The 115343-nt window shown below is 64.8% G+C and carries 98 protein-coding genes and 2 pseudogenes (1 of these 100 running past the window's edge); 49 read left to right on the top strand and 51 right to left on the bottom strand.

Annotated elements, in window-relative coordinates:
• Nucleotides 1-1537 carry the 5' portion of an N-6 DNA methylase gene (locus NS4_RS00490; RefSeq protein WP_063057462.1) on the bottom strand. The gene continues 431 nt to the left of window position 1, outside the view, so 1537 of the gene's 1968 nt are visible here — the first part of the coding sequence; its start codon is at nucleotides 1535-1537; its stop codon lies beyond the left edge, outside the window.
• Nucleotides 1538-1695: 158 nt separating this feature from the next.
• Here NS4_RS00490 and NS4_RS00485 point away from each other — a divergent pair, with 158 nt between their 5' ends.
• The 7 genes and pseudogenes from NS4_RS00485 to NS4_RS31120 all read left to right on the top strand — a co-directional run bounded on the left by NS4_RS00485 (nucleotide 1696) and on the right by NS4_RS31120 (nucleotide 12453).
• Nucleotides 1696-2067, top strand: a complete 372-nt coding sequence (locus NS4_RS00485) for a DUF732 domain-containing protein (protein ID WP_063057461.1) — start codon at nucleotides 1696-1698, stop codon at nucleotides 2065-2067.
• Between the two features lie 13 nt (nucleotides 2068-2080).
• Nucleotides 2081-2362, top strand: a pseudogene (locus NS4_RS33755) (nuclease-related domain-containing protein); the annotation flags it as partial.
• Between the two features lie 49 nt (nucleotides 2363-2411).
• The gene (locus tag NS4_RS33055) at nucleotides 2412-2729 is read left to right on the top strand and encodes a hypothetical protein (protein WP_030524940.1); all 318 of its coding nucleotides are present in this window, start codon (nucleotides 2412-2414) and stop codon (nucleotides 2727-2729) included.
• Nucleotides 2730-2799: 70 nt separating this feature from the next.
• Nucleotides 2800-5685 carry a helicase-related protein gene (locus NS4_RS00475; protein WP_063057460.1) on the top strand — a complete coding sequence of 962 codons (2886 nt, stop codon included), beginning with the start codon at nucleotides 2800-2802 and terminating at the stop codon, nucleotides 5683-5685.
• 2 nt (nucleotides 5686-5687) lie between these two features.
• The gene (locus NS4_RS00470) at nucleotides 5688-10316 is read left to right on the top strand and encodes an Eco57I restriction-modification methylase domain-containing protein (protein ID WP_063057459.1); all 4629 of its coding nucleotides are present in this window, start codon (nucleotides 5688-5690) and stop codon (nucleotides 10314-10316) included.
• Nucleotides 10317-10478: 162 nt separating this feature from the next.
• Nucleotides 10479-11474 carry a DUF4365 domain-containing protein gene (locus tag NS4_RS31125; RefSeq protein ID WP_169811708.1) on the top strand — a complete coding sequence of 332 codons (996 nt, stop codon included), beginning with the start codon at nucleotides 10479-10481 and terminating at the stop codon, nucleotides 11472-11474.
• A 31-nt stretch (nucleotides 11475-11505) separates the two neighbouring features.
• Nucleotides 11506-12453 carry a 5'-nucleotidase gene (locus tag NS4_RS31120; RefSeq protein WP_084486376.1) on the top strand — a complete coding sequence of 316 codons (948 nt, stop codon included), beginning with the start codon at nucleotides 11506-11508 and terminating at the stop codon, nucleotides 12451-12453.
• Between the two features lie 17 nt (nucleotides 12454-12470).
• Here the strand turns inward: NS4_RS31120 and NS4_RS31115 are convergent, their stop codons facing one another.
• From NS4_RS31115 to NS4_RS34010, 3 genes are all read right to left on the bottom strand, one after another.
• Entirely contained in the window at nucleotides 12471-14537 is a 2067-nt protein-coding gene (locus tag NS4_RS31115) for an AIPR family protein (protein ID WP_084486373.1), read from the bottom strand.
• 531 nt (nucleotides 14538-15068) lie between these two features.
• Nucleotides 15069-15404, bottom strand: coding sequence for a 4a-hydroxytetrahydrobiopterin dehydratase (locus NS4_RS00455; protein WP_063057456.1), 336 nt, complete (start codon nucleotides 15402-15404; stop codon nucleotides 15069-15071).
• A complete protein-coding gene (locus NS4_RS34010; protein ID WP_501193437.1) occupies nucleotides 15401-16378 on the bottom strand; it encodes an NsdA family TPR-like regulatory protein in 978 nt (325 codons plus the stop codon). The genes NS4_RS00455 and NS4_RS34010 overlap by 4 nt, the downstream gene beginning before the upstream one ends.
• A 520-nt stretch (nucleotides 16379-16898) precedes the next feature.
• Here NS4_RS34010 and NS4_RS00440 point away from each other — a divergent pair.
• The 7 genes from NS4_RS00440 to NS4_RS00410 all read left to right on the top strand — a co-directional run bounded on the left by NS4_RS00440 (nucleotide 16899) and on the right by NS4_RS00410 (nucleotide 21372).
• Nucleotides 16899-17249: a hypothetical protein gene (locus NS4_RS00440; protein ID WP_157105808.1), complete on the top strand. Its 351-nt coding sequence runs from the start codon at nucleotides 16899-16901 to the stop codon at nucleotides 17247-17249.
• Between the two features lie 67 nt (nucleotides 17250-17316).
• Nucleotides 17317-17640: a hypothetical protein gene (locus NS4_RS00435; RefSeq protein WP_063057452.1), complete on the top strand. Its 324-nt coding sequence runs from the start codon at nucleotides 17317-17319 to the stop codon at nucleotides 17638-17640.
• A gap of 493 nt (nucleotides 17641-18133) precedes the next feature.
• Complete coding sequence (locus tag NS4_RS00430) at nucleotides 18134-18433, top strand: excisionase family DNA-binding protein (RefSeq protein ID WP_245664918.1); 300 nt, start codon at nucleotides 18134-18136, stop codon at nucleotides 18431-18433.
• Nucleotides 18434-18733: 300 nt separating this feature from the next.
• A complete protein-coding gene (locus NS4_RS31915) occupies nucleotides 18734-19051 on the top strand; it encodes a hypothetical protein (RefSeq protein WP_157105807.1) in 318 nt (105 codons plus the stop codon).
• Nucleotides 19041-19970 carry a hypothetical protein gene (locus tag NS4_RS00420; protein ID WP_157105806.1) on the top strand — a complete coding sequence of 310 codons (930 nt, stop codon included), beginning with the start codon at nucleotides 19041-19043 and terminating at the stop codon, nucleotides 19968-19970. The genes NS4_RS31915 and NS4_RS00420 overlap by 11 nt, the downstream gene beginning before the upstream one ends.
• A gap of 28 nt (nucleotides 19971-19998) precedes the next feature.
• Nucleotides 19999-20379, top strand: coding sequence for a hypothetical protein (locus tag NS4_RS00415; protein ID WP_063057449.1), 381 nt, complete (start codon nucleotides 19999-20001; stop codon nucleotides 20377-20379).
• Nucleotides 20380-20889: 510 nt separating this feature from the next.
• Nucleotides 20890-21372 carry a Pycsar system effector family protein gene (locus tag NS4_RS00410; RefSeq protein ID WP_063057448.1) on the top strand — a complete coding sequence of 161 codons (483 nt, stop codon included), beginning with the start codon at nucleotides 20890-20892 and terminating at the stop codon, nucleotides 21370-21372.
• Nucleotides 21373-21416: 44 nt separating this feature from the next.
• Here the strand turns inward: NS4_RS00410 and NS4_RS00405 are convergent, their stop codons facing one another.
• The 6 genes from NS4_RS00405 to NS4_RS00380 all read right to left on the bottom strand — a co-directional run bounded on the left by NS4_RS00405 (nucleotide 21417) and on the right by NS4_RS00380 (nucleotide 27914).
• Nucleotides 21417-22466, bottom strand: coding sequence for a hypothetical protein (locus tag NS4_RS00405; protein WP_063057447.1), 1050 nt, complete (start codon nucleotides 22464-22466; stop codon nucleotides 21417-21419).
• A 47-nt stretch (nucleotides 22467-22513) separates the two neighbouring features.
• On the bottom strand, nucleotides 22514-24757 hold the full coding sequence (locus NS4_RS00400; RefSeq protein WP_063057446.1) for a hypothetical protein: 2244 nt from the start codon (nucleotides 24755-24757) through the stop codon (nucleotides 22514-22516).
• The gene (locus NS4_RS00395; RefSeq protein ID WP_157105805.1) at nucleotides 24757-25560 is read right to left on the bottom strand and encodes a hypothetical protein; all 804 of its coding nucleotides are present in this window, start codon (nucleotides 25558-25560) and stop codon (nucleotides 24757-24759) included. The genes NS4_RS00400 and NS4_RS00395 overlap by 1 nt, the downstream gene beginning before the upstream one ends.
• On the bottom strand, nucleotides 25544-26278 hold the full coding sequence (locus NS4_RS31910) for a Crp/Fnr family transcriptional regulator (RefSeq protein WP_174552048.1): 735 nt from the start codon (nucleotides 26276-26278) through the stop codon (nucleotides 25544-25546). Before NS4_RS31910 ends, NS4_RS00395 begins: the two co-directional genes overlap by 17 nt.
• Before the next feature lie 219 nt (nucleotides 26279-26497).
• A complete protein-coding gene (locus NS4_RS31905) occupies nucleotides 26498-27187 on the bottom strand; it encodes a hypothetical protein (protein ID WP_174552047.1) in 690 nt (229 codons plus the stop codon).
• A 268-nt stretch (nucleotides 27188-27455) separates the two neighbouring features.
• Nucleotides 27456-27914: a hypothetical protein gene (locus NS4_RS00380; protein WP_063057442.1), complete on the bottom strand. Its 459-nt coding sequence runs from the start codon at nucleotides 27912-27914 to the stop codon at nucleotides 27456-27458.
• Between the two features lie 634 nt (nucleotides 27915-28548).
• On the opposite strand from NS4_RS00380, the gene NS4_RS33750 reads away from it, so the two are divergent.
• From NS4_RS33750 to NS4_RS31105, 6 genes are all read left to right on the top strand, one after another.
• On the top strand, nucleotides 28549-28839 hold the full coding sequence (locus tag NS4_RS33750) for a WXG100 family type VII secretion target (protein ID WP_063057441.1): 291 nt from the start codon (nucleotides 28549-28551) through the stop codon (nucleotides 28837-28839).
• A 16-nt stretch (nucleotides 28840-28855) separates the two neighbouring features.
• Nucleotides 28856-29155 carry a WXG100 family type VII secretion target gene (locus NS4_RS00370; RefSeq protein WP_063057440.1) on the top strand — a complete coding sequence of 100 codons (300 nt, stop codon included), beginning with the start codon at nucleotides 28856-28858 and terminating at the stop codon, nucleotides 29153-29155.
• A 98-nt stretch (nucleotides 29156-29253) separates the two neighbouring features.
• Nucleotides 29254-29805 carry a hypothetical protein gene (locus NS4_RS00365; RefSeq protein ID WP_157105804.1) on the top strand — a complete coding sequence of 184 codons (552 nt, stop codon included), beginning with the start codon at nucleotides 29254-29256 and terminating at the stop codon, nucleotides 29803-29805.
• Nucleotides 29806-29835: 30 nt separating this feature from the next.
• Nucleotides 29836-30534 (top strand): hypothetical protein, encoded by a 699-nt coding sequence (locus tag NS4_RS31900; RefSeq protein ID WP_157105803.1) that lies wholly within the window; start codon nucleotides 29836-29838, stop codon nucleotides 30532-30534.
• 1051 nt (nucleotides 30535-31585) lie between these two features.
• Nucleotides 31586-32314, top strand: a complete 729-nt coding sequence (locus NS4_RS00350; RefSeq protein ID WP_063057436.1) for a polymorphic toxin type 28 domain-containing protein — start codon at nucleotides 31586-31588, stop codon at nucleotides 32312-32314.
• Nucleotides 32315-32347: 33 nt separating this feature from the next.
• Nucleotides 32348-32761: a contact-dependent growth inhibition system immunity protein gene (locus NS4_RS31105; RefSeq protein WP_084486367.1), complete on the top strand. Its 414-nt coding sequence runs from the start codon at nucleotides 32348-32350 to the stop codon at nucleotides 32759-32761.
• Between the two features lie 50 nt (nucleotides 32762-32811).
• On the opposite strand, the gene NS4_RS33745 is transcribed toward NS4_RS31105, so the two are convergent.
• Genes NS4_RS33745 through NS4_RS32530 form a run of 3 tightly spaced genes read right to left on the bottom strand, consistent with a single transcriptional unit; the run spans nucleotide 32812 to nucleotide 33727 of the window.
• Nucleotides 32812-33126 (bottom strand): ATP-binding domain-containing protein, encoded by a 315-nt coding sequence (locus NS4_RS33745; protein ID WP_169811707.1) that lies wholly within the window; start codon nucleotides 33124-33126, stop codon nucleotides 32812-32814.
• Nucleotides 33057-33545, bottom strand: a complete 489-nt coding sequence (locus NS4_RS32535) for a hypothetical protein (RefSeq protein ID WP_063057434.1) — start codon at nucleotides 33543-33545, stop codon at nucleotides 33057-33059. The genes NS4_RS33745 and NS4_RS32535 overlap by 70 nt, the downstream gene beginning before the upstream one ends.
• Nucleotides 33542-33727 carry a hypothetical protein gene (locus tag NS4_RS32530; RefSeq protein WP_169811706.1) on the bottom strand — a complete coding sequence of 62 codons (186 nt, stop codon included), beginning with the start codon at nucleotides 33725-33727 and terminating at the stop codon, nucleotides 33542-33544. Before NS4_RS32530 ends, NS4_RS32535 begins: the two co-directional genes overlap by 4 nt.
• Nucleotides 33728-34395: 668 nt before the next feature.
• Here NS4_RS32530 and NS4_RS32525 point away from each other — a divergent pair.
• The 6 genes from NS4_RS32525 (at nucleotide 34396) to NS4_RS00305 (ending at nucleotide 50103) form a co-directional block, all read left to right on the top strand.
• Nucleotides 34396-34938, top strand: a complete 543-nt coding sequence (locus NS4_RS32525) for a hypothetical protein (RefSeq protein ID WP_063057432.1) — start codon at nucleotides 34396-34398, stop codon at nucleotides 34936-34938.
• A 428-nt stretch (nucleotides 34939-35366) separates the two neighbouring features.
• On the top strand, nucleotides 35367-35783 hold the full coding sequence (locus NS4_RS00325) for an effector-associated constant component EACC1 (protein WP_063057431.1): 417 nt from the start codon (nucleotides 35367-35369) through the stop codon (nucleotides 35781-35783).
• Nucleotides 35780-39472, top strand: a complete 3693-nt coding sequence (locus NS4_RS00320) for a caspase, EACC1-associated type (RefSeq protein WP_063057430.1) — start codon at nucleotides 35780-35782, stop codon at nucleotides 39470-39472. Before NS4_RS00325 ends, NS4_RS00320 begins: the two co-directional genes overlap by 4 nt.
• A 345-nt stretch (nucleotides 39473-39817) precedes the next feature.
• A complete protein-coding gene (locus tag NS4_RS00315) occupies nucleotides 39818-46165 on the top strand; it encodes a DEAD/DEAH box helicase (RefSeq protein ID WP_063057429.1) in 6348 nt (2115 codons plus the stop codon).
• Nucleotides 46165-48387, top strand: a complete 2223-nt coding sequence (locus tag NS4_RS00310) for a 3'-5' exonuclease (RefSeq protein WP_063057428.1) — start codon at nucleotides 46165-46167, stop codon at nucleotides 48385-48387. Before NS4_RS00315 ends, NS4_RS00310 begins: the two co-directional genes overlap by 1 nt.
• A 369-nt stretch (nucleotides 48388-48756) precedes the next feature.
• Entirely contained in the window at nucleotides 48757-50103 is a 1347-nt protein-coding gene (locus NS4_RS00305) for a hypothetical protein (protein WP_063057427.1), read from the top strand.
• Nucleotides 50104-50926: 823 nt separating this feature from the next.
• Here NS4_RS00305 and NS4_RS00300 read toward each other — a convergent pair.
• Complete coding sequence (locus NS4_RS00300) at nucleotides 50927-51328, bottom strand: hypothetical protein (RefSeq protein WP_063057471.1); 402 nt, start codon at nucleotides 51326-51328, stop codon at nucleotides 50927-50929.
• Nucleotides 51329-51761: 433 nt separating this feature from the next.
• Here NS4_RS00300 and NS4_RS00295 point away from each other — a divergent pair, with 433 nt between their 5' ends.
• From NS4_RS00295 to NS4_RS00285, 3 genes are read left to right on the top strand one after another with little or no spacing between them, the layout of a single operon-like run.
• Nucleotides 51762-53153, top strand: coding sequence for a hypothetical protein (locus NS4_RS00295; protein WP_157105802.1), 1392 nt, complete (start codon nucleotides 51762-51764; stop codon nucleotides 53151-53153).
• Nucleotides 53084-53746 (top strand): adenylate/guanylate cyclase domain-containing protein, encoded by a 663-nt coding sequence (locus NS4_RS00290; RefSeq protein ID WP_063057425.1) that lies wholly within the window; start codon nucleotides 53084-53086, stop codon nucleotides 53744-53746. Before NS4_RS00295 ends, NS4_RS00290 begins: the two co-directional genes overlap by 70 nt.
• Complete coding sequence (locus NS4_RS00285) at nucleotides 53743-54402, top strand: Crp/Fnr family transcriptional regulator (RefSeq protein ID WP_063057424.1); 660 nt, start codon at nucleotides 53743-53745, stop codon at nucleotides 54400-54402. Before NS4_RS00290 ends, NS4_RS00285 begins: the two co-directional genes overlap by 4 nt.
• Nucleotides 54403-54406: 4 nt before the next feature.
• On the opposite strand, the gene NS4_RS33050 is transcribed toward NS4_RS00285, so the two are convergent.
• Nucleotides 54407-54592 carry a COG4315 family predicted lipoprotein gene (locus NS4_RS33050; RefSeq protein ID WP_063057423.1) on the bottom strand — a complete coding sequence of 62 codons (186 nt, stop codon included), beginning with the start codon at nucleotides 54590-54592 and terminating at the stop codon, nucleotides 54407-54409.
• Between the two features lie 812 nt (nucleotides 54593-55404).
• On the opposite strand from NS4_RS33050, the gene NS4_RS31895 reads away from it, so the two are divergent.
• On the top strand, nucleotides 55405-55821 hold the full coding sequence (locus NS4_RS31895) for a hypothetical protein (protein ID WP_157105801.1): 417 nt from the start codon (nucleotides 55405-55407) through the stop codon (nucleotides 55819-55821).
• 285 nt (nucleotides 55822-56106) lie between these two features.
• Here the strand turns inward: NS4_RS31895 and NS4_RS00270 are convergent, their stop codons facing one another.
• On the bottom strand, nucleotides 56107-56913 hold the full coding sequence (locus NS4_RS00270; RefSeq protein ID WP_169811705.1) for a DUF3048 domain-containing protein: 807 nt from the start codon (nucleotides 56911-56913) through the stop codon (nucleotides 56107-56109).
• A 578-nt stretch (nucleotides 56914-57491) separates the two neighbouring features.
• Here NS4_RS00270 and NS4_RS00265 point away from each other — a divergent pair.
• The 4 genes from NS4_RS00265 to NS4_RS00250 all read left to right on the top strand — a co-directional run bounded on the left by NS4_RS00265 (nucleotide 57492) and on the right by NS4_RS00250 (nucleotide 60928).
• Nucleotides 57492-58502: a hypothetical protein gene (locus tag NS4_RS00265; RefSeq protein ID WP_063057420.1), complete on the top strand. Its 1011-nt coding sequence runs from the start codon at nucleotides 57492-57494 to the stop codon at nucleotides 58500-58502.
• Nucleotides 58502-58951: a hypothetical protein gene (locus NS4_RS00260; RefSeq protein ID WP_063057419.1), complete on the top strand. Its 450-nt coding sequence runs from the start codon at nucleotides 58502-58504 to the stop codon at nucleotides 58949-58951. Before NS4_RS00265 ends, NS4_RS00260 begins: the two co-directional genes overlap by 1 nt.
• A 247-nt stretch (nucleotides 58952-59198) precedes the next feature.
• A complete protein-coding gene (locus tag NS4_RS00255; RefSeq protein ID WP_063057418.1) occupies nucleotides 59199-59705 on the top strand; it encodes a hypothetical protein in 507 nt (168 codons plus the stop codon).
• Between the two features lie 389 nt (nucleotides 59706-60094).
• On the top strand, nucleotides 60095-60928 hold the full coding sequence (locus NS4_RS00250; RefSeq protein ID WP_063057470.1) for an NAD(P)H-binding protein: 834 nt from the start codon (nucleotides 60095-60097) through the stop codon (nucleotides 60926-60928).
• A gap of 95 nt (nucleotides 60929-61023) precedes the next feature.
• On the opposite strand, the gene NS4_RS00245 is transcribed toward NS4_RS00250, so the two are convergent.
• Together NS4_RS00245 and NS4_RS00240 are read right to left on the bottom strand one after the other, a co-directional pair.
• On the bottom strand, nucleotides 61024-61815 hold the full coding sequence (locus NS4_RS00245; protein WP_063057417.1) for a DUF2705 family protein: 792 nt from the start codon (nucleotides 61813-61815) through the stop codon (nucleotides 61024-61026).
• Nucleotides 61805-62704, bottom strand: a complete 900-nt coding sequence (locus NS4_RS00240; protein WP_063057416.1) for an ABC transporter ATP-binding protein — start codon at nucleotides 62702-62704, stop codon at nucleotides 61805-61807. The genes NS4_RS00245 and NS4_RS00240 overlap by 11 nt, the downstream gene beginning before the upstream one ends.
• A 140-nt stretch (nucleotides 62705-62844) precedes the next feature.
• On the opposite strand from NS4_RS00240, the gene NS4_RS00235 reads away from it, so the two are divergent.
• A complete protein-coding gene (locus NS4_RS00235; protein ID WP_084486393.1) occupies nucleotides 62845-63249 on the top strand; it encodes a GbsR/MarR family transcriptional regulator in 405 nt (134 codons plus the stop codon).
• A gap of 145 nt (nucleotides 63250-63394) precedes the next feature.
• Here the strand turns inward: NS4_RS00235 and NS4_RS31890 are convergent.
• Together NS4_RS31890 and NS4_RS00230 are read right to left on the bottom strand one after the other, a co-directional pair.
• Nucleotides 63395-63544 (bottom strand): annotated as a pseudogene (locus NS4_RS31890) (SulP family inorganic anion transporter); the annotation flags it as partial.
• Nucleotides 63545-63553: 9 nt separating this feature from the next.
• Nucleotides 63554-63733, bottom strand: coding sequence for a hypothetical protein (locus NS4_RS00230; RefSeq protein ID WP_063057415.1), 180 nt, complete (start codon nucleotides 63731-63733; stop codon nucleotides 63554-63556).
• A gap of 22 nt (nucleotides 63734-63755) precedes the next feature.
• Between NS4_RS00230 and NS4_RS00225 the strand changes: the two genes are divergently transcribed.
• A complete protein-coding gene (locus NS4_RS00225) occupies nucleotides 63756-64073 on the top strand; it encodes a hypothetical protein (protein WP_245664912.1) in 318 nt (105 codons plus the stop codon).
• Nucleotides 64074-64581: 508 nt separating this feature from the next.
• Here the strand turns inward: NS4_RS00225 and NS4_RS00220 are convergent.
• Entirely contained in the window at nucleotides 64582-66204 is a 1623-nt protein-coding gene (locus tag NS4_RS00220; RefSeq protein WP_063057414.1) for an outer membrane protein assembly factor BamB family protein, read from the bottom strand.
• Between the two features lie 548 nt (nucleotides 66205-66752).
• On the opposite strand from NS4_RS00220, the gene NS4_RS00215 reads away from it, so the two are divergent.
• The 5 genes from NS4_RS00215 (at nucleotide 66753) to NS4_RS00195 (ending at nucleotide 73053) form a co-directional block, all read left to right on the top strand.
• A complete protein-coding gene (locus NS4_RS00215; RefSeq protein WP_174552046.1) occupies nucleotides 66753-67952 on the top strand; it encodes a PucR family transcriptional regulator in 1200 nt (399 codons plus the stop codon).
• Nucleotides 67953-68126: 174 nt separating this feature from the next.
• Nucleotides 68127-69599: a dihydrolipoyl dehydrogenase gene (gene lpdA, locus NS4_RS00210; RefSeq protein WP_063057413.1), complete on the top strand. Its 1473-nt coding sequence runs from the start codon at nucleotides 68127-68129 to the stop codon at nucleotides 69597-69599.
• The gene (pdhA, locus tag NS4_RS00205) at nucleotides 69596-70738 is read left to right on the top strand and encodes a pyruvate dehydrogenase (acetyl-transferring) E1 component subunit alpha (RefSeq protein ID WP_084486346.1); all 1143 of its coding nucleotides are present in this window, start codon (nucleotides 69596-69598) and stop codon (nucleotides 70736-70738) included. The genes lpdA and pdhA overlap by 4 nt, the downstream gene beginning before the upstream one ends.
• Before the next feature lie 20 nt (nucleotides 70739-70758).
• Nucleotides 70759-71742, top strand: a complete 984-nt coding sequence (locus tag NS4_RS00200; RefSeq protein WP_218020272.1) for an alpha-ketoacid dehydrogenase subunit beta — start codon at nucleotides 70759-70761, stop codon at nucleotides 71740-71742.
• A gap of 15 nt (nucleotides 71743-71757) precedes the next feature.
• A complete protein-coding gene (locus tag NS4_RS00195; protein WP_174552045.1) occupies nucleotides 71758-73053 on the top strand; it encodes a dihydrolipoamide acetyltransferase family protein in 1296 nt (431 codons plus the stop codon).
• A 330-nt stretch (nucleotides 73054-73383) separates the two neighbouring features.
• Here NS4_RS00195 and NS4_RS00190 read toward each other — a convergent pair whose 3' ends face one another.
• Nucleotides 73384-74826: an NAD-dependent succinate-semialdehyde dehydrogenase gene (locus NS4_RS00190; protein ID WP_063057411.1), complete on the bottom strand. Its 1443-nt coding sequence runs from the start codon at nucleotides 74824-74826 to the stop codon at nucleotides 73384-73386.
• Nucleotides 74827-75070: 244 nt separating this feature from the next.
• Here NS4_RS00190 and NS4_RS00185 point away from each other — a divergent pair, with 244 nt between their 5' ends.
• Nucleotides 75071-75460 carry an SRPBCC family protein gene (locus NS4_RS00185; RefSeq protein ID WP_063057410.1) on the top strand — a complete coding sequence of 130 codons (390 nt, stop codon included), beginning with the start codon at nucleotides 75071-75073 and terminating at the stop codon, nucleotides 75458-75460.
• Between the two features lie 9 nt (nucleotides 75461-75469).
• Here NS4_RS00185 and NS4_RS00180 read toward each other — a convergent pair whose 3' ends face one another.
• Nucleotides 75470-76606: a PucR family transcriptional regulator gene (locus tag NS4_RS00180; RefSeq protein WP_063057409.1), complete on the bottom strand. Its 1137-nt coding sequence runs from the start codon at nucleotides 76604-76606 to the stop codon at nucleotides 75470-75472.
• A 191-nt stretch (nucleotides 76607-76797) separates the two neighbouring features.
• On the opposite strand from NS4_RS00180, the gene NS4_RS00175 reads away from it, so the two are divergent.
• Together NS4_RS00175 and NS4_RS00170 are read left to right on the top strand one after the other, a co-directional pair.
• Entirely contained in the window at nucleotides 76798-77796 is a 999-nt protein-coding gene (locus tag NS4_RS00175) for a 5-oxoprolinase subunit B family protein (RefSeq protein WP_169811704.1), read from the top strand.
• On the top strand, nucleotides 77793-78785 hold the full coding sequence (locus tag NS4_RS00170; protein WP_063057408.1) for a 5-oxoprolinase/urea amidolyase family protein: 993 nt from the start codon (nucleotides 77793-77795) through the stop codon (nucleotides 78783-78785). The genes NS4_RS00175 and NS4_RS00170 overlap by 4 nt, the downstream gene beginning before the upstream one ends.
• A gap of 48 nt (nucleotides 78786-78833) precedes the next feature.
• On the opposite strand, the gene NS4_RS00165 is transcribed toward NS4_RS00170, so the two are convergent.
• The 23 genes from NS4_RS00165 to NS4_RS00055 all read right to left on the bottom strand — a co-directional run bounded on the left by NS4_RS00165 (nucleotide 78834) and on the right by NS4_RS00055 (nucleotide 99240).
• Nucleotides 78834-79802, bottom strand: coding sequence for a 5-oxoprolinase subunit C family protein (locus NS4_RS00165; RefSeq protein ID WP_063057407.1), 969 nt, complete (start codon nucleotides 79800-79802; stop codon nucleotides 78834-78836).
• Nucleotides 79792-80682, bottom strand: a complete 891-nt coding sequence (locus NS4_RS00160) for a 5-oxoprolinase subunit B family protein (protein ID WP_063057406.1) — start codon at nucleotides 80680-80682, stop codon at nucleotides 79792-79794. The genes NS4_RS00165 and NS4_RS00160 overlap by 11 nt, the downstream gene beginning before the upstream one ends.
• Nucleotides 80675-82048, bottom strand: coding sequence for an acetyl-CoA carboxylase biotin carboxylase subunit (locus tag NS4_RS00155; protein ID WP_063057405.1), 1374 nt, complete (start codon nucleotides 82046-82048; stop codon nucleotides 80675-80677). The genes NS4_RS00160 and NS4_RS00155 overlap by 8 nt, the downstream gene beginning before the upstream one ends.
• A gap of 4 nt (nucleotides 82049-82052) precedes the next feature.
• Nucleotides 82053-82298 carry an acetyl-CoA carboxylase gene (locus NS4_RS00150; RefSeq protein WP_063057404.1) on the bottom strand — a complete coding sequence of 82 codons (246 nt, stop codon included), beginning with the start codon at nucleotides 82296-82298 and terminating at the stop codon, nucleotides 82053-82055.
• A gap of 43 nt (nucleotides 82299-82341) precedes the next feature.
• Nucleotides 82342-83058: a 5-oxoprolinase subunit PxpA gene (locus NS4_RS00145; RefSeq protein ID WP_063057403.1), complete on the bottom strand. Its 717-nt coding sequence runs from the start codon at nucleotides 83056-83058 to the stop codon at nucleotides 82342-82344.
• A 21-nt stretch (nucleotides 83059-83079) separates the two neighbouring features.
• Nucleotides 83080-83319: a tautomerase family protein gene (locus tag NS4_RS00140; protein ID WP_063057402.1), complete on the bottom strand. Its 240-nt coding sequence runs from the start codon at nucleotides 83317-83319 to the stop codon at nucleotides 83080-83082.
• Between the two features lie 31 nt (nucleotides 83320-83350).
• Nucleotides 83351-83686 (bottom strand): Rieske 2Fe-2S domain-containing protein, encoded by a 336-nt coding sequence (locus tag NS4_RS00135; protein ID WP_063057401.1) that lies wholly within the window; start codon nucleotides 83684-83686, stop codon nucleotides 83351-83353.
• Nucleotides 83655-84767 carry a 2Fe-2S iron-sulfur cluster-binding protein gene (locus NS4_RS00130; RefSeq protein WP_245664909.1) on the bottom strand — a complete coding sequence of 371 codons (1113 nt, stop codon included), beginning with the start codon at nucleotides 84765-84767 and terminating at the stop codon, nucleotides 83655-83657. The genes NS4_RS00135 and NS4_RS00130 overlap by 32 nt, the downstream gene beginning before the upstream one ends.
• Nucleotide 84768: 1 nt before the next feature.
• Nucleotides 84769-85755: an aromatic/alkene monooxygenase hydroxylase subunit beta gene (locus NS4_RS00125; RefSeq protein ID WP_063057399.1), complete on the bottom strand. Its 987-nt coding sequence runs from the start codon at nucleotides 85753-85755 to the stop codon at nucleotides 84769-84771.
• On the bottom strand, nucleotides 85752-86087 hold the full coding sequence (locus NS4_RS00120) for an MmoB/DmpM family protein (protein ID WP_063057398.1): 336 nt from the start codon (nucleotides 86085-86087) through the stop codon (nucleotides 85752-85754). Before NS4_RS00120 ends, NS4_RS00125 begins: the two co-directional genes overlap by 4 nt.
• Nucleotides 86088-86348 carry a toluene-4-monooxygenase system B family protein gene (locus tag NS4_RS00115; protein ID WP_063057397.1) on the bottom strand — a complete coding sequence of 87 codons (261 nt, stop codon included), beginning with the start codon at nucleotides 86346-86348 and terminating at the stop codon, nucleotides 86088-86090.
• Between the two features lie 26 nt (nucleotides 86349-86374).
• Complete coding sequence (locus NS4_RS00110) at nucleotides 86375-87871, bottom strand: YHS domain-containing protein (protein ID WP_063057396.1); 1497 nt, start codon at nucleotides 87869-87871, stop codon at nucleotides 86375-86377.
• Nucleotides 87872-87930: 59 nt separating this feature from the next.
• Nucleotides 87931-88662 (bottom strand): hypothetical protein, encoded by a 732-nt coding sequence (locus NS4_RS00105; protein WP_063057395.1) that lies wholly within the window; start codon nucleotides 88660-88662, stop codon nucleotides 87931-87933.
• Nucleotides 88663-89032: 370 nt separating this feature from the next.
• On the bottom strand, nucleotides 89033-90730 hold the full coding sequence (locus NS4_RS00100) for an amidohydrolase (protein ID WP_063057394.1): 1698 nt from the start codon (nucleotides 90728-90730) through the stop codon (nucleotides 89033-89035).
• A 307-nt stretch (nucleotides 90731-91037) separates the two neighbouring features.
• On the bottom strand, nucleotides 91038-91562 hold the full coding sequence (locus NS4_RS00095; protein WP_063057393.1) for a flavin reductase family protein: 525 nt from the start codon (nucleotides 91560-91562) through the stop codon (nucleotides 91038-91040).
• 9 nt (nucleotides 91563-91571) lie between these two features.
• Nucleotides 91572-91919 (bottom strand): cupin domain-containing protein, encoded by a 348-nt coding sequence (locus NS4_RS00090; RefSeq protein WP_063057392.1) that lies wholly within the window; start codon nucleotides 91917-91919, stop codon nucleotides 91572-91574.
• A gap of 11 nt (nucleotides 91920-91930) precedes the next feature.
• Nucleotides 91931-93385 carry a 4-hydroxyphenylacetate 3-hydroxylase family protein gene (locus NS4_RS00085; RefSeq protein ID WP_063057391.1) on the bottom strand — a complete coding sequence of 485 codons (1455 nt, stop codon included), beginning with the start codon at nucleotides 93383-93385 and terminating at the stop codon, nucleotides 91931-91933.
• A complete protein-coding gene (locus NS4_RS00080) occupies nucleotides 93369-94067 on the bottom strand; it encodes a DUF2848 family protein (protein ID WP_063057390.1) in 699 nt (232 codons plus the stop codon). Before NS4_RS00080 ends, NS4_RS00085 begins: the two co-directional genes overlap by 17 nt.
• Nucleotides 94064-94876 carry a carbon-nitrogen family hydrolase gene (locus tag NS4_RS00075; RefSeq protein WP_063057389.1) on the bottom strand — a complete coding sequence of 271 codons (813 nt, stop codon included), beginning with the start codon at nucleotides 94874-94876 and terminating at the stop codon, nucleotides 94064-94066. Before NS4_RS00075 ends, NS4_RS00080 begins: the two co-directional genes overlap by 4 nt.
• Before the next feature lie 25 nt (nucleotides 94877-94901).
• Complete coding sequence (locus NS4_RS00070; protein ID WP_063057388.1) at nucleotides 94902-95546, bottom strand: GntR family transcriptional regulator; 645 nt, start codon at nucleotides 95544-95546, stop codon at nucleotides 94902-94904.
• A gap of 25 nt (nucleotides 95547-95571) precedes the next feature.
• The gene (locus tag NS4_RS00065; protein ID WP_063057387.1) at nucleotides 95572-96942 is read right to left on the bottom strand and encodes an MFS transporter; all 1371 of its coding nucleotides are present in this window, start codon (nucleotides 96940-96942) and stop codon (nucleotides 95572-95574) included.
• A gap of 533 nt (nucleotides 96943-97475) precedes the next feature.
• The gene (locus NS4_RS31885; RefSeq protein ID WP_063057386.1) at nucleotides 97476-98042 is read right to left on the bottom strand and encodes a histidine phosphatase family protein; all 567 of its coding nucleotides are present in this window, start codon (nucleotides 98040-98042) and stop codon (nucleotides 97476-97478) included.
• A gap of 394 nt (nucleotides 98043-98436) precedes the next feature.
• A complete protein-coding gene (locus NS4_RS00055) occupies nucleotides 98437-99240 on the bottom strand; it encodes an alpha/beta fold hydrolase (protein WP_063057385.1) in 804 nt (267 codons plus the stop codon).
• A 200-nt stretch (nucleotides 99241-99440) separates the two neighbouring features.
• On the opposite strand from NS4_RS00055, the gene NS4_RS00050 reads away from it, so the two are divergent.
• The 4 genes from NS4_RS00050 (at nucleotide 99441) to NS4_RS00035 (ending at nucleotide 104678) form a co-directional block, all read left to right on the top strand.
• Nucleotides 99441-100691: a helix-turn-helix domain-containing protein gene (locus tag NS4_RS00050; RefSeq protein WP_157105796.1), complete on the top strand. Its 1251-nt coding sequence runs from the start codon at nucleotides 99441-99443 to the stop codon at nucleotides 100689-100691.
• Nucleotides 100692-100980: 289 nt separating this feature from the next.
• Nucleotides 100981-102219, top strand: coding sequence for a cytochrome P450 family protein (locus NS4_RS00045; protein WP_063057383.1), 1239 nt, complete (start codon nucleotides 100981-100983; stop codon nucleotides 102217-102219).
• Nucleotides 102220-102582: 363 nt separating this feature from the next.
• Nucleotides 102583-102951 (top strand): nuclear transport factor 2 family protein, encoded by a 369-nt coding sequence (locus tag NS4_RS00040; RefSeq protein ID WP_063057382.1) that lies wholly within the window; start codon nucleotides 102583-102585, stop codon nucleotides 102949-102951.
• Nucleotides 102952-102956: 5 nt separating this feature from the next.
• Entirely contained in the window at nucleotides 102957-104678 is a 1722-nt protein-coding gene (locus tag NS4_RS00035) for an amino acid adenylation domain-containing protein (protein ID WP_084486337.1), read from the top strand.
• 15 nt (nucleotides 104679-104693) lie between these two features.
• Here the strand turns inward: NS4_RS00035 and NS4_RS00030 are convergent, their stop codons facing one another.
• Nucleotides 104694-106400 carry an amino acid adenylation domain-containing protein gene (locus NS4_RS00030; protein WP_063057380.1) on the bottom strand — a complete coding sequence of 569 codons (1707 nt, stop codon included), beginning with the start codon at nucleotides 106398-106400 and terminating at the stop codon, nucleotides 104694-104696.
• A 164-nt stretch (nucleotides 106401-106564) separates the two neighbouring features.
• On the opposite strand from NS4_RS00030, the gene NS4_RS00025 reads away from it, so the two are divergent.
• Nucleotides 106565-109558, top strand: a complete 2994-nt coding sequence (locus NS4_RS00025; protein ID WP_063057379.1) for a non-ribosomal peptide synthetase — start codon at nucleotides 106565-106567, stop codon at nucleotides 109556-109558.
• 4 nt (nucleotides 109559-109562) lie between these two features.
• Here NS4_RS00025 and NS4_RS00020 read toward each other — a convergent pair whose 3' ends face one another.
• The 4 genes from NS4_RS00020 to NS4_RS32520 all read right to left on the bottom strand — a co-directional run.
• A complete protein-coding gene (locus NS4_RS00020; protein WP_063057378.1) occupies nucleotides 109563-110804 on the bottom strand; it encodes an MFS transporter in 1242 nt (413 codons plus the stop codon).
• Nucleotides 110801-114889, bottom strand: a complete 4089-nt coding sequence (locus tag NS4_RS00015) for a type I polyketide synthase (RefSeq protein WP_063057377.1) — start codon at nucleotides 114887-114889, stop codon at nucleotides 110801-110803. The genes NS4_RS00020 and NS4_RS00015 overlap by 4 nt, the downstream gene beginning before the upstream one ends.
• Entirely contained in the window at nucleotides 114886-115137 is a 252-nt protein-coding gene (locus NS4_RS00010; RefSeq protein ID WP_063057376.1) for a phosphopantetheine-binding protein, read from the bottom strand. Before NS4_RS00010 ends, NS4_RS00015 begins: the two co-directional genes overlap by 4 nt.
• Nucleotides 115125-115343, bottom strand: a 219-nt coding sequence (locus NS4_RS32520) for a hypothetical protein (protein ID WP_169811703.1), incomplete at its 5' end; no start/stop codon positions are given. The genes NS4_RS00010 and NS4_RS32520, both read right to left, overlap by 13 nt.

Raw genomic sequence — 115343 nt, 5'->3', positions numbered from 1 at the left:
TCATCGCACCCGACGCCGCCTTCCCGGTAACCACATCACCGGCGGTCAGCACCCTACGCCGGTCACCGCCTGCGGCCCCTTCTTCGACAGGCGGTTGCGCACGAATCCATTGCAACTGTCCGTGTTTCGCCAGCTCGGCGACCGTGACCCGGCGCCACGACCGCCCGTCGGACTCTGTCCAGCCCGCCAGCGCGGCCCGCGCCGCGCCGAACTCTTCCCCTGCTTCACCGAGTCGCCGGACCGCGGCGTCGACCCGGCCCGCCACGCCTTCGGTGTCGATCGTTTCATGCACGTACAGCCCGGGTGCCAGATCGACGGTGTCGTCGAGAATATCGATCGAGCTCACGGCCGCAGCGGCATTCGAGACCGTCGCGGGATCCTGCCCGTTCTCGAATGCCTCCCACGCACCGAGCACCGTCTCGGTCACGGAGTCCCACGCGATGCGATCCTCGCCGGCCCTCGGAGCCCCCCGCGTCGTATCGACGAACAGCACGGTGTCGGGTGTGCGGGCACCGGGCTCGGGCCGGCGCAGGACCCAGACCTGTAACCCGACATGCCGGGGCGGCGCCGCGCCCGGTGCCAGCCCGACAACTGCCCGGAGCACACCCGCCCGCACCAGATTGGCCCGGATCTTGCGTCCCGACGGACGCCCGGCCACCGCCGGCGGCAGCAGCACGGCAGCGGTTCCGCCCGGACGCAGGTGGGCCACGGCGTGTTGCACCCACGCCAGCTCCGACTCCAGGCGGGGTGGCAGCCCGAACTCCCAGCGCGTGTCGAACGCGAGGGCCGAGGCACCCCAATCCCGGTCACCGTAGGGCGGATTCAGGAGCACACCATCGACGAGGAGATCGGGAAAAGCGTCGGCTGGCAGACTGTCTCCGGTACGGATATCGGGCGCCGTTCCGGTTTCCGCTTCCACCGTCAATCGGGCCCGCTCCGCCTGCACCGGAGCGATGTCCTGACCGTAGAGTTCGTCAGCACCGAGCGCTGCCGCCGCCGACAGCAGCGTCCCGCTACCGCAGGCAGGATCGAGAACACTGCGCACACGCGGACCACAGACCAGGTGCGACATGAGAGCTGCCACCCGGCCGGGCGTCGGGTAGACACCTGTCGTGGGCTGGTCTTCCATCGCCCGTTCGGCGAGCGCATCGACCGCCGCCCGCGCCCCGTCCGTCTTGTGCACTTTCTCCAACAGGCCCACCGCGCGCTGCGAGAGCTCGGCGGGTACCGATTCGTCTGCCGCCCAACCGTTCTCGCTCCGGTGTAGCCCGCGCATCAGTTGCGTGACACTCGCGGGTGTGGCCTCGGCTCGAAGCAGCGTGCGCAGCTCCGCCATCGGCGACTCGGGCGGTGCGATGTCGTGGTCGGCCAGCCAGGCCCGCACCGCACCGAGGTCGAACAGCGGCCGAGCCTCGCTCCCGCCCACAGCCTTCGGAAAGTCGTTGTGTCGGCGCCGCCAGTTGCTGACCGTAGCGCGCGTAACACCGGCGAGCCTGGAGAGCTCTGCGGCACTGACCGTGGACGCGGGTTCGGGCATACCACTCCTCTCCGTTCCCCTGCACTCACCTTGCCCAATCCGTGAGCAAAAATCAACAATCGAAAACGTGTTGACATTGTTTTCACGCTATTCGTATGGTTGCTTCACTCAACGCTCCGCTTCGGCGGCGGCTCCCTCCACACCATTCGGAGAAATACATGCTCAACGCCACCCGTGCCCGCTCTGCCGTCCTCGCCCTCGGCACCGCGGCGGCCCTGTCCGTCGCCGCCCCCACCGCGTCGGCCGCCCCCGCCACCGGTTCCGCCGGCGGCTCATCCGCCCCCGGCTGCGGACCGCGCTCGGGCGCCGACCATCTCTTCCTGCAGGAGTCCTACTTCGACGAAGAGACCTGTGAAGTACAGGACGCCGCCATTCAGCTCGCACTGGCCGATTGCCACTGGCTCGATGTGAACGGCGGGTCCGCGCGCAACCGGATCGCCCTGGCGGAAAGTCACGAGGACACCGTCGACTACCCGTACATCTTCGTGCACGCGGCCATCACCGCCTATTGCCCGCACCACGACTCCTGAGCGACCGGAAGTCATGGGAAACAAGCCCGCCATTCGGACTTCTGTCTGCACACGACGGTGGACGGCCGTGAACAAATCCGCCTACCGGCACGAGCGCGACGCGCTGGAACGCATCCGTGCCGCCATCCCGGACACCGACCCGTGGCGGGCATGGACCAAATTCTCCTTCGCGACGGCGACGGGCCGGCTGTTCGAGGTCGACCTGCTCATCACGGCCCCGGGCGGACTGCACCTGGTGGAATTGAAATCCTGGCGCGGCCGTCTCACAGCGACCGAGTCTGGTTGGGTGCAGACCAACGAATCGAACGAACAGATCGCACACGGCCGCCCCGCTGCAGCCGGCCTTGCACAAAAGCACGGCACTCACCCGGCTTTTGGCCGCGGTCGGCAAGCACGTGGCGGTGCGGCCGATCCTGTGCCTGAGCAACGATCGGCTCGAGGTCGAACTGCCGGGCAGCGATCTCCGGCACACGCTGTCGGTCGGTTCGCTGGTGAAGCGGCTGTCCCGCCCGACGCACATCGCGTGTCACCGCATGACCCGGCACCGCGTCGACGGTATCGAGCGCGCACTGGCCTCAGTGGGAATCGCGCCGCCCGGACAGCAGCTACCGACCGAATGGCCTGGCGGCGAACCGGTCCCCGGATTCGAGGGAATCACGTAGAAACAAATAAGGTCCCGCAAGCGGTACTAAGTTGATTCGTTCGGCCGTCCACAAACCAGGAGCACCTTCGATGACCCTCGTGCACCCGCGTGACGATCTCAGCGTTGCCCCCGGCTCGATCGTCGTGGTCCGCGACGAGGAATGGCTGGTGACCTCCGCCGAGCAAGGCTCCGATGGCTGGCTGCTGCGAGTGCGCGGCCTGTCGGAACTGGTCGCGGATACCACCGCGACCTTCTACGCCGCCCTCGACAAGATCGAAGTCCTGAACCCGGCCGATGCCGAGGTCGTCCCCGACGGTTCCTCCGGCTACCGCGACTCCCGACTCTGGCTCGAAGCGCTGCTCCGCAAAACCCCTTTCCCCTACGGCGACCAAACGCTCACCGTCTCCACCCGCATGCTCGCCGATTCCCTCGGCTACCAGCGCGCCGCGGTCGCCAAGGCCCTCGACCCCCGCCTCATCCGTCCGCGGATCCTGCTCGCCGACGCGGTAGGTCTGGGTAAGACTCTCGAAATCGGCATGATCCTGTCCGAGCTCGTGCAGCGTGGTCGCGGCGAGCGCATCCTCATCGTCACGCCCCGCCATGTCCTCGAGCAGATGCAGCACGAGCTGTGGTGCCGTTTCGCCCTGCCGTTCGTGCGACTCGATTCCGCCGGCATCCAGAAGGTGCGCCAGAAGCTCCCCGCCACCCGCAACCCTTTCACCTACTACAAGCGCGCGATCATCTCCATCGACACCCTCAAAAGCCCCCGCTACAAAGCCCATCTGGAACGCCAGCACTGGGACGCGGTCGTCATCGACGAATCCCACAACCTCACCAACGTCGGCACCCAGAACAACGAACTCGCCCGCGTCCTGGCCCCGAACACCGAGGCTCTGATCCTCGCCTCGGCAACCCCGCACAACGGCCGCGAGGATTCCTTCGCCGAACTCCTGCGCCTCCTGGACCCGACCGCCGTAGCCGCCGACGGCTCGTTCAGCAAGGACGACGTCTCCGCCTTGCTGATCCGCCGCCACCGCCATCACGACGAGGTCGCCGCGGAGGTCGGCAGCGATTGGGCCGAACGCGCCGAACCCGTGCACAGTCTCGTCCAGCCTTCGCCCGCCGAGGACGCGGTCGCCCGCGAACTGGCCCAGGTCTGGCTGCACCCGAGCACCGGCATCTCCCCGTACTCCGGCGAAGCCAAATCCCTGTTCCCCTGGACCCTGGCCAAAGCCTTCCTCTCCTCCCCCGCCGCCCTACGCGAATCCATCGACCAGCGCCGCCGCAAACTGCAGGAAAAAAGCGGCCCACACACCCCCGAGCAGCGCACCGAACTCACCGCCCTCGACACCCTCGCCGACCTCAACGACAAGGCGTTCACCGAATCGGCCGGTAAACAGGCCGCGCTCATCCAGCGCCTGCGGGAGATCGGCGTCGGCCCGAAGTCGGATATGCGCGCGGTGGTCTTCGCCGAGCGCATCGCCACCCTGAAGTGGCTCACCGAATCCCTCCCCGACGCCCTGGGTCTGAAACCGGAGAACATCGCCATGCTGCACGGCGGTCTCTCCGATATCGAACAGCAGCAGATCGTCGACAGCTTCAAACTCGAGACCTCCCCCATCCGCGTCCTCGTCACCGGCGATGTCGCCTCCGAGGGCGTGAACCTGCACGCCCAATGCCACCACCTCATCCACTACGACATCCCCTGGTCCCTGATCCGCATCGAGCAGCGCAACGGCCGTATCGACCGCTACGGCCAGCGCCGCCCACCCGTGATCTCCTCACTGATCCTGGAACCGTCGGACCCCGAATTCTCCGGCGACCTCCGCGTCCTGTCCCGCCTACTGGAGAAGGAGAACCAGGCCCACACCACCCTCGGCGACGTCGCCTCCCTGATGGGCAAACACAGCGTCGGCGAGGAAGAGTCAGCGATCCGCGACGTTCTGGCCCGCAAAACCACCCTCGACGATCAGGTCCGCAGCATCGACGAAGTACTCGACGGCGACGATATCGACGCTTTCTTCGCCCAGATGGACCTCGAAGCCGACGAGGCACCCGAACTACCCGAACAGCCCCGCCAGAGCCTGTATCCCGACGACATCTCCTTCCTCGACGAAGCCCTGCGCGCCGGCTTCAACGACGTCCCCCACGCCGACCCCGCAGCCGGCGGCGTCGGCTGGACCGTCCACCGCGACCACGGCATCGCCGAACTCGTCCCCCCGAAAGACCTGCGCCAGCGCCTCATCCAGCTCCCGCAGAACTATCTCCAGCACGGCCGCGTCCTCGAACGCCTCAAACTCGCCACCTCCCCCCAGGTCGGCGACGCCCAGCTCCGCGCCGCCAAACAGGGCAAGGGCATCGACAACACCACCTGGCCCGAAGCCCACTTCCTCGGCCCCCTGCACCCCGTGCTCGACTGGGCGAGCGACCGCGCCCTCAGCGCCTTGGGCCGCAACCAGATCTTCGCCATCCGCGGCACCCTCGACGCCCCCACCGTCCTGCTCATGGGCACCCTCATGAACCGCCGCGGCCAGCTCGTCTCCCGCGTCTTCTCCACCGTCGTCTTCCCGAACCCGACCAGCCCATCCTTCGCTCTGGTCAACACCCACTCCGACCTCGACTTCCTACTCACCGACACCGGCCTGCGCCCCGGCACCGCCAACCCCGGCGCCCTCGGAGACCCCCAGCGGTTACGCGAACTGATCCCGATCGCCGTAGACAAGGCCGGCGAGTCGATGAAACTCGTCCTCGACCAGCAGGAAGCCACCGCCACCGAACGCCTCGCCGCCTGGCGCCGCCGCGCCGACCGCTGGTATTCCGCCGCCGAACAACTCGACCTGTTCGGCAGCCAGAAGAGCAAGGTCGACAAACTGTCCCGCCGGATCGCCGAAGAGCAGCGCCTCGCCGAATCCCTCGCCCCCACCCAGCAGCTGGTGCGCCCCCTGCTGGTGATCGTCCCCGAACAGGAGCAGTAACCGTGGCTTCCTTCGATTCCATCGTCGTCGGCGAGGACTGGATCAGCGAACACTACTTCACCACCGATTCGGTGAAGGAGTCGTTCCACGGCAAGGTCATGGACTTGCGCAAAGGCTGGGACGCCGAAGCCAAGGAGGGCCGCGACACCGTCCGCAGCCGCTTCCTCACCGCCGCCCGCGACCTGCAAACCGCCCTCGCCGCCCTCACCGAAAACCCCGACGCCGCTCCCAAAGCCCACGCCCACCTGCGCACCGTCTTCGGCTACCCCGGCGAACTCACCGACTTCACCACCGAACGCGCCGGCTCCGACCTCCTCATCCCCGCCGCCCAACTCGCCGGCACCCCCGACATCCTGTTCCTCCAAGCCACCCCGGCCGCCACCCTCGAAGACCTCCTCGACCCCGACACCGGCCACCTCATCACCCCCGCCACCGAAGACGGCAAACCCATCGAATCCCTCTCGAAAGCCGTCTCCGCCGCCTTCCGCTCCGACACCCCACCCGCCTTCATCGTCGTCCAAGCCGGCCAATGGCACCTCCTCGCCGAAGCCGAACGCTGGGCCGAGGGGCGTTACCTCGCCGTCGACCTCCTCGTGGTCGCCGAACGCAAACACGAAGCCCGCGGCGGGGAGGTCGACCGCACGGCCGCGATCTTCGGCGCGCAATCACTGAAACCCGACGCCGACGGGAATATCTGGTGGGCCGGGGTGCTGGAAGACTCCGTCAAACACACGGTCGGGGTGTCCAAGGACCTGCGTGAAGGTATCCGGCTCTCCATCGAAATCATCGCCAACGAGGTGGTCCGACGGCGCCGCGAACGCGGGCTGACGATGGACGGTATCGACGCAAACGAACTCGCCAAACACTCGCTGCGGTTCCTGTATCGGATCCTGTTCCTGCTGTATGCGGAAGCGTCGCCGGAAATGCAGGTCCTGCCCACCGGCGCCGCGGAATACGAGGAGGGTTACGGTCTCGACCGGCTCCGCGAACTCACCCTCACCGAGTTGGTCTCCCACCGCGCCCGCACCGGGACGCACCTGTACGAGTCGCTGAAGAAACTCTTCGACCTGGTCGACCAGGGGCACACGCCTGCGGTCCGCGAGAACATCGCCGACGACCCCGCACCCGGTCTCCAGTTCAACCCCCTCCGCGCGGACCTGTTCTCGCCGAAAGCCACCGAACTCATCGACGAGGTCGGGCTCGGCAACGAGGCGACCCAGCAGGTCCTCGCTCACCTCCTGCTCACCAAGGAGAGCAAGTCCCGCAAGGGCGCCGACCGGGGGTTCATCAGCTACGCCGAACTCGGCATCAACCAGCTCGGCGCGGTCTACGAGGGCCTGATGTCCTACACCGGGTTCTTCGCCGAGGAAGACCTGTACGAGGTCGCCAAGAACGGCGACCCGGAAAAGGGTTCCTGGGTGGTGCCGGTGGACCGCGCGGACCACCTCTCCGAATCCGACTTCGTCCGCGCCGAAGACCCCGACACCCACGAACTGAAACCGGTCGTCCACCGCAAAGGCACCTTCGTCTTCCGCCTCGCCGGCCGCGAACGCCAGCAGTCGGCGTCGTACTACACCCCCGAGGTGCTGACCAAGTTCGTCGTCTCGCAAGCACTCGAAGAACTGCTCGACCAGAACGGCACCCGCACCACTCCCGAAGAAATCCTCCAACTCACCATCTGTGAGCCCGCCCTCGGGTCAGGGGCGTTCGCCATCGAAGCCGTCCGACAGCTCGCCGCCGAATATTTGACCCGCAAGCAGCACGACCTCGACAAACGAATCGAACCCGACCGGTACCCGGTGGAGCTGCAAAAGGTGAAGGCGCATATCGCCCTGCACCAGGTGTACGGGGTCGACCTCAACGCCACCGCCGTCGAACTCGCCGAAATCTCCCTCTGGCTCGACACCATGGTCGCCGGCCTCCAAGCCCCCTGGTTCGGCCTCCACCTGCGACGCGGCAACTCCCTCATCGGCGGCCGGCGGGCTGTATACCAGCCGACCCATCTCGCGAAAAAAGCATGGCTGAAGACAGTGCCCACGGATATTCCGCTAGGCCAGGAGATCGGCGCCGGCATCCACCACTTCCTACTCCCCGCCGACGGCTGGGGCGCCGTGGTGGACACCGTCGAAGCCAAAACCTACGCACCGGAAAGACGCGAAGAACTCCGGCTATGGCGCAACGATATCCGCAAAACGCCTTCGAAGGAGATCGCTCGTCGGCTGATGGCCCTGTCACAGCGTGTTGAGACACTGTGGGAGCTGACACTTCGGCGGCTCACCATCGCCGAGGAATCCATCCGCCGCGACCTGCACCTGTGGGGGGGAGTACCCGTCGAACCCGGCCCCGGAGTAAGACGGGAACAGATCGAAGCGATCCTGTACGACGAGAACGGAGCCTACCGTCGACTGCGCCGGGTGATGGACGCCTGGTGCGCGCTCTGGTCCTGGCCTGTAACCACTGATGTCACCGCACCGGACTGGGATCAGTGGGTCGGCGGGCTCGAAGCGGTGCTCGGCATCGCACCGAGAGCTGGAAAATTCGAGAAGTACGGGCAGACCAGCATCGCAGGAGACTTGAGCTGGTACGAATTGGATTCTGCGGAGGACACCGACCGGGCCTTCGCACAAGCGAAACCGACCGACGCGGCAGTCCAGGAGTTTCCGTGGCTGGGCGTGGCTGCGGGTATCGCTCAGGCTCAAGGGTTTCATCACTGGGAGCTGGACTTCGCAGCTGTGTTTGCACGGGGCGGGTTCGATCTACAGGTGGGTAATCCGCCGTGGGTCCGGCCGGACTGGGACGAGGCAGCCGTTCTTGCAGACTTCGATCCGTGGTGGCAGTTGTCAAACAAGCCGCCAGAGACCGTGAAGCGGGAGAAACTAGCCGAAGTACTCGCTGCACCTGCTCAGCGTGCGATATTCCTGGACGAGCGCACGAACCAGTCGGGGCAAAACGAACATCTCGGTTCGGAAATCGACCGGCCCATACTTGGCGGGCTCCAGCCGGACATGTATCGGTGTTTCATGGAACGCACTTGGCGCTCCATGTCCCCGGACGGCATCATCTCGCTGATCCATCCGGAGAGCCACTTCACCGAAGTGCGTGCGAAGGGTCTCCGTCGAGAGTGCTATCACCGCATCCGGCGGCATTGGGGCTTCAAGAACAACGCCTACGTTTTCCCCGAAATCAGCCACAAGGTGGTGTTCGGCGTTCACGTATACGGACACCTGAGCGGCAGGATTGAGTTCCTACACGCTGGTTCGATCTTCCAGCCAGACGTGGTTGAACGATCACTCGTCCACGATGGAAGCGGAAACCCTCCTGGAATCCGCCAAAACGACGGTTGGGATCTTCGGCCCCACAAGGAACGAATCCTCGAAGTGGATGAAGCCGTTCTGCGCCGCTGGTCAGACCTAGTGGACGCACCTGCAACCCCAGCCGACGAAGCCCGGATGCTCTATCCGGTGAACCACGCAAGTGCCAAAGTCCTGGAGAAAATCGCCGCCGCACCCCGGTTGTCCGACCTCGACTTCCAATGGACAGCCGGCTGGCACGAATCGGCAGACCGCAAGCTCGGCTATTTCGAATCCCGCTCCGCAGTCCCCGACCGCTGGTCCGATGTGATCCTGCAGGGCCCGCACCTCACTGTCGCTACGCCGCTCTACCAGCAGGGAAACCCCAGCATGCGCAGCAATGCGGACTATTCGCCGATCGTCCTGGAAACCCTCCCCGAGGACTTCATTCCTCGCACGAGCTACCAAGTGGCACGGCCATCCACCGAGTACCTCGCGGCATACCCCAGCTGGAATGACGAACCGAGTACCGGCTTCTACCGGTTGGCCTGGCGAGAAATGTGCGATTCGGCGACTGTCCGAACCCTACACACGGCGATACTGCCGCCTGGCCCCGCACATGTCGGTGGAATCCTTTCGCTCACTGTCGACGATCTGGCAGATTTGGCTGTAATGGCAGGGACCACAAGCGGACTCATAGCAGATTTCTTGATCAAAGTGATGGGCGTTGGGCATATCAAGGTTTCGACCCTCGGCAAGATTCCACACATACGAGGTCACCAACTGGAGCCGAATCTCATACTTCGAGCACTCAGACTAAATTGCCTCGTGCGCGAATATGTTCCGTTGTGGGCTGAACTCTACGATCGAGACTGGCAGCATGACTCCTGGGCCCCGGACCAGAATACGCCTGATGCTCAGGGACTTCAGTTGGGCGAGGTTCAACCCCTTTGGACAGCGCAAACACCACTCCGCACAGCCGCTTCCCGACGCCAAGCTCTCATCGAAATCGACGCAATCGTCGCCGTCATCCTCGGCATCACCGCCGACGAACTCCTGACGATCTACCGAACCCAGTTCCCAGTCCTCCAGAGGTACGAACGCGAAGCCCTCTACGACGCCAACGGCCGCCAACTCCCCACCAAACTCGCCTCCGAATACCGCAAGAAGGGCGGCCTCCTCACCTCCGACCTAACCGTCGACGGCATCACCTACGAGGAACCCATCCGAGGCGTCGACCGCGAATACGACATGCAACTAGCCCACTCCCATTTCTCACAGCTAGCTAGCTTTCTACACCCCTTCGATGACACAAGAAATTGTTCTAGCGGATCTATCTGATGCGAACTGCTAGCGTGATAGTTCCGAATTCAATCGTTTACAGTCGAAATATCGTACGGAATTTAAGTATATAGAGTAGCGTCTTTCGACGCCGACTAAAGCTTACAGGCCCGACGCATTATCAGCGAACTGAAGAATATCACCCTCAGAGAAGGATTCAACGTGAACAGCCTCCCGAAAGTCGGCGACACCGACTTCGCTGAACGCGCAGGAATTAATAGAGTCGCAGAGACGGTAAACGGAGCGCGTTGCATCTGGCGTGAGCTGCTACAGAAAGATATAGGAATTGACGGACACATAGAGTACGTGACCCCCGACGGCTACGCCCCGGGCCGAATCATCGCGGTTCAGGTAAAGAGTGGCGCGTCATGGTTTCGCGGATCCAATAAAGAATTTTTATCATACACCGCAAGAAGGTCGCACGCAGAGTATTGGGCACGCTATCCGCTCCCCGTTGTACTGGTACTGCATAACCCGGCTACATCGGAGACTATTTGGGTAGACGCACGAGCTAGCCTACGAACCAGGGGACAAGATGCACCTATCGCGGTACCACGTCGCCAGCGGTTCGACATACTCGGCGTACTGGATGCCCTCAAATCCGACGGGCCCCTTCCAGAAGGAGAGTTCCAAGTCGATGCTGTACTACGCAAAATGGCGAACTCCGCAGCTTCTGCTCAAAGCCTTTCATTTATCACTCTTTTTGCACAAGGAATGACCGACATAGCACACTCACTCTTCTTCTCGATGGGGATCGTATCAGAGGTGCTCGGTTTCAACGCGGCGAAGCACAAGCGTCCGACATTCAATATCGAACAAACAGAGTTCGATTTCATCGACGAGTACGTTCACTTTTTGATAGCTAACGACCTAGCTCGAATAGACTACGGATCCTGGCTACAGTCTTCGCGAGAACTAGGAATGGTCGGGACCTTTATCGCTCCACTATCACAAAAGGGGCGGATGGTCCGGGATAGGATCGCCACCATTGACGCAATGTTGCCAGAAACTAATGGAGATCCCAAACGCTACCCTGCGATACAAGAGCGCTTTGTAGACATGCTCATAAACCGAACTGGAGTGGATGAACTTGCGATTCGCCAGAACAGATTAGATCTGGTTGAAAGATACATACTTGACGGCGCAATCACCTCGTAGCATAAGATATAGATTGGGAGGTCAATCTACTATGTCAGAGAACCTGAAGAATCAGTTAGTGATTGGAATAGCCTCGAGCGCGCTGTTCGATCTTGCAGAATCAGATGCCGTCTTCCGCGAGGAGGGAGAGGAAGCTTATAGGGCCTTTCAAGAGAGCCATCTGAACGACCCACTTCGCCCAGGAGTATCCTTCGAATTCATAAAAAGACTCCTATCTCTGAACGATCTGGCACCTGATAGCGATTCCCAGCTCGTGGATGTGATAGTACTTTCAAGAAACGATCCCGATACTGGACTCCGGGTTATGCGGTCAATCCAGCACCATGAACTTCCCATCACTCGAGCGGTCTTTCGCCAAGGGCGCTCTCCATATAAATTCATGCCCGCATTCAACATGTCGTTATTCCTCTCGGGAAACGAACACGATGTTCGACAAGCCGTAACCGCGGGCTACCCGGCCGGCCTCGTATTGGGAGAGGCCATCGAAGGTGAGGACTCTAGCCCCGACCTGCGAATAGCGTTCGACTTTGACGGCGTACTTGCCTCTGACGAGTCAGAGATTGTAATGCAGGAGCGCGGCTTAAATGACTTTCAAAGCAACGAGGTACTGAATGCCAACGTTCCACTGGCCCCGGGACCCTTGCGTGATTTCCTTGCGGGAGTGAACCGAATCCAGAAAATTGAAGAGAAATACCGACTGGCCGACCCTGGTTATCGCAACCGAATTCATGTCGCAATCGTTACGGCACGAAACGCCCCTGCCCACGAGCGCGCTGTACGCAGCCTTAAGAGCTGGGGCGTAACCGTGAACGATGCATTCTTCTTGGGCGGAATTTCCAAGAAGGGTATACTGGAAATTCTCAAACCACACATATTCTTTGACGATCAGGTTAAACATCTACTTCCGGCAAGCTCCGTAACACCGTGCGTACATATCCCGTTCGGTGTTACCAACGCTCCAGAAATATCGACCGCCTGAAAATTCCCACCGTTTTGCTACTCAATACACCGGAGGAGTGAAGGCATCGATATAGAATCGATCAGCCTTCGACACCGCTCGGGGTTGCCGAACGTGGTGGACACCATTGATGCCGGACCAAATAGGTCATTTACCGCGGCTGCCAATGTATCGACTACTATGCGAACAAGGTCACCACGCGCATCCAGCCATTCCTCCCAAGGCCCAAGTTGTTTGGAATTAGGAACAGCAAAAGAAGACAAGGCAAATACTATATGTGTCACGAGGTTTACACCGAACTCAACGAAAGCAGCGTATCGACCGGTGCTTTCGACAGCGAGAGTGCGCAGATCGTTGACAACCTCTCGACGGAGGAGGACGGACCGCCAGACGTGGTGAGCGGGGGGCGGGCCGCCGAAAAGATCTTCGTAGTGTTCGGTCCACAATGCTGCAGCATTTCGCATAGCATGAGCAGTTAATCCAGGGTCTTCGTGTGTACAGGCAAGGGCAATTATCGCCTCCGATACCGTGCACCCGTCTCGTGCCGGCAAGATCGGACCGCCGCGCTTGGTTGAGTATTCCTTGCCAAACATTCTGGCGATCTCGGTCCGAAGCATCAACTGAGCTGGATCCAGGGCCGCCATATCGGGAGGTTGCACCGGATTTGTCGTATTAACGGCCTTGGTTATCTCGTATGCGCCTGACCCCTTCGGCGGCATTACAATTATGCGCACGAGCACACTGACCGCGCCAACCTCCTGCTGATTCAATTGCGCGTTGTAGATGCTGACAATGGTTTGAGCACCGTTGACGACCGAGACGTTCGAAGCGTGGACCTCCAGAGCTTGCCTGGTTGGGATGGATGTCTCCGTGTTATCAGGCCTTCGAACAGCTACGCTTTCTGCGAGTATCGTTATTCCGTTGTTGAGAAACGAAAAGTGTTCGGGGGCTGTGTGAAGGCTTTCAGCAATCTCGGAATTAACGCTTGTGTCCCCCAGGTAGGTACGCATGTTTCGGACGAACATGTCGTCCCCTGCAGTTCTGTACCATTCGGCGATCTGGGATGCTTTCGCCATACCTATATACGAATCGAATTTTCCTGGTACCCGCATTGACTGATCGAGTGTTAGCCTCAGCGTGACGCCATTATTCGGGCCACTTTCCTCGATTTCGTGAAGCATCCGACTGAGTTCGAAAGTTTGGATCGAAACCAGCGGCATAAATTTGTTCATGCGGGCCACCAAACTACTAACACCGTCATCGATGAGCTCGGATATACTCGTCAATGAGCCAGGGAAGCACAGAACAAGGCGGATATGAATTTGAGGATCCCCAAGCGCAGCCATGACGAGGTTTTCCTTCGCACGTACAGCGTCATTGAAACCATCAAACTGCAAGGACAGCAGGGCCTCCAGACCTGTGATTGCCCGCAGTATGTCGGATCGATCCGGGCGCGCACTTCCGTTGGAACCCCACTTAGTCTGAATGAGAATCAGTTCGTGCCGATTTTGGTCGAAATAGATTGCATCTAAGCCGTTGTTGCCCGGGCCGTCCGTTATGGACCTGGCTGCATCTTCGCCGCTGCAATGAGTGAGCGAGCGGACGGCAAATGCCGTGAGCGCATTCGCATAGAAGATTGGGTCCATGTAGGAATTGGGTAAGGATTGCCGCCCGAGTTCTATGCGTAGAGAGCTGTATTCCGCGTCAAGATAGCCCTTGACCATGTCGATTGCTCTACGCGCGTCCACGGGCATGGCAGGACCCGTCGGCTCAAGAAAGTCGATCCGCCGTCGAGTCGCGGTCGCGCTTTTGGGCTGCGGATTGCGTTCGTTGGATCCTGCATCCACTTGCGCGGGAGGTTCCGTCGGTAGCAGCTGGCTCGGAGCGATATCCAGCGCAGAAGCCAGAGCCACCAAGTCATCAACGTAGATCCGTCTCTGCCCCTTCTCCATCCGAGCCAACGCTGATAGATCCAACGGGCGGCCGAGATCGGCCAGCCGAGCTGACAACGCCTCAAGCGTCAGCTTGCGTTCACGTCTCAGGGAGCGAATCTTGTCGCCAACTCCAAGCCCCACAAGGCCCACCGCAGGTCTAGCAGGGGACATACAATTTTCCTCCGAGTTTTGCGGTTTCCACCAAAAATGGCCAGATTGACGATACTAGATGAGGAACTTGACTTCAGCCTAACCGTAGGGCACGCTCGTCGCGGGACAAGGTCAGCGCGCTGCCGGGTAGTGGAATCGGCACCAGGCCCCGAGTGGTCCCGCGGATCGTGGACGAGAGCGAGGGGTTACAGGGATGGTGCATGCGCCGAACAGGTCTGGAGGCGATAGGCCGCCCCTAATTACGTTGCGCGCCTTCGCTATTCTAGCGTTCGGCCTGGTTGTTGGCGCGTGCGTCGGTATCGGCGCGGGCTTCGTCGCCTATGCAGGGCTAGCCTCCGGCGCGCACGGCACCGGCGCAACCGTTGTTGGAGTTGTAATCGGCATCGGCGCCTTCAGCGGGGCCTTCTTCGCGGCAGTCGCTGGGCTGCGCTCGCTCGTCGAGTAGGATCCACACCCGTCTGCAACGTTGCCCAGGTACAACTTGGTATACGCTAAATTGCCATTCGGCAGCGATGCGAAAGACCTTGACGCTCAAGGGCGTGACGACTCCCCATCGGCCGGAGTTGCGCCGGAAGCCTCTGCGATCTGGTCTATATCTTGCGCAAGGTCGAAGTCCAACTCGGTCAACTTCCGCCCAACATCGTGGGTCGTGATCCGGAACTCGATGCGCTGCCATGTGATCAGCATGTCGGGATGGTGGCTCACCTCCCGCGCCTTCGCCGCGACATACATCGCGAGGTGCACGCACTCGTGGTAGGTATGCGCGAAAGTGCGTGTGATCTCGTCGCCGTCGCGCTTCCAGCCGGGCAGGGATTTGAGGCGGCGGGAAATTTCGCTGTCGTCCAGCGGTTCGGCGAGTTCGGTCATGCGAAGGACTCTATGAGTTCGCGAAGCTCACGCCCCGCTGAGGTGTCCACCCACGCCCGGGCATAGGAGGTGATCCCCTGCAGTTCGATGCGCAGTCTTGCGGACCCTGTAACTCGCACCGCCTTAACCGCTTCCGAAGCTGCCCATACGGCCCGGTCCGGATCCGGGACCCTGGAGAGCACAGTCGACTGCCGTGCCCGGAACACCGCATTGTCGCGGCGCGCTGACTCCGGCATGGAGTCTATTATCTCGTCCCACAGGGCGGCTGCATCGATTGCGTCCTGCGTACTGCCCGTGCGCCCATAACAGGTCGCACGCTGTACTTCCACATAGCGCGGGGTACGGCGGCAGGAGTTTCCCCACGGATGCGCGTCATCAATTCGCTCGATGAGAGGAGTAGCCTCATCGAGCTGGCGGTCCGCTGTGGACCGATCACCGAGCATTGCGTGTCCCTGTGCCTCGTACTGAAGCGCCATCACGCGGACCTTTGGGGAAAGCTTCGTCCCGACCGCTAGCGCTGCACGCGCGTAGTCGACGACAGTACGGCCGTCGTTGTCGTCCAGCGCGAGCATTGCCATATTCGAAAGCGCATAGGAGATGAGCTGGGGATTGCCGCAGCGGTGTGCGAGGGACAACGTGGCATCCCGCCATTTTGCCGAGGCCGCACGGTTCCCTGCATCCTGATACAGCCAGCCGAGTAGAGCCGCATACGCGGTGCCGATCTCAAGCAGCCTCCGCCTCACCGGCGGGTCACCCGTACAGCGAGCCGCGCGATCAATTCCGTTTGAGCCTTCACGGTGGGAATGAGGTACAGAGGCCCCAGGTACATGTCTGCGGTGTAGTGACCGGAGAGTTGGGAGCGGAAGTAGTCCACGAGTTCGGGGGCCACACGGGTACCACTCACCACGTCTGACATTTCGATTGGCGTCGTAATCGTGTCCGACTTCGCGACGCCGACAGCGAGGGCCGGCAATCCTAGAATGGCGGCCCCGAAATCACGTCGCCTCACGTTATCGGCTTTCTGCGGGTCGAACAAAAACTCGGCAGTACTCAGCGAGGATATCTCCGCCCCGGCGGTTTCGGGAGTCGAGTCCCGTTCGCGTAGAGCGACATCGAATCGTTCCCGCTGCTCATCATCGAGCCTGCGGCGGGTGGTGTCCATGCACTCGGAGTACTTTGCACCCAGCGTGATGTCGGCTCCCCTGCGTTCCCATTTGCCGACCGCCTCGATCGAACAACCGATCCGGTCGGCGAACTGAACCTGTGTATCCCGCAACGCCGTACGCAGCGCGGCCACCTCGAGCCCAGTCCACTTGATAATCGTCATCTGTCGGCGTTCTCCCCTCCGCTGTAATACCGCCAGCGTACGGCCTCCGTACGGGTTCGGTGTGTCCTTCTGCCGCAAGAACACAGCAATGCTGAAACCAATCATTACCGAAATACGCAGAGGCGCACGCTCGACTTTCGTCCCGACAGAACCCGGAGCCGACCGTTATGCCCGTTCCTTCAACCGAAACCACCGTCCGCGAGCCGACCTGCGTGGACCCGATCCCTTCCGGTACCGCCCCGGTCGACGACCACCTGCGTCAGGAACTACCGAAACTCCCCACCAGGCGCGCGCACAACCAGTCGATGGCGGCAACCCTACGGCTCTGGCACACCCGCAACCGCGACCTGCTCGAGCGTGTCGCCACCGGCCTCCGCCATCTCGACCACCCGGCAGCCTGCAAAAATACCGACCCCATCCGCGGGCGAGCACACGCCATCCACCTGATGGCCGACCACGCCAAACACGACTGCCCCCGGTTCCGGCTCGCGGCACAGTACATCGAGGCCCAACAGTGACCGCCGCACCAAGGGCGTGCGACCCGATCCCAGTACATCCATGTCGAATCGCGGAGGGGCAAGCACTGTGACGGAACCGGACCCTCCGACACGGGCAGTTGCCCTTCTGCACAGCACCCACGACCCCGCCACCTATGAAGCACTGACGCGGCGACACCAGCTGAACATCGTCTACACCATCCGCACGGATGCCGTCGCCGTCCTGGCCGCGCTGATCGCCACCCAGTACGCCCTGGAGCACGCTGCGGACGCGGTCGTGGTCCCCCACCTCGGCGCCCTCGCGTCTCGCACCCCGTGGTGGGCGGTCACCCAAGCCGCCGACCTGATCACCGGAACACAGGAATATCCACTGGGCTCGGCAGTCACCACACAGCACAGGACGGAACAGTGATCACGCTCGGATTCGCCATCGCGATCGGCCTGCCACTCACCGTACTGATCCTGGCGGTGACGCTGCCCGAACGCCGGGACAAGCCGTGAACCCTCCGCACTCCGAGAAGGCAGGTCACTGGTCTTCGGCGGGAAACGCAACCGATCCACAGCCGAACGCACCCACAGGTGCACGAACAGGCGCGCCGAGAACACGTGCGAAGCGCCGGCCGCAGCGGCGACGATATCGCTCGCAGTGCTTACGCCCGCCCCACAGCCCATGGATCGTTCCCCTGAAGCGTTTGTGGCGTGAGCTTCACCGTAGAACAAAGTGGTCACGACCATCGGGAGCTGAAAGTTGCTGGTTACCAGAGCTGCGCTGGAATCAGGACCGTCCAGACCTGCCCCGGCGCGAAGGGAATGGCTGCACCGGCGGGGGTTGTATAGGTTGTGCCGGCCTGCGGGGAGGGCCGGGACCACACGGCCGGGAAGTCGGCAGCGACGATGCCCTGGTCGTGCCGCGAGCCGTCGTCGATCTGCTGGCGTTCGTACTGGCGGAAGCAGCAAGCGGTCGCGGTGTGACCATCGTGCCCTCCGACGCGGAACTGACCACGCAGCAGGCCGCAGACATGCTCAACGTGTCGCGGCCGTACCTGGTGGGCCTCCTGGAAGCAGGAAAGATCCCCTTCCGTCTGGTGGGAACCCATCGGCGCGTCCGATTCGACGACCTGCGCGCCTACCAACGCCGACTCGAGGAATCCGGTCGCGCCGCCGCCGATGAACTCTCCGAACTGGGGCAGGAATTGAATATCTGAGATGGCCTGCGTGGTGCCGCAGTTCCGGACAGCCCCGCCTCGGGCTACGAACCGCTGATCGAAGGATTGCAACTACCGGATCTGGATGATCGGCAAGTTCCGGCCGCCACACTCGAACAGATCTGCATCGGCGAGCGTGAGCGCGTGCCCAGCAGACTGTTGATCGCGTTCCCCCTCGTCGCCGCCCGCATTACACACTTGTCTATCTCCACCACAGTCCGTTTCGGCTCGCAACAGGATCGGTCCCCGCCTACGATCGGACTGCAAACCGGCGGAGGACGAGTCGGAAGCGAGGGGGATATGGTCGAGATCGATCCTGAGAAGCTGCGGTCAGCGGCACAGGCGGTGAGCCTGTTGTCCGACGAGATCGGCGCCGCCCCGGCACTGGGAGCGGACCAGGTCGAGGGGAAGCTGGCAGGATCCGAGGTCGGAAGAAACCTCGGCGCGTCCACCGAGGCGGCTCGACAGGCACGAGACGCACTCCGAGCACGGTTCACGCAGCTCTCGCAGCTGCTCACAGACTCTGTGAACACGTTCGGTGACAGCGACACAGAGCTGGCCGGCAAGCTCGCGGCGATCTCCGGGCTGCTTCCGGATGGCGGCAGCGATGAGAACTAACACTTCACCGACCCCTGCCGAAGTGCTGAGCTGGGACATCTCCGCGCTGGCGGGTATCAGCGAACGAGCAAGCCTGATCGCGGACACGGTATTGAAGGCCGCGGACTCGATGCACACCACGATCCACTACGACATCCCGTGGGAGAGCGAAGCCCGCACCGCCGCCGGCGACAGAGCCGATCGCGAGCACACGGATATGCGCGCGATCGGCACTGCCTTCGACGATCTCGCCACGGCCTGCGCGGGCGCTGCCCGCGATATGGAGTTCCCGCTCGCGGAAATCAAGACGATCTTCCGGCTCTATGTGATATCCCCGGTCGCCGTAGCCGAAGATTGGACCGTCAGCGGAGTAAAGGACTGGAATACCGAAGCCGGTGTACAGCTTTCCCGCTTGTCCGGTCTCGTATCCACCCTGACTACCGCCGACGCGCAGTGGGGCGCGAAGATCGCCGACGCGAACGCTGCGCTCCAGGTGGCCGCGCCCGATGACATTCTCTTCCAGACATCGAACAAAGGGCTGCCGCAGCCCCCTGGCGGATGGAGCAGCGACCCGGCTTATCGGCTCGCCCAAGAGATCGCCTACGGTCACGCCTGGGAAAAGCACCACGACGACTTCAACGGTATGACTCAGGACGATCTTGCCGAGAAGGTCCACCAGATCATGACCGGCCCTCATCAGACGGAACGGCTCGGTAAAGACAAGAACGGCAACCCAGTGATGATGAGCTGGGATGGATACGTCGTCATCGTCGACCCGAGCACCACCGATCACGGAACCGTATACCGCCCCAAGGACCCGCTGGGTGAATTCATACGCCTCACCAACCAGGTCGAGGATCCCTCGCTCGGACCTCCCACACCGCCCGGCGGCCTCGGGGGTACCTACCCTGGCAAACCGGGCACCGGACCGACTCGCTGACACAGCACACACCTCAGGAGAAACACCGATGGGTTTCGATATGGCCTCGCTGACCCCAAGGGAACGCGAATTCCTGGACTCGGCGCTGGCGAGCTACACCGGCGTATCGACCAGCGCGCCGATACCCGTGCGTGCATTCGGATTCGACGACCGAGACCTCTTCGACGCCGAAGTCGGCCGACTCCGCCACGCGGTCGCTCAGGGGGCTACCCTCAATGACCTCGATACCGCACGAGTGCTGTTTCTCAGCGAGCTCGCCTTCGGCAGCGACCTGCTCGGCGCAGGAGTCGAATTCCAGCTCGTCAGCCCGATGCGAGACGACGAAGCGCTCGTGATCCTGCGGCACCTGCAACGCAAGCTCTACACCCGCGACGGCGCCAAAGCCCTGTTCCGACCCGACCTCTATTGAATGTTCGAAGCATCTGCTTCCGGCTCACCAAGATGAATCGGCTGCGTTCGTGGTCGAGCCAGGCTCCCTCGACCACGATGCCGAGTTCGAGTCGAATCGGCACTACCAGATACCCCTCCGGCCATTCCGCGAGGAGTCCGTCCAGATCGTGTAGGTCCGCATTTGATCGCTCCCTGGGCTACGCCCGACCTTCGGTGCAGTCCCCCAGATCGGCCAACCGGTAGCGGAGCTGACCCAATGTTGCTTTGTGTCGCTTGACCTGACTCTCTGGTTCGGTCCGGGGTCTGTGAGAGTCCGAATGCCCAGGACTTGGGCGGGAGGGCTTGACGAGGATCGCTCTCACAGCCGTCCTGTCACAGGCGATAGTCACACTGATCACCGCTACCGCACGCGGACCGAGCGCATTTCGACGCTCCGAATGTGTACTGTTACGTGGAACACCTTGTGCTGCAATGCTTCCCTAGCTACATGACATTTGGGATAGTGAAGTCGGCTCATAGGAAACTCCGAATGCGGCGTCCCGGCCGGGCGCAGGATCTGTCCACGGCGCTTCGCACGGTATCGGAGGTCAACCGCATAATCGCCGCGACCGATACAAAGGTCGGGTTGCTGCTGACCGCGAACGGGTTCGCGCTCACGGGCCTGATCGCCGGCACGCGCACGCATACCACCATGCTCACCTGCGCGTTGAGCATCGCTCTCGGGATATCTCTGCTGGTGTGCATGGTGTACATGGCAGCCACTCTGAGACCGGATCTGCGCAGCGCCGGATCCGGGAACTGGTTCAGTTTCCCGAGCTTTCCCACCGAGATCGACCGGCGGCCGAGTACTGGGGTGCTGGCCGATCACGCATGGCGGGAGGCCGCAATTCTGGCCGATGTGGCTCGTAGGAAATATCGGCGGTTCGCGGTGGCGCTGCGGTGGAGTTCGGTGAGTCTGATCATGTTCGTGATCTGGTTCATCGCCTCGTCACTGTCCGGTATCGGTGCATGAGCCGTCGGCGGCGAACGGCTCGCGTAACACACCGAGATGCGGAGTCAGTCTTCTCCGTCCTCTTCCTCGTCGTCTTCCGGATCGTCGGAATCAGTATCCGCGGTGTCGAGCGTTGCGAGATCGGTAATGATCGCCGACGCGGTCAGCTCGATATCCGGCAACGGGGCAGCGCCGCCTACCGACTTCGTCATGGTAGCGCTTTCGATCAGCGCATCGACCTTTGCCAGCAGCTGATCGCCGTCCCTCTTGTTCAGCATGCCTTTGTCGAGCAACGCGGTGATGATCTCCTGCGCAGTCCGCTTGTTGAGATTGTGCTGGACGATCAGCTGCTGGATCACCTGGCCGACATCATCCCGACGGGACGCCAGCTGGAGCGCGAACATTCCGAGATCGCCCTCCCGCAGCACCCGCAGATAGTGCTCCATCCGGTGCTGTTCGCGCACGACGTAGTTCTGGCCCTTCACCTGGGCTACCTCATGCTCGAACTTCGCCGACTGCAGTGCCAGACCCTGCCCGGCATCGTTTTCCGAGTATTTGAGTTCCATATCGCGCAGGAGGGCCTGATGCTCGGCGCGACGACGTTCCGCGGTCCGCTCGTCCATTGTCCGGTTGCGTAGGTGGCCGAGGGTTTCCGCGTCGGGCCGCAGCTGTACCCGGCAGCCCAGCAGAGTCAGTCCGTGGCCCAATTCGATGGTGCCCACCGCAAAGAAAGAGTTGATTTGCACTTCGGCGTCGATGAATCGGTCGATCTGGAATTGACAGGACAGCGCCCGGAGATGCTGCTCGACGATCGGCCGGTATACGAATTCCGCGGCGCGCACATTGTCTCGGATGGCCGCTATCGGATCGGTGATTCGCCACGACAGATGCGTTTGGACGAGGAAACTGAGCGCGTTCTCGGCGGTGGGCACCTCGACCTCGAACGACGCATGGTGGACCGCGACATTCACCCAGAAGATTCCGGTAGGCCGAGCTCCGAAAATACCGACGGGTTTCCGTTCGATCGGCGCCAGCCCACCATGACGGTCGACCGAAACGGTGAGCCAGTACCCGTCGGACTGCGGCCGGAACCGACGCCAGTTTTCGCCGGACATTGCCGAGTATCGGACTAATGCATCCGGAAGGCCGGCATTCATTCTGATTATCCCTTCAAGTCGAGCTGTTTCGAGTCGAGTCGTTCCGATGTGTCGATGATCGTGAGGATCTCCCGGACCGCCTGCCGCGGCCCCTTGGGCTCGGCGGCCCACTCCCGCAAGTAGTAAGGAAGGATCTCGCTGTCCCGTACGATGTTGCCGAGGTCCGATAGAAAGCGTGCGAGCGGTTCTCGCATCGCCGGGTCCCTTTCGGCGTCGACCACCCACCTTCGGATTTCGGCATAGGTATCGAGCGGGTGACCGGGATTCCGGAGGAGTCGGCCGAACAGCGTGACAATCGCGGCCCGGTCGGCGCCGGTCAGGCACAGCGTCACCGGCCATTCGTGCACACTCTTTTCGGTTGCTACGGTGCGGTACCGGCACAGATCCAGCACGCACCGTAATCCGGTGTCACGCAATCGGGGTTTGGCCGAGCTCCCGGTCCACCGCAGGAGTTCCTCCAGGATTCGATCGGTCAGCCCCTCCGACCAGAACAGCTGAGCCATCGAGAACGACACCGCAACACGGAGAGACAATCGGTTGCTGTTCGCCGCACGGCGTAGCCGTCGCACAGCGGTCTCCGGCATGGCCTGTCCGATCGCGCTGCCCAGGGCTCGGGCGGCGGTAACCCGCAATGCCAAGGGCTGGTCGCGCTGCAACCAAGTAGCGAGCATTCGGGAAACGACCGGAGCCAGGCCGGAATACAGGAAAGGAAAGTGCAATGCGGCCATGGCCGCAGCCCGACCGTATCGGGAACCGCTGCGCGCCCAGGGCTCGATCACTTTGGTGCGCGCATGTTCGAATTCGAACGTCGACAAGAAGCCCGCCGCCATCCCGGCACGGGTACATACCCGGACATCGGAGCTACAGCCCAGTGTGCGCAGCCACTCGCGCACCAGCTCGTGGGCGCTGTGATACTCCCGCCACACCAGGCCGAGGATCTCGGGGGCATGGTTAGCGTCGGTGAATTCAACGATATCAACCGAAATTTCGCCGTAGGCCGTGTCCTCTGTCGACCGGCGCAGTCGCGCTCGCGCGGCGGCGACGAGTTCACTGTTGCGTGAGCCGAATACCGGCCACGCGGGCGTCCGGTCGGGCTCCTCTTCGCTCGCGATCACCCGTGCCAGCATGCGGGCCGCATCGGACACCATATACCGGGGCATCCCGTTGAAGACCGCGAGTGCGATGGTGAAGGCGCGAGTTTCCGTGCTGAGCTGTTCGGCGAACCACTGCCGCAATTCCGTGCCGATCGCCGCGTCGTGACGACGGATGACCTCGGTGATATCGCCATGTCCTGCCGCAATATCGGCCAGCTCTTCGCCAAGCTGTGCGAGAGCGCGCGCAGGCGGCCGTTCCTTCGTATATCGCTCCATTAGTCGGCGTAACTCGGGATGGTCCAACATGTCCGCCGGATCGCGGTTCAGGTGGTACCACGTATGGCTACGGACCACTTCTGCAACGTCCGCCGGAGCGCCCCCGTCGAGGAGGAATTCGCCCAGGTCCGGTGGAAGCTCAGTGGCGGCATCGATGAGGACGACCATCCGGCAGCCCTGCTTACGCAGCGCGACACTCAGCTGCTCGAGATGGAACCGGTACAGCCGGCCGGCCTGATCGGGACCGAACCATTCCATCAGATATCCGGTATCCGGGCTGAAATCGATGTCCAGTGATCGGAGTTCCACATCGGGTTCGAGTGTGTAGACACGTGTCGAGCAGCACTCGTCCAGTGCACGCAGCGCGGCAGTCGTACGGCCCCACCCGTGGGGCGCCCGCAGCAACAGAAGCGACTGCCCGGCGAGGAGACGGCGTATATCCGCGAATCTCGCTGGTTCCACGAACACCCGCTCGATACGTGCGAGACGCTCGGTGGCGACCTCGCCACGTGCCACGGTGCGCCGGCTCGTGGCGTTTCCGTTGTTGTCCCGGCCCACTTGGGTACCGATGGTGGCATCGCCGCCGATGAAGTTGGTGGCGTGGACCGTCACGTGCCGAGCACCGGCCGGAAGGCCGCGCAGTGCGGCGATCGCGTCGGACATACTCGTGGCGGCTACCCGTGTTTCCTCGAGCTGCTCGTCATCTGTGATATCGGACGGCTCCGCCGGTCCGGCCGGTTTTCCCTCGTCGGCCTGCACGGAATGCCGATCGGGATCGCTGACCTTGCCGGGAGAGCCAGGTGACTCACGGGGGGAATCCGCGGCGTCGCCGCTGTCGATCCGATCGGACCGGGGTGTCTCGGAATCGGCGCCGTTCATTATCCGCGGCTGATGTTGTCGCGGCCGACCTGAGTGCCGACAACAGCATTGCCACCTATGAAGTTGGTGGCGTGAATAGTGCTCCGCTCCCAGCCTGGCGGTGCCGTGTCCGAACCGACAGCGCGATACTCGGCGTGCGCCGGCGCCGGAGCCTCGCTGGGCGGCAGCGGCGGTGCGGGATATCCCGGTACACGAACCCAGATCAGGCGGTCACCGCTCTTCGAAGGCACTGTGACGCTGCCGTATTCATCCGGTATCACGGTATCCCGGTACCCGTGCCGGACCAGGCCGCAGAAAACCGAATCGGACACCACCACCACTGCGTCCGCGCGGGGTGCACGCTCGAGCGCGTACTTGACAGGCTGTGCGGAGTTCATCCGAAACGTCGCGGTCACCGCGTCACTCGACCATCCTTTGGCATCCCTGCCGACGTAACCTTCGTGAACCGCGATACGTACCCGCAGCCAGTTCACCGGTCCTACCGCACCGTTGTGTTCGCGTACTCCGGTCAGCATCGCGCCGACGACCCGGTCCAAGACATCCAGCACCGGAATATCGAGTACGAGCATCGCTCCATCTCCGCGGTCCTCCTGAGCCACAGAACTCTCGACTCCTTCAATCGCGCCGTCGATGATGCGGTAAAGCGCCGTGCGCACGGCATCGACCTGCACGTTGGTCAGGGACTCCGAATTCTCGACATCCACGACGAGAATGGACCGATGCGTTGGTTCGGGCATGACTTCTCCTGGTTTGTACGACACCCAGCGGACTGGCAGTTCCTCAGGTCTACCGGCGCGGATCACACATGTCTGCGTCCGAATACACATTCGGACGCAGACCTTCTGCAACTGCGGCGAGCAGGTCGGGCCGCAGCAGTTCCACACAGCGGCGAGCTGTCCTGATCGCGCCGATCACCCGCAGTTTTCTGAATGCCTTGGCGACCGCTTCTCGGGAAGCGTTCGCCGCATCGGCCAATTCGGTCTGGGTCAGCGGCAGAACGATCACCACCCGATCCGTATCGGTACGCCCGTACCGCCGGCCGTATTCGAGCAGTAGCCGAGCCAGCCGTTCGGTGACGGTGTACGCACCGTAGTCCAGGCGGTGTACGTCGGCCTCCCGCAGCCGGGCCACCACAGTACGCAACAGTTCGAACGCCAGGGCACCGTCATCGACCAGCAACGCGCGGAAGGCCGTACCCTGCACGGTGGCGGCGACCACCGGCGAGATCGCGGTGATCGTCGCCGACCGCGCACCCCCGTCGACCGCGCTGAGCTCACCGAGCAGATCCCCGGGACCACGAATACCCAGGACCACCTGCTTTCCGCTGGGTGCGGAAGAGCTCACTTTGACCCAACCCTGTTCGACCACCAGAACGTTGTCGGATGTATCGCCTTCGTGGAGCAGTACCGCTCCCCTCGGCCAACGCTGCCGCGTACCCGCTCTCAGCAGCCGTTGTCTGTCGAAGTGAGGTAGAGCATCGGAATGCAGAGTTGTTCCCCCTTTTGAGCCACCGTTCTCCACGGTGATGACCTCGCGACAGAATAGTCGATCGGCCTCGGTAGGAACGGAGGATGTTGTTGCCGAGGCAGATTCGATATCTCCGCTGCCGACGCGGCCAGCAGCGGCATGGTGATCGCCGGCCCGGCGTTCCAGTCCGGCCAGGGTCTGCCAAGCCGACGCCGAGTCCCGAGTGGTGTCGGCGTACACCAGGCTCTCGCGCTGCACCCGAGCCGCTTCCGCTTAGTCCCCCAGGTCGTCCAACTGGTCGCGGAGCTGGTCCAGAGTGGCCTTGTCTCGTTGACGACCGGCCACCCACCGGGCCAACTCACGGCGCGCCAATTCACGGTCGCCCGCCAGTTTGGCGCGCTCGACCCAGGTCAGCGGGTCCTCGGCGGCTGGATCCGCCGGGAAGCGCGACCGTCGGCCTTGCGACCACTTCGCCAAGCCATCTTCGGATACGTACGAACGACCCTCCCCGTCGAGCAGAAGCTCGAGCAGGGAGTCCCGGTCGGCATGGCCGCTGTCACGCACAAAGGCGATCGTGGTCTGCACCCCTGCAGCGAACAGGTACTCGAGGTCGTAACCACAGAAGGTGTCGAAATTGGCCCGCTTGATCTCCCAGTGCAGCCACACATCCTCCACCTGTCGATGCTCGGCGAGCAGGAAACCGGCCAGCTCGGTCTCCTCGCTCAAACCCTGGAACGGCGCCTCGCAACGGCACCACGCCTCCTGCTCGGCCAACCACCGAATCAGCGGGAGGTCGTCGGGCCTGCGATCGTATTGCGACGCCCACAACACCTTGGCCCGGCGCACCGCATTCCGATCGCAGTCATCACCGTCGGCATCGGTGGCACGCTCATAACGCAACTCCTGCCACACGCCGGACGACCCACGCATCCGCTCCAACTCACACCGCGCAGCCTCCATCACCCGTCAAGGATCCCATGCCGGCGGAGGGTCCCAAAGCAATTCGGATGGCCGCTCCCCGGCTCGGATCAAGCGCGTCTTGCAACAATGTCCGGCCGAACGCCGCTGGGCGGTGCTGTCCGATCCGATCCCGAGCACCGGTCCGGTCGCGGCCACGGACGGCGCCGCGGGTCGGTGATGCCAGCCGATGCTTCGGAAAGGGAGATCAAGTGCAGAATCACGCTGGACCGACGGCAGCCGGGTCGACTTGGTCGAGCTCCTGGCCGCACGGTCACGCCGACCGCCACGGCAGGAGCAGACGAACCGCCTTTCGTCCCGAGGTGATGTGCGGGGGTTGCGACATCAGCGAATCCTTGCCCCGAATACACCACCCGAACGCCACCCACCGGTCGTCGTCATCGGTGATCACATACTCTTCGGCGCCCCCGAGGATGATCGCTTCGACCGCCGCGGCCGCCTGGGACGGCTTGTCCTCGAATTGGATTTCGTAGTCGGCGATGGCGCGGACGCACCAACCCGTTTCGATGCGCACCGAGGCGTCGCCCATATCCACCAGCATGATGTGTGGATCGGCCCCGCGCACTTCGGCTTCCGCTGACGCGGATCCGCCGGAGAGCAGCAGGGTGCCGGGATTCGAAAACGTCTGGATGGCGTAACGCTCGGCAATGGCAAACACCCCCGAGCAGAACATCTCCCATTCCGTCCCACTCACCCCGGCCTCCCAGCCCACTCGCAATCCTGCCCCGCCTCGGCACTACTTACCGCACGGATTCACCACCGTGTCCGAGTACTTCCACGCCGAGAATTGCGAGGGTGCTCCCCCGTACACGGCCCCCCGCGTGGCAGGCCGCGTTGCCCGGCCCGGCGCCGCGTCAGCGGCGGGATATGCCACACGTGGTCATCAAGACCGCCAGCACGCCACCCGCGACCGCCCCGATATTCCACCCCGATACAGCTGACGTTGGTTCATCTCGATGAAGCCGTGTCCGGGGCCCGAGTCCTGACCGGGCACGCGTGAGCACCGCCGGCGACACGGGCTGCGAACCGATCCGCATAGAGGCGCGACAGCACGCCCGGTGGGATTCGCCCAGACGATGAGCGTAGGGCCGACAACCCCGTCACCTGCGGGGTAGAGCAGATCGTGAAGAATGCGTACCACTCACGACGGGCGGCCTGGACGAGGTCGCGAGTGGCTCATGGGCAGGTAGGGCGTTGGGCACGAGACATTGACACCGGTCCTCCACGTCGGCGAGTCAGATCGCGTGCACCTGTCCGTGCAGGAGCCAATTCTGGTAGCGTACTTATAGTTCTGTACGCGTTCGAGGGGGTCGCTCATTTCTGAGGCCGAGAAACCGACACCAGACTTGCAGGTCTTTCCGGAAGATGTCGTTGACGCCGGCCAGTTCGTCCAGCAGACCGCGAATACACTCGTCAACGCACTGCACTCCCTCGACTCGGATATAGAGGGTTTGCTCGGAGTATGGAGGGGCGTCTCGGCCTCCAGCTATCAGGCTGGGTGGCAGGAAGCCAAGCAGGGGGTCATTACGGTGTTGGATGCGTTGGCGGACATCGCAGATCTACTGGGTGTCAACAGTCGAACCTATGTTGAGCAGGATGACGGTAACTCTCAAAGTTACGGGTCGCTGAGTATTTGAGAGCGGTGAAGAGGATATGCCCGAGGGGAGCGCTTTTCAGGTTGATCTTGAAGAGTTGGACAATATCACCGCGCGTGTAGGGAACTTCATCGGCTTCCTTTCCGACAGTCTCACCGCGCTCGATCAGCGGATGACAGCTCTGCATTCAACGTGGGGAGGGGAGGCAGCGACCGCTCAGCGAGATGCCTTTCAACAGTGGGCTGTCGGAGCCACCGATGTCGCCGAGGGTATCGATGCCATGAGGAAAGCGGCCCGGTCCGCACACGACCGATACACCGCGGCAATCGAGACCAACCGCCTGATCCTGGGCCGGTGACTCTCCTCAACAACGCACAGGGAGCCGAAAACTACGCAGTCCAAATCCGCCTGGCACGATCGTCGGATTTTGAAGATGCCCTATAGATGGTGGCGCCGATGACGACCTTGGTAGTCGATCCGACAGTGTATTTACAGGCGGGTGAGTCACTGTACTCCCATGCCACCGAGTATCAGCGGGTATATTCCACCCGAATCGCCGCACTGGGAGAAACCGCCAGTATGGGCGGCAATGTTGGCGAATCCAAAGCTTGGGCGACGTCGTACGATTCGACCGTCGCCACTGCGATGAGCATGACAGAGTTGCTGATCAACGCTATGGGCAACTACGCCAACATCGTTCGGGAGCTCGGCTATAACCATGCTCTGGCCGACTATGTCGAAGGGACCGGCCGACCGGAGCCGACCAAACCCACGCAATACCCACCGGCGGTTATGACGCGTCCGGCACCACCGCCCTCGGCGGGTGGCCCCGGCAGCGGCCTTTTCGACGATGTCGGCTTCGCTGTGTCAGCTCTCGAGGATTTCGGAGTTTCGATGCCCGACGGAGAGCCCGAGGACCTAGCTGTCGCCGCCGACGCCTGGGAGAAATTTGCCTCCGATCCGGAGGTGGCAAACCTGCCCGCCAAATTAGATCAGATCGCGAAGTAATTCGAAACCGAAACGGCGCCCGACGCGGCATTGGTCGATGAGGATATTCGCGAACTGAAGAAATCGGCGGAAGGTCTGCTGACCCTCTATAGAGACCTCGCAAATTCCTGCCGAGGACACCGTGATGCGATCGTGGAGTTCCGGCGACAACTAGGAAATCTACTGGTTGACCTCGGAAAGGATCTCGCTCAAGAGGTCGCAGAAACCGTCGTACTAGGGGTAATAGCCGGCGCGTTGACAGCAGGATTCGGCACCGCAGCCGTCGCAGCCGCCAAAGCCGGCAAACTTGCATTGAAGATGAAGCACTATGTCGATCGTGTGCTCAGCGCAAAACGAGCGGCAAAGTTTGTCGATAAAGTCACCCAGACCGGCGACGACCTGGCGGCCAGACGCGCCGAACTTCAACGCATCGCGGATCTACTCGCACAGCGAACCGCCGATATAGCGAAAGTTGCAAGTGACAGACTGAAGAGTTCCCTCGACTATGCGCTCGACAAAGAGGCGATGGGGCATGTCTTCGTCCCGAAGCACAAATTGGACAATTTGGTGAAGTCATTGGGGGGCGAAGAGACTACCATGACCAAAATTATCGAGAGTGTGCAGGGCGTTCCGGACGGTGTCTACAACGCCTCGAACCCACTGGTGCGCACTATCAACGGCGAAACGGTTCACATCCGCGGGGCTATGATCAACGGAGTATTCAAGGTAGGTACCGCCTACATTCCGTGACATTACCCGAATACCAAGGAGACGCGATGGGTAGTACCCCGATTCGGCCGAGGCCGCTGACCGACCTCGAGGCCGCAGTCGTCACGAAGATGTTGTCGGCGGGTCGACACGGTTCTGCCGAATACCGTGCGCAGATACCATATCTGCAGGTTGTATCGACCTGGGGCGTCGGATCGCCCAGCGTTGATGTAGAGGTACGCCCGGGCCCCGCCCCGGCGGGCGGTGCGACGGACGGGATCGTCGCGAACGGAGCTGTTTCCGACCCCGTGGGAAGGCCGATCGGTGAGATCATCCTCTGGGCCGAAGCCGGACGGCTGAGCGGGATCGAATACGCCTGGTATACCGACGAACGGCCCACGCAGCTACCCGAGCCCGACCGAATCGATCTCTTGTAGTCCGGCACCCACCTGTTGTCGACCCGGCGGTACCCGGTCAGTCATGAAGCCGAAACCCGCTTCTCACCACAGGTACCGGCATCTGGAAAGCCTTGCTCACAATGCGCGATCGACCTGCTACACAGGTGACCAGGACCCGGCACATTCGAAGCACTGACGCGGAACGGACCAGGTCGAGGGAAGCCGCAAGATCCGAGGTCGGGAAAAATTATGCGGTTGACCTCCGATACCGTGCGAAGCACCGTGGACAGACCCTGGCCCCGGACAGGTCGCCGCATCCGGAGTTTCCTATGAGCCGACTCCACTATCCCGCTGCTGCCGCCCAGCGAGCCTTCGGGGCCGACGCACACCGAGGGTCGCGCTGACGGATCGGACACGGCACTGCCAGGGACAAGATATTCGTCGCCGTGAGCTGACCGTTTCCGGCCGCCCAGACCACCCTCAGGGCCTCCGCCGATCAGATCGCCGGAGGCCCATCGGTGGCTGTGCGGTCAAACGCCGAGCAGCAACCCGAGAAGCGCCGGCAGAGGCCCCCGGACACGGCCCCACGCAGGGGTGGTTCCGCGATCGTCCGAACGCCGCTGGGCGGTGCTGTCCGATCCGATCCCGAGTGCGATAAAAGCGAATCCTTGCCCCGAATACACCGCCAGTCGGCGATGGCGCGGACGCACCAGCCCGTTTCGATTCGCACCGAGGCGTCGTCCATATCCACCAGCATTATCGGTCAGTACCGCACGAACACCGAGGAAACCCGTCGGCAGATCAGCAGCGAGACCACGACGTTCCTGGTCGAGTCGGGGATCATCATTGCCGCCGCGGTCGCGGTTTCCTGGCTCACCGTCGGCGGCAGTCTGGCAGCCGGCGCCGGTGGTGTCGTCGTACTCGCCAGTGACACCGCGCTGGCGATCAGCCGCATCTACCGGGCCAGTAGGCTCTGGGCCCTTCTCGGCCTCGCCACCGCCGCCGCAGCCGTCGTCGCCTTCGATAAGGTCCCTGACCTCACGCAGGTCACCACCAGCCTCGCTGCCATAATCGCCGCTCGGGCCTACCTCGACACCGAGGCCGATGGCCCCGTCGGCACAAGCACCAGCGACCGGCCGACCAAGACAGACAAGATAAAAGAACACCTCACGGATCGTGACCTCGACGCTGCGCGTCGGGAACTGAACGGCGAAGTAGTGGCGAGAAAGCCCGACGGGACCCCGTGGGATCATGTCCGAGAAGTACGAGACGCACAAAACGGCCTCGTCAAACGTATCGACCAGATAAAACGCCAGCTCGGAGACTCACGAACCAACCCCGCCGATCGCGCGGAGTTGGAACGGGAGCTATCCGAGGCGAGCCGACTACTCGACTACAGCGAAGAGTTCGTTCCACGTGGATGAACTGGTTGAGGCGCAGATGAGGAGAGGAGCACAGTGACATATCGCGACCCACGGTCACTATCTCAGATCGAAGGCAGAGCCTGGCCCGCCCCGGACAAGGATGCAACCCGACTCATGAAGACTGTGCACGCGTTGAGAGACGTCCCCCTGCCCGATCTCACCGTCGAAGACATTCGCGTCCTCCTGTCGCAAAGGGAGGGCGTCGACGTACTGACTCCAGTGGCGCTGGACATCCTCGGATCCAATCCCCTCGCCGAGAGCGACTTCTATCCAGGCGACCTTTTGACGGCACTCTTGGGTTGTCATTCACGAGAGACCGATTCCGCCGAACTCATTGCTCGCATCGAGCAACTGATCGAACGAGTCTCGGAAAAGGGTGATCTGGAGCAGTACGACGCGCCGCATACCACGATTTGGTCGTCCATCGACGAGTGGCGCACCGCGTAACCAGAATCGAGCCCGGAATCGCCAATTACGAAAAGAAGTGCCGACTGGAATCATGGGGCCACCGGGTCAGCCCGCGGTAGATGCCGGGCCATGGTGCCGAAGTAACGCTCGCGCGACCATGACCGGAAATCTCCGATCACGTAGAGCCGCCGTTTCGCCCGACTCACTGCGACATTGAGCAGATTGGGTTTGCTCGCTGCCCACCGCCGGGCACCGGGCCGGGCCGGGTCACCGCCGAGGACAAGTATCACCACATCGGCTTGTTTTCCCTGCGCGGTGTGGATTGTTCCTGCGGTCAGACCGGGATAAGCCCGGCCGCGTCGGCTGATCTCGCGGGCCACATCCCGGAACAGGCTGATGACCATGACTTCCGACATATCGATGCCGAGACGGCAAGGGAGCGCAGAATCCGATCCAGTTGCCGGCCCTCGTCCGGAATCCAGTGTCCGTGCGCGGTGGTACCGACCAGATCGATCCACTTGGATTCGGGAAGGTTCGGATAGCTGGTATCGAAACGTTTCCGAGCAGCGGTACCGGTGCCGTTGATCATCAGTCCGTCGTAGGCGATCGAGTTGACGATTTCGAACATGGGAGCATCGCAGCGTCGGTGCACGGTCAGCGGGACACCCACCCAAGTCCAGCCCTCGTCGCCCGGCAGTGAAGTCCCCAGCGGGGTGAGCCGGTCGGCGATACGCTGCACCGACGTGCGGCAGGTGCTCCACTGCGGGTCCACCTCGAAGGAAGTGCGGATGGCGTCCTCGGTGCGGAACGGGAGCGTGGTCACAGGCTCCAACTGCGGGGGATCGCCGACGACAACGGCCCGCCGCGTCCGCCACAGCGCACGACCGCGTTCTGCGGGGTGGCCTGCCCGGCCTCGTCGATGAGCAGCCAGCCGAGTGATTCCCGCTCCAGATGACCGAACAGCCGACCGTAGGAGGCGAAGGTGGTGGATACGACCGGAACCACCAGGAACAAGCTTTGCCAGGCTGCTTGCGCCGCTTCGTCCGAGAGATTGCGGGGGGGGCTGCACCACTGACGATATCCACGGCGGCCTGCAGATTGCGGCGCATTTCGGTCGGCACCTGCCGGAGGAACGATCGATGCAGCGCGAGGGCCGCCAGCAGTAGTTCGCTGCGTGCGGTGTTCCATTCAGGATCGGTCCAGAGGGCCGCCGATTCCCGGCGTATCCTGTCCTCCCACCACGTCTCGTCCGGGAAGTACGCACCCAATCCGGCGCCGTCGGCGAGGTCGACGTTCAAAGCCGCGAGTTCGTCTCGCTCCTGCCGGAAGCTTCGCTCGGCACCGGATAGTGCTCGCGCTGCTGCGGCGACTTCCTGTTCGGCGCGCTCCAGAATACGGTTTGCGCTGATCAGCGGCTCGTACGCGATGGACGGTTGAGGTATGCCGGCGGTCGAGGCGCGGGGTGCCGCATCGTATTCGTGCTGGGCGGTGGCGAGTGATTCTCGAGCGAGGCCGAGATCAGCCTGCGCCGAGTCCAATTCGGCCTGCGCCGTTGCCCTGGCCTGCGATGCCTGCTGCACCTGTCCGACCAGCCACGACCGACGCTGGGACCATTCCCGGCCGGCCTCGACCAGGGACCACAGCTGTCGCCACCAGCCCGGCCGCAGCGCACGGTGGCCTTCCAGGAGTTCGTCGCGTCGATCGAGCTCTGCGGTCCAGCGCCGCAGGGACTCCTCGGCCCGGACCCGACGACCACCGGCGATCTGCTCGACCTCGCCGCGGTGATCACGAACCGCCCGTTCCGCGGCCTCACGGCGCTGCCGGGCGGATTGCTCGACAGCGGTCTGTTGTGCGCGGGCGAGTCGTTCTGCTTCTCGAACACATTCCTGCGCGAAACGCCATGCAGTCTCACGTTCTCCGCGAGCCGTCTCCGCTCTCGCGGCGGCCGCCGCAAGCTCTTCCGTGATCTCGTCGATCCGCCGCTTCACCTGCCGACGCCGGACGACCTGCGCATGGACGTCACGCCTCGGCCGGCGGATGGATTCGACCTGGGTTTGGGCAGCTCGGAAGGCAGCCACCCCACTCGGCCGGTCATCGTAGCTGTCCGGGTCTGGGTCGAAATGGCGGGACAGCACCTCGAAGACTTCGTCGAGACGGTAGATTCCGGCATACACGATATGACGCCACGCCTGATTCGGGCGCAGGGAGAGCTGTGACAGCTCATGTGCCGGATCCCATGGCAGCGGTTCATCCGCCGCCACCGGGAAGATCCGCTGCTGCCGATCGACTCGGTCCACCCGCTGCGGACTGAACATCTCCACGGCCTGCCAGAACTCGACGATCGCACCGCACCGCTCGTCCTCCCCACCCACTACCCCACTCCACTCCGTCGACGCGGCCGCCTCTGGGCTACCGATGGTAGTCGCGGGTTGCCGTTGACGCGCGGCCCCTCGCACACCGGTGTAATCGCCTACGGTCGCCGTTGCCGGCATCTCCACCGGGCAATGGACATGGCACCATGTTGTCGGCGCCCGACCGCCGTAGATTCAAAGTTGGCCTGGTATAACGTCTTTGGACACGTATCCTGGTTCAGCCGGGAGGCAGGCGCGCAAATCTTCACCGGATCAGCACAGCAGGGGGCACCATGACCGATGACCATGAGGACATCCGCATCCGGGTGATCGCGGGCGACACCTTCAGGGCCGAACGGTTGACCCGGGACCTCCGCCGCACGTTGTCGACGGTCGAAGATCTCGAGGTCGACTTCGCCGGAACCGATCGTGCCGATCAGGCAGACGGGGAAAAAGGAGCCGGAGTAGCCGATCTCGCGCTGTCGGCAACCGTCGCGGTACCGGTCGCCACCGCCGTCACCCGTGTACTCGTCACCGCCATCCGCGAGTGGTGCGCACGGGAGCGCAACCGGAAAGTGGAGATCGCCAGAGACGAAGGCGGGAGTATCGTCATCACCGGCGGGATCGACGAACGGACCGAGCGAATCGTCCGTCTGCTCGCAGGAGAGCGGCACGATCCCGCGACCGAATCCGATCGTGAAATACCGTGAACCGGCCGGTACGGCGACGCGCGCTGCTGCTCGGTGTCGAGAACTACGCCGACACCCGATTCGCACCTCTCCCTTCGATCCGCGCCGACCTTTCCCTACTGGGACAGGTGCTGCTCCACCGACATATCGGCGCATTCACCGAAGTACGTCCGGTCATGGACTGCACCGCCGAGCGGATGTGCACCGAGATCGTCGAATTCCTCGGCACCTGCGACGAGGACGAGCTGGCGCTGGTGTACATCTCGGGCCACGGCACCCGTTTGGTGCAGGTGAACAGCGAGTTCCACTTCGTCACCACCGATACCGACTTCGACAATGTCGCGGCCACCGCCGTGGGTGCGCAGTTCGTGAACGATGCGCTCGAATCGTGCCCGGCACCGCAGAAGGTCCTGATGATCGACTGCTGCCAGAGTGGCGGGTTCGCGGTCGGGCTTCGAGCGGCGGACCGGGACGACAGCGCGACCGCAAAGGGCGTCACAACGCCCGCCCCCTCCCCGGTCCTGCGCAGCAACGGGGTGTTCGTTCTGTCGTCGTCTCGCGCTACCGAGGCGTCGTTCGCCGGATCGCCGGAGTCGACCGTTATCACCCCCTCACTTTTCACCGGGGCCGTCGTGGAGACGCTGCGCAGCGGCGATGCGGCCCGACCGGAGACCGGCGAGGTCACCGTCGACGATCTGTTCGAGTACGTGAACCAGCGGCTGCGAGTCGATGCCAAGCAGGTTCCGGTCAAATCCGCTGTGCAGGTGGACGACCGGATCGTGATCGCCTCCCGGCCCCAGGGTCCGGCCACGCTGACCCCCGTTCCGCGAGACGCAGACACCGGCACTGTCCCCGAGGGGGTCCCGGCCAAGGACTCCCGGCCGTCGTGGCCTCAGCTGCTCGACTATTACCGGCGTTGTCTGACCACTGGTCGAAGCGAGTTCTCCGTGCTGTCGGTTGCCGAGCACGGCGAATCGTACGTCTGCGTGCGCGGCAGCGAATCCTTCCTGTCGGGAACCGTCGAAGAGGACCACCGGGTTCCGGTACCGGACGAAGCGCGGGAGTTCGTCGAGGATGTGGTTGCCGCCGACGATGAACTGTGGGCGGGTTATCCGGCCGTCGTCCTGCAATCGAGCCAGAACTCCAGGAACGGCGCCCGGCACCGGTTCGCACCGCTGCTCCTCCGGAAGGTCGAAGTGGTACACACCGCGGGCGGGACCCGGTTGGAACCGACCGGGCGGATCATCGCTCATCCCGAGCTGATCGAAATTTTCCTGGGCAAGGATACGGCCGCCGATTTCAATGCCGCCTACCGTCCCACCTGGCATGCTCGCCAACCTGCCGCCATGGCCAACGACATCGGAAAGCTGCTCGAATTCGACCTCGGCCTCGCCTGCGTCGAGCCACTGCGCCCGGGCCAACTCGCCGAGTGCATCGATGTCGACACCCCGAACGCGGGAGCCCGCAACGCGGCGGTGCTCTGCCGAGTTCCCAATGGCCCGAGCCCGGTGACGAAACTGCTCGAAGACCTCGACAGTCTCGTCGAACAGGCCCACCGGATACGCGACACCGCGCTCTCGGCTCTGGACCCGGAAACGCCGCACTGCTCCGCAGCGCAAGACACGCCGTTCCAGCTGGTGACTCCTCTGCAATGCAACGAAGCCCAGGAAACTGTCATCCGGTCGGCTATGCGGAACCGACTGACCGTCGCCACCGGACCGCCCGGAACCGGCAAGAGCCAGCTCGTCACCAATCTGGTCGCTACCGCTGTAGCCAACAACTCGACGGTCCTCGTCGCCTCGACCAACAACCGGGCCGTGGACGAGGTGTGGAAGCGGTGCGAGAGTGTCGCCCCGGGAAGTCTTGTGCGCACCGGCAGCCTCGAGTACCGGAGCGGCACCTCCGAAGCACTTCGCGGGTTGCTGACCTTAAGCCCCACTGAGGGAAATCCGGCCACCGCGATGGCGGCGTTGCGGCAGGCCCAGCACGCGCACAGTGCACAGCGGGACCTGCTGGCCACCACCGGAGAACTCGAGCAGCGCCTGCTGATCGCGGGACGCACCCGCGACGATTCGGCCGAGAAGCTCGGTGTTTCCATCGTCGACCTGCTGTCACGCCTCGAGCAGAAGCCGCTCGAGATTGCCCTACGCGCAGCGGAGGGTGCGGTGCGCGCCCGGTTCTTCGCCCGGTATCGCCGAGCCCGGCTGCTACGACGCTGGGAGATCCCCGTCGAGGACGACGATGCGCTCGCCGGCCGCTGCGCCACCCTTGCCCAACTCCTGGCGGCCGAGAAGGATTGGCGTACAGCGCGGGCCCGGCTCGAGGCGCTACCCGACGACAACGAACTCTCCAGGCGCCTACACACTGCGGAATCCGAGCTTCGGCACACGTCCGCGGTTGCGCTGGGGACCAGTACGCGCACAGCCGCCCTACAAGGCAGGAGCCGGATCACCGATCTCATCGAGGCCACCGAGGACGGGCGCGCGTGGCGGGCCGTACGGGCCGCGCTCCCGAATGTCCGCGGCTGGGCCGTCAGCACCCTGTCGGCGCGCTACTTTCCACCCGCGCCGGCGCTTTTCGACCTCGTGATCATCGACGAGGCCAGCCAGTGTGCCATCCCGGCAATACTGCCCCTTCTATTCCGTGCTCGCCGTGCCGTGATCATCGGCGATCCGATGCAGTTGCCCCATATCGCCGATATCGGACCCGAACAGGAAATCCACGCCGCACAGGAGGCCGGTTTCGGGTTTGGGTGGTTGGAGGCCGGCCGAATGTCCTACCGGAGGCATTCCGCCTTTCGAGCCTGCGAGCGGGCCGCGGGCGGCCGCCTCCTGCTGGACGAGCACTTCCGATGCCATCCGACAATCGCAGGACTCGTCAACGGTCTCTTCTATGACGGACAGCTGGCCGTGCTGACCGATACGCGTGGCCGCCCCACGATCGCCAACCGTGACGCCATCCACTGGACCCACATCGAAGGCAACGCCGAGCAACCGCGATCGGGCGAATCCTGGTTCAATCGCGCCGAAGCCGCAAAAGTCGTCGAGGCCGTCAAGTTCTTGCTACCGCCCGGTGGGGCGACAGCCGATCAGCCCAGCATCGGTGTCGTGACCCCGTTCAAGGCACAGGTGGATATGATCCGCTCCCAACTCGGTAAGGGCTTCGAGCATGTACGGATCGGGACCGTACACACGTTCCAGGGCGGCGAGTGTGACTTCGTACTCTACTCGCTGGTCGCCGCTCCGAATATGCCGCGAGGTTCGATCAAATGGGTCGAACGCCAACTCAATCTGTGGAATGTGGCGATCACACGTGCTCGATCCCACCTGATCGTGGTGGGTAACCGCGGGTTGTGGTCGGAACGGCGGATCGGTGCGGCACTTCTGAACGCGGCCGTGGGCGTGCAGGAAGATTCCGGAACCGGCTCGGCACCCGACGAATTACAGGACCGGCTCTTCGCCTTCCTTGCCGGTGCAGGCGGCCGGGTTACCTTGCAGCGCGAGGTCCGCGGGCATCTCACCGATGCGGTCGTGGAGGACTCCGCCGGAGTCGAGACAGCTGTCATCCTGGATCGCGGGGTGCGTGAAGGTGTGGATCCGGCACGACATCTCCGACTGATGCTCCGCCATAGGGACATCCGAGCGGACCCCGAACAGCCCATGAGCGCATTGCGGATCCCGGCGTGGATGCTCTACCGCTCGGGCCGATGACAGCGCAGCCGACGCCGACTGTGAGGACCGAGCCGGGCAAGACCACTCACACCGGCAGGCACCCGCCGGGGCAGAGCACTCATCGTAGTGATCAGAGGCCTGTAACTATTCATCGCGCGGGAACGACCATCAGGTTGCCTCTTCGTGGCGTATGTGCGGCCCATATCGACGCGAGAACGGTGAATGTTCGGCCGGTTCGTCCGCTCGATCGCCTCGGCGTCGATCCCCGGTCACCCGGCAGACTTCCGGGCTAACATCCGAAAGAGCGCCCGCCTGAAGAACAACAGGTCAGCGGGCTCAGTACGCACCCGACCAGCCGAGTCGGCCGACGATCGAGGAGCATTTGTGGGGGCTCTCCTACCGACCTTGCAGGCCCACCGGCTGCGTGAAGGTTTGACCGATTACCTGGCGACTACCTTCGCGCTCACCGACCCGGATACCCAGGCCGCACTCACCGATTTCGTCGGCGATGCCAGGGACGGCATGTTCAAGGGCCCCTATGTTCGGTTACGTCTGCCCTTCGCCCCGGCCCGCGGCAACTGGGGTATGCACCTGGACTGGCTGCCGGACGACTTCGTGCCCTATGGGCATCAGGCCAGGGCGTTCGAGCGGTTGTCGACCAAGTTTCAGACACGCCCCCAGCCGACATTGGTGACCACGGGGACTGGTTCCGGTAAGACGGAGTCGTTCCTCATCCCGATCCTCGATCATGTCGTGCGTGCCAAGAAGCAGGGCGTCGCGGGAATGAAGGCGCTGATCATCTATCCGATGAATGCGCTGGCCAACGATCAGGAGCAGCGGCTGGCGAGGCTGATCAGCGCGCATCCGGAGCTGTCGGGTGTCACGGCCGGCCTGTACACCGGTGAGCAGAGCTCGGGCGGGCGAACCCTGGTCTCGGCGGAGGGCTTGATCACCGATCGGCGATTGATGCACGATTCGCCGCCGGATATCTTGCTCACCAACTACAAGATGCTCGATCATCTGCTGCTTCGACCCGACCGTGCCGCGATGTGGCGGCAGTCTGCGGAATCGCTGCAGTATGTGGTGCTCGACGAGTTCCACACCTACGACGGCGCTCAGGGCACCGATGTCGCGATGCTGCTACGCCGTCTCGGGTTGGCGGTGAAATCGTATTGGAACGAGGCGTCACAGGTCGCCGACGAAGACCGGGCACGGCCGCTGGGCCGTATCACACCGGTGGCCACCTCCGCGACCCTCGGCGGTGGGGGCGAACCGACCGCCATGCTCGAGTTCGCGCACACCGTTTTCGGTGAGGTGTTCGGAAAGGAATCGCTTGTCGAGGAAACACGGGTCGAGCTCGAGGACTGGCTGACGGATCGCGATGCCGGCCTCGATCGCCGCTATGTCCCGATCGCCCCGTCCGCGGAACAGGCGGTCAACGATCTCGACGCCTTCAGCAGCCGCTCCCCCAACAACGCGCATCTCGCGGCCGCGGTCCTCGCGACTCTGTTCGAGCGCACCGGCGACGAGCATCCGACTTTCCCGGAGCTGGCCGCCGAACTGCGCCGCCTGGACGAGACCGAACAGCTGGATCTGCTGAAGAAGCATCACTGGTTCGCCCGGCTACTCGACCGCTCGACCAAGGCCATCTCCTTGGCCGAGTTGGCGGCGAGGACCTTGTCCGTGTCATCCGCCGAACGCGATAACCAGCGCGGCCGGGCGATCCGGCAGCGATACCTGGACTATGTATTCGCGGCGCTCTCCCATCTGCGAGCCGAGATCGGGCGTTCGGCGTTGAATGTCGATGTGCATCTGTGGGTCCGGGAGCTGTCCCGGATCGACCGGGAGCTTTCGTCCACCACCCGGTTCCGCTGGGCCGACGACGGCGACACCGAGAGCAGCGGTGCCGAGTATGCGCCGGCGCTGTTCTGCCGGCATTGCGGACGCTCCGGATGGGGTGTGCGGCTGGCACCCACCGGGTACGCGCTGGACCCCGACCAGTCATCCGTCCGCGCCCAGCACCTCTCGGGCAACGCCAGGATTCGTGCCTTGATCTCCGCTCCGGTCGAAGCGGAACAGGCTCCGGCGGTGCAGGACCTGCGGTGGCTGCGCATCGAGGACCGCGAGGTCGGCGACGAGGTGCCGGATCCGGAGAGCACGGAGGTACTGGAGGGGCGGGTGTTGCCCGTCCTCGCATTGCACGGGCCCGCGGCCGACGACGATTCCACGAAGGATGTGTGTCCGGCGTGTAATACGGCCGACGGGATCCGGTTCCTCGGTAGCGCGGTCGCCACTCAGCTCTCGGTGGCGCTGTCGACCATGTACGGGGACGCCGAACTGAACGCCGACGAGAAGAAGGCGCTCATGTTCACCGACAGCGTGCAGGACGCCGCGCATCGCGCGGGTTTCGTCCAGGCCCGCTCGCACACGTTGAGCCTCCGGTCCACACTGCGGAACGCACTGGGCGAGAGGATCACCGGGGCCGAAATGCTCACACTCACCGAACTGTGCGACGCGGTGATCGACCGTGCGGGCGACGACCCGACCCGGCGATATCACCTGCTCGCGCCCGATATCGTCGAGCGCGACGAGTTCGGGGCGTTCTGGCAGGCCGAGGCGACCGCGGCCAAACGCCGGGAGGCGACGAAGAAGGTCCGGCGCGGGGTGCAGTTCGATATCGACCTGGAATTCGGACGGCAATCGCGACTCGGCCGCACCCTCGAGCTCACCGGGAGTGTGGTCGCCGAGGTCGATCTCGGCTCGCCGGGCAGAGTGGCCCGACTGGGTGCCCAGGCGCTCGACAACACCGAATACCAGCTGACGCTGACGGATATCGACGCCGCGGCGATCACCCGGTGGGTTCGGGGCACGGTCGAACGGATGCGGATCCAAGGCGCGATCCGGCATGTCTGGCTCGACAAATACGTCCAGCGCGACGCCAACCGCCGCTGGGTCTGGGGTGGGCGCCCGCTGGGTGAAGGTATGCCCGCGTTCCCCAAGGGCCGCCCCGCCCCGGCCTTCCCGGCGGTCGGTGCACGAGCCGTCCCCGAAGGTTTCGACGCGATTACGGCACCTTCATCGTGGTACGCGCTGTGGGCGTCGCGGTGTCTCGGGGTCGCACCGTTCGACGGCGGATTCCTGGCCCGCTCGTTGTTCGCCGTCCTCGCCGACGAGCGCATCCTCACCACCGTGACCACCGAGAAGGCGCTCACTGCCTACCAACTGAGCGAAGACGGCATCCGGGTCGGCGCGCCGAGCCTCGACGATCTCGAGGCAGGCCGGCACCTGCTGGTCTGTGGTGTCTGCCAGACACAGAATCCGGGTACTGCCGCGGTGGTCGATCAACTCGACGGAGCGCCGTGCCTGCTCAGCCGCTGCCCGGGCACCCTGCACCGCGCCCCGAAATCCGACAACTTCTACCGCGGCCTCTACGACCGCTCGGAGATGAAGCGGGTGGTGGCGCGCGAGCACACCTCGCTGCTGCCGCCCAAGTTGCGCCAAGACTATGAGACCAAATTCAAGCAGCGCAGTATCGACCCCACCGCACCGAACGTCCTGGTCGCCACACCCACCCTCGAAATGGGTATCGATATCGGTGATCTGTCGACGGTCATGCTCGGTTCGCTGCCACGTACCGTCGCCTCGTATCTGCAGCGGGTCGGCCGGGCCGGGCGTCTCACCGGAAATTCGCTCATCCTCGCCTTCGTCCGCGGGCGCGGCGAGCATCTGCCGAAGCTGTACGATCCGACCTCGGTCATCTCGGGCGACGTCCGCCCACCCGCGACCTTTCTCACCGCCGAGGAAATCCTGCAACGCCAGTACATCGCGCATATCGTCGACCAGCTGGCGCGGCGGCCCGGCGCCCAGGATCCGATCGAGGCCCGCGCGGTCCTCGGCAGTTTCGACGAAGGCACGTGGATGGCCGGACTGATCGGACTGGCCGATCTGAAAGCCGACGAACTCGTCGAGGGCTTCCTGGACCAGTTCGGCAGCCTTCTCCCGGAAGCGCCTCGCGAGGCGTTACGCATCTGGGCGACACCGACAGAGCCGGGCGAGCCCAGCGCGATGGTTGGTCAACTGCGCGAGGCCGTGCACCGGTGGAACCTCGACGTCGCCGAACTCACCGAACGCCGGACGGCGGTCGACGCCGCCCTCCCCGAGTTCGAGCAACGCGCCAACTCCCCCGCGGCCACCGACGACGACAAACGCGACCTGCGCTCGGCGCGAGCCACCCTGCGTTTACTCGGCAAACACCTCCACGACCTCACCCGAGAACACTGGGTCGGCGTCCTCGAACGCTACGGAGTGCTGCCCAACTACACGCTCCTCGACGATTCGGTGACCTTGGATGTGGGCATCACCTGGTTCGATCCAGAGAGTAAGGAGTACCAGGGTGATACGGAGAGTTACCGCCGTGGCGCCCGGGTTGCGCTGACCGAATTGGCTCCCGGATCCACGTTCTACGCGCAGGGCCTGGCAGTGAAGATCGACGCCGTGGATCTGGGTGCGGGAGAGGCCAATATCCATCTCTGGCGTATGTGCCCGCAATGCGGCTGGGTAGGCACCGAGGTGGCTGCGGAAAGCGCGCTGCCGCCGAGCCGGTGCCCCCGCTGCGGCACCGCGGCCATCGCCGATGTGAGCCAGCAGTTGCAGGTCGTGGAGATGGCGAAGGTGTCGGCGGAAGTGCGTAGAGACGAGGCCGCGATCACCGATTCCCGCGACGAGCGCCAACGCGAAACGTATGCGGTGGTCACCGCGGCCGATATCGACCCGGACAATATCGCTCGCCGCTGGTTCGCCACCGAATACGATTTCGGCGCGGAATATCTGCGCCGCATCGATATCCGCTGGCTCAACCTGGGGAGGCGTACTTCGCAGGGCGGGCGGCGTACCATCGCCGGATCCGAGATCACCACGGGGCTCTTCCGCGTCTGCTCCGGCTGCGGCCAGCTCGATCGCATCGCCGGCCGCAACGATCCGCACGAACATCGCAGCTGGTGCAGGTACCGCAAGGCGGCGACCGAAGACCACGTCCGCGAGATCGCCCTGGCGCGCACACTCCGCACCCAGGCCGTGCTTCTGCACGTGCCGGCTTTCCTGCGTTACGACTCGTTGGCCTACCCCAGCCTGAGCGCGGCGATCCTGCTCGGGCTGCGCCAGGTGATCGGCGGATCACCCGAGCATCTGGATGTCGTCACCATCACAGATGCCCTGTACGACCGCAACCAGCAGGCCCTGCTCATCCACGACACCGTGCCCGGCGGAACCGGTTACCTCGCCGAATTCGCCGATCCGGAAAAGGTGTGGTCGGCGCTGCGCACTGCCCGGGAAGTCCTGCGCAATTGTTCCTGCGCCGACGAAGCGCGGCTGGCCTGCCACAACTGCCTGCTGCCGTTCACCGCACCGCATGAGCTCGACAAGGTCTCCCGCAGGACCGCGGCCAAGATCCTCGACTTCATCCTGGGAGCGCAGGAGGCGGACCCGGTATGGGAGACATGGCGGGAAGCGATCGTCGAAGAGACACCGGCGAAACCGGCAGCCAGCTCGGAGTCTCCACTCGAGCGGGAGTTCTACGTCGCTTTCCTGAACCGATTGCGCACTCTCGGGGCCACCATCAAGGAAACGCCCGGCACCTACGCCAACAAGGCCACGATCACCGTGCCTGGTAAAAAGATCCGCACCTGGACACTCACCCCGCAGGTCCAGATGGGCAACAGTGTGCCCGATTTCGAGTTGAAGACCACCGACCCCGAGATCCCGGTGATCGCATTATTCGCCGACGGGCACGCCTACCACGCCACGGCGGACAACAACCGGATCGCCGACGATGCCCGTAAACGAGCGATCCTGCGATCGGGTGGGGTACTGGTCTGGTCGTTCGGTTACGAGGATCTGCAACGATTCACCGGGCAGAAGAAACAGGTGGCACCCTCGTGGCATATGAAGAAGCTGGCCGAACTCACCATGAAGCAGGGTAATCTCCGGCCCGCGGTATTCGAGCTCGTCAAAGCCGACCCGATCACCCAGCTGCTCCGCTTCGTGAACGAGCCCGAACTCGAAACATGGTCCACAGTCGGTCGCTGGTTGCCGCTGATGTTCATGCGCGACAGCCGCCACAAGGGGGACAGCGACGAACTGGCCAGCTGGGCCCTGAACCTGCTCGACGACCCGAATGCCCAGGTGCCGGCAGGCCAGTACGCCTGCTGGTCGTATACCGACGGACCGTTGACCGTCACCGCCGCCCTGCGCACGGACAACGGCACGAGTACCGCGGTCCTGCTGCTCGACGACCGCGACGACGGGCGCGCGGTCGACCGGCGATCCGCCTGGCAGGAATGGCTACGGCTGTCGAACTGGTTCGGGTTGCATGACGCCCACCTCATCACCAGCCGTAATCTGCTGACCGATGAGACGCCCACGCCGACGACAACCGCCGAGGCCGATACCTCCGACCTGAGCCCACAGTGGCAGACCCTGTACGCGGACAGCATCTCCGATCAGGAGCGATCTCTCATCCGCGAACTGGCGTCGGCCGGTACACCTCTCCCCTCACAAGGTTTCGAGACAGACGACGGGGAAGTCATCGATATTGCCTGGCCGGGGCCACGTGTCGGTGTGCTGTTCGATGATGTGGCGGCAGCCGCCGATACGATTACCGACCAAGGGTGGACCATCTGTGGACCGGAAATCGCGCCGATCGTGGCGGCCCTGACTGCGAACGGAGTGATGTGATGGCGAATATTGTCATGGCGAACCAGAACAAATCGCTTCGCGGCATCGACGGGTCGATCGCCCAACGTGTGTTCGGCTTCTTGGAGAAGCTGCAATCCGACGATACGACGCTCGGCCTGCACATCGAGCCGATGAAGGGCGCCGCTGACCGGCGGGTGCGAACCGGCCGGGTCGACCTCAACCACCGCGCCGTACTGTTCCGCGTGGACCCCAAAGAGGGAGGCACGACCTACGTCTATATGGGCACCTGGCCTCACGACGAGGCGAATTCCATCGCCGAACGCGCCACCCTGCGGGTCAATCCGGTCAACGGAATTCTCGAGGGCATTCTCACCGAACCCGGAGCGGAAACTATGCCCGCCCCCAACGCCGCGCCGGTCGAAGAAAATACCGAGGCCGACCGCGGGTTCCTCGCCCACGCGGGTTTCACCTTCGACGCACTCACCGAGCGACTGGGACTCGACCCGGCGATCGCCGAACGCGCACTCGCCGCCTCCGACGACTACGTGATCAACGATATCGCCGCGAACATCGGTGGCTGGCAGGCCGACGCGCTGATGGAGCTGGCCTGCGGTACCGCGATCGACGAAATCCGGGAGAAATACAGCTTTACCGATGTACCGGTCGACACGTCGGTGGACGAAGACGACCGGATCATGGAGGCGCTGGATCGCCCCGCCTCCAAGATTCAGTTCACCTATATCGACGGCAACGAGGAGCTGCGCCGGGTCATCGAGGGCGGCGATTTCGCGGCCTGGCGGGTTTTCCTGCACCCCGAACAGCGCACCTACGCCGAGAAGGATTACCACGGGCCGTTCCGTCTCTCCGGCGGCGCGGGCACCGGCAAAACCGTGGTAGCCATCCATCGGGCGCGCAACCTGCTGCGTCGCAATCCGGATGCGCGCATCGTCTTGACCACCTTCAACAAGACACTCGCCAAGAACCTCGAAAGCGATCTGCGCGCACTGGATCCCGGTATCGAGATCGCCGACCGCCCCGGTCGGCGCGGGATCTATGTCGAAGGTATCGATAAACTCGCCAGCGATATCGTCAAATTGGCCGACGATATCGGCCCGGCGGTGGAAGCGGTACTCGGCACCCGCACCGAGGTGTCGACAGCCCGTACCAAACAGGACCGGGTGTGGCGGGAAGTAGTGGACTCCGTAGGCGGCGGGCTCGACCCACGGCTGTCCACCCCGTGGTTCCTCGAAACCGAGTACACCTCGGTGATCCTCGCGAACAAGATCACCACGCTGGAGCAGTACGCACGAATCGCCCGGCCCGGCCGGGGTGTGCGGCTGACGCGGCCCCAGCGGATCGCGGTGTGGAAACTCGTAGAGGCCTACCGGCGCCGGAGCCGGATGGACGACACCTTCAGCTTCCCCGAGGTACTCGCCGTCGCCGCGGAACACCTCCGCCTGCGCGCGCACTCGGGAGCCGGCCATCTCGCCGACCACGTCATAGTGGACGAGGCGCAGGATCTGCATGCTACCCATTGGCGAATGCTGCGCTCCTCGGTCGCCGAAGGCACAAACGATCTTTTCGTCGCCGAGGATTCGCACCAGCGCATCTACGGACAGCCCGTTGTGCTGGGGCGTCTGGGCATCAAGATCGTGGGTCGGTCCCGGCGGTTGACCCTCAACTACCGGACGACGGCGCAAAACCTGCACTTGGCCATGAGCATCCTCGACGGCGCCGACTACCACGACCTGGAGGAAGGCGAGGAGTCCACCGCCGATTATCGCTCGGCGCGCAACGGGCCGAAACCCGAGCTGCGCCAATACGGTTCTGCCGCCGATGAACTCCAGGCAGTGGCGGAACAGATCAAAGAGTGGCTGCAGCTGGGCGACGATGCAGACCGCGACACCATCGCTGTCCTCACCCGCGGACTCAACGACCGCAACCAGATGGTACGTGGACTCGCCGAGCGCGGGGTCGAGGCCCGGGCTTTGGACGAAAACCCGCCGGTCCCCGGGTATGTCCAGGTCATGACGATGCACCGATCGAAAGGGATGGAGTTCTCCCGGGTGATCCTTTCCGGGATCGACGAAGCCCATGTGCCCTCACGGGCCGGCTTCAACGGTGTGCCCGCGGAAGAGCGCGGCGAAGCGGACCTGAGAGAACGGTCGCTGTTGTATGTCGCGACGAGCCGCGCCCGTGATCAGGTGGTGGTCACCTGGAGCGGGCAGCGGTCCGAGCTGCTGGGCCGGTACACGAAGTAGCTTTCGGTGAGTCCAGCTCCGCGGACACCCTACCGCCCGCCGGCCGGATCGACCGACGCCCGATCAGCGATGGCCGACGTTCTCGGGCTGAGAATCTGTTCGTGACAATCCGGCAGATTCGGTTCGGGGACAACCCGAAGGTGTTCAGGAACCCGGCCCCCATCCGATAGAGACCGACCAGCATGGCCAGTTCGACCAGTTAGGCGTCGTTCACCCTGTGGGCAAATCGGGTGCGCGCTTCTTCCGGGACATCGGCGTCACGCAGCAGCTCGTCGATGAAACGTAACCACGCGTGTTCTCGGTGCGGCCGGCCTGTAAAGTTCCCCTCTCCAGCAATGCGGGGTAGCCTCCTCCTGCCATTCTTTACGAATGGAATACCTCTTGTCGGCGGTCGCCCACGCGCGCATCGACATCCCGCCCGCCGTCCTGCAGTGGACCCTCGCCACAGCCACCCCCATGCTTCGGTCATGGACACAACTTCTGGGCCGGTCGGATGTGACCGATGAACAGGCATGGGCGCTGTTGTGGCGGGACGGGAAGCTGGAGAGGTCCGCCGAGAAGGTACCGGCCGGGTCGAAAGACTATTGGACGAGCAATGCAACGTCGGAGCGGCTGGCTGACCATGTCGCGTCGTACCTGGCACGACCGAACGTCCCACCTGGGACGGTGGGACGGGTCCGCGAACGCTTCGACGGGGCCGTCCTGACCCGACTGGATCTCTTGCGTCAGGTGACACGGCTCGGTGGCAGCAACATTGTCTGTCACGAGTTGGCAGCGGAACCACCGGTCGGCTCGTCACGCGGTCACCAGCTTGGTGCGCGCGAGCTTGCGCTGGTCGATCGGTACCGACGCAACGCTAGAAACGAAGAACGCAAGAGAACTGAAACCATTACGACCCAAGTCTCGACGATTCTTGCGGAAGACGACCTACTGGCCCGTGTGGAGCGTGCGCGATCCCAGAGCGCTTTCGGCATCGAGATCCTCGAGGCGTGCCTTTTCGGCCTCGGGTCCGTGGCACCGCATCCGGAGACCGCCGATGCGGCCAGCGCTGAATGGCTCGAGGAGGTATCGAGCAACGTGATGGCCTACTCGCCCGACTCGTTCCGCATGGGCCGGATCGTATCCGCCCTTCGCCCGATCGTCCGCATGCATCGAGACCCCGCAGACCGGTCTGCGCAAAGGTGGTGGCCTCGCCGTATTCGAGATTTCGGTCCGGCCGGAGTTGTCCCTCTGACATTCTCCATTCTCTCCGAGGAAGGGGAGTACATCATCCGCAAGCTCGGCAATGACGCACGCCGTTACGAGGACCTCGCTGTCCTCGCAAAGGAGCAGCCGAATACCCCCTTAGGCGAGTTGTGCCGCGCCACTGATCGGCTTACTCGTGCATCCGAAGCCGGCCATACCCACGGGGCAGGCGATGTGGGGCACATGCAGCAAGAGCCAGAGCGTCCACGATCCTGGCTGCCCGACCTGGACGCGATACGCGATGCCTGGCCGGAGATATCTGCCGAGGTCTACGAGCGTCGTCGCACTACCCATGTCATGTTGAGTGGCGCGGCCGTGCACCATGTAGATGGCCACCGTGTTGTGCTCGCGCACACGAGTGCGTCGCTGGCCAAGCGTCTTTCCGATCCGCGCTTCTCCACGCCGATTGTCGATGCGATCCAAGCCGTCTTCGGCTTCGATATGGAGGTCAGCTGTGTGCACGTCCCATGATTGGAAGCACCGCCTTTGCAACCAGTTGCCAACTGACCACCCACTCCCTCGATGGATCGACTGCGATGGTGCGGTTGGTGACCCATGACCTGAGTTGGGTCCACCGTCACAGGCCGTGCGAACATGACGCACTGACAACGGCTCCCGCTCCGTCGCGGCGGTGCCGATCCAGGCTTCCCCGAATCCGGACCGGTCGAGCTCGAGGGTCCTCGCGTTCTCGAAGACAATTCGGACGCGGCTCTCGTTGAAGCCCTCGGAGTCGGTCGCCTCGACCCCGATTTGCACTGTCACACTGGTGTTCCTCCTGAACGAAGGTGCGTCAGCAGCTCGTCAGGAACGTTGTTGAAATCCAGAGCAATTTTGAGGGAGTCGGAGTCTTCGCCCCGTAGAAGCCCGTCGGCCAGACGGTGCCGACCTTCCGACTCGGCGACGTGCAGGCCCGGCTGTGGATACGGCACAGGACCCAGGGTCCGGCTCGGGGCCGGGTTCTGCGCCGGTGCAGGACCGGGTTCGGCCGAGCGCTGCTTCTCCGGGACATCGGGACGAACGAGAAGGAGCCGGTCGCCGGCGACCGGCGCACTCTCCTTGTCCTCCGGCGGCCGAAGGCCCATGTACCGGCCGGCAGCTTCGTGGTACCCCGTCGAGAGGCGAACGCGTCCGTCTGCCAGATCATGGGCAGATGGAGAATGCCGGAGTCGAAAGAGGTCAGCGACTTATCGAAGCCTACATTGCCCTCGCCGCGATACTCCGCACGGCAGAACCGGCCGATAAGCAGAAAGTTTTACCAACGCCTCGGCCTGAAACTCGCTCCGCTCTGCACCGCTCAGCCGCAATGCACTTTGAAAGTCTCCCAGTCGTCGTCACCGATCAGACCGCCCCAGTCGATGCACTCGCCCTTCGCTTCAACTTTCACCGGGCCGGCGAACTCGGTGTAGTCGCCATCATCGATGATCACATTGCCGTGATCCTTCGACGTCCGCAGCCCGGCGCCCATCCGCACAGGTTTCCCCGGCCGATCCCGGACGGTGACGACGCAGTTCTTCGCACCGTTGTAGGTGAGGTAGACGGTGCCGCCCCTGAGTTCGCGTGAATCGATCACTTCATATCCTTTGCCGCACTGACCGCCGTACGTTGCCGCGGAGGCAGTGGCGGGGTGGAATACCGCCACTCCGGCGGTAATTCCGATCGCAGACGCGCACACCGCGATTGCTTCCCTTGCATTCATCACGTCGAAATCTCCTTCGAATGGCGTTCGTTTCAGCGACCACAATTCTTCGGATGCGGGCCCGAGAGATCTGTACGCGCGTCGACATCCACTGTGTGTCCGAGCCGACACAGAGACTCACCGAAATTTGTCGATCATCGATATCGGCACCCCACCACCCGGCGTCCACCGAAGCCGACAAGCCCGCCCACCCACCGTGATGTCATCCACCTGTACTGAGAGTCGGTTCTCGGTGGACGCAGGTCCTCGCCCCCCGTTTCCGATCCCGGCACAGTGGCGATCCGTTCTTCGAGCTTCCCGCGGAACACACCGCGGTCGGGAAGAAAGGCGAGGACGCGGTCGCGGAGGTGGATTCCGCCGGGCGCTGCAGCGGCGTAGACGTGATCAGCTGTACATGTTTCTCTCGGGCGGTTCGCGCGGTAGCGTTCGCGTGGTGTCGACGGTCAAGGTTCTGCTGTGGCTGGGACATGTCGTATTGCCGGCGCTCGGATTGTGGCTGCTGGTAGCCCGCCCCGAACTCGACGTGGACTACGAACACCACGGGACACACTTCTGGTTGGTGTTCACCACCGCCGCCATCGCGATGGCCCTGGGCGTGATATTGCTCCGGGCCGCCCGGATGCGCCGAGACGCGAGATTGATCTTGGTATCGCTGGTATTCCAGTTCAGCGCGGGTTTCCTCGGACTGCACGCATTGGCAACGCCGGGCGTGATCCTGTATACGCCCAATGCCGGCTTCGTCTATTCGGTACCTGTCGGGCTGGGACTCGGCGGCATCGCCGCCCTCGTATCGGCGGTCGAATTCGGGCCCGCCGCGGCCGCCCGGTTGCATCGGTTCGCGTGGATGTTGTCCGCGCTCCCGATGCTGCTGCTCGTAGCGTGGGCAGTGGTATCGATGGCCCAGTTACCGCCACTGCATCACGCACCCGATCCGGCCGAGGCCAAAGGACCACTGGTTGGTGTGGCCTTCGTCGGATCAGCGTGCTATCTCACTGCGGCGTTTCGCTATGGGCACCAGTACGTACGACGACGCGGGGTGGTGCTGCTCAGTGTGCTCACCGCCTTCGTACTGCTGGCCGAGGCGCTTTTCGCCGTGGGTTTCAGTCGCAGCTGGCATACCTCGTGGTGGGAATGGCATGTGCTGATGCTGGCAGCCTTCGTCCTCATCTCCGGTAGCGCGCACCTGCAATTTCGGCGGGAGGGTTCGGCTCTCGGGCTCTTCGACAGCGTCACCTTGTACCAGACCATGGCCGGGCTGGAGCGCGACTACACGCACGCCCTGAACGAGATGGTCGACGCGCTGCGTGCGCGCGCCGAAGGCGGCGTTGCCTCGACCGAGCCGCTGGGAGCAGTCGGTGTCCGGTTGTCCAGGCGATTCGGGCTCACCGAACGCCAGGTCGCGGTGCTGCAGCAGGGCGCCTACGCGCTGGGTAGTGAGCGGGAGCAGGTCCGTCGGCTGGGTCTGCTGGGGGCGATCGGTGAGCGGTCGAACGTGATCCGCGACGAACAGGAACTCCTCGATGAGGCCCTGCGCCTGGTGTCGGAGGCGTTCGAGCGGGACCGATTCCGCCTGGGGCTGGTTCGAGGCCGGGAACTGGCGTTCTTCGATGGTGGATCCGCCGATCCACGGTCGCTGGCGTTCCCACTGGTCGTCAAGGGAAGTCGTGCCGGAATACTGGAGGCGCGGCGCGCGGGGGCCGCTTCAGCGATAGCGAGTTGGCGATGCTGCGATCGTTCGCCGACCGGACATCGGTCATGCTGGAGAACGCCCGCCTGTATCAGCAGATCGACGGGCTGTTCCGGTCCTATATGTCGCCCACGGTAGCGACCGCACTGATCGCCGACCCGTCCCAGGCCGGACTCGGCGGCCGGATCGCCGAGGTCAGTGTGCTGATGGCCGACTTGTCAGGATTCACGCCGTTCTCCGAGTGCTCGCCCCCGGAAGCGGTGGTGCATATGCTGAACACGTATTACGGCGTAATAGTGCCGACCATCCTGGACCATGGTGGGACGGTCGTCCAGTTCGTCGGCGACGCGGTGATGGCCCTGTTCAACGCACCGACCCACCAGCCGGATCACGCGCTGCGAGCGGCCGGCGCAGGGCTTGCGCTCCAGCGAGCGGTCGCTGAAACGGCGATTCGACATCCCGGCTGGCCGCGATTCCGGGTCGGGGTCAATACCGGTCCAGCCCTGGTCGGCAATATCGGCGCGCCGCAGATGCGTAACTACACCGCGATCGGCGATACGACCAATCTCGCCGCCCGGCTGGAAAGTCTGGCGGAGCCCGGAACCGTAGTCATCGGCTCGCTGACCTACGCACACCTCGGCTCGCGCGCGCAGGTACGCAGCCGTGGCACAGTCACTGTCCGAGGCCGGAGCGAACCGGTGACCTGCTATGTGCTGGATGGATTACAGTGACGACCGATTTCAAGATACTTCGTGGCTTACGCGAGCCGGAACAGCGCGAAATTCTCGCCTCGTGCACACCGCGCCGGTACAAACGGCGGGAAATCATCTGCCACGAAGGCGATCCCGGTGACTGTCTGCATTTGATCAAATCCGGCCGGCTCATCGTCCGGGTGGCTACCCCGCTCGGGGATATCGCGACGCTGACCATGCTCGGCCCCGGCCACTCGTTCGGTGAACTGGCGGTGCTGGACAGCCGGTCCCGCCGGACCGCGACCGTCGAAGCAGTGGAAAGCGCCGAGACGTTGACGTTCGGTCGCGCACAATTGATGGCACTGCGTCAGCGATACCCGGAGATCGACCGGGTCATGATCGACACATTGGCCGCCCAGGTGCGGCGGCTCTCCGCGCAGGTGCTGGAGGCGTTGTATCTACCGGTCGAAACCCGGGTCGTGCGACGTCTGGTCGACCTCGCCGCCATCTACGGCGGACCGAGTTCCACTGCCGAGATCCGGCTCAATCAAGAAGACCTGGCGTCCATGGCAGGAACAACCCGGGCCACGACGAACAAGGTGCTGCGCGACCTGCAACAACGCAATATCCTGGCGCTGACTCGTGGTCGGATCACCGTGATCGACCGGGTGGCGCTGGCTCGCTTCGCCCACTGAAGCCCTATTTCGCGAGTGCCTTACCTCCGGAGGGCGCGACTGCGAACCAGGTGTCGCCGACTCCCTGACCTCGCAGATCTCCTGGCCGGCGGTCCTTCGAGAAGTGGTATAACCGCCAGCCTCCGATGGTGACCTGGCACGAACCGTCCGCGCGCTCGACGAATCCGACCCGCCCCGGGTCGATACCCACGATGTAGAGCCCTTGCCCCCGACTCACCAACAGCGGCGGCCATGTAAGTGCACAGTCACCTCCTCCAAGACTGTCGACGCTCAAATGGTCTCCGTACTCCACAAATTGATGATCGGCTCCCGAGCGGCTATCCGCTCCCTCGTACCTGCCGATCGACAAGATCAAGTGAACGACGAAGCCGCACGCAGGCCACAGCGCGGCCGATGGAGGAGGCCGCGCGGCCACCCGAGACTGCGCCCGCACGCCGGCGCCGTCGATGCCGACCCATTGCGGGTCGGTGTCCGATACGGTTGTTGCCCCGCTCCTTCGCGAGGAGCATGGGGACGTGGGGGTCTGTGTAGGAGTCGCCGATTGGGCACGCTCGACCGAAACTCTGCAGCGATCGGGTGTCGATGGAATGCGGGACCTATTGTGTCCCTTCCCAATTCTTACGACCACCTACCCATGAAGCCCGCCCGGATTATCTACCCAGCGTTGCCTGACAAGACACTAGAGTGGTCGGTGCAGGGAGGACATGCAGAAGGGGGCGGAAGCCGATGACCACGCAGCAGTTCCCGCCCGGGGTCCCTGCGAGGCCGCCACACGAACCGGAAAGGCCGTGGTACTCGAAGCCGGAGTTCTGGATCGGTGTCGTCGTGGCACCACTGATCATCGCGTTGATCAGTATCGGGGCGCCGATCCTGCTGGACAAACTCACCGGTGACGCCGCACCGGCGACTGTTGCACCACCCACTTCCGGCCCCTCGATTCCGGCGAGTCCTCCGGCCATCAGCACAACGACGGCCGCTTCCGAAAGCCCCCGTTGGCAGCCTGTGTACTCGCAGCGATCGATCGATATCGAGGAATCGAACGGCGACTGCCGCTACACCGTCTACACGATCGTCGACTGGGACAAGGCCGAACCCACCGTCCATACGGGACAGCATCAAGCGGCGGGCCTTTCGTTCAGGCGCCGCTGCGACACAGATAGTCTTCCTATCGTCGGCGGACCGATCGGTTTCGGCAGCATGCTGGAACCGACACCCCAATTGTGCTTCGAACAGGCCGGCGGCTTGGAAGTGGTGAACGGAACCCAAGTTCGCGAATACCAATACATCCTCGAAAAGGGCGATGCCTTTTGCGGTATCACGCCCGAGCACAACGTGGTGTGGTTCAAGGTCATCGAGGTGGACCGCGCGGGCGGGCCGATGGCGCGGATCAAAGCGACCCTGTGGACCCGCCGGGCCTGAACACCCGCGCCAAGGCTCGCCGCGGCGAGATGCTGCATACACATCAACCGAGTTGTAGCTGTACAGATGCGGGCCCTGGGGTCATCCGCTGTTCTGTCGATGACGCTGCCCGAACATCGAGACAAGCCATGAACCTTCCGCGTTCCGAGAAGGCAGGTCCCCGGTATTCATCGCCTTCCTGGGAGGAGGATGCCGCGGAAAGGACTGAGCGAGAGGGACTTGGAACCGGTCCCCACATAGGCCTCGACGGCACGTCCGGTAAGAAGTGGAGCAGCGCAGTCCCGGTCACCAGAGCTGCGCTGGAATCAGAACTGTCCAGACCTGCCCCGGCGCGAAGGGGATGACTGTACCGGTGGGGGTGGTATAGGTAGTGCCTGCCTGTGGGGAGGGCCGGGACCACACGGCCGGGAACGCTTGACCGTCGCGAAGTAGGAGGGCCTTACCGCTACCGGTCGTCTGGGCCAGGGGTGAGACGCTGCCCGCGACGTCGCTGACGGCCGAGTCGCGCACCTGCACACTCTGCAGCACGACCGTACCTGCCACGAGCTGTCCGGTATCGGCAACGATGTAGGCAGCACCGTCCATGGACACCAGCCACCGATGGTTGCCGGGTGACCAGTTGAAACCGAACACCGTGCCCTGATACCGCGCTTCCTGATACTGCGTGGGAAGGCCACCGGCAGGCGTAGGACCGAAGTGCGGTTGCGAAGCCGCCGGCCAGCCACCGCCGACGGGCAACTGATCCGAATGGACGAACAGATTGTGCGGAGCGGCGCGACTGTAGTCGCGGTAGTACGCCGCAGGTTGCCGATCGGCCGAGGCGTTCTGGAGCGACGAGCGATCAACCGAGGCAACCAGCTCAGGTGCGGCACCAGAGGATGCCAACGTCGGGTTGCCGAACTGGTCCAACAGCGTCAGATCCGTTTCCCGTACGCTTCGGACAGGTCCGATCACCAGGGGTTTGTCGGTCGAGAACACGGCGGCCAACCGGCTCAAACCACCCTCGACCGGCTCGACGTAAACCACGTCGGCGGCTCCCAGCCCTACCGGCGGCCTTGCCTGCGGACTGTTGTCTATCTTCGCGACCAGCACGGGCACCCCTACCCGCGAGGGTATGTCCGGGCCGGGAGTAGCGCGCTCGGGTCGGGTACCGCTACTGCACGCGAGTACAGCGCACATCCCCAGCGTCGTCAGGAACGCGGCAATCCACATCCACCATCGCTTTTGCATAGGGGTAACTCCCTAACGCACCCGATTCTACGCCGCACTCGACCAGGGCAGAAGTGGTCGAGCCGGTCGCTGGATGAGGCCGCGAGGGGCAAAGGCGTGGCGTGGTCCCGACGGCACCCGGATGGCGACAGGTTCCTACGATCGCACTGTCGGTCTTCGGGACACTCAGGCCCACCGCGAGAGCGAGTTCGAGTCGAAGCGGCACCGCCAGATCCCGCCACTTGCCCGCCCACTTCTCGAGAAGTTCGTCCCGGATCGTGTAGGTACGCAGTTGCGTCACACGAGACCTATCCGTTCCATCGTCACCGGGCAGTTGTTGCGACCAGACGTAAGCGCTCTTCCTGCATAAGGCAAGAGTCGCCTCCTCTACGCCACCGGCTACAACCACGGCGTCGCCAACGAAGAGCAACCCCGACCGGCCTCAACTCGCCGACGTCACCGTGCACGCAGTAGAGATCCCCAGTTCCGTCGCCGACAACGGCAACGGCCTAGGCCACGAGGGTGCGGCCGCGGAGTTCTTCGACAGCCTTCTCGACAAGGTGACCGCCGAGTTCGGGAAGCTTCCCAACGGCGATCTCGGGAAACTGGCCGCCGCCGAGACGGTATGGAAATCATTCGGCAACCACGAAGCCGTTACCGGCGCCGCCTCCCGCATCTCCGCAATCGCCGACCTGCTCACAGGCATAGACGAACCGCGGACGAGGCAAGGCATTGCCAACGACTTCGCCACCATGAAGACAGCCGCCGAAAGCCTCGCGGGCGCGGCACAGGTGATGGCCGCACCCATCGGCGAATACCGCACGAACACCGCCGAAACCAGTCGGCAGATCAGCAGCGAGACCACAACGTTTCTCGTCGAGTCGGGCATCATCATCGCTGCCGCAGTCGCTGTTTCCTGGCTCACCGTCGGCGGCAGCCTGGCAGCCGGTGCCGGCGGTGTCGTCGCGCTCGCCGGTGACACCGCCCTGACGATCAGCCGTATCTACCGAGCCAGCCGACTCTGGAGCCTGCTGGGCCTCGCGGCCGCCGCCACTGCCATCACTGCTTTCGATGCGCTTCCCGACCTGAATCAGGTAGCTACCGGCCTGGCGGCCATCATCGCGACGCGCGTTGCCATCGACGACGATTCCGTCGCGGGCGGCGCCGACGAGCCTGTGAAGGCCGGTTCGCCCACCAAGGAGTCCGAGGTCCGTGAGATCCTCAATTCCAGGACCCAACCGGGAAACAACAAGCCGCACAGGCAGATGGCATCCGATGATGAAATCCGACAGCTGTACGAGGATCTGGCCGCAAACGGAAAGCCGGTAGATGTGGGTAACTATCCCGGACGCGCCAGCGAACTCTCCGACGGAACGGTGGTCAGGATCCGCGATACCAGCTCGAGCGGCGGCGTTACAATCGACGTAACATACCCCAACGGACGAGTCGTGAAGGTGCACCTGCCGAAGTGATGAACATCGTGCTCGAGAATTTCTTGTTGTATGGAATTTCCGACGACTGGGCACCCTTGTCAGAATTCGAAAAAAACATAAGAACTCTGACTCCGTCCGAATATTCCAGACAATCGGTCCTGGAGAAGATTCACGAGCTCCTCGACAACGGATATATCCGCGCAGGAGCCTTTCCCGGCGGTGGCCGATCCTGGGGGCCGTGGGAAGTACCCGCAGAGGAAGCGGTTCAGAGGATAGCCCGCGGATTCAACGGCGTTCCCGGGTATCTTGATATCTCGGAAGAGGAAATCGGTTCGAGCGAGGTGTTCCGAGCAGAGATCACCGAGCGCGGCCGGGCGCGCCTGCAAGCACTCGGCGACCCATACGAGAACTACGGTGACCCTTGGTACGACGATCCCGCCCTCAATGCCCGGGAGTGGGGGTACCCGCCCTTTCACGGAAAATCGTGACAGCACAGTCACCAACGCCCCCGCTCGGATCGTCGCCATTGCCAACCTGTTCGCGGACATCGAAGACAAAAGGGTGGACTCCAGGAGATGCTGACCACCTGACCACACTGAAGAGTGGTAGTGAACTACTCGTGTCGGCTTCACTGAACATTGCCACCCCGGTGGGCATGATCGTTTGTCTTCACCCACCGAAGGTCAACGGTGGCTGCACTCCCGTATCGCGGAAGGGCTCGTCGAAGGAGACGCAGTGCTGGGATTGCTGGGTTTCTACGTAGAACTGGACGACCACTCCGGCCAGAGTGGGTCGATTCACGATGCGGTCCGGCCCGTCGGCGAGCCGGACGAGGCGGACCTGGTGGCCTACCTGGAGGCCGGCCACGTTCTGATCGACGTCATGGAATCCGGACGCGATGTCATCACCGGGAGCTCCCACCCGCATGCTCCCGGATGCTCTTCCCTGGTGACCGACGGCACCTGGCTGTGGCGCCACGACTTCCCGTATTACCTGGAAACGCATCACGTCTCGCTGCCCGAGACGTTCCTCGACCACGTCCGCAGCCTGAACTACCAGATGCCCACCATCGCCGTCGCGCAGTTCGCTCCGCACTACGACGAGACCATGCCCCTTGTCGGCTGGGCCTCGGCTGTCCCGTGGCAGTCGACTGTGACCACGCTCGTACCTGAACCACAAGTCGTGAGTAGAGCCCAGTTCGACCCCAGGCTGCCGGACCGGGACCGGAAACACGGCAGCTGAGGTGCCGATGAGTTCGCCCGGTCCGGTGCGCCTACCCCATGAGCGCACCGCCTGAGCATCTGTGCAATGCCGTGCTCGGGGCTTGCTATCTCGGCCTGTTGCGATACCCGTGGAGGTCTCGGTCGTGGGTGAGCAGGTCGGCGACCGAATCGGCGAGTGCTGGTGGCGCGCCCCCGTCTTCGGTCGTGAAAACTGACGTCGCTCGGCCGTGAATCTCCACATCATTCAGCGACCTGCGCGACCCATTCTGTGCGTGAAAAGGGACACCACCGAAAGCGGTGCGAGCCGGCCGGCTCGCCTGGATCAGCGTTTTCGCTCGATCTTGACCTATATATATGTTGAGGTTCTAGCGTGGCGTCCAGCTGATCACCACACGAGAGGACATGCTCATGATTCTGGTCACGGGAGCCACCGGGAACATCGGCAGCTCGTTGCTGAACGAGTTGCGCGCGTGCGGCGCCGGGCCGATCAGGGCGCTCACCCGGAATGCCGCCGGAGCGGCCCGCCTGGCCGGGGTCGAGGCCGTCGAGGGCGATCTGGCCGACGTTTCCTCGCTGACGGCCGCTCTGGACGGGGTGCGGTCGATGTTCCTCGTGCCGCGACTCGGACCGGATGCCGAGATCATCGACCTCGCTCGCCGGGCCGGTGTCGAGCATGTGGTGCTGGTGTCGTCGATTACCGTGGAGACCCATCCCCACCTCGGTCCCGCTGTCGACAATGCGGTGGTCGAGAAGCTTCTCGAGGCCAGTGGAATGGACTGGACAATCCTGCGGCCGACACAGTTCGCGTCCAATGCCCTGATGTGGGCATCGACTGTTCAAGCGGGTCAACCCGTTCAGGTGCCCTATGCCGATATCGGGCTCCCGACGATTCATCCCGCTGACATTGCGTCGGTGGTCCGGGTCGCGCTGACCGAGCCCGGCCACCGAGGGCAACGGTATGCACTGACCGGTCCCGCAACGGTCAGTGCGCGTCAGCAGGTCGGAACCATCGCTGGGCTACTGAACCGGGATATCGAGTTCACCGAGATCACCCGGGAGGACGCCCGACCGGGCATGGTCGCGGTCTTCGGTGAGGACGCCGCCGACGCCGTCCTGGACGTGACCGGCGGCGACGTCAACGACGCACTGCTGCAGGTGCGCGACACAGTCCCAAGGGTGACGGGTTCAGTGGCAAGGACCTTCGCGCAATGGGCTGAGGAGAACGTCGACGCTTTCCGATGAGGGGCTGCCGCGCCCGCTTCAACGCGGTCGCGCCCGGTAGGCGGCCGGCAGTGTCCCCGCGACCGGCAGGGGCCGCGGGGCCTTCGGTGTGCCGGTCAGGACCGCAGATCCCGGCGGGTGAAGCGCAGGAATCCGGCGGCGACCAGGGTGATCGTGGCCGTCAGCAGGATCGCGGCGTCGGCCCACTGCATTCCGTGGCGCAGGGGTTCGCCACCTATGTAGTAGTGGAAAGGGGAGAGGTATTTCAGCCAGTCCGCGCCGATCACACCGGCGAGGTTGCCCGCGACATAGGTGAGCACGCCGATCCCGACCGCGATTCCCAATACCGGCCCGCGTTTGCCGATCGCGGCACTCAGCCCGAGCGACAGCGCCCCGAAGATGATGCCCAGCAGCGCCAGGTGCACGCATTGGGCGGCGAATTCGGCGATGCCGATGGAGTCGAGATCCGCTGCGGAGCGCACCGCGAGCATGCCGAGGAAAACCAGCGCCGCGATCGCGGCGGCACCGGTGACCAGGCCGGCGAAGCGCTGTATCGCCAGTCGGGTGCGACCGACAGGGTGGGCGAGCAGCAGGTCGAGGTAGCCGGTTTCCTCGTCGCCGGCGATCGAGCGGGCACCGAAGGTCACGCCGTAGGCCATGACCAGCAGCGGCAGGAGCAGTCCGAACACCGTGGACCCCAGATATCCCGCGGCCGAGCCCAGATCGTTCATCCGCAAGGCTTCGCGCATCGCCTCGGGGTAGTTCGCCACCGTGTCGGCCATGCCGCCTTCGGAGACCTGCGGGTAGAACGCGGCATACATCAACCCCACCGCGGCGGTACCGGCCGACCAGGCCAGCAGGCCGCGGCGGTTGTCGGCCAGGGTGCGGAGGTAGATATCAGGCAGCATCGGCTTCTCCGGTGTAGTAGCTGTGGAACAACTCGTCGAGGGCGGGTTCGGTAACCAGCAAACCGGTCAAGTGGTGGCCGGCCAGGGCACGCAGCAGAGCGTCGGGGCTGCCGGTGACCCGGCAGCGCAGCGTGGCGCCCTCGATCCGGACGTCGGTGACCCCGGCCAGGACAGCGAACTCGGCAGGATCCACGGAACGGGTGAACGTGGCCTCGACCTCGCGGACCGCGTCGGCGCGCAGACCGGCCACGGTGTCGACGGCGACCAGACTGCCTTCGCGGATGATGGCCACGCGATCGGCTACCGCTTCGACCTCGCTCATGATGTGGCTGGACATGAACACCGTCTGCCCGTTGCCCGCGGCCTCGGAGACCATGGCCAGGAAGATCTGCTGGGCCAGTGGGTCCAGGCCCGAGGTGGGTTCGTCCAGGATGAGCAGTTCGGGGGTGTGCATGAATGCCTGTACCAGCCCGACCTTCTGCCGGTTGCCCTTCGACAACTCCGCGATGCGTTTGCCCTGATCCAGGTCCAGTCGCTCACACAGCGTGTCGATACGGTCCGCGCCGGCGCCGCCACGCAACGCGGCCAGGAACCGCAGGGCCGAGCCGACACGCTGGTGGCCCGGCGCGACGAAATCGCCGGCGAGATATCCGATCCGTGCGTGCAACCGCACCGCGTGGGCGCGCGGGTCCATGTCCAGGACCCGCGCAGTGCCGCTGGTGGGGCGGATCAGGTCCAGCAGTAGCCGGATGGTGGTGGATTTCCCGGCGCCGTTGGGGCCCAGATACCCGAACACCTCTCCGCGCTCCACCGTCAGCGACAGTCCGACCAGACCTCGTGCCGAGCCGTAGGTCTTCGTGAGCCCGTTCAGCTCGATTGCTTTCACCATGAACCGAAAATATCGAGCTTTCAGAGATTTGTAAATACTCGGAAGGTTGGGAGGTCTGTTACCTTCGTAGGGTGGGAACCAACGAACGATTGCGAGACGCCGCGGAGAAACTGGCCCTGACGCTGTCGGCCGGCGGGGGGATGCAACGTTCGACAGCGCGCGTGTTGACCGCCCTGCTCTACACCGAGCAGGACACGATGACCGCCGCCGACCTGTGCGCGGAGTTGTCGATCAGTTCCGGTGCGGTGTCGACGGCGGTCAAGCATCTGATGCCGGTGGGACTGATCGAACGGGTGCCCGCACCGGGCAGCCGCCGCGACCACTACCGATTCCGGGCCGGGGCGTGGGCAGCGCTGATGTCGCAGCAGAACACGATGCTGACCACCATGCGCGATGCGGCCCGAGAAGGCCTCGACGCCACCGGCCCCGATACCGTCACCGCCCGCCGGATGCATGAGATGGGGGACTTCTACACCTTCATGCTCAACGAATTGGTTCCGCTGATCGATCGATGGCGGGAGCAGTACGCAGCCGACCATCCCTGACCGATCGCACCTCGGCCACCTTCCGGCTGCTTGTCGCCTGGGCGTGATCCGGGCGCGCCTCACCTGCGGTACTTCGACCACCGCGCCGGCGTGGTCGACCATCGGATACCGCGCCGGTTTGCCCGGGCGAGCCGCCACGGCGGCCCGGCAGCTGGGCGGTGAAGATCGGGATCGCGAGCGCGTTGACGAATCCGACCATCACGCTGCGCGGGATGAAGCGCATCAGCCTCGCCACCCCGATCACACTCAGCATGCTCTGCAGCAGTCCCGCCGGCAGCACGGTCGCGATCGGATACCGACGGTGTCAGCCCCCCGGATCGACCCGCACCAAAGCGCCCAGCGGCATAGAAAATGGGTACCGACCAGCGGCGGATTCATCAACCGACTCGATCACCGCACGGTCTTCACCGGGGTCGATCTCGCGTACCACGAAGATCGACCCACCGAACTCACCGATCCGCACCTGGTCGCCGACTTCGATCACACCACGAAGCATAATCGAATACGTGTTCGAAACCTGGAACGAGGAGTTCTCCGCGCCCCTGCGGCGTGTCTTCGATCCGCCGGTGCCGGTGCTGGTGGATCTGAGCACCGCGATCACGCCGGAGCCGGGCTTCCGCCGCGACGTCGTGCCGATGCGCACCAAAAACGCCGGCCTGGACACCACCGCGACCGTTCCCGGACTGCTGCACGCATGGGCCCGCACCACAACCGGCGCCTGGATCGGTCTCGTGCACTTCGGGATACCTACCGGCGATCGGCGCGGCTACGTCGAAACCCGGCAGTGGTGCCCCGCCCGAGCTCTGACGCGGCGAGAACCGTAACCGCAGTGCCGGGCACAGGTCGGACCCCTGCGACAGATCTCCTACTCGCGCCGACCGGAACTCCGTGGAGGCCCCCCGGCGATCGGAAAGGTCGGTGGCCAGGGGGTGAGGTTCGCCGGTGAGGTGTGCGACGGCGAGGGCGACTTCGGTGATGGTGGCGGTGGTGTAGATGCCGGTCACTCCCCCACCTGTTCGGCTGTGGCGGGCGAATTCCCGCGCGATGGCGGTGCCGTAGTGGCGCTCGACCCAGGCGGTGGTGTGCCGTAGCCAGTGGATCGAGAGGCCGCCGCGCCGGCCCATAGCCGATGAGATGCGGCATATCGCCGGGAACCGCTGTGTGTTGCGGCCAAGAACCTCGCCGGTAGCGGCTTCCCGTCCTTGTCGACGTTTGGGTTACCGCCAGAGCCCGCGTTCCGGCGCTTGTTCGGCGCCGGGCATTCGAACGCCTCGGTCGCCCTCTCCTCGACTCCTTGTCGCGCATGTCCCGATAACTCGCGACCCGGGGAGGTCAGGGAAGACCGAAGGCCAACAGGACATTGCCCGGCATACCGGTGGTGATCTGCCGGCCGTAACCGGAATTGGTGAACAGCATGCCGTTCGAGACGACGGCGCCATGGCCGTTGATACCGCCGCCGACGCCCGGCACTCCGTTCACGGTGTGGAAGTGCCGTGCCGTGTTGTATTCCCAGAGGATGGCACCGGTCTCGGCGGAGAAAACGCGCATCTTGCCGTCCAGGCTGCCCTCGTAGACCAGGCCGGGTGTCGACGAGACGGCGTTCGGCATGGCGAGCTGGCACAGCGGAAGCATCGGTATCGGCGGTGGATCGAACAGGCAACCGTGGGCGGGGTTCGGCGTGCTCCAGATGACCTCGCCGGTCGCCGGGTGCAACGCGAAAAGTGTGCCCGGCGTGCCCTGATAAGTGGCAACATACAGGCGGTGGCCGTCATAGCTCGCACCCCATTGGATGCCTTGCAGTGACTCCGAGCCCGGGATGGGCAGCACCGGTACCGGCGTGTTCAACCTGGTTTGCCAGACGATCTCGCCGGTGACGGCGTCGAGCAGGTGGAAGACACCGCTCTTCTGGCCCGCGCCGACGACCAAGCGGCCACCCATCTCGAAAATGTTCGGCTGCGAACCGAAGTCGAAATCGTGACCGGGCTCGGGGCAGTTGCCGCCCGGCGGTGGGTAGGTGCAGCGCCCGTTCCAGGGGGCTTCCCCGGGAGTCATCCGGCGGACCCACCGGGCGGTTCCGGTGTCGATGTCCAGCGCGCCGATCGCTTCCGCGCCCTCGGGACGGCCAGTGTAGGGATTGCCCGCGGTGTAGTACAGCGTGCGCGACTCCGGGTGGATCGTGGGCGACGACCACACCGGCGCACCGCTGGGCGCAAACGGCGGCGACCCACTGGGAGTCGGCTCCGGTGGCGGGATCGTGTAATGCTGCCATCGCACGTCGCCGGTAGCGGCGTCGAGCGCCACAACACTTCCCCGGAAGGTACAACACGGGTACAGGTCGCTGGTGGCGGTACCCAGCTCTTGGCTGGACACACCGACATAGACGTGACCGTCGAACACGAGGGGCGAACCGGTGATGATCGCGTAACGATGATTGTCCAGTCGACGGACCCAGCGCTGGGCACCGGTCTGCGCGTCCAGGGCCCACATCCTGGCCGAGTTGTCGCCGAAGTAGACCGTGCCATCGACAACCGCGGGCCCGTTGCGCAGCCCGTACGTCGGGAGATTTCCGCCGAGGGGCGTCTCGGCTCGGAACGACCACCGGGTCGCACCGGTGGTCGCGTCCAGCGCATAGAACGTACCGTTGCGGCCACCGACGTAAACAGTTCCGTCCACCACCGCCGGCTGGCTGGAAGCGGCGATCGAGTCGGGGAACGCGAACGCCCACTTCAGCTGCAACGAGGACACTGTGGCCGGCGAGAGAGCGGTCTCGCGTGGATTGTGCCGGGAACCGGCGAGGTCGAACTGCCACATCGGCCAATCACCATTGGTGCCGACAGGTGGCGCAGCGCTCCCGACGCTGGAGTTCGGCAACAGCAGGACAACCGCGGCCACCAGGATCGGTAACCGCAAAAATGATGTCTTCCGGAGTCCGGACGCCCACGCCGCGAAGATCATTGGCCAAAGTCTGTTCATGCCAAGGTCTTTCCGTTTCGGTGATGGAATCTTCCCACTTCCGAGGCCGGGGATTTTCAGGCCGAGGACGAATTGTCGGAATTGTTATCTGCGTCGGCCCCGGACTCTCCCGAAGTCCGCCCTGCAATGGACAGCCGATCACGTTCGTCGAGGTAGCGGCCGGGTCGAATGCTCTCGTAAGCCCGCTGCAACGGCAGTCCGTGCTCCGCGTGATTGCTGTACCTCGGCGCCGGGAATGGTCACGGTTCGCCTCGCCGAATCGGTTCGGGCCCACCGGCTGGTCGCGGCAAGGGTGTCGTTGCGGTGCGCGCTCTCCTCGGCCGCGGCGAGCATTGCGGGCAACTGATCTTTGGGTACGCCCGAGCACAACCCTCCCGCGTGTGGGGGGGTCGCTGTGCTCTGATCGGTTGTGGCCGGAACACCGGGACGTTGATCTCCGGGTCGGGAGTCACGGCTCGATCGTTCGGCAGTCGGCCCGACCGCGGGGCGTGGCCATCCTGGTCCGCACCATCAGAAGTACTGTGGCCGACGTGGCGGTATCCGACAAGTCCGAGCCCGTGACTCGCTCCGGGGAGTTGGTGGCGGCCTGTCGTGAGGACATCCCCGTACTCACCGAGCGGCTCATCACCGCGATCTTCACCGAGAATCCGGAGTGGACGGACTACTCGGCGGTGAGCCGGGCGGACCTGCAAGAAGGATGCCATCGGTTCCTCACCCGGGTGCTGGACCTCATCGACGAGAAAGGTCTCGACGCCGAGCACGACGATGTCGCCGCGGCGATCGGCGCGCACCGGGCTGTGCAGGGCGTGCCGTTGGAGGCGATGCTGCGCACCTTCCGCCTGGGCGGCCGGATCATCTGGGAGGCACTGGTGGACCGGGCGGGCACCATCTCGGCTGCGGACTTCCGGGAAATGGGTACGGCGATGTGGGCGGTCATCGACGGGATGTCCTCGGCGCTGGTCACTTCCTACCGCGGAGCGGAGCTCGATCGAGTCCGCCTCGATGAACGCCGCCGCCACGCGTTGATCGAGGATCTGCTCGCTGGACGTGGGCGCGACGCACGGTTCGCCCATCGCGCGTCACGGGAGTTGAACATTCCGGTCACCAGCGCTTATCTCGTGATCACCGCCCGCGGCGATACCTACCCGCTCAGGCTGGGCACCGAGACCGCGCTGGCCGCGCAGGGCTTCCGCTCGGTCTGGCATAACCGCGGTGATTCCACGGTCGGCCTCATCGCCCTCGAGAATAATCCATCTGCGCAGGTAACGGCTGTACTCGGGCCCCTCGTCAGCGGGCGCGCCGGGCTATCGCCCGCGGTTATCGGACTCGCCGAAGTCGACGTCGCCCATATGCTGGCAGCCCTGGCACTGGACACGATGCCAGAGGACTCCCACGGCGTGTTGACCTCATTACACGACCGCTACCCCGAGGCCCTACTGCTCCGATCGCCCGATCTGGCGCAGTTGCTGGTGGGCCGGCTCCTCGGCCCGATTCTCGAACTGCCGGCCAAGGAACGCGACCTGCTGCTCACGACATTGCGGGTGTGGCTGGCCGAGGACTGCTCGGCCGCCCATGCGGCGCCGCTGCTGTACTGCCACCGCAACACTGTGCTCAACCGGCTCCAGCGCGCCGCGATACTACTCGGGCGGCCGTTGGACGGGCAGCGCTTCCACCTGGAGCTTTCCCTGGCACTCCTCGCGCATACGCTCGTCGAGACCGCCACCGACTGAGCCGCGGACACCGGCCTGCGAGGCACCTGGGTTGGGCGCTGCGCCCAATTGTGGAGCTTGATTCCTGGGCGCGCGGAGAATTGTTCGCCGCCCCACAACCCAGCAGACTCCAAGTCCGGACCCACACCGCCAACCGGTAGCCGGGTCACGCATTCAGGACGAGGAGCACCACAAGTGCCACAATTCGATCTCTTGGTCGTCGGCGGGGGCCCGGGCGGCTACGTCGCCGCGATCCGCGCTGCCCAGCGCGGTCTACGCGTCGCGCTGGTGGAAAAGGAGCGCCCCGGCGGAGTGTGCCTGAACTGGGGCTGTATACCCACCAAGGCGATGCTGCGGTCCGCGGAGGTCTTCCAGATCGTCGATTCCGCGAAAGATTTCGGAATCACCACCGAGAACGTGCAGGTGGACTTCGCCGCGGTGCGCGAGCGCAAGAACGGCATCGTCGACGAACTCACCCACGGTGTGGCCGGCCTGCTGCAGGCCAACGGCGTGACCGTCATCGAAGGCCACGCCCGGTTCACCGGCCCGAGCACCGTCGAGGTGTTCCGAGCAGGTCCGTCCCCGGTCTTCGACGGTGGTCCCCGCTACGCGGCCGCGCCGACCGACATTCCGATCCGCACGGTGGAGGCAACCGATGTAATCATCGCGACCGGCTCGGTGCCTGCGCCGCTCCCGGTATCCGGCGCCGACCTGCCCGGCGTCATCACCTCCGACGGGGCGTTCGGTCTCACCGAGATTCCCGAGCGACTGGTTGTGATCGGCGGGAGCGCGGTCGGCGTGGAGTGGGCCGGCCTCTTCGCCGCCTTCGGCACCGCGGTGACCGTCGTCGAGATGCAGGATCGTCTGGTTCCGGCAGAGGACGCCGAGATCGGCGCCGCGCTCGGGCGATCGTTCACCGGTCGCGGGATCACGGTTTCGACCAGCTCGACGGTCACCGGAATCGAGCGGTCCGGGGACGGGCTGCGAGTAAATGTCGATGGAACGGACCCGCGCGCCCTCGACGCCGATATCGTGCTCGTCGGCGTCGGCCGCCGCCCCAACACCGCCGCACTCGGCCTGGACGCCGCGGGAGTCGGCACCGACGCGCGCGGGTTCATCCCCGTCGACGACCGGCTGCGGACCGGCGTCGAGCACGTGTACGCCATCGGTGATGTCACAGGTAAGGCGCTGCTGGCACACGTGGCCTCTCACCAGGGGCTCACTGCGGCCGATGTCATCGCAGGTCACGACGTCCACATCGACTACCACGCCATCCCCGCCGCCACCTTCACCCACCCCGAGATCGCGAGTGTCGGCCTCACCGAGGCCGCTGCCCGTGCCGCGGGCCATGACGTCGTCACCGCCAAATTTCCTTTTGCCGCGCTGGGTCGCGCCCGCTCGGTCGGCGACACCGAAGGCTTCCTGAAGATCATCGCCGGCGCCCGGCACCACGAAGTCCTCGGCGTGCACATCATCGGCCCCTCGGCCAGCGACCTGATCACCGAAGGCGCTCTCGCGATCACGCTCGAGGCGACCCTGGACGAACTTGCCCACACGATCCACGCCCACCCCACCTTCGGCGAGATCGGTATGGAAGCAGCCCTGACCGGCCTCGGCCTGCCCATCCACATCGCACCGCCCCGCACCCGTCGAGGAGACCGCGCATGACCGCCGAAACCACCGCCCGCCGACCGCCGAGTAAGGCAGTCCGCGCCGCCGTGAAGAAGCCCGAAACCGCCACCCGAGAGCCCGATAGCCCGGCCGGCCTCGGCGATTCGGTCGACTCCCGTATCGCCGCGGAGAATCCCGAGACGCTGCGGGAACTCTATCGCGAGATGCTGTTCGTGCGCCGCTTCGAGGAGCGCACTTCGCAGAGCTACCAACAGGCGAGGATCGGCGGCTACTGCCATCTCAACCTCGGCGAGGAAGCCACCGTCGTCGGTATGGGTGCGGCCATGCGGCCCACCGACTACCTGTTCACCAACTATCGCGAACACGGTTACGCGCTGGTCAAAGGGATCGAACCCGGCAGGGTCATGGCCGAACTCTACGGCCGCTCCACCGGCACGTCCAAGGGCTGGGGCGGCTCGATGCACATGTACGACACCGCTACCCGGCTGCTCGGCGGCTACGCGATCGTGGGTGGCCAGATTCCGCTGGCCATCGGCGCGGCCCTGGCCATCGACTACCGCGGTGACGACGACGTGGTCGTGTGCCAGATGGGTGAGGGCACCACCAATATCGGCGCATTCCACGAGTCGCTGAACATCGCCGCCCTGTGGAATCTGCCGATCGTGTTCCTGATCGTCAACAACCAGACCGGGATGGGCACCACGGTCGAGAAGTCTTCTGCCGAACCCGATCTGTGGAAACGCGCCGCGTCCTACCGCATCCGCGGCGAACGTGTCGACGGCACGGATGTGCTGGCGGTGCGCGATACCGCACGCGAACTCATCGAGACCGCCCGACGCGAGAGCAAGCCGGCGCTGCTCGAGGCCGTCAGTTACCGCCTCAAAGGCCACTCCGTGGTCGACCCCGCCAAATACCGCACCAGCGGAACAGTGGCAGAGGCCCGCGACAACGATCCGGTCACCCGCTGGCACGCGGCGCTGCTGCGGGTAGGAGTACTCACCGAAGAGTCCGCCGCAGACCTCGAGGAGTCCGTGGCCGCCGGTGTCCGTGCCGCCGTCGAGTTCGCCGACGCCAGTCCTCATCCCGATCCGTCGAGCCTGTTCGACTACAACTACGCCACCCCGGTGCCCGGCGACTCCCGCCGCCTGCCCGCCGACCCGCTCTTCACCCACTAAGGACGACACCCGTGGCAGTCATGACCTACCGCGAAGCACTGCGCGAAACACTGCGTGAGCAGATGCGGCGCGACGACGACATTCTCCTGCTCGGCGAAGAGATCGGTATCTTCGAAGGCTCCTACAAGATCACCGCCGGACTGCTCGACGAATTCGGCCCCAAACGAGTACGCGATACCCCCATCGCCGAAGAAGGGTTCGTCGGCGCCGCCATCGGCGCCGCCATGCTCGGATTGCGCCCGATCGTCGAGATCATGACGATCAATTTCTCTCTGCTGGCCCTGGACCAGATCGTCAACCACGCCGCCAAGATCTACGGCATGTTCGGTGGGCAGACCAGCGTGCCGATGGTCATCCGCACCCCCGGTGGTGGCGGACAGCAACTCGGCGCGACCCACTCCCAGAACATCGAGCTCTACTACGCGTTCGTCCCGGGCCTCAAAGTTGTCGCTCCCAGCACCCCCGCCGACGCCCGTGCCCTGCTCCAGGCCGCCATCGCGGACGACGACCCGGTGCTGTTCCTGGAGAACCTGGCGCTGTACAACACCAAAGGCGAAGTACCGGAGTCCATTCCCCCAGCGGAGATCGGGCGAGCCGCGGTCACCCGCATCGGAACCGATATCACCCTGATCGGCTACTCCCGCATGGCCACGATCTGCACGGTGGTCGCGGAAAAGCTCGCGGCCGAGGGGATCTCCGCGGAAGTCATCGACCTGCGCAGCCTACGCCCCCTCGATCGGGATACGCTGATCGCCTCGGTCCGCAAGACCGGCTGCGCGGTGATCGGCGAGGACGACTGGCTCACCTACGGCATCGGCGCGGAAATCGCGGCCTCCATCTCCGATGGCGCCTTCGACTACCTCGATGCCCCGGTCCGCCGCGTCGCCATGGCCGAAGTGCCACTCCCCTACGCCAAACCCCTCGAGACCCTCGCGCTGCCTTCGGTCGACTCCCTCTACACCGCGGCCACGGAAACCCTGGCCGCAGTCGGCACACGCCGCTGACCCCGGAGAACCTTCATGCCCGAAATCGTCATGCCCCGACTGTCGGACACCATGGAAGACGGTGTCGTCGCCACCTGGCTCAAACAGGTCGGCGACCCAGTCACCCGCGGTGAGATCGTCGCCGAGATCGAAACCGACAAAGCGCTCATGGAACTAGAAGCCTACGAGGACGGCGTCCTCGAACAGATCCTCGCCGAAGCCGGCACCCGGGTACCGATCGGCGAACCGATCGCCCTCGTCGGCGACGGCAGCGGCAGCGGCAGCGGCAGCGCAGCGCCTACAGGGCAGGAACGGAGCGGGGCCGGAACCGCCCTGGAAGGCGACGCGCCCGCATCGGCACCCCGCGCGGCACACGCCCCCGAGCGGCCGGCCCCCGCACCGACCGCCGACACCGCGCAGTTCACGACCACCGGCACCGGCGAGCGGCAGAAGTCCTCCCCGCTCGCGCGTAAAGTGGCCCGCGAACTCGGCGTGGATCTCGCCGCGGTCGCCGGGACCGGCCCCGGCGGGCGCATCACCCGCCGCGATGTCGAATCAGCGCACGAGGCGGCGGCGTCCGGCATCGCACGGGGCACCGCGGTAGCCGAAGCACCGGTGTCTGTCGCGGCTGAGCCGGAGTCCGGCGACTACGACGAGATCCCGCTGACCGGTATTCAGCGGGTTTCCGCCACGCGGCTGACGGAAAGTAAACAGCAGGCGCCGCATATCTACCTCACCAGCGCCATCGATGTCACCGACCTGTTCGCCTTCCGCACCCAGATCAACGACACGCTCGCCGCGGGGACCGGGAAGGTCAGCGTCAACGACCTGCTGGTCAAGGCCGTCGCGCTGACACTGCGCGCGAACCCGGGCATCAATGTCTCCTATGCCGGAAACGCGCTGCGACAGCATCGCGGCATCCACCTGGGTATCGCGGTCGCCACGCCCGCCGGACTGCTGGTCCCGGTCGTGCACGACGCCGACCGCAAATCGATCTCCGCCATCGCCGCAGAGACCCGCGACAAGGCCGAACGTGCGCGGGACCGCAAACTGCGCACCGACGAGATGACCGGAGGCACCTTCACGATCTCCAACCTCGGCATGTACGGCATCGAACACTTCAGCGCCGTCATCAACCCCCCGGAATCCGCCATCCTCGCCGTCGGCGCCGCCACCGACGAACTGCAACTGGCCGACGGGCAAGTGGTGAGCCGAAAGATACTGCGTATCACCATGTCCGCCGATCACCGCTGCATCGACGGCGTTGGCGCCGCACAGTTCCTTGCCCAGCTCAAACAGCTGATCGAGCACCCGCTGCGGATTCTGGTCTGAACATTCATGGTCTGGTGGGCCCACCACTCCGACCGCAACGGCGAACGCCGCGGGCATGTCGGAGTACCGCTCCTGGTTGCTGTTGCGGGCCTGGTCTGCAAGGTTATTCGTCCATGACAGCCTGCTGTTCTCCGTTGTCATACCGATGTCGTCACCGACGGCGTCTACGCCACCTACGGGCCGTTCCGGGCGCTCCCATCCCTGTTCCTCACCGGCCCGGCGGCCGCCGTCGGTCTCGCCTCGATCAACTCCCCGGCCAACCTCGGCGGCTTCGTCGGACCCTCCGGTTTCGGCGCACTCGAAACCGCCACCGGCGGCTTCTACTGGGGCCTAAGGAGCAATGCCGACATATTTGGTGGAGAGGTACTCCTCGATTCCCTCGGCGCCGCCTTCCCTTCCGAAGCCGGAGTGCTTCACACCGCCGAACGGCGCGGCGGCGTTCGATACCACCCCCTGGTTGACGCCGACCATGCCGAACTGCAAGCGCTCGACAACATTCAGAATGCGAGACATGTCCTGGGAGAAAACATACGACGCCAATCCGTACTCCGTTGCGTTGGCCAGGGCGATCGCCTCGTCATCGGTGCCGAACGTGGAGATCGGTGCGACAGGACCGAACAGTTCTTCCCGGGTGATGCGGTGATCGCCTACGTCGGTCAGAACGGTCGGTTCGAAGAAGTAGCCCGTGCCTTCGAGTGGGGAGCCACCGGTGAGCACGCGTGCGCCACGGGCGAGGGCGTCCGACACCAGCTCGGTGACCTTGTTCCGCGCCCGCTCATCGATCAGGGGCCCGACGTCCACATTGGGGTCGGTGCCCCGGCCCAGCCGTTGCGCGGCCATCGCGGCCGCGAATCGAGAACCGAACTCATCGGCAACGGACTCGTGGACGAGTATGCGATTGGCGGCGGTGCACGCCTGTCCGATGTTGCGCATCTTCGCCAGCATCGCGCCGGCCACCGCGCGGTCGATGTCCGCGTCGCCGAGGACCAGCAGCGGTGCGTTGCCACCGAGTTCCATCGATATCCGCAGGAGTTGGGCGCTTGCTTGCGCCATGAGCTGCCGGCCCACCGCCGTCGATCCGGTGAAGGTGAGTTTGCGCAGGCGAGGATCGCGCAGCAGCGGTGGAATGGCTTCCGCCGCGCGGGTCGTCGTCACCACATTGAGGACGCCGGGAGGCAACCCCACCGACCGGAGCAACGCGGCGAACGCCAGCGCGGTGAGGGGCGTTTGCTCGGCGGGTTTGAGCACCATGGTGCATCCGGCGGCGATGGCAGGGGCGATTTTGCGGGTTGCCATGGCGAGGGGGAAGTTCCACGGCGTGATCATCAACGTCGGACCGACCGGATCCTTCATCGTGAGCAGACGGGTCGTTCCTTCCGGAGATCGGGCCCATCGGCCTCCTACCCGGACCGCTTCTTCGGAGAACCAGCGCAAGAACTCCGCACCGTAGCGGACCTCTCCTCGCGACTCGGCGAGGGGTTTGCCCATTTCCAGGGTGATCAACAGGGCGAAGTCGTCGGCTCTTCGGACAACCTCGTCATAGGCCGCTCGTAGCAGATCGGAGCGTACCCTCGGTGCGGTCGCGGCCCAGGATTCCTGCGCACGTGATGCTTCGTCCAACGCGGCGATCATCTCCGCGGGCCCGCCGTCGGCGACGTCGGTGAGCGGGTCTCCCGTCGCCGGATCCTCCACGACGAAACGTCCCGCGGCGTCGGCTTCGCGCCACTCGGCACCGATGAGCAGGCCGGTGGGGACTGTGTCCAAGAAATCCATATCTCACAACTCCACTCCAGACGTCTGTTCCGGTGTTAGGCGGGGAGCACAGCAGCGATTCCGTTACTGATGGCCGCACCGACCGCCACCGCTGGCAGAAGGCTGTCAATGCCGCGGTCGCGCCGGAATGCGCCATCTGGCGCAAAGACTCGCGGCCGGGTGTCCATTCCGCGCACTCGCGGTTGTCACGCCGCCGGGCACACTGGCGGCCGCAGAGACTGGCGCCATCCCGGAAGGACTTCATATGACAACGCTTCGTTCCCAGGTCCTCATCGACCGCAGCCCCGACGCGGTCTGGCAGGTGATCCGAGACGTGCCCGGCATCAGCCGCTGGTTTCCGGCTATCACCAGCTCGGAGGGCGACCAACGACACCGCACGGTCATCCTCCGCGGCGGCAGCAGGCTGGAGGAAACGGTCGTGACGATGAACGACGAGCTGCGCCGTCTGCAATACCGGGTTGTGGAGGGCGACCTGCCGATCAACGCTCATCTGGGAACGGTCGATGTGCTCGACCTCGGCGACGGCCGTGCCCTGGTGGTCTACAGCACCGAGATCGAACCCGCCGAGCTGGCGGACGCGTTCGACTCGGCGTGCGCCGAGGGCCTGCAGGGGTTGCGTGCAGTCCTGTCGTGATTCGGCCGGTCAGTCGCCGGGATACAGCTGAAGGGCGAACCAGAGCTCGGCTCGCACGGTGGGGTTGTCCAGATCGCGCCCCAGGGCCTCGGCGATGCGGGTCATGCGATAACGAAGCGTGTGGCGGTGGATCCCGAGGGTACTCGCAGAGGCATCGGCCTGCCCGTTGTGCGCGAGAAAGGTCCGCAGGGTCTGCGCGAAGTCGACCTTGGAACCTCGATCGAGCGCGGTGAGCGGCGCGAGCGCTGCTTGCGCCCACGCTCTGGCTTCGGGTCCCGTCAGATGTTTGAGCAATCCCGCCTCGGAGACGTCTCGGGCCATGTAGAGCTTGCCCGGCTTATCCGACGCCGCTTCGAAGACACCACGCACCCGCCTCCACGCAGCGGGGAGTTCCGACACCTCCACCGCCTCGGTCACGGCCCCCCGGCCATGCGGTACGCGCCGCAGGATCGCCTCCAGCGTCCGCACATCGCCCTCCGCGGTCGGCAGCACGATACCGACCCGGCCCGGGCGCAGCTCCGCGATCACCGTCTCGATCCGGCGCAGCGCTTGGTCCTCTTCGGCCGCCTCGAGGAGCTCGAGGGCATAGCGGCGCGGCACACCGAGCAGGGCGGCACGGACCGGACCACCCGGGAGGGGAACACCCAGAACCTCGCTGGTGCTGCGGGCGACCTGGGCATGCCCGCCGAGCAACAGTTGCAGTACCGCGAGGCGATCGTTGCGCGCGGCTCGACGTAGCTCGTCGCTGCGATGCAGGTCCTCGGCGAGCAGGTAGGTCGCGGTGTCGACGAGCGACCGTTCGATGGCATCGAGCGGGTTCGCTCGCCCGATGGCGATGAAACCGCGGATCCGGCCCCCGACACCGACCGGCCGGATCGACACCGACTCTCCCGGGATGATGAGTGACATCGCGCTCGGACGCGCATGCGTGGCGAACCGCGGCAACTCACTCTGCACCAACGCCAGATGTGCGCGGGCGCCCTCCGGGATCGACGCGAGCGGAGCGCCTGACCCGTCCAACAGCAGCAACCAGCCGCCAACCATGCCGGCGATGCGCTCGGCGATGCCTCGCGTGCCCTGCGCGGCCACCGACGCGCGCACCAGCTCGCGGTGCGCACGGGCGACCGAATCAGCGGAGTCCGTCATCAGTGGCGGCAACCCTTCCCGAATCGTGGCCTCCCAGCATGCGGTATCGGTGGACCGCCCGGTCTCTGTCCGATCCGGCGCAGCGCGGCGCGGTTGTTGTACAAGGCGGAGCATTGCACGACAGTCGACAGCGATCATCATTCAATACAGGACAGGACCTCGCCCGACACCCACCGACAGATCGGACAGCAATGCCCTCCTCCCGCGCGATTCTCCACGCTCTGCCGGGCGCGCCCGCGCGCCCGGCCGTGCAACTGCGCCAGGCAGGCGACCACCAGATTCTGGTCGAATACGGCGAAATGGAGGTCGATCTGCGCCTGAACTTCCGCGTCCACGCGTTGCGCCATGCCCTGATCAACGACCCGGTCGACGGGGTGCTCGAGACCGCCCCCGGTTTCCGCTCGATGATGGTCACCTTCGATCCGGGTCGCATCACCCGCGACCGGGTGCTCGAGGAGCTGATCGCGAGGGAGCGCTCGGCCCCGGATCTGGAGTCGCTGGTCCTGCCGAGTCGCACGGTCACGCTGCCGATCGCATTCGATGACGAGATGACCCGTGAGGCGGTCAAACGGTACCGCATCACCACCCGCAACGACGCGCCCAATGTCAGCGACGGCGACAACATCGACTACATCGTGCGCTACAACGGCTTCGCCGGCCGGGAAGAGTTCTTCGTCCGCTTTCTCGCGACCACCTGGTGGAACGCCTTCATCGGCTACTTTCCCGGACTTCCCTCGTTGTTCTCGATGGATCCGCTCACCCAGATCTCCGCGCCCAAATACAACCCGGCACGGATGTGGACCGCGGAGGGCGCGGTCGGCATCGGCGGCCCATGCGTCGTGCTCTACCCAGTGGAGTCGCCCGGCAGCTACCAGCTGTTCGGCCGCACCCTACCGCTGTGGAACCACGATTTCGCGGGGAACTCCACGGGCGGGGCCGGGAAGCCCGCAACCGTCGCCGCCGCTTCCAATCTCTTCCGGGTGGGTGATCGAGTGACATTTACGCGAGTCAGCGAGAAAGAGCTGCTCACCCTGCGACTACGCGTGTTCGAAGGCACCTATGACTATCAGATAGAGGATGACGACTTCGTGGTAGCCGAGTATCTCGATGAGGATGCCCGGCTGGCGCCCGAGGCCGCCGTCATCGCGGCCGAACGGAAGCTGGCCGCGGGCCGGGTGGGCGTCCCATGAACACCAAGACAACAATGGAGATCATCGATCCCGGCCTGCAGACGACCGTACAGGCCTGGCCGGGGCGTCAGGGCCTCACATCGCTCGGCTATTTCCCGGCCGGCCCGATGGACCATCTGTCCATGCGGGCCGCGAACATCCTCGTCGGAAATCCCGCCGGAGCTCCTGCCCTCGAAGTTCCCAAGGTCGGCCTCTCGGTCGCGTTCCTCGTCGACACTCACATCGCGATCGCCGCACCGGATGGCACCGCGATTGTGCTGAACGACGTGCCGGTGCCGGCCTGGGAGACGATCGGTGTCCGGACAGGCGACGTCCTGCGGACCATCGGCGCAGGCGGTGCGGGCTTCCGCCTCTATCTCGCGGTGCGCGGTGGAATAGCGGTGCCCGAGGTGTACGGCTCGGCGGCCACCTCGCTCGTAGCGGGCATCGGCGGAGTGGAGGGACGGGCGCTGGTCCGCGGCGACCTGCTCGCGACGCACAGCGTGGCGGCGCCGGCTCGCCGGCGCCTTCCCGAATCGATGCGCCCGCGCTTCGTCACCGAGTGGGAGGTCGAGATCATGCACGGTCCGCACGCCAGTCCCGACTACCTGACCGACGAGGACTGGACGGAACTGCTCGGCAGGCAATGGCGGGTGGACCTGAACTCGGATCGCATCGGCACGCGCCTCAACCCATATCGGTTCGCTTGGGCGCGGTCCGATGGCGGCACCGCGGGCGGGCATCCGTCCAATGTCCTCGACGACGCGTACCCCGTGGGTGGCCTGCTGGCCAACGGTGATGTGCTTACGATTCTGGGCATGGACGGCAACACCTCCGGTGGCTTCGCCGTAGTGGCCACGGTGCCGCACTGCGCGCTGTGGAAGGTCGGGCAGATGCGTCCGGGCCGCGACACCATCCGCTTTCGGGAGATCGACTACGAGGAGGCACTCGCATTGAACAAGCGGGTCGACTTCACCGTCGATCCGCTTCGGACGGTTCCAGTGCCGTGACCACCCACGGCGACTGCCCGCGCCGCCGGGGGCGGCGCGGACAGTCCCTCAGGTGAGCGTTCCGGCCAGCTTCGCCAACCGCGTTCTCGCCTCGCGACGAGCTCGCAGCGCCTCTTCGAGCGAGACAGCTCGCAGCCGGGTCTTTGTGCCGGGCGCCGATTGCGCGACCGTGTCCATGTCGACACTGATCACGGTACCCACCATGGCGTACCCGCCGCCGGAGACCGCGTCGCGGTGCAGGATGATCGGCTCGGAACCGCTCGGAACCTGGATGGATCCGATGGGATAGCCGGCATCGACGATGTTCGACGGATCCGATCCTGCCCCGAAGGGCTGCTCGCGCTCCACGAACGCCAATTTCGCGCCCTCATAACGGAAACCGGTTCGGTCGGCCACCGGGGTGAGCGTCCACACCGTGTCGAGCAGCGCCTCCGTGGCCTCCTCGGTCAGGCGGTAGTCGTACAGCCCGAGCACCACGCGCAGTTCGACCTCGCGCGAGAGGACCGGTCGAGCCGAGACGGGAACGGCCCGGGGCACGAACCCGGCCGGGGCGGCACCCACCGGCAGCCGATCCCCCGCGCGCAGTGCGCGCCCTTCGAAGCCGCCGAGCGCGCCCAACCCGTAGGTCGATCGTGATCCCAGCACAAGGGGCACGTCGAATCCGCCGGCGATCGCGATGTACAGCCGCGCCCCATTCTGCAGAAAGCCGAACGACAGCACATCCCCCTCACCGACACGCACTGCCTCCCACGCCGGCACCTCGCCGCCGTTTACCTTCACTTGCGCATCGCCGCCGGTCACCGCGATGACTGCCGGACCGCCGAAAGCCAGCTCGGGGCCCAGGTACGGTGCCTCGAGCACCGCCGCGTCGGTCGGATTTCCGACCAGCAGATTGGCGACCTTCGCCGACTCGCGATCGAGTGCACCGGACGGCGGAATCCCGACGTTGTACGCGCCACTGCGGCCGAGATCCTGGACTGTCGTCGCCAGGCCCGCCTGGATGACCTCAACGTGCATCGAGTGCTCCCAACAGTCGCTTGTTGTACGCATCGGGGTCGGCAAGGAACTCGTTGAGCTCGAAATCCACCGGAACGGAGCGGTAGACGTCCTCGCCGCGCTCCGCCGCCGCCTCGAGTTGCGAGTACTCCGCCACGTCGACCGGGCGGAACTTCACGATGTCGCCCGGCCGAAAGAGCACCATGGACTCGCGGAAGACAGTGTGCTGCTGCTGCGGATCGAAAATCGGCAACGGCGTGAGTCCGAACATCTGGTAACCGCCCGCACCCTTCACCGAGTAGATGCAGGCGAAGCAGCCGCCGTGGCCGACGGTGAGCTTCGGCGTCTCGGTGCGCGGACGCAGGTATTTCGGCAACTCGATCTGCCGCTGCCGCTCCACCATCTGGAACATGAACGGCAGTCCGGCGACGAACCCGACCATCGATACCAGCCACGGCGAAGACGAGTGGCGTTCGATGAACTCGCCGACCGAATCCAGTCCGAGCTCTGCCGTGGCGTATTCGATATCGCTGCCTTCGGGCCGCTGGTGCCGGTCACGGAACCTCGCGCCGACGTCGCGGGTGAACGGGTCGTCGTACCACACCGGGATCTCGAGCAGCCGGGTACGGATCGCCGGTTGCGTCTGCTGCGCGACCTCCTCCTCGATGGCGCGCACGGCGCCCTCCAGTGTCGCCGGTTCGAGCCGGTCCGGATCGAAGCGAATCAGCAGTGAGGCGTTGGCGGGGCATATGTCGAGAACACCGTCGAGCGCTCGATCGTTGAGCCGGGTGCTCATCGCCATCGCCGTGAAGTTTGCCGCGAGCGTCATCTCCTCGGCGATCTGAACGACCAGATGCTCGTCCGCACCCCAGGAGTAGCGTGTCCCCGATCGGTCAGACATCGGATCGCGCCCTTCGTGCGTCGGCCTGCTCGGACATCCACTGCTCGAGCCACGTCGTGTGGTACATGCCGTTGCGGAATTCCTCGGTCGAGAGCACGGTGTCCACGAACTCGGCCGTGGTGGTCACGCCTTCGATCGCCAGCTCCCGCAGCGCGCGGGCCAGCCGGGCAAGCGCGGCCGGGCGATCATCGCCCCAGACGATCACCTTCGCCAGCATCGAGTCGTAGAACGGCGCGACGACCGAACCCGCCTTGAAGCCGCTGTCGACTCGCACGAACGGACCGGCGGGCAAGTCGAAGCGCTCGATCGTTCCGGGACTGGGCAGGAAGTTCCGTTCCGGATCTTCGGCGTTGATGCGCACTTCGATCGCGTGGCCATGCGGTACCAGGTCGGCCTGGGTGAACGACAGCGGATTGCCCGCGGCCACCCGCAGCTGTTCGCCGACCAGGTCGCGCCGGTAGACCATCTCGGTCACCGGGTGCTCCACCTGGATACGGGTGTTCATCTCGATGAAGTAGTACTCGGTGCGCAGTTCGTCGAACAGGAACTCCACGGTGCCGGCCCCGGTGTAGCCGACGCTGGTGGCGAGCTGCACCGCGGACGCGGACATGCCGTTGACAACCCACTCCGGCAGACCGAGTTCGCCGGCTTCCTCGATGACCTTTTGCCGCCGCCGCTGCATCGAACAGTCCCGCAGTCCCAGGTGTACGGCGTCCTTGCCGTCCCCGAAGATCTGCACTTCGATATGTCTGGCACGCGGGATGAATCGCTCGACATACACCGCGTCGCTGCCGAAAGCCGCGCGTGCCTCCGCCTGGGCGGTACCGATTGCCGCGGCCAGATCCTCCTGCCGGGTGACGATGCGGATACCGCGCCCGCCGCCGCCTGCCGCCGCCTTGATGGCCAGCGGGAAACCGATGCGTTCGGCCACCTGCGCGGCTTCCGTGGCGTCGTGTATTTCGCCGACGGAGCCGGGGACGGTGGGCACGCCGGCGGCCTCGGCGCTCTTGCGTGCGGCGACCTTGTCACCCATCTCCCGGATCGCGTTCGGTTCCGGACCCACCCAGATCGCGCCCGCGTCGAGGACGGCCTGTGCGAAGTCGGCATTCTCCGAGAGGAACCCGTACCCGGGATGCACGGCGTCGGCCCCGCTGGAACGGACCGCCGCCAGAATGGCGTCGACAGCGAGGTAGCTCGCCGGCGCGGGGGCGGGCCCCACCAATACCGCCTCGTCTGCCGCTCTGACGTGTTCGGCTTCCCGGTCGGCCTCGCTGTAGACCGCTACTGAGGAAATGCCCTGTTCGCGCGCTGCCCTCGCGATCCGCACCGCGATCTCGCCGCGATTGGCGATGAGTAACTTACGCATGGTTTCACTTCGTTTCGATGACGGCGATGACGTCGCCGGGGGAGAGGGTGCCGTTGTCCTCGACCGCGAACGAGGTGAGGACACCCGGGGCACCGGCCTTGATCTCGGTGAACTGCTTCATGATCTCGACGAGGCCGACGGTCTGGTCTGCGTCGACAGTCGTGCCGGTCTCGACGAAGCTCGGCTGCCCCGGTGCAGGCGAACGATAGAAGATGCCGGGCAACGGTGAGATGACGTGGTGCTCGCTCACTGGAGTGCCTTTCGAATCGGGTACGTGGCCGCGCGCGGGCGCGTCACAAAGTGGAGAGGACATTACGGACCGCTTGGGCGATCTCGATGGCGTTCGGTGTATCGGAATGCACGCAGATCGAATCGACGCGGATCGGAAATTCTTCGCCGGTGACCGCCGTCGCAATTCCTTCGCCGAGGGCCCTGTGCGCACGTTTGGTCGCTTCGTCGACCGGTGTCGCGCGTGGCCTGCGTGCGACGATCAACGTGCCGTCGGCGCGGTAACCGAGGTCGACGTAGAATTCGGCGACGAACGGAACGCCGATTTTGCCTGCGGCCGTTTCGTGTTCGGTGCCCGCGATACCGAAGATCGGGACCTCGTATTCGGCGGCCACGCGCGCCACCGCCTCGGCCAGTTCCGGATCCCGTGACGACATGCCGTACAGCGCCCCGTGCGCCTTGATGTGATCGAGCACGCCGCCCTCGGCCTTGAGGAACGCGACAAGTGCACCGACCTGGTATCGGACGATGTCGGTCGCCTCGTCCGGGAACAACTTCATCTCGCGCCGGCCGAACCCGACGAGGTCGGGCAGACCGGGGTGGGCTCCGACACTGACGCCGGCCGAGAGCGCCTTGGCTACCGTCTCGTGAATACCCGTCGGATCCCCCGCGTGGAACCCACAGGCGACATTGACTGTGTCCACGAGATCGACAAGTTTGTCGTCGTTGCCGAATGTGTGAATTCCGAAGGACTCACCCATATCAGAATTCAATGTGACCATGGTTGTCTCGCTTTCGACGTGTTATTTCTTCGCACTGTCCGGCGAAGTACCCGATTGGGAGTCGTTCTCGTACTCGTAGTAGTCGCAGAACAATCGACCGTTGCGTCCCCAGTCGTCCCGGGTCACTTCGGTGAAGAGGAACTGGATGGTTTCGGGCTTGCAGTCGGCGATCCTGGCGATTTCTGGTGTCAGAGTCGCGACCATCTCCCGCTTCTGTTCAAGGGTCCGGCCCGGAAACCAATCGATGCGAACGAAGGGCATGGCATCTCCTCGGTGGTGGGAGTGAAAGTTGTCAGGAATGAGCAACCTTGGGCGTGTCGCCGGTCGGGTCGACGTAGATATCGTCACCGTCGATCTTCACCGGGAATCTCGCCAGTTGCGCATGCCCGGGATTCACTCCTTTGCAGGTCGGGAGATCGAATTGCCACAGATGGGCCTTGCAGGTCAGGGTGCCGCCCGCGAGCTCGCCCTCGACGAGCTCGACCTGCTGATGGGGGCAGATCGCCTGGGTGGCGACCACTTCGCCGCCCCCGAGGTGGACAAGAAGAATTTCCTGATCGCCGACCGTGAAGGACTCCATCTCGCCCTCCCACAGCTCATCGAACGTGGTCACGTGCTCGAATGCCATTATTGGTCCTCAGAAGAATCGGTCGAAATGGATGCTTTCGGTGGGCACGCGACGCTCCAGGACGAGGTACCGGACGACGGCGTCGGTCATTACCGGCGGGCCCGCCGACGTAGATGTCGTGGTTGTCCAGGTCCGGTACCCCATAGCTCGCGACGAGTTCGTGGACATATCCACGGTTACCCGTCCACCCGTTGGTCGGTGCCTCTGAGATCGCTTCGTGCAGGACAGCATGCCCCAGACGCGACGCGACCTCGTCCACGAACTCCCTCGCGCATAGGTCTTTTTCGCTCCGACCGCCGTAGAAGAAATGCAGACGCCGGGCCCCCGCGTCGCCGCGCGAGGCCAGTCCGCGGGCAACTGAGACCATCGGCGCCAGCCCGGAGCCGCCCGCGATACAGACGACGTCACGGCTGGTCGGTCGCAGGTGCGCGTGGCCGTAGGGGCCGTCGAGACAGATGCGATCTCCGACGCGCAACTCGTCCACCAGCTGTGGCGAGAGGAATCCACCCGGCACCCGCTTGACCTGGAACTGCCACTCCCCCAGCGGATTCGACAGATTCGACATGGAGTACGCGCGTTCGCCGGCGGCGTCGACGGAAAGCATCGCGAACTGACCGGGCAGGAACTCCGCCGGCTCGTCGGCACGCAGCGTGATTTCGCGCAGGTCGTGTGTCAGCGTGCGGGTGCCGATCACCTCGACCGACCGCCGCCGCGGTCGCACGTGGCCTGTGGGCCAGGAGGCGCCCGCCACCAGCTTCACCGTGCAATCGGTCCGCGGCGCGGACCTGCAAGCCAGGAGCCTGCCTTTGCGCCTGTCGCGCTCGGTGAGGCCGGGTGGATCCGGTTCGAGCGGGTCGACCTCGCCGCTCTCCTTCACGAACTTGCACGTTCCGCATCCGCCGCTGTTGCACTCGTAGGTGGCGGGTATCCCGGCCCGGAGGGCGGCACGCAGCAGCGTGTCGCCCTCCGCGTACTGGAAGGACAGACCGTCGGTGGTCGTCACTGTGACGACATCGCCTGTCTGCGACGACGCTGCCGGAGCGGTGCCCGGATGGCGACCGTCATGCTCCGATCGACTCATCTCAGCCCCCGAGCGGCAACTGATGGCGGAAGGCGCGACACGCGGCGATCGCCGATGATGTCGCATCCGGATTGTCGGGCAGCTCCGCGCAGAAGGCGTCGATCGCGGCATCGGCCAGCGGAGTCCACCGATCCAGCCACTTCCGAACGACCGGAACGTTCTCCGGATTCTCGGCGAGGTGGCGGACGAGTTCGATCGACCAGCGGCGCGAGCGCTCGCTGTCGCGCAAGGCGGCCTCGGCCAACAGCGCGAAAAGGGTATCGCCGTGCCGACGAGCGCTGATCGCCTGCTGTCGATAGAACGCCTCGTCGATCGCCGGCTTGGTAACCAGGTTCAGCGCGACGAATGATTCCGCCCAGTCTCGGGTGGCCAGCACACATTCGGCGAGTTCCCGGAAGCGTTGCCAGGCGGGGGATTCCTCCCAGTGCGCACGCTCCGAGGTCCCCAGGCCGAACGACGGATGCGACAGGGCCAGTTCGGCAGTGCGGTACGAAGTGTGCGACAGCCACCGCAATTGGTCCGCCGCCTGGAAGGCCGCACAGTTGCTGATGGTGCTGGCCGGCGCCATATGTACCAGGTAGGCACTGCTCATCTGCACGGTGTGCAACAGATACCGGCCGGGCGCATACAACTTCGCGAGGCTTGCGACCCATTCCGAGTCGAGACTCTTGTCGTGCTCCTCCGCGTTGTGCTGATCGAGCAGGCCCTCGACGTAATTCTCTTGGCCGTCCTGCAGGATGTTGTAGGAGCGGTAGACGAGCTCGTCCGGGTCGCGGAACGCGTCCCAGTCCGCATGGCGGACCGGGCTGCCGTTGCGGTATCGGCGGTACCAGTCGGCCATGTGGCCCTCGTGTGCGACGTCCCAGGGCTGCTCCTTGTCGCGCAGATGCCAGTGCAGCTTCGTCGAGACGATTTCGTACTCGCTGGGGCGGCGCCTGCGCGCGGCGAGGTGGCTCCAGGTCTTCAGCGGGCGCAGTGACGCGGTCATGCGGTTTCCTCCTTGCGGGCGGTGGCGTGGCTGGCGAGGTAGAAGCGGACCCGCTCGGTTCCGGTCTCGATCCGGCCGACGAACGAGGGCATGCTGACCTCGAGCTCACGCATCTGGAACGGACGCCCGAGCTGTTCTTCGATGGTGGTGCGGTGCAGAATGCATTCGCCGCCGTCGACCTCGACGCGCACGTAGGAACCGCGGTTACGGATGTCGACGCGCTTTCCCTCGTTGTCGATGCGGACGGCTTCCGCGACGGCGTCGGCGATCTCACCGGCCTGCACGACGGGACCGACGGGATCTGCGATATTGGTGGTGTATTCGGCAGTCATCTAGGCCTCGCTGAAGTAGAACTCGACGGTGTCGGTCGGCTCGAGTGCTGTGTCGGACAGCTTCATGTCGCGCGGGAACGGCTCGGCCGCGCCCTCCGCGCGGGCCCGGATGACCTTGCCCGGCTGATCGGCAACATGGATGCCGACAGAGTGCGCAGCCGCTGCGGCGGCGACCTCGTCGATCGTGTCGTCGGTGTCGACGGGCACGAGCTTGAGTACGAAGTCGCCGTCGAACTTCGCGGAAATGGGGAACAGGGCCATGGCGGTGTCTCCTTATCGATCGACGTTCAGTTGGCCGGGACCGCTGTCTTGCGGTAGTGATCGAGCCACGCGTAGTTGTGCGCGTCGTCGCCGCCCTCGCTGACCACGCCGAGGCCCATGTACTCGAGAACGCCCTCGAGGTTCGCGGGCTGGATCTCGCCGCCGAGGAATCGGTCGATCAGGCTCTTGTGGTGCTTGTACCGGTTCGGGTCCTGCTCGAAGATCCATTTGTCCACCTCGGAGGCGAAGTGATATTTGCGCCCTTCGTGTACGAGGGTGTTGTCCCGCAGGCTCTTCCCCGGCGTGCCGACGATCGGAAGCTGGGAGACGTTGCAGGTGATCGGCAGAGTGCCCGGAATCGTCTTGTCGGCACGGCCGCGGGTGAAGTTGTCGATCATGACGTCCCAGACCTTGCCGAAAGTGTCGTTCCAGCCGGGGTATTTCTCCTCGAGCCAATCGCGCTCCTCCGGGCTCACCCCCGCGGCCGGATGCCACCACAGCGTCGGTCGCCACGAATAGGTGCCGAGATGTTGACCGTGGTGGTGCTCGTCCAAGTCCCGCATGAAGATGTCCCAGTACCAGGGCTTCTGGAGACCGAGGTCTTCGATCGACTTGATGAACTGGGTGACGATCCACTCCTGCATGAATTCCTTGAAGGAGCTCTCACGGACATCCAACGGCACGTAGTAGTCCATCGGGATTCCCGACAGGATGGTGAACAGCCGGTAGGACCGCCAGAACGACACGTCGATGTGGTTCTGCGCCTTGGCGACCTGTCCGTGCTCGATCAGCATCTGCAGCAGCGGCGTGCCCAACTGCGCGTGCCTGGCTTCGTCCGACTGGATGCTTTGGATGAGCTTGGAGAAGGTGTAGTCGCCCGCGTTGGCGGCGTCACCGGACAGCCCGATGAACTGGAGGTTGGTGAAGCCGGTCTCGAACGCGAAGTTCGCGTAGATGGACGTCTCCACAGCATCGCGCGTCATCATGATGTCGTCGAAGTAGTGGCGGGCGCCCAGCGCAACCCAGTTGTTGGTCCACATCGTCTGGTGCGACCAGTCGAACTGCCTGTCCTTGTTGATGTACTCGTGCGGGAAGTACAGCTGGATCTGGCCGTGGCGCATTTCGTCCAACATCCCGAACGTGGCCATGTTGCGCATGCCGGGGGCTTTGGACCATCGGACGAACCGCGATTCCTGCAGCGCGGCACCGTATTCCACCAGCGCGACGGCTGCGTAGTGCTCCTTGAGGATGGAGATCCATCCGGCGTCGGCCTTGTTGTACAAGTCGTTGCGCTCGAGCGCGGCCTTGACCGAGTAGGCGCCCGCGTCTTTCTGTCGCTGAACATCGACGTACTCGCGGTAGGACACCTTGTACGGCTCGTCGTAGGTCGCCCAGGCCTCCTCCGGAATTCCCTCGCCGCCGCTCATTTCCGGGGGGAACAGTTCGTCGGCCGAGATGTAGGTCGGCGTCCACTCCGTGGTCCGCGCGAGGTCGTACCAGGCGCTGCGGTCGAGTAGTGCCATCGTGGTTTCTCCTTTGAGCTACTTCGGGTCGGACGTGTGGCTGTCGGGATCAGGCGGGATCAGTTGCCGTGCCTGCTGCCCAGCGGGCCCTCGCCGCCCGGGTAGCAGAAGGTGATGTCGGGCGAATAGAAGCCGAAGGTCACCGCCAGGGGATCGGCGGGACGCAGCGAATAGATGTCGTGGGCGGGATCCAGGAATTCCAGCGATTCGACCGCGAAGCCCGGCACCATATCGGCGACGAACGGGTACCGCCCGCTGACGAAGCCGTCGATGTCGCGGGTGATGTAACGCAACTGCCCTGTCGAACGGACCGGCGGCCCGTCGTCGAACCGTGCCGTGGTGCGAATGGCCGGCTCGCCGTCGAGGAAGGTGGTGGCGACGACCACGTTTTCGGTGACTGCGAGCTCGGTGCGGCCGGCGCCGGTCGGCACACCACGCTCGGCGGCGTAGCGGTTCATCGGCTCGGAGCTGTTGAAATAGTGCGTCCACCAGCGCGCCGGTACCCCCGCCTCGGTGTCGAGGCCGGCCAGGTCGACGCCGAGGTAGCTGAGGGAGTAAGCACCGAACGAGTCGACCGACGCGCCTCCATTCGAGGTCTGCATCGGGTCCTCGACCACATACTGATTGAGGTAGCAGGCCCGGTTGTCCGCCGCCGTCAAACCGGCGGGCACCATCTTGTCCACGGCGCTCGGGTCCGCGGGCACCCACACCACGTACAGCATCCGGGAATTCGCGATGAGCTGCGGCGCGTGCAGAGCGCTGGTCGTACCAGCAGGTGCAGCACTGTTCATGATTGTTTCCTGCCTGTGCGGTGTATCACTGCACGGAAACAATGTGTCATGGGGCACATGCCCGTATGTGCGCATCGTGGACAACTTCGCTCAGCGATTTGGACAACCGGGCGAAAGACCTGGTCAGCGTGGCCTTTATCAACGACACGCCCGCCGCGTCCATGATCCGTCGCCGGAAGTTACCGGCCCACGCCAGGACACGACGAGGCCGCAGCGGGTACGGGCCGGTCGGGATCGACGGCGGCTATCCGCGCGGCTGAAAACTGCTCCCACAGGCTGCCCCAACCGCCGGCAACGCCGTTGGCGCCATCGATCTGCACCTGCGGGCCGGCGGTTGCGGCACTGCACCTGTCGTGCATTCTGCCGAGCGTCAGTTCATCGACCCATCTCGAAAGACCTCTCGGCCCTCGAAGTATGTTGCGAGCACTTTCGCCTCACCGACAGAAGTCTTGGGCTGGTCGAACAGATTCTTGTCGATCACCACGAAGTCCGCCTTCTTCCCGACCTCGAGTGATCCCCGATCGTCCTCGGCGAAGATGAGCTCGGCACCGCCCATCGTGTAGCTTTCGATCAGGTCTCCGAGTGCTGCCCGCTCTTGCGGGTTCTGCGCCCTGCCGAGATCGGCCTCGGTCGCGGTGTCGACATCGAGTCGCGTCATACCTGCCTCGAGTCCGGTGAGGGGGTACATGTCGCGAGTGAATGTGGCGGTCGACGGAAAATCACTCGAGGACGACACCGTGATACCGGCGTCGAGATAGCTCTGGAAGCGCATCGCATTGGTCACTTCCGGCGCGGGCGCATCGTCGTACCAGCCCTTGCCGAACCAGGCCGGTTGCGGGACCGCGATAACGCCGAGCTCCCGGAAGCGGGCCAGGTCCTCGCCGCGCGTCCAGTCGAGATGCGTAATCGCGTGCCGGGAGTCACGCCGGCCGTTGCGCTGGGCGGCGTACTCGAAGGCATCGAGCGCATTGTCCTCCGGGTAGAACCCGGGACTGCCGATCGCGTGTACGTAGATTCGGAAGCCCGCCGCGTCCAGCGCGGCGACGGTCTCCTCGAGTACGTCTTGCTTCCACACGAGCTTCGCCTCGCCCACTCCATCGGCGAAGATCTTGATCGTATCCAGCGTGAATTTCGACCCATGGTATTTGTCGCGCATTTCCACGAAATGCGCCACTTGGGAGACACCCTTTGTCTCGTCCGCCCATTGAGCGAGGTCGAACTGGACTGTCAGCTTGTTCTCGTCGTCGAGTTGCTGGAATGCTTGCAGCAATGTCTCGGTCGGGTAGTGAATGGGCACGAAGGTCGAGGTGATTCCGTCCTCCGCGGCCACACGCTGCCATTCGAGGATGGTTTGCCGGTACTGCTCGACGGTGAAATCCGATTGCGGCAATGCGGAGATGACCAGGTTTTCCGCACCGAATTCCTCGAGCTCTCCGGTAGGTTCACCGGTGGCCGGGTCACGAACGATCGTCGCGCCCTCGGGATCGGGCGTGTCCTTGGTGATTCCGGCGAGTTCGAGCGCCTTCGAGTTGACGAGCAGGGTGTGGTGGCTGTTCTCGATGATCGCCACGGGAATATCGGGCACCGCCGCGTCGATGAGCTGTCTGGGCAGCACTTTGCGCGCGCGGGCGTCCGCCGCGATATCGTCCCAGCCGACTCCGCGTAGCTGCGGCATGCCCGGATTCGCGGCTCGATAATCGCGCAGCGCGGCCTGTTTGTCCTCGACTGTTTCGTGGCGATCGAGGCCGAGCCAGAACAGGCTTTCGGCCATGAGGTAGGCATGGTTGTGTCCATCGATGAACCCGGGGGTCACCATCTTGCCGTGGAGATCGACGACCTGCGCCGCGTCGTCCTCGTATACCTGCGCGCCGGCGTCGTCACCGACGTAGATGATCCGGTCACCGCTGACCACGATCGCCTGGGCCCATTGCCGGGTGTCGTCGACGGTGTAGATCCGGCCGTTCTTCAACACGAGGTCGGCATCTCGGGCCTCATCGCCGATCGAACAGCCGGCGATGAGACCGGCCACCAGGGCGGCCGCACCGAGAAGCACGGGGAACTTCTTCATTGGTATTCATTCCTATCGTCGTGCCGTGTTGCGCACCGCCCCTCGGCGCGGCCGAATCCGATACCTGTCGGACTCGACCGCGCCGAATCCGACAGGTGACCGCGACTGCTCCGGCGGTTACCTCCGCGGGTGTGTCGCGCCTGCTCGCCACCGGCGTCGCGAGTCACGGCCGGACCGACCGTAGACTGCCTGTATACAGGCGATGACCCAGCAGAGGCATTCTCGGTGAACGGATTCAGATATTCGGTGTCCGAGTCCGCACGACGTGGGGCATCGAGAACCTGCCCTGCTGGGAGTCACACGGTGGTCAGTACCACCATGGCAATTCGTCGTGACCGAAGTCGCGGAAATCGCCGAAGCGGCCCGAGTAGAAAGCCAGTCCGGCGCCGTCGCGCCACCGCATATCGGTGACCTCACCGTAGAAGACGCGATGGTCGCCGATATCGTGCGCGGTGTGCACGCGGCATTCCAATTGCGCCAAGGCGTCCGGAATCAGCGGAATCCCTGATTGGCTGCGGTCCACTGGAATACCTTCGAACCGCGCCCCGCCACGAGTGGCGAATCGCCGCGCAATCGCTTCCTGACGGGCGCCCAGAATCGAGACAGCGAAGGTCCCGGTGGTTTCGACCGCGTCGGTGGTGCGGCTGCCATGGGTGAGCGAGACGAGCAGAATCGGAGGTTCGAGACTCACCGAGGTGAGGGAGCTGATCGTCATCGCGCAGGGATCGCCGGTCCCGTCGTCGGCACTGACGATCGCCACCCCGGTGGTGAATCGCCCCATACTGCGTCGCATGTCCGTCGGGGTCGGACACTGGAATGCGGGTAGCGTCATGGCAGGCTCCTACCTGCTGTGGTAGCGAACTTCGAAGGTCACGACGCCCTCGTCGGTGCGCCAGGGACCGTGCGGCATACCCGGTGGCCGGCAGGCATACATACCGGCGGTGAAGGTCTCGCCGAGGGTGAGATCGGTGAACGATCCCTCCAGGATGTAGACCTCCTCCCAGAAGTCGTGCCGCTGCACACCCATCGGTGTGGAGTCGGCGCCGGGCTCATAACGCAGAATTCGGGTCGCGACGTTACCTTCTGGGTCGCGCGCGAGAATGCGTTCGGTAATGGCGGGATTGTCACCAGGGCAGACGGTGTACTCGACATCGGTGACGGGGAAGAACTCGAATTCGGGCTTGGCCATTGTGGTGCCTCTCAGGCGGTCTCGGACTTGTAGGCGGCGAGGAACTGCTCCACATCGCGCAGCGGCTCCTCGTAGCCGTAGTTGCGATAGGTATAGGCGCCCTTCACCACGAACGGCGCACCCGCGTAGAACAACTCGTACTGCTGGTGGCGCCCGGCGAATTCGGACCCGATGATGTCCCAGGCCAGTTTGAACAGCTTGATGCGCTCCTCGGAGGGCACCCCGGGTGACTGCACATAGTGCGTCAGGTCGCCGGAGGTGAGCGGACTGGTGAGATCCGCGACGCTGGACGGCAATTGCAGGACACCCCCGCCCACCAGATCACGCAAGATCGACAGCACGCGCGGATAGATCTCCGACTGCAGACCCATCGATCCGTACAGCGCGCGCTTGCCGGGCACCCACTGGCCCGCCTCGTCGGCGGTCGCGGTGTACTCGGCGGCCAGCACGGCCGATTCGACACCTGCTACGAGCGCGGCGAGTTCACCGAGCTTCTCCTGGACGCTGGGGATCTTGTCGACACCGTTGACCTGGGTGACTCGCCGGGCCACGCCGGCGATGAACCGCAGCTTGGTGGCGAAGCGGATCTGGGCCTGCCAGTTGCCGAGCGCGTGTGCTCCCGTATCGAAGAACTGCCGCCGCACGCCGGTGGTATCGCGATCGACGAAGACCCGGTCCCACGGGATGAGGACATCGTCGAATACGACCAGGGCGTCGGGCTCGTCGTAACGGCTGGTCAGCGGGTAGTCGAAACTGCTGGTCGCGGCCGGGGCGTAGGGACGACGGCAGTAGAGCTTCAGGCCGGTGGCGTTGGCGGGGACGACAAACGACACCGCGAAGTCCTGATCGTCCGGACCCAGCGGCTTGATGCAGGACACCAGGATCTCGTCGGCGATGGCCGCACCGGTGGCCAGCATCTGCGAGCCTCGCACAATGATCCCCTCCTCGGTTTCGCGGACGACACCGACCTGGAGGAATTCCCCCTCCCAGCCCGAGGCGGTGGTCGCGCGCGAAACCTGCGGCGGAATGATCGCGTAGGAGACATACAGGTTCTCCGCAAGCAGCCGCCGGTGGAACGCGGTGACATTGGCGGAGAAGTCGCGGGCACCGTCGGCGAAAACCTCCGGGTGCGCGGCGAATGAGGCGAGGAAGGTGCCGACATGGTCGGGGCTGCGCCCCACCCAGCCGTGCGTGTGCTGAGCCCAGGTCTGAATGGCTTCGCGGCGGGCGCGCAGTTCATCCTGGCTGCGCGGAATGCCGAACACCCGGTTGGCGGTGGCGCCGGTTTCCGGTGCGGTGTACTGCATCCCGCCGGCCGGGTCGGCGGCCAGGTCGAACAGTTCGGCGATGGTCTGCGCAACGGGCGCGAACGCAGGGTGGGTCGTGACGTCGCCGACCTGCTCACCGTCGACGAGGACGACCCTTCCGTCGTTCAGCGAGGCCAGGTACTCAGCTCCCGTACGCATCCAGAGCTCCTTCGGTAGTGGTGTAGGTGTGGGTCAGGGCGCGCCCGTCGGGCAACACGAGTTCGAGGTCCCAGCGCTCGCCGGGGGTGAAACGGCCGTCGAGCAGCGGCAGGGTCCCGGCGAAGCAGACGAGGTCGCTCCCGTCGTCGCCGAGCCGGGCGGTGATGATCGCAAGCAGGTCGGCGGGCGTGCGCAGGGCCGCGAGCGTCCCGTCCTGGTAGAGCCGGCCGTCCACCCAGCTGCGGGCTCGGCAGGCATCCCAGTCGAAGACGTCCCAGTTGCCGATCTCGACGACATTCGGCCCGACCGGCTTGGCGCAGGCCCGTTTGGACTCGCCGATATCGATGGTTTCGAGCGTGCGGTCGGTGTGGTCGGAGCCGACGCCGAGGAAGTAACGGCCGCTGTGGCGCAGGATGACCGGTTCCACTTCGCCGGAGGTGTCGGTGCTGGGTACCGGCGTAGTGGCCGCGGTGGTGACCGTGGCGGTGGCAACCGAGTACAGCATCGGCACGGCCTCCGGGGGTGCGACACCGATCGCGGCCAGCTCGTCGATATGGTGACGCACAGCGGCCTCGTTGCGACCGGTGTAGCCCGCGACCAGCGCGCGCGCGCCGTCGAAACGCAGGATCTCACCGGAGCCGAGGACGGTGCAGGTCAACAGATCGGTAATGGCGTCGGTCATGACAGCACCTCCCGCGGAGCCAGGACACCGTAGTCGTCGAGCCGATCGCCCAGCACCGGGAACTCCGTACGGGTACGCCCGACAACGGCGGGGTCGATCTCGACGACGGTGAATCCCTCGGAATCATCGGCCTCGGCGAGTACCTCGCCCCACGGGTCGACGACTCGGCTGTGACCACCCAGCTCCACCCCACCGTGGGTACCGACCGCGTTGCAGGCGATGACGACGACCTGGTTGTCCACCGCGCGGGCGGACGTGAGCAGACGCCAGTGCGCCAGCCGGGCTTTCGGCCAGGCGGCGGGCACGATGACGATCTCGGCACCGGTGCGGACCAATTCGGTCCACAGACCGGGGAAGCGCAGGTCGTAGCAGGTGGTCGCGGCGGTGGGCCCGAACGCCGTATCGGTGACCCGGATCCGCTGACCAGGCAGCAGCAGCCCCGCTTCACGAGACCGGTAGCCGAAAACGTGGACCTTGCTGTAGTGGTGCGCGATCCGGCCGTCCGGGTCGATGAGCACCGCGGTATTGCGCAGTTTGCCGCTGTCGGTGCGTTCGACGATGCTGCCCACGTGCACGTAGCAGCGCCGGTCGCGAGCCACGGTCTGCAGCACCTGGACGGTGGGACCGTCGAGGGTCTCGCCGGTCGCCTCGTAGTCATCGAAGTGGTTGTAGCCGACGCGCCACAGTTCGGGCAGCACGATCAGGTCGGCGTCGGCGCTGAAGTCGGCCAGCGACCGGCGTACCCGTTCGAGCCGGTGGGCCGGGGTTTCGGTGTCGGGACTGGCTATCTGTGCCAGGGCGACTCTCATCAATCCGTCCTTGGTTGTCAGTGGGTCAGAATCTGGGTTGTTTCAGTGAGCACAGGGTGGTGTCGAGATGCTCGCGCACGGCGCGAATGGCTGCCTCGGTGTCTCGCTCGGCCAGGGCGTCGAGGATGGCGCTGTGTTCGACGAGGACCTGCTTCTTGCGCTGTTCGTCGGAGAGCATGATGCGCACGCCCATCCGCATCTGCCGGTCGCGCAGCGAACGGTAGAACTCGTGCATCACCTGGTTGCCCGCCGCGCGGATGACCGTGGTGTGGAATTCGAGGTCGTGGGCGATGAACTCCACCGGATCGGTATCGTGCTCCTGCTCGGCGATCAGCTCACGCAGCCGGTCGGGAACACGTCCGGGGTTCGGCGCGACCTGGGTGATCGACCACTCCTCCACGACCCGCCGGGCCTGCATCACATCGTCGACGTCCTTGTCCGTCAGAGCGGGGATGTAGGCGCCCTTGTGGGGTACCCGGCGGATGAACCCTTCCGCCTCGAGCCGCAGAAGGGCTTCGCGGACGGGGGTGCGTGAGGTGCCCGAGGCCGCGGCGACCTGGGCCTCGGAGAGGAACATCTCGTCATCGCGGGGCAAGGTGAGGATGGTGTTCTTCAACCATTCGTAAGCCAGCTCCGGCGCGGAGGCCGCGCTGGTCTTCGATGTCGTCATGAGAGATGCCCTTTCCTCGGTGTGGTTACTGGATAACTGCAGCCGGGTCGGGGGAAGCTCCCGCACGCGGCGTTTCCTCGCCCACTTCGGCGAGGTCCACAGTGCGGGTCTCCCGGGCCACCAGGGCGGCGACCAGCGAGATCGCTCCCATGACCGCCAGATAGACCGCGATGGCCTGGCCGGTGCCGAAGTGGTCGTACAGTGCGATGGCGATGATCGGGGCCAGCGATCCGGCCAGCACCGAGGCCAGGTTGTAGGCCAGCGATACGCCCGAATAGCGGACCTCGGTCGGGAACAGTTCGGAGAAGAAGGCACCGATCACCGCGCTGTAAGCGGCGAAAATCACCAGTCCGACGGCCACCGCAAGGAAGATCGAGCCGGTGGCGGCAGTGTCGAGCAGCGCAAAGAATACGAACGCCCACACGATCGTCGCGACCGACGCCCCGATATAGATGGGCCGGCGTCCGACCCGGTCGGCCAGCACCGCGAACAGGGGAATCGCGACCAGGGCGACCACCATCCCGATCATCACGGCGTTCAATCCTGTGCTGCGTGGCAGATCGAGGATCTGCGTGAGATAGGTGATGACGAACAGCGAGAAGATGTAGAAGCCCGCGTTCTCCCCGAACCGGGTGAACGCCGCCAGCAGAATCTGGCGCCAGTAACCGCGGACCGCGGCACTCAGCGGCATCCGCACCACCTGCGGGCCGGTCGCGGCTCTGGCCTGCTCGAACAGCGGTGTCTCGGTGACGTACAACCGCAGCACCAGGCCGATCACGACCAGCAGTGCCGACATACCGAACGCGATCCGCCACCCCCAAGACAGGAACGCCTCCTCTGACAACAGCGCGCCCAACAGGGCCAGCGCGCCCGCGGCCAGCAGGTTACCCAGCGGTGGACCCAGGTTGGGCCACGCCGACCAGAAGGCCCGGCGCTTGGAATCACCGTGCTCGGAGACCAGCAGCACCGCACCGCCCCATTCACCGCCGAGCGCGAAACCCTGCACCAATCGCAACAGCACCAGCAGCAGCGGAGCGGTGATGCCGATGGAGGCGTAGGTCGGCAGCAGGGCGATGAGGAAGGTCGACACACCCATCAGCAGCAGGCTGGCGATCAGCGTGGCCCGGCGGCCCTGGCGGTCGCCGAAGTGTCCGAGCACCGCCGCACCCAGCGGACGGGCGATAAACCCGACGGCATAGGTAGCGAAGGCCAGCATCGTGCCGACCAGCGGATCCTCCGATGGGAAGAACAGTTTGTTGAACACCAGCGCGGCGGCGGTGCCGTACAGAAAAAAGTCGTACCACTCCACGGCGGTGCCCGCGAGGCTGGACCCCGCGACAACCGGCAAACTCGTATGCGCTCGCCGATTGGTAGGTTTGGTTCTGGCGGATGCCATGTCGACTCCTCGTCGATTCGTCGCTGTCTGACGATCCATCGCCCACATCTATCTGCATATAGATGTCGGAAACGGGTGATGGATGGTGCTGCCCGGCTCGGTGGTTGTTGGCGCAACCACCGAGCCTCCCGCCCTTCGAACCGGCTGTGAACCCGGTCACGATCAAGACGTGTACAAGTTGTATACCATCAGTCCACAATCAAGCAAGTGCTGCGCGGAGCTCGGCCCCCGGTGCAGAAACGGGTCCCTTATCGGCGAGCGCTCGCCTACCCCGCGACACAGGACCATCCGCATTCCACCGCAGCCGTCGACCGCCGCCCTCTCGCGACCGACTCCGAAGGAGGACGGCCGGCGCGTGCACTAGCGCCATCGGTGAGGAGCGATGTTCCTCGCCATCGCGCCCGAACGGCGACATGACCGCGATCATCCTGAACGATATCGGCGCGTACACAGCTACCCTCTACGGTCCTGGCCTGCGAAAACCCGCTGCGGGTGGCGTCTGTCGACTGTGCGTTGGTCAGACGCCACACCGGTCAGAGGCCTGGCCCGACCGCGTAAACGATTGAGCCGCCGAACTCGAGCCGGTAGACCGCAGGCATCGGCATCGCCTGCTGGAAATCCCGGCTGACACCCAAGCATCCGAGCCCGATCAGTGCTCGCGCGATGAACGTGCCGTGACTGCCGATGACGGCGGGTCGACCCTGAAGGCCGTCGACAATATCGGTCAGGGTGTGGACCGCACGCTCGGTGAGTTCGTGCAGGCTTTCGGCACCCGGGCGCGCCCGCTGTGGGTGGGCCCAGCTCTGCGCGTAATGGCGCGCATGGTCGGGAGTTGGTTCGATTCCCGAATCCCACTCGCGTAGCCGCGGGTCGGTGTGGATCGGTAGGTTCCATTGCTGGGCGGCAGGTTCGAGGGTTTGGACGGCGCGCAGGTAAGGGCTTGATATGACCACGCCGGGGTCGAGATCGGCGAGGCGATCGGCGAGCTGGTTGGCCTGTGCCCTGCCTGTCTCGGTCAACGACCGCTGGTACTCGTCGGGCCCGTTCGGTGTGGGTGGGACAGACCGAGCGTGCCGCACCAGGAAGATCGTGGACCTCACGGACGAAGTGTTTCGGCATTCATTTCGTCCGAGAACCTTCCATTGGCGAACACCTCGTCGACCGGCGGTCTTCCTTCGTCGACGTGGCGGGCGAGGATTTTGTCGACGACGTCGGCGGGATAGACGACCAGCAGCGCTCGGCCGGGATCGGCGGCGAGCAGGACCCGCTCGCAGATGCGGATTCCGGCGGCGTGGCGGACGGCGGCCCGGGATCGAGATGTGGCCGCCGTATTCGGTAACGCAGCGGCGGCCGTGTCCGGTCGTGTCGCCGAATTGCGGTGCGGATGCTCGACATGGTGGCCGCATGCACCATGTCGAACATCAGCGGGCTACCAGGTCGAGCAGACCGTACAGCCGGGGTCGGTTGCGGTTCGCCGACGCGCCCGCGATCGGGTCACAGGAATTCGGCGAGCACCTGGTTGAACCGCTCGGGCTCCTCGGAGAACGGGGCGTGACCACTGTCCGCGAAGCGCGTAACGGTCGCGTCGGGCAGTTGCGCGGCGATCCACTCGTCGAGCGGGCCGGGAAAGATCTTGCTCTGGGCACCGTACACCAGCAGGGCCGGCACCGTGACCTCCGGCAGGACCGCCCGGAGATCGGCGAAGGCCATGTCATACCAGATGGCACAGGCGGCAGCCGTGGACATCTTCATCGTTTCCGCGTAGATCGCGTCGATCACGTCCTCGGGCGGTGTCTGCGCGAAACACGCGGCGATGAACGGCTTGATCACCAGCGGGCGGGCATGCCGGACGGCTTGGACGAACAGCGCCAGATCATTGTCCGAGTAGCCGCCCTGCAAGGGGAATTCCCAGTCCGGACCGTCCAGAAAACGCGGCGACTGGTCGATGAACACGACCGAACGCAGGTTCGCGCAACCGAACTGCTGCACATACGCGAGCGCGACGGCCACCCCCATCGACCATCCGGCCAGCGAGACCCGCTCCAGTCCCAGGTGTGTGATCAGGTCCTGCACGTCCCGGGCGTACTGGGCGAGCGTATGCCCGTCCTCGGTTTTGCCCGAGGAACCGTGCCCGCGAAGATCGACCGTGATCACCCGGTGCTGCTCGGCCAGAGCGGGCACATTCTGCGCCCAGAAGGTGGAGTTCATGGTCCAGCCGTGGATGAGCACGACGGGTCGGCCGGAGCCGTGGTCCTCGTAGTACAGCGGCACTCCGTCGGGCAGTTCCAGGTACGGCATCGATACCTCCGGTTCGTGGGGCGGGCTCCTACGATGACCGGACCCCGACCTCCGGGCCCAGCACCGGCCGCACGGTTGCAGCAACGTTGCAACGCCGTTCCGGGCGTTTGTCCACCTTCCCGCTCCGTGCTATTCCTCATGGGACGCACCGGCAACGCGATCGCCGTCGGGCGCGGATCGCACTATCCCGAGGCAGGCGCATGGTAGGGACAGGAAAGAGTCGGACGGTGCGCCCGGACGTGCGGGCTTCGTGGGACCGGGCCCGACATCACGGTCTGCATCCGGACCGACATCTACCCGAAGTGCGGCTCAGCACCGACGAACTCCGATCCGGGCCGCGCGACCGGCGGCTGGCCGCGGCGTGGCCGGTGTTGTTCGCGAGCCTGCAGGCGGTGGCCACCGAACCGGGCCATGTCCTGTTCGGCGGCGACGCGGAGGGGCATCTGCTCTGGGTCCACGGTGACCCCACGGCCCGCCGGACCGCCGAACGCGCCAATCTCGTACCAGGTGCGCGCTGGCACGAAGCCGAGGCGGGCACCAACGGAGTAGGTACCGCGCTGGCGCTCGGCCGGGCGTTCCAGGTACGCGGACCCGAGCACTATCTCTCGGTCGCCGCCGATTTCACCTGTACGGCCGCACCGATTCGCGATCCGCGCAGCGGCGCGGTGATCGGTGTCGTCGATGTGACGTGCCGGACGAGCAGTACGAACAAATTGGCCATGCCGCTGGTGACCGCCGCCGCGCGGCTGGCCGAGGCCCATCTGCGTGAGCTGGCCGGACGCCGCGATGCCGAACTGCGGACCCGCTATCTCGATCGAGTACTACAACGGTCAGGTGATCTCGGGGCACTGATATCGCCGGACGGCCATGTCCTCTACGCCGCTCCCCCGGGCTGGCTGCCGTCGGTGTGGCCCGGACCGGTCCGGGACGGTGAGACGGTGCTGCCCGGCGGTCGCCGCGTCGCGGTGGAACAGCTCGCGCCGGACGGACCGTACGCGGTCCACGCACTGTCCGAGGACGCCACCGAGCAGATGCCGCGGGTGGTCGCGCTGGGCCGCAACCGGGTCGCGCTGTGGATGGACGGTGCGGTACACGAACTCAGTCCGCGGCACAGCGAGTTGCTGGTGTTGCTGCTGGCACACCCGGCGGGTTCGACCGCGGCGGACCTCGCCGAGGGGCTGTACGGCGACAACAGCAAGACGGTGACCGTACGCGCCGAACTCGCGCGCCTGCGCCGGATTCTCGGCTATCGCCTGTCCTCCGACCCCTACCGGCTGGACCCGCGGATCTACTGCGATCTCCTTGCAGCGGTGCGCGACAACAGTTCCACCGAACCGTCCCGGGGCGGCACCGAAATACTCCCGGGCTCCACCGCACCCGGCATCCAGCGGCTACGGCAGCGGATCCGCCCCCGGGTCCCGGGCCCCGACAGGACCGCACCAACCAACTGAGCCGAACAGCATTGCGCATCCCAGCGCGATTCTCTGTATAGAACAGCGGTCGGTCCGGACTCGAAGAAGTGATCGTCAGCGACGACTCGATCGGTGAGGTCGATTGGATCGTTTCGGGCGATTCGAGTGTGGTGCGGGCCCATCAGCATGCTGCCGACGCCCGGAAAAAAGGGGGGCGCTGTCGGCGTCGCCGGAGATGCACTCGGACGGTCCTGGGGTGGGCAGGGATGCTCGAAGTGGTGAACAATGTTGTCGAGTTCCTGTTTCAAGCGCGTCAGGAGTTACGTATTTGACCACTCTCACTGGTCCGCCGGCCGCCGTCGACGGCTCACCCATCGCGTTGTACACATCCGAGTACGCTGCGGATCCCCATAGCACCTATCGCGAGATGCGCCGCCGTTTCGGTTCTTTTGTGCCGGTGGAACTCGCACCGGGGACGTACGCCACCTTGGTGATCGGCTACCATGAGGCAGTACGGATCCTCAATGACCCCGAACACTTCCCGGCCGATCCCCGCGTCTGGCAGGAGAAGATTCCCGACAGCTGTCCAATCAAAGCGATGATGAAGTGGTATCCGGGGCCGCTGCGCAACTCGGGCGAAGCGCACGCCAGGTATCGGCAAGTCAACGTCGCGGCGCTCGATGGAGTGGATTTGTACGGTCGGCACGCCGCGGTGGAGCGCATAGCCATCCCCCTGATCAATACCTTCTGCGAGGCAGGCGAGGCCGACTTGCTGAGCCAGTATGCGTTCCCGCTGGTCTTCGCGGGCCTCAACGATATGCTGGGTTGCCCACCGGAACTGGGCCTCCGAGTCGCGAACGGTATGACGCACCTGTACAACTCCGTCGACGACAATGCCGCTCTGGGGATGTCGATGCTCAGCGAAGCGCTATTGGAGCTGATCGAGTGCAAACGAACCGAGCCCGGCGACGACATTGCCACACGAATGGTGCAGCACCCCGCCGAGCTCGATGAAGAAGAACTCCTGGCGAACATCATCAGCCTCTACGGTGCGGCATTGGAGCCGCAGCAGAACCTGATTTCGAATACGCTGCTGTTGATTCTTACCGATGACCGGTTCGCAGGCGATGTGCTCGGTGGCAGCCTGTCAACGCACGATGCGCTCGATGAGGTCTTGTTCACCGATCCACCTGTAGCCAACTACGCCACCACCTACCCGCGTCAGCCGATCCTGATCGGTAACACCTGGCTGCCCGCCCACCAGCCGGTCCTCATCAGCTTGTCCGCCTGCAATAACGACCCTGCGATCTCCGGCGCGTTCCTCGGCAATCGGTCGCATCTGGCGTGGAGCATCGGGCCGCACGCGTGCCCTGCGACGCGGTTGGCCTCATTGATCGCCGCAGACGCCATCGACCAGTTGCTCGATGCGCTACCCGAGATGCGGCTGGCTGTTCCGGCCGAGGAATTGATCTGGCGGCCAGGTCCGTTCCACCGGGCACTGACCGCCCTGCCAGTTGTCTTCCCCAAGTCCCCACCATTCAGTGTGGATTCCCTTCCCGGACCGTAGCTACTTGCCCGCACCGCCGCGGCCCGGAATCACCGGGTCGCAGCGGCCGCGGGGGGGGCTGCGCCGATAACCCGGCAGCGGCCGAATCTCCTACTGGTACAGCTTCTTCACGGCCGACGCTCTCCTGCAATCCGTCGACATCATAGGTCGGACTCTCGAACGGATACACCTGAAGTCGCTAATCTCCTTCCGGCCACGCCTCTTTCGGCCATCGGCCCGGGCGTCCGCACCGGCTGCCGGACGAATCTTCTTCTGCGTCAACCGAATAGGACACCAACTCGAGCTCATGTTCCCTACATCGGGAAGGCGACACAGTACGGTACGGTGGGCGCGGCATGATCCGCTGTCCCGTAGGTGCGACAAATGAATGATCAACACTCACCGACCGCGAACCGGGTTCTCGACTACTACCGACTCGTAGACGCCGGTGACATCGCCGGAATCGTCGAATTGTTCGCACCGGACGTCGAATACTCCCGTCCTGGTTACGATCCGTTCGTCGGCCGTGCCGCTTTGGAAGCCTTTTACCGCGACCAGCGCAGGATCAGGTGCGGCAAGCACACGGTACGGTCCCTGGTGGAGGGCGCGGATGCCATTGCCGTGCAGGGTGAATTCACCGGAACGCTCCGCACCGGTGAGCGTGTTTCGCTGCGATTCGCCGACTTCTTCGATGTTGCCCCGGACGGCAACTTCACCCGCCGGAACACCTACTTCTACCAGCCGATGGTGTGATCAGAATGCCGAACCCACGTTCGATAGAAACCACCTTGTACCACGAGTTCGCCCACCAGGTCGCACTGCGACCGGAGGCCACCGCGGTCGAGGTCGGTCAGAAACGGATCAGCTATATCGAGCTCGACACCCTCGCGGGCCGGGTTGCCACGGGGCTGCTCCGCGAAGGTGTGGGTCCCGAGGTTCTCGTCGGCGTCCATCTGTCCCGCAGCGCGGAGTTCGTGATCGCGATCCTGGGTGTCCTGCGCGCCGGCGGTGCGTATGTGCCGCTGGATCCGGTGCAGCCGCCCACCTGGATCACCGAGCAGATCGCCACCGCGTCGATCGGGGTCGTCCTCAGTAGCCGAGCCGATCGGGCCGGGCTGCCCAGCGGCGTGAACTGCCTCATCCTCGAAGACCTGCTGCACGAATCCGATCCACCTCCCGAACCTGGTGTGCATGTCGGTCCGGACAATCTGGCGCATGTCCTGTTCACCTCGGGTTCCACTGGGCGGCCGAAAGCGGTCGCGGTGCCGCACCGAGCTGTGATCGGCCTGGTGACCGATCAGTCCTATGCCGTGCTGGACTCCGAGCAGTGCTTCCTGTTCCAGTCCTCGCCGACCTTCGACGCGTCCACTCTGGAGATCTGGGGTGCCCTTCTGCACGGCGGCCGGGTCGCGGTCGCGCCACCGGGCCCGGTGTCGGTCGGTGCGCTGGCGCGACTGATCGACGAGCACCGGGTGACCATCGCCGTGATCACACCCGCGCTGTTCCATATCGTCGTCGAGGAGAACATCGACGCGCTACGCCCTTTACGCCAGGTGATCAGCGGCGGCGAGGTGGTTTCTCCGGCCGCCTTGGAATCCGCACGGGCCACCTTGCCCGGCACCCGGCTGGTCGTCGTCTACGGACCCACCGAAGCCACCGTGCTGACCACGACCTACACCGTGGAAAGGTCGCGGCCGGTACCCACGGCGACCTTGATCGGGACACCGCTCGCCGGACTCACCACCTACATCTTGGATGAGAATCTGGACCGGACGCCGTCCGGATCCTCCGGTGAACTGTATGTGTCCGGCGACGGCCTCGCGATGGGTTACCTCGGTGCCGCGGATCTGACGGCGGAGCGATTTCTTCCGGACCCGTTCGCAGCCCGCCCCGGTGCCCGGATGTACCGCACGGGTGATCGGGTTCGGCAATACGACGCGGACACCCTCGAGTTCATCGGGCGGATCGATGATCAGGTGAAGATTCGGGGGCACCGGATCGAGCCGGCGCAGGTCGAGCAGGCGCTGCTCGCCCATCCCGAAGTGGTGTCGGCGTATGTCGCCGCCGAGCAGAACTCGGTTCGCGGTCGCTATCTCGCCGCATACGTGGCCTGCCGGGCCGGCGGCACCGCCGACCAGACCACACTTCGACGTCATATGGCCGAGGCGGTGCCCGACCACCTTCGACCCGATGTGTACATCGTTCGCGCCGAACTTCCGGTGACCCGGCACGGAAAGATCGACCGCCGCCGACTCCTGGATGGCGACGGTGTGGTCTCCCGCCACACGGCGGCCGACGACCGGCGCTATGTCGTCGTCGTCAATGCCGAGGAACAGCACGCGATCTGGCCTGCGGCGCAACCGGTACCCTCTGGCTGGTCGTCGCGCGGTGGTGTCGGTTCGAAGGCGGAATGCAAGGATTATGTGCGGCGCGCCTGGGTGGACATCCGACCGCTGAGCCAGCGTGCCGTCCGGAATTAGCTTCCGGCCGAGCGGTTATCGGCGCCCCAGATGCGCCGGCCGGATATCAGTCCAGGTGCGGCGCAGGTAAGAACTGCACTCGTCGAGTGTTCCCGGCCCGAACACCGTTCGCCACCCTGACGGAACAGGGCGGCCGTCCGGCCACATTCCGTATTGCTCGTCCTCATTGACTACCACGGTCGTACGTCGGGTATCGGCAGGCCGCGAGTTCTGTGGCTCCGCTCCGTCGAGCAGCCGACGGCGATCCATTTTGCCGTGTGGAGTCAGCGGCGCCGATTCCCGGACGACATAGATATCGGGGCGCAGATGGTCGGCAACAGTGGTTTCCATATATCGCTCGAGCTCGGATCGGCTGATGGCCACGCCCGCTCGGGCGGTGACGTACGCGGCCAGATAGCTTCCACGCAGCGTATTGTGTTCTTTTGTCACATACGCTGTCACGATATCCGGGTGCATCAGTAGCGCCTGTTCTACTTCGGCCGGCTCGATCCGACGTCCCCGCAGCTTGATCTGGTTGTCCATCCGTCCGATGAATTCCATCCCGCCGTGTTCGGTACGGCGCACACGATCACCGGTCCGGTACATGCGAGTACCCCGCGCACCGTGCGGGTCGGGTGCGAACCGCGTCGCTGTGACCTCGGGGGCCCCGAGGTAACCCCATGCGAGTCCCGGCCCGGCCAAACACAATTCACCCGATTCCCCGTCCGGCACCGGGTCCAGGTACTCGTCCAGGATGTAGGTTTCGACATTCTCGATCGCCGTACCGATCACCGGCACGGCGGGAATCGGGGTGTCCGGCGATTGCGTGTAGCTGGTCGCGATGACGGTCGCCTCGGTCGGGCCGTAGATGACGATCGTCGTGGTGTCCGGCAGCTCCCTGCGCGCGAGGTCCAGGGTTGCGGGGAAGACCGTCTCACCTCCGGTCACCAGTTGTCGCAGTGGACGCAGCGCTTCGGGATGCTCCTCCAGGAGCACTTGGCAGATGGTGGTCGGAATATAGACGGTTGTCACCGCGTGGGCCCGGATCAGCCGAGCGAGTTCCCCGGGAGACGACGAGTCGGGCGGGGCGATCGCCAGGCGGCCGCCGTTGAGCAGCGGACCCCAGATGGCGAAGGTCGCCATATCGAAGGTCGGCGCCGAATAGAAGAGCTGGCACTGACCGGGTCCCATCGCTACATACTTCTGGTCGGTGAGCAGATTGACCACCCCTCGGTGCGGAACCGCCACCGCCTTGGGGCGCCCGGTCGACCCCGAGGTGAACATGATGTACGCGAGATCGTCCGGACTCGTCTCGATCCCGGCCGGTTCATCGAGAAGTGGGGTCCGCAGCTCATCGAATACCAGAGTGTCGACCGAGTCCGGGATTCGAGGCAGATCGGCGGCGGAAGCAATGACAATATGCACCTCAGCGATCCGGAGCTGATCGGCGATCCATCGGTCGGGCTGTCCCGGATCCAACGGCACGTAGGCACCGCCTGCTTGCAGTACGCCGAGTTGCGCGATGACGAGTTCGGCGCTGCGCGGCAGAAACACCCCGACAGGCGTGCCGGGCCCGACGCCCATCCCGCGTAGCACCGCCGCGACGGGATCAGCGCGCGCGGCGGTCTCCGCATAGTCGAGGCGGGTATCGCCGTACTCCACGGCGATCGCTTCGGGGTACTGCGCGACCTGATGTGCGAATACTTCGTGGATCAGTGCGCCCGACCCCCAGCTCCCGTGCATGGTCCTCCCGCTGGGCTCGACGTAACCGATCTCACCAATAGTCCAGCGGCCATAGGGGTTTCGCGCAAACCGCTATTGCCATACCCGGGAACGCGGTGTGACACCTCAGCGGGTGCCGAATTCCTACTCTGCAGTGGCAGAGTCGACGACGAGCGGAGCATGCCATGGACAGTCTGTACCGACGGATCCGCGACCGTATCCACGCCGACCCCGACCGCCTCGCGCTCGTTCACCGTGATTCCCGGCTCACCTACGAGCACATCGGGCAGCGGGTGGACGCCCTCGCCCACGATCTGGCCTTGCGCGGAATCGGCACCGAGACGATCGTCGCGGTTTACGTCGAGCAGCCACACTCGGCGATCGTGTCGGTGCTGGCCGTGTGGGCGGTCGGCGCGGCCTATCTACCGCTGGATCCCGATGCTCCCGACGAGTTGTCCCGGTCCTGGATGGCGCGGGTCGGCGCCGAGACGATCATCACCGAACCGGCTCTGGCGGATCGGGTCGCCGGCCTGTGCCCGACGCCCCCCGTTGTGACCGACCGACCCGGCGCCCCGCAGCCGAGCAGGGAGTTCGGTGGCCCAACACATCCACGAAGCCTGGCGTACATCATCTTCACCTCCGGTTCCACCGGGAATCCCAAGGCCATCGCGGTGGAGCAATGCAACCTGCTCTCCTACCACGACGCATTCGGCCACTACGTGGCGCTGGAACGACAGCACACCGTGCTACAGGTCGCCGGTTTCTCGTTCGACGGCTGGATCCGGGATGCGCTCATGCCGCTGGCGGTCGGCGCCCGGACCGTTCTCCAGTCCCGGACCATCCGGCGGGATCCGGACCAGATCCTGGCCGCCGTACGCCGGTACGGCGTCACCCATCTGATGGCGACATCGCCCGCACTGGTGACCGGGTTGCTCACGGCACCCACGTTCGCCGTCGATCCACCCGGGTTTGAATCGATATTGGTGGCCGGTGAGAGCTTTCTGCCGCTGCATGTGTTCGGCAGCGATCTGCGCCGGTTCGGGCGGATCATCAACCACTACGGACTGACCGAGACGACCATGGTCGCCATGTGGCAGGCGGTAACACCGGACCCGGAGACCAAGGTCGACGATATCGGTGTACCACTGCCCGGATATACCGCGTACCTCCTCGACGAACGGATGCGGCCGGTCGCTCCCAGGCAGATCGGTGAAATCTACATCGGGGGCAACGGTGTGAGCCGCGGATATCTCGGTGCGCAGGTTCTCACCGCCGACCGTTTCGTGGCCGATCCGTTCGGTGCCCCGGGTAGCCGAATGTGCCGGACCGGTGATATAGGCCGCGTGCACTCCGATGGGCGGTTCGAGTTCCTCGGGCGGCGGGACCGGCAGATCAACCTGCGCGGCTATCGGGTCGAGCCGGCCCATGTCGAAGCTGCGATCCGATCCCATCCGGCCGTCGCGACGGCGGCCGTCGTGGACCATCATCGGCCGAGCCACGGGACGATTCTGGTGGCCTATGTCATACCGGCCGACCGCGCCCCGGAGCGTGACGCCCTGCGCACACATCTCGCTGCCCGACTGCCGGCATACATGATTCCCACTGTCTTCGTATTCATGGACGGTTTACCGTTGGGTGGCACCGGCAAGGTCGATCGATCCGCCTTGCCCGCGCCGGTATTCGAAGGTGATGCGTCCGATCTTCCGGCCGATGGAACCGAGCAGGCCGTCGCCGATGGGTTTGCGAAGATCCTGGGTGTCGACGAAATCGGCCGGCAGGACAACTTCTTCGACCTGGGCGGCCATTCACTGCTGGCGGCGCAGATTGCCGCCCACCTCAGCGTGGCCTTCGACCGTGCCGTGACCACCGAGATGATTCTGCGTAATCCGACCGTTGCGGCGCTGGCCGCCGCGCTGCCGGCGACGGCGCGCGAGGTCGGTATCGTGCGCCGGTCCGGCACCCGCTATCCGTTGTCTCTCGTACAACGCGGCCTGCTCCCGGCGACCACCGCTGTGACCGTTCGCGCCTTCCGGCTGACCGGCCCGTTGGACACTGACCGGTTGACGTCGGCCCTCGCCGAGGTGGTGCGACGTCACGCGATTCTCCGATGCACCTTCGACAGCCGACCGGATGGCGTGCCGACCCAGACCGTCAGGCACCGGGTTTCGCTGTCGATCTCGAAATCCCCGGTGCACGAGAGTGGGCTCGCGCACCGGCTCACGGCGATCCGAGATGCGCCGCTCGACCTTGCTGCCGGCCCTCCGCTCGAGGCCGAAGTATTCACACTGGGCCCGAATTCCAATGTCCTGCTTCTCCGTTGCCACCGACTGATCGCCGACGAAGCATCCCTGGACCTGATGATCCGCGAGATAGGCATGTTCTACAACTGTGCGGATCCGGCGCCGGCCGCACCACCCGTTCACTATCCGAGTTTTGTTCGTACCCGCGCCGAGTCGAGCGATGGCGCGCCGGTCGCATTGAACTATTGGCAAGCGGCACTGCACGGATGCACCTGGGCCGATCCGAGCTGCCCGACTGTCACGTCCTCGAGTGCGAGGTTTCCGGCGACTGTTGTTCACCCGCTGCGTGCGATCGCTCGCGCGCACCGAGTCGAGTTGGCGGATGTGCTGCGTGCAGCATTTGCTGTCGCTATCGCGGCAATTTCACCGGCCGTCGGAAAGGTCATCGTGGCTCATCTCGAAACGCGGCGACCACGAGCCGACCTCGATTCCGTGATCGGCCCTTTCGCGTATTCGACGGCTACCATTGTCGACCCGGCCGGGGGCGGCTCGTTCTCGGCTCTGCTGGACCGCATCCGCACCGCGGAGTCGGAGTCCCGCCACTACAGGCGGTTCCCATTCGAGTACCTCTGTGGGGAAATGGGATTGTCGAATGCCGTACTCGCCAATCAGTTCGTGCTCCGCTCCGGGCCCGGGGAGTTGTTGCGGCTGTCGGGTGTCGAAGCAACGGGCATCGAGCTCGGGTTACTCGACGAATCCGTCTCCTGTCGGCTGATACTCACCGAGGAAGCCGGTGCACTGGCAGGCAGTATCGAGTACCGGCACCACGAGGCCGAACGGGCCGGGCAACTCGCCTTCCACCTGGAACGGATTGTGCGTGCTATCGCGGTGGATCCGGACCTTCCGCTGGCAGCGGGCTTCCGGAGTCGATCACGTTGACCCGTCAGGAGGGCGGTTCGGGGTCGTCCGCGGCGCGCAACCCGGCACACCAGGCCCAGACGGCGGCGGCCGTCACCAGCAGACCACCGGCCACGAAGACCGGTCGAGGATTTCCGCCGAGGGCTGCGGTGACGCTTCCGGCAATGAACACCCCGACCGGATCAACGGCCAGGAACAACAATTTGACGGTGCCGGTGACGCGACCGAGCATTTCGCGGCACACGATCCGCTGGCGCTGCGTCCGATTCACCACGCTCGCGGCGACCACAGCCCAGAGGTAGACCATATTGGCAAGGAGCAGTCCGGCGAAGGAGTCCGCCGCGCTCATGGCCACCACCGCCAGACCACACACCGTGATTCCGGCCGCGATGACACGAGTATGCCCGAACCGCAGTGCCAATCGAGGGGCCATCACAGCGCCCAGCACGCCGCCCACTCCGCCCACCGCCACCACACCGCTGATCGCGGAAGTACTCAGTCCCACGGTGTCCTTGGCATAGAAGAACAGCAGTTTCTCGACCGACAACCCGAGATTCACCACCATCTGCAGGGCGGTGAGCACCACGAGCAGTCTGATCGACAGCAGGTACTGCAAACCCTCCCTGAAATCACCTCTGATGTCGGCCAGTCGAAGTGTCGTGGAGCGCGCGGGCCGGGTCGGGGCGTGCCGCCGCACCGCGATCAGACCGGCCAGCGACACCAGAAAGGTGACAGCGTTGGCGAGCAGCGCGATCTGGAGACCGAGCGTCGCCGCGAGCGCGGCGACCACGACGGGGCCGAAAACCAAGGCGAACTGGGTCGTGACCTCGATGACCGAATTCGCCCGGATCAGGCCGTCACCGGGAAACAGATCCTTGATCACCACGGTGAGCGCTGTCTCGAAGAACACCCGCCCGCCCCCGGCCACCAGACTCAGTGCCAGGACCGATCCCACGGTGAGCAGATCGCCGGCGGCCGCGACGAACAACACCGCGAACACCACGGCCCGTAGCGCGTCCATGGCGATCAGCAGCCGCCATGGATCTACTCGATCGACCACCACACCGGCGGGTATTCCGAAACACAGGTATCCGATGGTCACCGAGGCGGCCGCAATACCGGAGACGAGCGGGCTACGGCTGAGCTCGAGTACCAGCAGCGGGACCGCGAGCAGAGCCAGACCGTCGCCCAGCAGGGACACCGACTGGCTGCTCAGGAATGTCCGGGCATAGGCGGGCCATGCCGCAGCGCGCGCGGACGAGCTCACCGGTGCAGCAGCGACGGCCGCGGGATCAGTGCGGCCAACCGTTCGAGCCCGGCCACGACAGTCGGACGGTCGAGTCCGAAGTCGATCAGGCAGGCGACCTCGTCGACGCCGAGCGCGGCGAGTCGCTCGGTGCGGCCCGAGACGGTGTCCAGACTTCCGAGCAGAGCGCTCTCACGCCAATACCTGCGGAAGGCGAAGTCCGTCAGAGTTTCTCGATCGGACGGCGTGAGTTTGTCGATATCGAGGCCGTCGAGTACGGATTTGGCGGCCGACCGGATGATTTCCGAGTTCGCCCAAAGATATCTGCGGAAAGGCTGCTCGACCACCGCACGTACAGTGTCATCGTCTCCCTCACCGACGAAGGCGTGCATCATCACCGTGACAGTGCCCGCGTCCGGATCGAATCCGTGCTCGGCGCGCGCTCGCCGATACACCGCGATTCGCTCTTCCAGTTCGGTCAGATCCAGGTTGATCAGCGCGGTCAACAGGTTGAACCCGTTGCGACCGGCCAGCGCGAAGGTTTCGGGGTTCGCCGAGGCCGTCATCCACACCGGCAGCTCCGGCTGGACCGGCTGGGGGAAGGTCCGGATCGTGACCCGCTCACCGACACCGTTGATGTCATCGACCGACTCCCCCCGCCACAACCGGCGTACCTTATCGATTCGATCCAGCGCGACTTGCTGTTTGCGCTGGAACGATGCCTGCCCGAAGACGAAGTCCAGGGGAAGGAATCCGGGCGCGAATCCCAGCCCGACCCGTCCGCCGGACAGGTTGTCCACGATCGACCATTCCTCCGCGACTCGGGCCGGATGGTGCAAAGGGGCGACGACGCTTCCGGCGCGGAGCTGGATTCGGCTGGTGATGGTGGCGAGTCCGGCGGCCAGCACGGAGGGATTCGGGTACAGGTCACCGAACTGATGGAAGTGGCGTTCCGGTGTCCAGATCGCGGTATAGCCGAGTTCGTCGGCCCGCTGTGCACATTCCCGGATCAGCCCGTACCGGTCGTTGTCATCGGAGTCGGCCGAGAAGAAGAAGACGCTGAGCTGTAGACCGGTCGGTTCAGCGGTGGGCATCGGGTCCGGTGCGGTCGGGCGTGCGCGCAGCGCGAGGGGGCATTCCGTGGCCGCGGGGGCCGGCTTCGCCGGCTCGTTCGACGCGGTGCTGGTCTGCCCAGCGGCCAGCATGGTCACCAGACCGTTGATCGTCGGATTCGAGACGAAATCACGGAGGGACAGTTCCCGGCCCAGTTCCTCCCGCAGGGCCAGCACGATCTGGACGGCCACCAGCGAGTCTCCACCCGCTTCGAAGAAGTCCGCGGTGTCCTCGACTGTGGTCCCGATCGCCTTGACGTAGGCGGCCCGTACCCGCGTGACGAGTTCATCCGCCGGGTCGGTTTCCGGTGTGTCGTCGGTTCCCGGATCACGACGCGGCGGGCGTTGCACGGGTACGGGACCGGATACCGGAACCGGATCGGAGAGCAGGTCCGGCGCAACTTCCGACGGCCAATACCGGCTGCGCTGGAAGGGGTACGGCGGGAGATCCACCCGGCGACCCGTATCGCTCCACAAGGGAGCCCAATCGACCGGTGCCCCGGCCTGCCAGGTCTGTGCCAGCGCCCGCGAGAAGGTGAAAACCTCCGATTCGCCGTCGTTCGCGGCGGGCAAGGCCGCCAGCACCCCCGAATCCGCCGGCTTCCGCGAGTCGCGCAGGGCGAGCCGGCTCAGTACTCGGCCGGGCCCCAGCTCGATCAGCAGGTCGGGCGAGGTCTCGAGCACCGCGCCGAGCTGGTCGGCGAATCGCACCGTGCTCCGGGTCTGCTGGACCCAATACTCCGGACTGGTGGCTTCTTCCTCGGTGATCCACCGACCGGTCACGCCGGAGGTGAACGGGATCACCGGTGGCCGCAGGGTCATTCGCTCGAGTTGCGTCCGGAGACCGTCCAGGCAACTGTCGGTCATTCGACTGTGGAAGGCCCTGGTCACCGGAATTCTCCGGAACGGTATCCCGCCTGCGGTCAGGTCCTCGGTCAGCGTCGCGACCAGTTCGTCCGGCACCGAGAGCACGCAGGAATTAGTGGCGTTCACCGCGGCCAGATCCGCACCGGCCTCGACGAATCGGGCGGCCTCGGCCTCCGAGGCAGCGACTGCGAGCATTGTGCCGGGCGGCAGATCCTGCATGAGTTGGGCGCGAACAGCCACCAGTTCGGCAGCATCCTCGACTGTCATCACCCCAGCGACCACGGCGGCAACATATTCGCCGATACTGTGGCCCGCCATGCTCGCCGGGCGGATGCCGAGCTGTGACCATGTCCGGGCCAGCGCGTACTCGACGGCGAACAGTGCCGGCGCGACGAGCACCGTATCGTCGAGCTCGCCACGATCTTCACCATAGAGCCTCTCTCGCAACGGGATTCCCGAAACATTCGCGATCAGGTCCAGACACAGATCGTGTTCGGTCCGGAAGAGGTCGAACTCGGCCCGCAATTGAAGTCCTAGTGCCGCATACTGTGCGCCCTGCCCCGGGAACAAGAAGGATACGGCCGGAACTGTGCCGGATCGACCCACAGTGCCCGCCGCAGCGGCGGTCGCACCGAACGCTTCGATCAGTCCGGATCGCGAATCGGCGACCACGAACTTCCGATGTGATAGCGCCTGGCTGCCGATCTGACTGGTGAAGGCGATATCGGCCGGGTCGTGCTCGGGATGGTTGCCGATATGGTCGATCAGCGCTTTCTCGCGCTGTTCGAGTGCGCTGCGCGAATGCGCCGAATAGGTCAGGACATGGCACGATCGCGCTCCGGCGCGGCGGCTGTCTTCCCACCCTGCCAGTACGACATGGGCGTTGGTCCCACCGATTCCCAGGCTGCTGACCCCACAGCGACGATCCGCACGGGCCTGCGCCCACTCGACAGTCGATCCGTTGACTACGAACGGGGAGCGATCCCAATCGACATCGGGATTCGGACTGGAGAAATGCAGTGTCGCCGGAATGACTCCGTTTTCGAGGGCCAGTACGGCTTTGATCAAGCCGGCGATACCGGCCGTAGCGTCCAGATGGCCGATATTCGATTTCACCGAGCCGAGAAAGCAGGTGCCCGGGGCTGCCGGTTCATCCCGGTGGCGGGAGAACGCCTCGGCCAATGCGGACACTTCGATCGGATCACCGATCGGTGTTCCGGTGCCGTGGGCCTCCACGAAACCCAGTCGGCTGCTCGACAGGCCGGCACGTCGCAGCGCCCGGGAGACAGTCCGAACCTGCCCGTCGAATCCTGGAGCGGCGAAGCCGACCTTGCGGTGCCCGTCGTTCACGACCGCCGAACCCAGGACGACGGCACGTACCGGATTGCCATCGCGCACCGCGTCGCGGACTCGCCGCAGGACCACGGCAGCCACACCGTTGCCGCCGACAGTTCCGGACGCGGCGGCATCGAACGGTCGGCAGTATCCGTCGCCGGACACAATCGCGCCTTCGACGTGTTCCTGTGTCGCCGCCTGCGGCAGCGAGACAGTCGCCGAGCCGACCACGGCCACATCGCAGTCCCCCGCCGCCAGGCTCTGTGCCGCCAGGTGCAGCGCCACCAGCGACGACGAGCAACCGGTCTGTACCCCGAGACTGGGCCCCTGCAGATCCAGCTTGTACGAGACCCGCGTGGCGAGGAAATCCTTGTCGCTGCCCAGCAGCATCCTGTGCCTTTCGACCGCGCCGGCGCTCCGGAACCGCGGCAGCAGGGTATCCAGCAGATAGGAGCTGATACTGGACGAGGCGAAGATTCCGGTGGCGGGACCGTATCGATCCGGCGGGCAGCCCGCATGCTCCAGTGCCTGCCAGACACATTCGAGAAACAGCCGGTGTTGTGGGTCCAATAGTTCGGCCTCGGCGGGAGGAACAGCGAAGAATCCCGCATCGAACATGTCCACGTCGGCGAGTACGCCGTATGCGCTGGACCGTCCGGTCCCGGATTGCGGGGCCGACCGGACCAGGGATTCTCGCTCCTGGGTCAGGTTGCGCCAGAACTGGCCGATATCTGCGGCGCCGGGGAACCGGCCGGCCATACCGACGACGGCCACCGCCTCATCGGAGATCATTTCGTGCCTCCGTACACGTTCGTGGCCAGGTCGGTCACTGTTGGGTAGCGGAAGAAGCTGACCAGCTCCGTGGTGACACCGAGGTCGGTGTCCAGCTTGTTCTTGACCAGCAGAAGCTGAAACGAAGTGCCCCCCAGGTCGAAGAAGTTCTGCTGATGACCTACTTCGTCGACGCCGAGCACATGGCACCAGGTCATGGCGATCCGGTCGATGAGTGTGTCCGCGGTCTCTCCCGCTACAGGGTCCATTTGTCCAGTTCCTCGAGGAAGATGCCGACGTATCGGTCGATGGTGGCGGGGTCGAACAGATCCGTGCTGTACTGCACGAATACATCGAGAGCCGTGTCGGCGGCGATGATTTCGACATTGAGATCGGTCCGGGCCACCGACCGCAGCAGGGGATAACGTTCCGTGCACGTACCGGTGAAGCGCAGATCGTCGAACGGCCGCGGGGT

Origin of the sequence: Nocardia sienata NBRC 100364 (assembly GCF_001613205.1) — a bacterium.
GTDB lineage: Bacteria > Actinomycetota > Actinomycetes > Mycobacteriales > Mycobacteriaceae > Nocardia > Nocardia sienata.
The sequence above is the reverse complement of the archived record's forward strand: the minus strand, read 5'-3'. Positions and strand labels throughout refer to the sequence as shown.

Bases quoted from the DNA above. Each gene is read 5' to 3' on its own strand.
- NS4_RS00485 (WP_063057461.1), top strand. From the start codon at position 1,696: ATGCTCAACGCCACCCGTGCCCGCTCTGCCGTCCTCGCCCTCGGCACC.
- NS4_RS00475 (WP_063057460.1), top strand. From the start codon at position 2,800: ATGACCCTCGTGCACCCGCGTGACGATCTCAGCGTTGCCCCCGGCTCG.
- NS4_RS31120 (WP_084486376.1), top strand. From the start codon at position 11,506: ATGTCAGAGAACCTGAAGAATCAGTTAGTGATTGGAATAGCCTCGAGC.
- NS4_RS31115 (WP_084486373.1), bottom strand. From the start codon at position 14,537: ATGTCCCCTGCTAGACCTGCGGTGGGCCTTGTGGGGCTTGGAGTTGGC.
- NS4_RS00455 (WP_063057456.1), bottom strand. From the start codon at position 15,404: ATGACCGAACTCGCCGAACCGCTGGACGACAGCGAAATTTCCCGCCGC.
- NS4_RS00440 (WP_157105808.1), top strand. From the start codon at position 16,899: ATGCCCGTTCCTTCAACCGAAACCACCGTCCGCGAGCCGACCTGCGTG.
- NS4_RS31915 (WP_157105807.1), top strand. From the start codon at position 18,734: ATGGTCGAGATCGATCCTGAGAAGCTGCGGTCAGCGGCACAGGCGGTG.
- NS4_RS00420 (WP_157105806.1), top strand. From the start codon at position 19,041: ATGAGAACTAACACTTCACCGACCCCTGCCGAAGTGCTGAGCTGGGAC.
- NS4_RS00415 (WP_063057449.1), top strand. From the start codon at position 19,999: ATGGGTTTCGATATGGCCTCGCTGACCCCAAGGGAACGCGAATTCCTG.
- NS4_RS00410 (WP_063057448.1), top strand. From the start codon at position 20,890: ATGCGGCGTCCCGGCCGGGCGCAGGATCTGTCCACGGCGCTTCGCACG.
- NS4_RS00405 (WP_063057447.1), bottom strand. From the start codon at position 22,466: ATGTCCGGCGAAAACTGGCGTCGGTTCCGGCCGCAGTCCGACGGGTAC.
- NS4_RS00400 (WP_063057446.1), bottom strand. From the start codon at position 24,757: ATGAACGGCGCCGATTCCGAGACACCCCGGTCCGATCGGATCGACAGC.
- NS4_RS00370 (WP_063057440.1), top strand. From the start codon at position 28,856: ATGCCCGAGGGGAGCGCTTTTCAGGTTGATCTTGAAGAGTTGGACAAT.
- NS4_RS00365 (WP_157105804.1), top strand. From the start codon at position 29,254: ATGACGACCTTGGTAGTCGATCCGACAGTGTATTTACAGGCGGGTGAG.
- NS4_RS00350 (WP_063057436.1), top strand. From the start codon at position 31,586: ATGGCGCGGACGCACCAGCCCGTTTCGATTCGCACCGAGGCGTCGTCC.
- NS4_RS33745 (WP_169811707.1), bottom strand. From the start codon at position 33,126: ATGGTCATCAGCCTGTTCCGGGATGTGGCCCGCGAGATCAGCCGACGC.
- NS4_RS00325 (WP_063057431.1), top strand. From the start codon at position 35,367: ATGACCGATGACCATGAGGACATCCGCATCCGGGTGATCGCGGGCGAC.
- NS4_RS00310 (WP_063057428.1), top strand. From the start codon at position 46,165: ATGGCGAATATTGTCATGGCGAACCAGAACAAATCGCTTCGCGGCATC.
- NS4_RS00305 (WP_063057427.1), top strand. From the start codon at position 48,757: ATGGAATACCTCTTGTCGGCGGTCGCCCACGCGCGCATCGACATCCCG.
- NS4_RS00300 (WP_063057471.1), bottom strand. From the start codon at position 51,328: ATGAATGCAAGGGAAGCAATCGCGGTGTGCGCGTCTGCGATCGGAATT.
- NS4_RS00290 (WP_063057425.1), top strand. From the start codon at position 53,084: ATGCTGGAGAACGCCCGCCTGTATCAGCAGATCGACGGGCTGTTCCGG.
- NS4_RS00260 (WP_063057419.1), top strand. From the start codon at position 58,502: ATGAACATCGTGCTCGAGAATTTCTTGTTGTATGGAATTTCCGACGAC.
- NS4_RS00250 (WP_063057470.1), top strand. From the start codon at position 60,095: ATGATTCTGGTCACGGGAGCCACCGGGAACATCGGCAGCTCGTTGCTG.
- NS4_RS00245 (WP_063057417.1), bottom strand. From the start codon at position 61,815: ATGCTGCCTGATATCTACCTCCGCACCCTGGCCGACAACCGCCGCGGC.
- NS4_RS00240 (WP_063057416.1), bottom strand. From the start codon at position 62,704: ATGGTGAAAGCAATCGAGCTGAACGGGCTCACGAAGACCTACGGCTCG.
- NS4_RS00235 (WP_084486393.1), top strand. From the start codon at position 62,845: ATGCAACGTTCGACAGCGCGCGTGTTGACCGCCCTGCTCTACACCGAG.
- NS4_RS00220 (WP_063057414.1), bottom strand. From the start codon at position 66,204: ATGATCTTCGCGGCGTGGGCGTCCGGACTCCGGAAGACATCATTTTTG.
- pdhA (WP_084486346.1), top strand. From the start codon at position 69,596: ATGACCGCCGAAACCACCGCCCGCCGACCGCCGAGTAAGGCAGTCCGC.
- NS4_RS00200 (WP_218020272.1), top strand. From the start codon at position 70,759: ATGACCTACCGCGAAGCACTGCGCGAAACACTGCGTGAGCAGATGCGG.
- NS4_RS00195 (WP_174552045.1), top strand. From the start codon at position 71,758: ATGCCCGAAATCGTCATGCCCCGACTGTCGGACACCATGGAAGACGGT.
- NS4_RS00190 (WP_063057411.1), bottom strand. From the start codon at position 74,826: ATGGATTTCTTGGACACAGTCCCCACCGGCCTGCTCATCGGTGCCGAG.
- NS4_RS00185 (WP_063057410.1), top strand. From the start codon at position 75,071: ATGACAACGCTTCGTTCCCAGGTCCTCATCGACCGCAGCCCCGACGCG.
- NS4_RS00180 (WP_063057409.1), bottom strand. From the start codon at position 76,606: ATGACGGACTCCGCTGATTCGGTCGCCCGTGCGCACCGCGAGCTGGTG.
- NS4_RS00175 (WP_169811704.1), top strand. From the start codon at position 76,798: ATGCCCTCCTCCCGCGCGATTCTCCACGCTCTGCCGGGCGCGCCCGCG.
- NS4_RS00170 (WP_063057408.1), top strand. From the start codon at position 77,793: ATGAACACCAAGACAACAATGGAGATCATCGATCCCGGCCTGCAGACG.
- NS4_RS00165 (WP_063057407.1), bottom strand. From the start codon at position 79,802: ATGCACGTTGAGGTCATCCAGGCGGGCCTGGCGACGACAGTCCAGGAT.
- NS4_RS00160 (WP_063057406.1), bottom strand. From the start codon at position 80,682: ATGTCTGACCGATCGGGGACACGCTACTCCTGGGGTGCGGACGAGCAT.
- NS4_RS00155 (WP_063057405.1), bottom strand. From the start codon at position 82,048: ATGCGTAAGTTACTCATCGCCAATCGCGGCGAGATCGCGGTGCGGATC.
- NS4_RS00145 (WP_063057403.1), bottom strand. From the start codon at position 83,058: ATGGTCACATTGAATTCTGATATGGGTGAGTCCTTCGGAATTCACACA.
- NS4_RS00140 (WP_063057402.1), bottom strand. From the start codon at position 83,319: ATGCCCTTCGTTCGCATCGATTGGTTTCCGGGCCGGACCCTTGAACAG.
- NS4_RS00135 (WP_063057401.1), bottom strand. From the start codon at position 83,686: ATGGCATTCGAGCACGTGACCACGTTCGATGAGCTGTGGGAGGGCGAG.
- NS4_RS00130 (WP_245664909.1), bottom strand. From the start codon at position 84,767: ATGAGTCGATCGGAGCATGACGGTCGCCATCCGGGCACCGCTCCGGCA.
- NS4_RS00125 (WP_063057399.1), bottom strand. From the start codon at position 85,755: ATGACCGCGTCACTGCGCCCGCTGAAGACCTGGAGCCACCTCGCCGCG.
- NS4_RS00120 (WP_063057398.1), bottom strand. From the start codon at position 86,087: ATGACTGCCGAATACACCACCAATATCGCAGATCCCGTCGGTCCCGTC.
- NS4_RS00115 (WP_063057397.1), bottom strand. From the start codon at position 86,348: ATGGCCCTGTTCCCCATTTCCGCGAAGTTCGACGGCGACTTCGTACTC.
- NS4_RS00110 (WP_063057396.1), bottom strand. From the start codon at position 87,871: ATGGCACTACTCGACCGCAGCGCCTGGTACGACCTCGCGCGGACCACG.
- NS4_RS00105 (WP_063057395.1), bottom strand. From the start codon at position 88,662: ATGAACAGTGCTGCACCTGCTGGTACGACCAGCGCTCTGCACGCGCCG.
- NS4_RS00100 (WP_063057394.1), bottom strand. From the start codon at position 90,730: ATGAAGAAGTTCCCCGTGCTTCTCGGTGCGGCCGCCCTGGTGGCCGGT.
- NS4_RS00095 (WP_063057393.1), bottom strand. From the start codon at position 91,562: ATGACGCTACCCGCATTCCAGTGTCCGACCCCGACGGACATGCGACGC.
- NS4_RS00090 (WP_063057392.1), bottom strand. From the start codon at position 91,919: ATGGCCAAGCCCGAATTCGAGTTCTTCCCCGTCACCGATGTCGAGTAC.
- NS4_RS00085 (WP_063057391.1), bottom strand. From the start codon at position 93,385: ATGCGTACGGGAGCTGAGTACCTGGCCTCGCTGAACGACGGAAGGGTC.
- NS4_RS00080 (WP_063057390.1), bottom strand. From the start codon at position 94,067: ATGACCGACGCCATTACCGATCTGTTGACCTGCACCGTCCTCGGCTCC.
- NS4_RS00075 (WP_063057389.1), bottom strand. From the start codon at position 94,876: ATGAGAGTCGCCCTGGCACAGATAGCCAGTCCCGACACCGAAACCCCG.
- NS4_RS00070 (WP_063057388.1), bottom strand. From the start codon at position 95,546: ATGACGACATCGAAGACCAGCGCGGCCTCCGCGCCGGAGCTGGCTTAC.
- NS4_RS00065 (WP_063057387.1), bottom strand. From the start codon at position 96,942: ATGGCATCCGCCAGAACCAAACCTACCAATCGGCGAGCGCATACGAGT.
- NS4_RS00055 (WP_063057385.1), bottom strand. From the start codon at position 99,240: ATGCCGTACCTGGAACTGCCCGACGGAGTGCCGCTGTACTACGAGGAC.
- NS4_RS00050 (WP_157105796.1), top strand. From the start codon at position 99,441: ATGGTAGGGACAGGAAAGAGTCGGACGGTGCGCCCGGACGTGCGGGCT.
- NS4_RS00040 (WP_063057382.1), top strand. From the start codon at position 102,583: ATGAATGATCAACACTCACCGACCGCGAACCGGGTTCTCGACTACTAC.
- NS4_RS00035 (WP_084486337.1), top strand. From the start codon at position 102,957: ATGCCGAACCCACGTTCGATAGAAACCACCTTGTACCACGAGTTCGCC.
- NS4_RS00030 (WP_063057380.1), bottom strand. From the start codon at position 106,400: ATGCACGGGAGCTGGGGGTCGGGCGCACTGATCCACGAAGTATTCGCA.
- NS4_RS00025 (WP_063057379.1), top strand. From the start codon at position 106,565: ATGGACAGTCTGTACCGACGGATCCGCGACCGTATCCACGCCGACCCC.
- NS4_RS00015 (WP_063057377.1), bottom strand. From the start codon at position 114,889: ATGATCTCCGATGAGGCGGTGGCCGTCGTCGGTATGGCCGGCCGGTTC.
- NS4_RS00010 (WP_063057376.1), bottom strand. From the start codon at position 115,137: ATGGACCCTGTAGCGGGAGAGACCGCGGACACACTCATCGACCGGATC.